The 115,343-nt window shown below is 36.1% G+C and carries 93 protein-coding genes and 1 riboswitch (2 of these 94 running past the window's edge); of the genes, 43 read left to right on the top strand and 50 right to left on the bottom strand.

Going from position 1 to position 115,343, the window contains the following annotated elements; translation table 11 throughout:
• The 5 genes from hisS to ndk all read right to left on the bottom strand — a co-directional run.
• A protein-coding gene (gene hisS, locus CUN60_RS05285) for a histidine--tRNA ligase (RefSeq protein ID WP_102951030.1) crosses the window boundary here: on the bottom strand, nucleotides 1-1,212 show its 5' portion. The gene continues 57 nt to the left of window position 1, outside the view; the window shows 1,212 of its 1,269 coding nt (coding positions 1-1,212); the start codon lies at nucleotides 1,210-1,212; its stop codon lies off the left edge, out of view.
• Nucleotides 1,213-1,234: 22 nt separating this feature from the next.
• Nucleotides 1,235-2,452 (bottom strand): flavodoxin-dependent (E)-4-hydroxy-3-methylbut-2-enyl-diphosphate synthase, encoded by a 1,218-nt coding sequence (ispG, locus tag CUN60_RS05280; RefSeq protein ID WP_102951029.1) that lies wholly within the window; start codon nucleotides 2,450-2,452, stop codon nucleotides 1,235-1,237.
• A gap of 19 nt (nucleotides 2,453-2,471) precedes the next feature.
• Entirely contained in the window at nucleotides 2,472-3,563 is a 1,092-nt protein-coding gene (gene pilW / locus CUN60_RS05275; protein WP_158649300.1) for a type IV pilus biogenesis/stability protein PilW, read from the bottom strand.
• Nucleotides 3,564-3,567: 4 nt separating this feature from the next.
• On the bottom strand, nucleotides 3,568-4,662 hold the full coding sequence (gene rlmN / locus CUN60_RS05270; protein WP_102951027.1) for a dual-specificity RNA methyltransferase RlmN: 1,095 nt from the start codon (nucleotides 4,660-4,662) through the stop codon (nucleotides 3,568-3,570).
• Between the two features lie 162 nt (nucleotides 4,663-4,824).
• A complete protein-coding gene (ndk, locus tag CUN60_RS05265) occupies nucleotides 4,825-5,256 on the bottom strand; it encodes a nucleoside-diphosphate kinase (protein ID WP_102951026.1) in 432 nt (143 codons plus the stop codon).
• A 200-nt stretch (nucleotides 5,257-5,456) separates the two neighbouring features.
• Here ndk and rfaE1 point away from each other — a divergent pair, with 200 nt between their 5' ends.
• Nucleotides 5,457-6,431, top strand: a complete 975-nt coding sequence (gene rfaE1, locus CUN60_RS05260; protein ID WP_245866372.1) for a D-glycero-beta-D-manno-heptose-7-phosphate kinase — start codon at nucleotides 5,457-5,459, stop codon at nucleotides 6,429-6,431.
• An 8-nt stretch (nucleotides 6,432-6,439) separates the two neighbouring features.
• Nucleotides 6,440-7,303 (top strand): class I SAM-dependent methyltransferase, encoded by an 864-nt coding sequence (locus tag CUN60_RS05255; protein WP_102951025.1) that lies wholly within the window; start codon nucleotides 6,440-6,442, stop codon nucleotides 7,301-7,303.
• Between the two features lie 129 nt (nucleotides 7,304-7,432).
• On the opposite strand, the gene CUN60_RS12900 is transcribed toward CUN60_RS05255, so the two are convergent.
• Complete coding sequence (locus tag CUN60_RS12900; protein WP_158649299.1) at nucleotides 7,433-7,609, bottom strand: hypothetical protein; 177 nt, start codon at nucleotides 7,607-7,609, stop codon at nucleotides 7,433-7,435.
• Nucleotides 7,610-7,628: 19 nt separating this feature from the next.
• Nucleotides 7,629-8,846, bottom strand: a complete 1,218-nt coding sequence (gene lysA / locus CUN60_RS05250) for a diaminopimelate decarboxylase (protein ID WP_102951024.1) — start codon at nucleotides 8,844-8,846, stop codon at nucleotides 7,629-7,631.
• 221 nt (nucleotides 8,847-9,067) lie between these two features.
• On the opposite strand from lysA, the gene CUN60_RS05245 reads away from it, so the two are divergent.
• From CUN60_RS05245 to CUN60_RS05235, 3 genes are all read left to right on the top strand, one after another.
• Nucleotides 9,068-10,330 (top strand): dicarboxylate/amino acid:cation symporter, encoded by a 1,263-nt coding sequence (locus CUN60_RS05245; RefSeq protein ID WP_102951023.1) that lies wholly within the window; start codon nucleotides 9,068-9,070, stop codon nucleotides 10,328-10,330.
• 119 nt (nucleotides 10,331-10,449) lie between these two features.
• Nucleotides 10,450-11,199, top strand: coding sequence for a helix-turn-helix transcriptional regulator (locus CUN60_RS05240; protein WP_102951022.1), 750 nt, complete (start codon nucleotides 10,450-10,452; stop codon nucleotides 11,197-11,199).
• A 41-nt stretch (nucleotides 11,200-11,240) separates the two neighbouring features.
• Entirely contained in the window at nucleotides 11,241-12,353 is a 1,113-nt protein-coding gene (locus tag CUN60_RS05235; RefSeq protein ID WP_102951021.1) for a mechanosensitive ion channel family protein, read from the top strand.
• Nucleotides 12,354-12,383: 30 nt separating this feature from the next.
• On the opposite strand, the gene hemG is transcribed toward CUN60_RS05235, so the two are convergent.
• The 6 genes from hemG to CUN60_RS05210 all read right to left on the bottom strand — a co-directional run bounded on the left by hemG (nucleotide 12,384) and on the right by CUN60_RS05210 (nucleotide 20,705).
• Nucleotides 12,384-13,790 (bottom strand): protoporphyrinogen oxidase, encoded by a 1,407-nt coding sequence (hemG, locus tag CUN60_RS05230; RefSeq protein ID WP_222593303.1) that lies wholly within the window; start codon nucleotides 13,788-13,790, stop codon nucleotides 12,384-12,386.
• Nucleotides 13,791-13,952: 162 nt separating this feature from the next.
• The gene (locus CUN60_RS05225) at nucleotides 13,953-15,494 is read right to left on the bottom strand and encodes a bifunctional metallophosphatase/5'-nucleotidase (protein ID WP_102951019.1); all 1,542 of its coding nucleotides are present in this window, start codon (nucleotides 15,492-15,494) and stop codon (nucleotides 13,953-13,955) included.
• A gap of 15 nt (nucleotides 15,495-15,509) precedes the next feature.
• Nucleotides 15,510-16,904 (bottom strand): MFS transporter, encoded by a 1,395-nt coding sequence (locus CUN60_RS05220; protein ID WP_102951018.1) that lies wholly within the window; start codon nucleotides 16,902-16,904, stop codon nucleotides 15,510-15,512.
• A 5-nt stretch (nucleotides 16,905-16,909) separates the two neighbouring features.
• Nucleotides 16,910-18,994: a family 20 glycosylhydrolase gene (locus CUN60_RS05215; protein WP_102951017.1), complete on the bottom strand. Its 2,085-nt coding sequence runs from the start codon at nucleotides 18,992-18,994 to the stop codon at nucleotides 16,910-16,912.
• Between the two features lie 23 nt (nucleotides 18,995-19,017).
• The gene (locus CUN60_RS12895) at nucleotides 19,018-19,185 is read right to left on the bottom strand and encodes a hypothetical protein (protein ID WP_158649298.1); all 168 of its coding nucleotides are present in this window, start codon (nucleotides 19,183-19,185) and stop codon (nucleotides 19,018-19,020) included.
• 143 nt (nucleotides 19,186-19,328) lie between these two features.
• Entirely contained in the window at nucleotides 19,329-20,705 is a 1,377-nt protein-coding gene (locus tag CUN60_RS05210; RefSeq protein ID WP_222593302.1) for an amino acid permease, read from the bottom strand.
• Between the two features lie 407 nt (nucleotides 20,706-21,112).
• Nucleotides 21,113-21,215, top strand: a riboswitch (TPP riboswitch).
• 50 nt (nucleotides 21,216-21,265) lie between these two features.
• Between CUN60_RS05210 and CUN60_RS05205 the strand changes: the two genes are divergently transcribed.
• Genes CUN60_RS05205 through CUN60_RS05195 form a run of 3 tightly spaced genes read left to right on the top strand, consistent with a single transcriptional unit; the run spans nucleotide 21,266 to nucleotide 23,854 of the window.
• Nucleotides 21,266-21,832 carry an ECF transporter S component gene (locus CUN60_RS05205; RefSeq protein WP_158649297.1) on the top strand — a complete coding sequence of 189 codons (567 nt, stop codon included), beginning with the start codon at nucleotides 21,266-21,268 and terminating at the stop codon, nucleotides 21,830-21,832.
• Nucleotides 21,819-23,180, top strand: a complete 1,362-nt coding sequence (locus CUN60_RS05200) for an ATP-binding cassette domain-containing protein (RefSeq protein WP_102951014.1) — start codon at nucleotides 21,819-21,821, stop codon at nucleotides 23,178-23,180. The genes CUN60_RS05205 and CUN60_RS05200 overlap by 14 nt, the downstream gene beginning before the upstream one ends.
• A complete protein-coding gene (locus CUN60_RS05195) occupies nucleotides 23,168-23,854 on the top strand; it encodes an energy-coupling factor transporter transmembrane component T (protein WP_102951013.1) in 687 nt (228 codons plus the stop codon). The genes CUN60_RS05200 and CUN60_RS05195 overlap by 13 nt, the downstream gene beginning before the upstream one ends.
• 70 nt (nucleotides 23,855-23,924) lie before the next feature.
• Here CUN60_RS05195 and CUN60_RS05190 read toward each other — a convergent pair whose 3' ends face one another.
• A complete protein-coding gene (locus CUN60_RS05190; RefSeq protein ID WP_102951012.1) occupies nucleotides 23,925-24,638 on the bottom strand; it encodes a replication initiation protein in 714 nt (237 codons plus the stop codon).
• A gap of 277 nt (nucleotides 24,639-24,915) precedes the next feature.
• Between CUN60_RS05190 and CUN60_RS05185 the strand changes: the two genes are divergently transcribed.
• Nucleotides 24,916-28,245: a beta-ketoacyl-ACP synthase 3 gene (locus tag CUN60_RS05185; protein WP_102951011.1), complete on the top strand. Its 3,330-nt coding sequence runs from the start codon at nucleotides 24,916-24,918 to the stop codon at nucleotides 28,243-28,245.
• Between the two features lie 59 nt (nucleotides 28,246-28,304).
• On the opposite strand, the gene CUN60_RS05180 is transcribed toward CUN60_RS05185, so the two are convergent.
• The 5 genes from CUN60_RS05180 to CUN60_RS05160 all read right to left on the bottom strand — a co-directional run bounded on the left by CUN60_RS05180 (nucleotide 28,305) and on the right by CUN60_RS05160 (nucleotide 35,001).
• The gene (locus CUN60_RS05180) at nucleotides 28,305-29,354 is read right to left on the bottom strand and encodes a phospholipase D-like domain-containing protein (protein WP_279639059.1); all 1,050 of its coding nucleotides are present in this window, start codon (nucleotides 29,352-29,354) and stop codon (nucleotides 28,305-28,307) included.
• 3 nt (nucleotides 29,355-29,357) lie between these two features.
• Nucleotides 29,358-29,546 carry a hypothetical protein gene (locus CUN60_RS05175; RefSeq protein ID WP_158649296.1) on the bottom strand — a complete coding sequence of 63 codons (189 nt, stop codon included), beginning with the start codon at nucleotides 29,544-29,546 and terminating at the stop codon, nucleotides 29,358-29,360.
• Between the two features lie 31 nt (nucleotides 29,547-29,577).
• The gene (locus CUN60_RS05170; RefSeq protein WP_102951008.1) at nucleotides 29,578-30,981 is read right to left on the bottom strand and encodes a Kelch repeat-containing protein; all 1,404 of its coding nucleotides are present in this window, start codon (nucleotides 30,979-30,981) and stop codon (nucleotides 29,578-29,580) included.
• A gap of 25 nt (nucleotides 30,982-31,006) precedes the next feature.
• Nucleotides 31,007-32,113, bottom strand: coding sequence for a hypothetical protein (locus CUN60_RS05165; RefSeq protein WP_102951007.1), 1,107 nt, complete (start codon nucleotides 32,111-32,113; stop codon nucleotides 31,007-31,009).
• Nucleotides 32,114-32,187: 74 nt separating this feature from the next.
• Nucleotides 32,188-35,001 carry a DUF3427 domain-containing protein gene (locus CUN60_RS05160; RefSeq protein WP_102951006.1) on the bottom strand — a complete coding sequence of 938 codons (2,814 nt, stop codon included), beginning with the start codon at nucleotides 34,999-35,001 and terminating at the stop codon, nucleotides 32,188-32,190.
• A gap of 283 nt (nucleotides 35,002-35,284) precedes the next feature.
• On the opposite strand from CUN60_RS05160, the gene CUN60_RS05155 reads away from it, so the two are divergent.
• From CUN60_RS05155 to CUN60_RS05120, 8 genes are all read left to right on the top strand, one after another.
• Complete coding sequence (locus tag CUN60_RS05155; protein WP_102951005.1) at nucleotides 35,285-36,589, top strand: MFS transporter; 1,305 nt, start codon at nucleotides 35,285-35,287, stop codon at nucleotides 36,587-36,589.
• On the top strand, nucleotides 36,576-37,904 hold the full coding sequence (locus CUN60_RS05150) for an MFS transporter (protein ID WP_102951004.1): 1,329 nt from the start codon (nucleotides 36,576-36,578) through the stop codon (nucleotides 37,902-37,904). Before CUN60_RS05155 ends, CUN60_RS05150 begins: the two co-directional genes overlap by 14 nt.
• 49 nt (nucleotides 37,905-37,953) lie before the next feature.
• Complete coding sequence (gene murB / locus CUN60_RS05145; protein WP_102951003.1) at nucleotides 37,954-38,961, top strand: UDP-N-acetylmuramate dehydrogenase; 1,008 nt, start codon at nucleotides 37,954-37,956, stop codon at nucleotides 38,959-38,961.
• Nucleotides 38,958-39,938, top strand: a complete 981-nt coding sequence (locus CUN60_RS05140; protein WP_102951002.1) for an FUSC family protein — start codon at nucleotides 38,958-38,960, stop codon at nucleotides 39,936-39,938. Before murB ends, CUN60_RS05140 begins: the two co-directional genes overlap by 4 nt.
• Before the next feature lie 42 nt (nucleotides 39,939-39,980).
• Entirely contained in the window at nucleotides 39,981-40,619 is a 639-nt protein-coding gene (locus CUN60_RS05135) for a hypothetical protein (protein WP_102951001.1), read from the top strand.
• A 119-nt stretch (nucleotides 40,620-40,738) separates the two neighbouring features.
• A complete protein-coding gene (locus CUN60_RS05130; RefSeq protein WP_102951000.1) occupies nucleotides 40,739-41,101 on the top strand; it encodes a type II toxin-antitoxin system RelE/ParE family toxin in 363 nt (120 codons plus the stop codon).
• The gene (locus CUN60_RS05125) at nucleotides 41,098-41,418 is read left to right on the top strand and encodes a helix-turn-helix domain-containing protein (RefSeq protein WP_102950999.1); all 321 of its coding nucleotides are present in this window, start codon (nucleotides 41,098-41,100) and stop codon (nucleotides 41,416-41,418) included. Before CUN60_RS05130 ends, CUN60_RS05125 begins: the two co-directional genes overlap by 4 nt.
• Before the next feature lie 66 nt (nucleotides 41,419-41,484).
• On the top strand, nucleotides 41,485-42,336 hold the full coding sequence (locus CUN60_RS05120; RefSeq protein WP_102950998.1) for a CPBP family intramembrane glutamic endopeptidase: 852 nt from the start codon (nucleotides 41,485-41,487) through the stop codon (nucleotides 42,334-42,336).
• Between the two features lie 228 nt (nucleotides 42,337-42,564).
• On the opposite strand, the gene CUN60_RS05115 is transcribed toward CUN60_RS05120, so the two are convergent.
• Complete coding sequence (locus CUN60_RS05115) at nucleotides 42,565-42,897, bottom strand: hypothetical protein (RefSeq protein ID WP_102950997.1); 333 nt, start codon at nucleotides 42,895-42,897, stop codon at nucleotides 42,565-42,567.
• Between the two features lie 132 nt (nucleotides 42,898-43,029).
• Between CUN60_RS05115 and CUN60_RS05110 the strand changes: the two genes are divergently transcribed.
• Entirely contained in the window at nucleotides 43,030-43,836 is an 807-nt protein-coding gene (locus tag CUN60_RS05110) for a helix-turn-helix transcriptional regulator (RefSeq protein WP_102950996.1), read from the top strand.
• A gap of 96 nt (nucleotides 43,837-43,932) precedes the next feature.
• On the opposite strand, the gene CUN60_RS05105 is transcribed toward CUN60_RS05110, so the two are convergent.
• A complete protein-coding gene (locus CUN60_RS05105) occupies nucleotides 43,933-45,063 on the bottom strand; it encodes a winged helix-turn-helix domain-containing protein (protein ID WP_102950995.1) in 1,131 nt (376 codons plus the stop codon).
• Between the two features lie 227 nt (nucleotides 45,064-45,290).
• On the opposite strand from CUN60_RS05105, the gene hisH reads away from it, so the two are divergent.
• Nucleotides 45,291-45,914, top strand: a complete 624-nt coding sequence (gene hisH / locus CUN60_RS05100) for an imidazole glycerol phosphate synthase subunit HisH (RefSeq protein WP_102950994.1) — start codon at nucleotides 45,291-45,293, stop codon at nucleotides 45,912-45,914.
• Nucleotides 45,892-46,620 (top strand): 1-(5-phosphoribosyl)-5-[(5-phosphoribosylamino)methylideneamino]imidazole-4-carboxamide isomerase, encoded by a 729-nt coding sequence (gene hisA, locus CUN60_RS05095; RefSeq protein ID WP_102950993.1) that lies wholly within the window; start codon nucleotides 45,892-45,894, stop codon nucleotides 46,618-46,620. The genes hisH and hisA overlap by 23 nt, the downstream gene beginning before the upstream one ends.
• Nucleotides 46,621-46,666: 46 nt before the next feature.
• Here the strand turns inward: hisA and CUN60_RS05090 are convergent, their stop codons facing one another.
• Both CUN60_RS05090 and CUN60_RS05085 read right to left on the bottom strand, forming a co-directional pair.
• Nucleotides 46,667-47,455 (bottom strand): TrmB family transcriptional regulator, encoded by a 789-nt coding sequence (locus CUN60_RS05090; RefSeq protein ID WP_102950992.1) that lies wholly within the window; start codon nucleotides 47,453-47,455, stop codon nucleotides 46,667-46,669.
• Nucleotides 47,456-48,178, bottom strand: coding sequence for an SDR family oxidoreductase (locus CUN60_RS05085; RefSeq protein WP_102950991.1), 723 nt, complete (start codon nucleotides 48,176-48,178; stop codon nucleotides 47,456-47,458). It lies immediately after the preceding gene.
• 166 nt (nucleotides 48,179-48,344) lie between these two features.
• Here CUN60_RS05085 and CUN60_RS05080 point away from each other — a divergent pair, with 166 nt between their 5' ends.
• Nucleotides 48,345-49,457 (top strand): SLC13 family permease, encoded by a 1,113-nt coding sequence (locus CUN60_RS05080; RefSeq protein WP_102950990.1) that lies wholly within the window; start codon nucleotides 48,345-48,347, stop codon nucleotides 49,455-49,457.
• Nucleotides 49,458-49,506: 49 nt separating this feature from the next.
• Here the strand turns inward: CUN60_RS05080 and CUN60_RS05075 are convergent, their stop codons facing one another.
• From CUN60_RS05075 to CUN60_RS05065, 3 genes are all read right to left on the bottom strand, one after another.
• The gene (locus tag CUN60_RS05075) at nucleotides 49,507-50,151 is read right to left on the bottom strand and encodes a transglycosylase SLT domain-containing protein (protein WP_102950989.1); all 645 of its coding nucleotides are present in this window, start codon (nucleotides 50,149-50,151) and stop codon (nucleotides 49,507-49,509) included.
• Nucleotides 50,138-51,856, bottom strand: a complete 1,719-nt coding sequence (locus tag CUN60_RS05070) for a proline--tRNA ligase (protein ID WP_102950988.1) — start codon at nucleotides 51,854-51,856, stop codon at nucleotides 50,138-50,140. Before CUN60_RS05070 ends, CUN60_RS05075 begins: the two co-directional genes overlap by 14 nt.
• A gap of 104 nt (nucleotides 51,857-51,960) precedes the next feature.
• Nucleotides 51,961-53,925, bottom strand: a complete 1,965-nt coding sequence (locus CUN60_RS05065) for an APC family permease (RefSeq protein ID WP_102950987.1) — start codon at nucleotides 53,923-53,925, stop codon at nucleotides 51,961-51,963.
• A 284-nt stretch (nucleotides 53,926-54,209) separates the two neighbouring features.
• Here CUN60_RS05065 and rpsU point away from each other — a divergent pair, with 284 nt between their 5' ends.
• From rpsU to CUN60_RS05025, 8 genes are all read left to right on the top strand, one after another.
• Nucleotides 54,210-54,422, top strand: coding sequence for a 30S ribosomal protein S21 (gene rpsU, locus CUN60_RS05060; protein ID WP_102950986.1), 213 nt, complete (start codon nucleotides 54,210-54,212; stop codon nucleotides 54,420-54,422).
• A 155-nt stretch (nucleotides 54,423-54,577) separates the two neighbouring features.
• Nucleotides 54,578-54,811, top strand: coding sequence for an accessory factor UbiK family protein (locus tag CUN60_RS05055; RefSeq protein WP_102950985.1), 234 nt, complete (start codon nucleotides 54,578-54,580; stop codon nucleotides 54,809-54,811).
• 3 nt (nucleotides 54,812-54,814) lie between these two features.
• Entirely contained in the window at nucleotides 54,815-56,326 is a 1,512-nt protein-coding gene (locus CUN60_RS05050) for a YifB family Mg chelatase-like AAA ATPase (RefSeq protein WP_102950984.1), read from the top strand.
• Complete coding sequence (locus CUN60_RS05045) at nucleotides 56,323-56,871, top strand: SPOR domain-containing protein (RefSeq protein ID WP_102950983.1); 549 nt, start codon at nucleotides 56,323-56,325, stop codon at nucleotides 56,869-56,871. Before CUN60_RS05050 ends, CUN60_RS05045 begins: the two co-directional genes overlap by 4 nt.
• 10 nt (nucleotides 56,872-56,881) lie before the next feature.
• Nucleotides 56,882-57,508, top strand: a complete 627-nt coding sequence (locus tag CUN60_RS05040; RefSeq protein WP_102950982.1) for a thiol:disulfide interchange protein DsbA/DsbL — start codon at nucleotides 56,882-56,884, stop codon at nucleotides 57,506-57,508.
• Between the two features lie 21 nt (nucleotides 57,509-57,529).
• Nucleotides 57,530-58,180, top strand: a complete 651-nt coding sequence (locus tag CUN60_RS05035; RefSeq protein WP_102950981.1) for a protein-L-isoaspartate O-methyltransferase family protein — start codon at nucleotides 57,530-57,532, stop codon at nucleotides 58,178-58,180.
• 34 nt (nucleotides 58,181-58,214) lie between these two features.
• Nucleotides 58,215-59,276, top strand: coding sequence for a recombinase RecA (gene recA, locus CUN60_RS05030; protein WP_102950980.1), 1,062 nt, complete (start codon nucleotides 58,215-58,217; stop codon nucleotides 59,274-59,276).
• A gap of 60 nt (nucleotides 59,277-59,336) precedes the next feature.
• Nucleotides 59,337-59,789 (top strand): regulatory protein RecX, encoded by a 453-nt coding sequence (locus tag CUN60_RS05025; protein ID WP_102950979.1) that lies wholly within the window; start codon nucleotides 59,337-59,339, stop codon nucleotides 59,787-59,789.
• A gap of 6 nt (nucleotides 59,790-59,795) precedes the next feature.
• On the opposite strand, the gene CUN60_RS05020 is transcribed toward CUN60_RS05025, so the two are convergent.
• Complete coding sequence (locus CUN60_RS05020; RefSeq protein WP_102950978.1) at nucleotides 59,796-60,110, bottom strand: hypothetical protein; 315 nt, start codon at nucleotides 60,108-60,110, stop codon at nucleotides 59,796-59,798.
• 385 nt (nucleotides 60,111-60,495) lie between these two features.
• Here CUN60_RS05020 and CUN60_RS05015 point away from each other — a divergent pair, with 385 nt between their 5' ends.
• The 3 genes from CUN60_RS05015 (at nucleotide 60,496) to hypF (ending at nucleotide 64,154) form a co-directional block, all read left to right on the top strand.
• Nucleotides 60,496-61,047 (top strand): disulfide bond formation protein B, encoded by a 552-nt coding sequence (locus tag CUN60_RS05015; RefSeq protein ID WP_102950977.1) that lies wholly within the window; start codon nucleotides 60,496-60,498, stop codon nucleotides 61,045-61,047.
• A gap of 83 nt (nucleotides 61,048-61,130) precedes the next feature.
• Nucleotides 61,131-61,880 carry a hydrogenase nickel incorporation protein HypB gene (gene hypB, locus CUN60_RS05010; protein WP_102950976.1) on the top strand — a complete coding sequence of 250 codons (750 nt, stop codon included), beginning with the start codon at nucleotides 61,131-61,133 and terminating at the stop codon, nucleotides 61,878-61,880.
• A gap of 6 nt (nucleotides 61,881-61,886) precedes the next feature.
• Entirely contained in the window at nucleotides 61,887-64,154 is a 2,268-nt protein-coding gene (hypF, locus tag CUN60_RS05005) for a carbamoyltransferase HypF (RefSeq protein WP_158649295.1), read from the top strand.
• 89 nt (nucleotides 64,155-64,243) lie between these two features.
• Here hypF and CUN60_RS05000 read toward each other — a convergent pair whose 3' ends face one another.
• The 4 genes from CUN60_RS05000 to CUN60_RS04985 form a co-directional block, all read right to left on the bottom strand.
• Entirely contained in the window at nucleotides 64,244-65,050 is an 807-nt protein-coding gene (locus CUN60_RS05000; RefSeq protein ID WP_102950974.1) for a DUF1338 domain-containing protein, read from the bottom strand.
• Nucleotides 65,051-65,211: 161 nt separating this feature from the next.
• Nucleotides 65,212-66,717: an L-piperidine-6-carboxylate dehydrogenase gene (gene amaB / locus CUN60_RS04995; protein ID WP_102950973.1), complete on the bottom strand. Its 1,506-nt coding sequence runs from the start codon at nucleotides 66,715-66,717 to the stop codon at nucleotides 65,212-65,214.
• Between the two features lie 2 nt (nucleotides 66,718-66,719).
• Nucleotides 66,720-67,817, bottom strand: coding sequence for a saccharopine dehydrogenase family protein (locus CUN60_RS04990; RefSeq protein WP_102950972.1), 1,098 nt, complete (start codon nucleotides 67,815-67,817; stop codon nucleotides 66,720-66,722).
• Between the two features lie 243 nt (nucleotides 67,818-68,060).
• Nucleotides 68,061-81,176: a non-ribosomal peptide synthetase gene (locus CUN60_RS04985; RefSeq protein WP_102950971.1), complete on the bottom strand. Its 13,116-nt coding sequence runs from the start codon at nucleotides 81,174-81,176 to the stop codon at nucleotides 68,061-68,063.
• 256 nt (nucleotides 81,177-81,432) lie between these two features.
• Here CUN60_RS04985 and CUN60_RS04980 point away from each other — a divergent pair, with 256 nt between their 5' ends.
• From CUN60_RS04980 to CUN60_RS04965, 4 genes are read left to right on the top strand one after another with little or no spacing between them, the layout of a single operon-like run.
• Nucleotides 81,433-82,425, top strand: a complete 993-nt coding sequence (locus CUN60_RS04980) for an ABC transporter substrate-binding protein (RefSeq protein ID WP_102950970.1) — start codon at nucleotides 81,433-81,435, stop codon at nucleotides 82,423-82,425.
• 27 nt (nucleotides 82,426-82,452) lie between these two features.
• Nucleotides 82,453-83,463 carry an iron ABC transporter permease gene (locus tag CUN60_RS04975; RefSeq protein WP_102950969.1) on the top strand — a complete coding sequence of 337 codons (1,011 nt, stop codon included), beginning with the start codon at nucleotides 82,453-82,455 and terminating at the stop codon, nucleotides 83,461-83,463.
• A complete protein-coding gene (locus CUN60_RS04970; RefSeq protein ID WP_102950968.1) occupies nucleotides 83,460-84,440 on the top strand; it encodes a FecCD family ABC transporter permease in 981 nt (326 codons plus the stop codon). Before CUN60_RS04975 ends, CUN60_RS04970 begins: the two co-directional genes overlap by 4 nt.
• Nucleotides 84,441-84,442: 2 nt before the next feature.
• On the top strand, nucleotides 84,443-85,237 hold the full coding sequence (locus tag CUN60_RS04965) for an ABC transporter ATP-binding protein (protein ID WP_102950967.1): 795 nt from the start codon (nucleotides 84,443-84,445) through the stop codon (nucleotides 85,235-85,237).
• Nucleotides 85,238-85,316: 79 nt separating this feature from the next.
• Here CUN60_RS04965 and CUN60_RS04960 read toward each other — a convergent pair whose 3' ends face one another.
• Together CUN60_RS04960 and CUN60_RS04955 are read right to left on the bottom strand one after the other, a co-directional pair.
• Complete coding sequence (locus CUN60_RS04960; protein WP_102950966.1) at nucleotides 85,317-86,480, bottom strand: hypothetical protein; 1,164 nt, start codon at nucleotides 86,478-86,480, stop codon at nucleotides 85,317-85,319.
• Between the two features lie 44 nt (nucleotides 86,481-86,524).
• Entirely contained in the window at nucleotides 86,525-87,919 is a 1,395-nt protein-coding gene (locus tag CUN60_RS04955) for an MFS transporter (RefSeq protein ID WP_102950965.1), read from the bottom strand.
• 144 nt (nucleotides 87,920-88,063) lie between these two features.
• Here CUN60_RS04955 and CUN60_RS04950 point away from each other — a divergent pair, with 144 nt between their 5' ends.
• Both CUN60_RS04950 and acs read left to right on the top strand, forming a co-directional pair.
• Nucleotides 88,064-89,116, top strand: a complete 1,053-nt coding sequence (locus CUN60_RS04950; protein ID WP_222593301.1) for an NAD/NADP-dependent octopine/nopaline dehydrogenase family protein — start codon at nucleotides 88,064-88,066, stop codon at nucleotides 89,114-89,116.
• 222 nt (nucleotides 89,117-89,338) lie between these two features.
• Nucleotides 89,339-91,297, top strand: a complete 1,959-nt coding sequence (acs, locus tag CUN60_RS04945; protein ID WP_102950964.1) for an acetate--CoA ligase — start codon at nucleotides 89,339-89,341, stop codon at nucleotides 91,295-91,297.
• A gap of 23 nt (nucleotides 91,298-91,320) precedes the next feature.
• Here the strand turns inward: acs and CUN60_RS04940 are convergent, their stop codons facing one another.
• The 8 genes from CUN60_RS04940 to metG all read right to left on the bottom strand — a co-directional run bounded on the left by CUN60_RS04940 (nucleotide 91,321) and on the right by metG (nucleotide 100,134).
• A complete protein-coding gene (locus CUN60_RS04940; RefSeq protein WP_102950963.1) occupies nucleotides 91,321-92,826 on the bottom strand; it encodes a Ppx/GppA phosphatase family protein in 1,506 nt (501 codons plus the stop codon).
• 25 nt (nucleotides 92,827-92,851) lie between these two features.
• Nucleotides 92,852-93,514, bottom strand: a complete 663-nt coding sequence (gene rpiA, locus CUN60_RS04935) for a ribose-5-phosphate isomerase RpiA (RefSeq protein WP_102950962.1) — start codon at nucleotides 93,512-93,514, stop codon at nucleotides 92,852-92,854.
• 76 nt (nucleotides 93,515-93,590) lie between these two features.
• On the bottom strand, nucleotides 93,591-94,064 hold the full coding sequence (gene ispF / locus CUN60_RS04930) for a 2-C-methyl-D-erythritol 2,4-cyclodiphosphate synthase (RefSeq protein ID WP_102950961.1): 474 nt from the start codon (nucleotides 94,062-94,064) through the stop codon (nucleotides 93,591-93,593).
• 13 nt (nucleotides 94,065-94,077) lie between these two features.
• Nucleotides 94,078-94,764 carry a 2-C-methyl-D-erythritol 4-phosphate cytidylyltransferase gene (ispD, locus tag CUN60_RS04925; RefSeq protein WP_102950960.1) on the bottom strand — a complete coding sequence of 229 codons (687 nt, stop codon included), beginning with the start codon at nucleotides 94,762-94,764 and terminating at the stop codon, nucleotides 94,078-94,080.
• Nucleotides 94,765-94,772: 8 nt separating this feature from the next.
• On the bottom strand, nucleotides 94,773-95,489 hold the full coding sequence (dnaQ, locus tag CUN60_RS04920) for a DNA polymerase III subunit epsilon (protein WP_102950959.1): 717 nt from the start codon (nucleotides 95,487-95,489) through the stop codon (nucleotides 94,773-94,775).
• 2 nt (nucleotides 95,490-95,491) lie between these two features.
• Nucleotides 95,492-95,899 carry a hypothetical protein gene (locus CUN60_RS04915; RefSeq protein WP_102950958.1) on the bottom strand — a complete coding sequence of 136 codons (408 nt, stop codon included), beginning with the start codon at nucleotides 95,897-95,899 and terminating at the stop codon, nucleotides 95,492-95,494.
• A 112-nt stretch (nucleotides 95,900-96,011) separates the two neighbouring features.
• Nucleotides 96,012-98,015, bottom strand: coding sequence for an alpha/beta fold hydrolase (locus CUN60_RS04910; protein WP_102950957.1), 2,004 nt, complete (start codon nucleotides 98,013-98,015; stop codon nucleotides 96,012-96,014).
• Between the two features lie 103 nt (nucleotides 98,016-98,118).
• Nucleotides 98,119-100,134, bottom strand: coding sequence for a methionine--tRNA ligase (gene metG / locus CUN60_RS04905; protein WP_102950956.1), 2,016 nt, complete (start codon nucleotides 100,132-100,134; stop codon nucleotides 98,119-98,121).
• A 109-nt stretch (nucleotides 100,135-100,243) separates the two neighbouring features.
• Here metG and CUN60_RS04900 point away from each other — a divergent pair, with 109 nt between their 5' ends.
• The 4 genes from CUN60_RS04900 (at nucleotide 100,244) to CUN60_RS04885 (ending at nucleotide 103,541) form a co-directional block, all read left to right on the top strand.
• On the top strand, nucleotides 100,244-101,101 hold the full coding sequence (locus CUN60_RS04900) for an Mrp/NBP35 family ATP-binding protein (RefSeq protein ID WP_158649294.1): 858 nt from the start codon (nucleotides 100,244-100,246) through the stop codon (nucleotides 101,099-101,101).
• A 70-nt stretch (nucleotides 101,102-101,171) separates the two neighbouring features.
• Nucleotides 101,172-101,648, top strand: coding sequence for a transcription elongation factor GreB (greB, locus tag CUN60_RS04895; protein ID WP_102950954.1), 477 nt, complete (start codon nucleotides 101,172-101,174; stop codon nucleotides 101,646-101,648).
• A complete protein-coding gene (gene tyrA / locus CUN60_RS04890) occupies nucleotides 101,641-102,492 on the top strand; it encodes a bifunctional chorismate mutase/prephenate dehydrogenase (RefSeq protein ID WP_102950953.1) in 852 nt (283 codons plus the stop codon). The genes greB and tyrA overlap by 8 nt, the downstream gene beginning before the upstream one ends.
• Before the next feature lie 47 nt (nucleotides 102,493-102,539).
• Nucleotides 102,540-103,541 (top strand): succinylglutamate desuccinylase/aspartoacylase family protein, encoded by a 1,002-nt coding sequence (locus tag CUN60_RS04885; protein ID WP_102950952.1) that lies wholly within the window; start codon nucleotides 102,540-102,542, stop codon nucleotides 103,539-103,541.
• 8 nt (nucleotides 103,542-103,549) lie between these two features.
• Here CUN60_RS04885 and CUN60_RS04880 read toward each other — a convergent pair whose 3' ends face one another.
• From CUN60_RS04880 to CUN60_RS04870, 3 genes are all read right to left on the bottom strand, one after another.
• Nucleotides 103,550-104,494 (bottom strand): hypothetical protein, encoded by a 945-nt coding sequence (locus CUN60_RS04880; RefSeq protein ID WP_102950951.1) that lies wholly within the window; start codon nucleotides 104,492-104,494, stop codon nucleotides 103,550-103,552.
• Between the two features lie 272 nt (nucleotides 104,495-104,766).
• Complete coding sequence (locus CUN60_RS04875; protein ID WP_102950950.1) at nucleotides 104,767-105,897, bottom strand: hypothetical protein; 1,131 nt, start codon at nucleotides 105,895-105,897, stop codon at nucleotides 104,767-104,769.
• Nucleotides 105,898-106,663: 766 nt separating this feature from the next.
• A complete protein-coding gene (locus CUN60_RS04870; RefSeq protein WP_102950949.1) occupies nucleotides 106,664-107,404 on the bottom strand; it encodes a helix-turn-helix domain-containing protein in 741 nt (246 codons plus the stop codon).
• A gap of 650 nt (nucleotides 107,405-108,054) precedes the next feature.
• On the opposite strand from CUN60_RS04870, the gene CUN60_RS04865 reads away from it, so the two are divergent.
• Nucleotides 108,055-108,810, top strand: coding sequence for a helix-turn-helix domain-containing protein (locus CUN60_RS04865; protein WP_102950948.1), 756 nt, complete (start codon nucleotides 108,055-108,057; stop codon nucleotides 108,808-108,810).
• Nucleotides 108,811-108,854: 44 nt separating this feature from the next.
• Here CUN60_RS04865 and CUN60_RS04860 read toward each other — a convergent pair whose 3' ends face one another.
• The 6 genes from CUN60_RS04860 to CUN60_RS04835 form a co-directional block, all read right to left on the bottom strand.
• The gene (locus CUN60_RS04860; RefSeq protein WP_102950947.1) at nucleotides 108,855-111,044 is read right to left on the bottom strand and encodes a heavy metal translocating P-type ATPase; all 2,190 of its coding nucleotides are present in this window, start codon (nucleotides 111,042-111,044) and stop codon (nucleotides 108,855-108,857) included.
• A 113-nt stretch (nucleotides 111,045-111,157) separates the two neighbouring features.
• Nucleotides 111,158-112,717 (bottom strand): asparagine synthase B, encoded by a 1,560-nt coding sequence (gene asnB / locus CUN60_RS04855; protein WP_102950946.1) that lies wholly within the window; start codon nucleotides 112,715-112,717, stop codon nucleotides 111,158-111,160.
• Nucleotides 112,718-112,969: 252 nt separating this feature from the next.
• On the bottom strand, nucleotides 112,970-113,509 hold the full coding sequence (locus CUN60_RS04850; protein ID WP_102950945.1) for a hypothetical protein: 540 nt from the start codon (nucleotides 113,507-113,509) through the stop codon (nucleotides 112,970-112,972).
• Between the two features lie 5 nt (nucleotides 113,510-113,514).
• Entirely contained in the window at nucleotides 113,515-114,183 is a 669-nt protein-coding gene (locus CUN60_RS04845; protein WP_102950944.1) for a nitroreductase, read from the bottom strand.
• A gap of 9 nt (nucleotides 114,184-114,192) precedes the next feature.
• Nucleotides 114,193-115,152, bottom strand: coding sequence for an RsmB/NOP family class I SAM-dependent RNA methyltransferase (locus CUN60_RS04840; RefSeq protein WP_102950943.1), 960 nt, complete (start codon nucleotides 115,150-115,152; stop codon nucleotides 114,193-114,195).
• 4 nt (nucleotides 115,153-115,156) lie between these two features.
• Nucleotides 115,157-115,343: the 3' end of a PilT/PilU family type 4a pilus ATPase gene (locus CUN60_RS04835; protein ID WP_279639057.1), read on the bottom strand. The gene runs 986 nt beyond the window's last position; the window shows 187 of its 1,173 coding nt (coding positions 987-1,173); its start codon lies beyond the right edge, outside the window — the gene reads right to left on this strand; its stop codon occupies nucleotides 115,157-115,159.

The following is a 115,343-nucleotide window of genomic DNA, read 5'->3' as shown; positions in this document are numbered from 1 at the left end:
TTGTTTTTGTGTAGCCATACATTTTAACACAACTTGTCGGCTTTTAACCTCGTTTTCACCTAGAACCAGTGTAACTCTTGCCTTACTGTTATCCGCCTTTTTAAATTGAGACTTAAAGCTGCCACCGCCAAAATTTTGAATGACCTTAAACCCAAGGCTTCTTAACTGATGGGCTATTTTAAAAGCTGCCACATCAGTTCCAGCTCCTTCATTTACGACATATATATCAGTTACATTTTCATCTGGCAGTTTATTATTTGCTTCAAGTACCATCAATAAACGCTCAATACCAATCGCAAATCCAATTGCATAGTTATCTTTACCACCAAGTTCAACAATTAAGGGATCATAACGTCCGCCACCACATATTGTTGACTGAGCCCCCAAATCACTACTTATCCATTCAAAAACTGAAAGATTATAGTAATCAAGACCTCTAACTAATCTTGGGTTTTCTACATATGAAATCTGCATATTATCAAGATAGTTTTTCCAGCCATTATAATGTGCTAGCGACTGATCACCTAAATAATCTATTAAGCGTGGTGCATTAGTAACTAAATCCTGCATATTTGGATTTTTGGTATCCAAAATACGTAATGGATTTGAATGAAGCCTACGTTTAGCTTCCTCATCAAGTAAACCTTGATTGTTTTCAAAGTAACCTATAAGTGCATTCCGATGATTTAGTCTTTCTTCTGCATTACCTAGGCAATTAATGTGTAATTCAACATTTTTCAACCCTAACCTGTGCCAAAGGTCATTCAGCATTACTATAATTTCGGCATCAATATCAGGTCCCTGAAAGCCCAAAGCCTCTACACCAAGCTGATGAAATTGGCGGTAACGACCTTTTTGTGGACGTTCATGACGAAACATTGGTCCAATGTACCATAGCTTTTGTGTAGCATTATATAAAAGGCTATGCTCCAAAACTGCCCTTAACGTACCTGCCGTACCCTCTGGTCTAAGAGTTAGCTTATCGCCATTAAGCGAGTCAGTAAAACTATACATTTCTTTTTCAACTATATCAGTTACTTCACCAATTGAGCGTACAAAAAGAGCTGTATCTTCTAGTATTGGAGTTCTTATGTTATTATAACCATATTTAATCAGCCAGTTTCTCAACTCTTCCTCAATCCACAACCAGTTTTTTGACTGCTCGGGAAGAATGTCATTCATTCCTTTTATACCAGTAATCTTTTGTCCCATTGCTTCACCAATAAATTATATTCTAAACAAGTTTACCATAGCGAGTTTTAACATAGTTCTCAACTAAAACCTGAAACTCTTCAGCAATCCGCTCACCTTTTAGGGTTACATCCTTCTGCCCATCAATATAAACTGGTGCTACAGGAGATTCATCTTTACCCGGCAAGCTAATACCTATATTAGCCAGCTTGGATTCTCCAGGTCCATTGACAACACAGCCCATAACTGCAACCTTCATAGTCTCAACACCCGGGTAGGTTTCGCGCCAAATAGGCATCTGTTCACGCAGATAATTTTGGATTTTATCAGCAAGCTTTTGGAAATAATCACTAGAAGTGCGCCCACAGCCCGGACATGAGGTTACAACCGGAACAAATGAGCGTAAGCCCATAGACTGGAGAATTTCTTGGGCAACAATAACCTCTTGAGTTCGACTTTCGCCTGGTTTTGGCGTCAGAGAAATCCTGATAGTATCACCAATCCCCTCTTGTAAAAGAATTGATAGGGCGGCCGTTGAAGCAACAATACCTTTAGTACCAATTCCAGCCTCAGTCAAACCAAGATGTAATGGGAACTTACACTTACTAGCTAATTGCCGATAAACACTTATTAAATCCTGAACCTGACTTACTTTACACGAAAGCAAAATTTTATTTTCAGGAAGCCCCAATTCAATTGCTTTTTCAGCACTCTGTAGGGCAGATTCAATCAGAGCATTTTGCATTACAACTTCTAGCGAGAGAGGACTTTGAAGCCGGGCATTATTATCAAGCATCTGCGCTAATAAATCTTGATCCAAAGACCCCCAATTTACACCAATTCTGACAGGTTTATCATATTCTCGGGCCATATTTATCATCGATGCAAACTGCTCATCCCGCTTGCTGCCCTTCCCTACATTACCGGGATTAATCCGATATTTATCGAGATATTTGGCACAATCAGGAACTTCAGCAAGGATTTTGTGACCATTAAAATGAAAATCACCAACTATTGGCACATTTATTCCCATGTCGCCCAATCGTTGTTTAATCTCTTTTATCTTGCGCCCAGCTTCAATAGTATTTACAGTTACCCTAACAACTTCAGAGCCTGCACGCGCCAGATCAGCAATCTGAATGGCTGTAGCAATTGCATCCTCAGTATCGGTATTTGTCATTGACTGAACAACTACAGGATAAGAACTTCCTACATTTATACTACCAACTTGTACATTATGGGTTTTATGTCTAATAACCATTATTAAATTCCTGCAACTATCAATTTAGATAAATTTTTGACCCAATTTCTACTTTATCACTACTCATACTATTAATTTTCTTGATTTCACTAATAGAAACTCCGCTTTTGCGGGAAATACTATATAAAGTGTCCCCTGCTTCTACAACAATATATTTTCGTCGTAAGGCTTCAGCAGATTTAGACTGTACCTGCACGGTGTCTTTAGCTACCGAAGTAGAACCTGAAGTTTTTGGCTCGATAATAATACTCTTCGAACTATTTGCAGGAGCAGGATCTTTAGACGCAATATCTTTAGAGGGTTGATTTGCTCCACCATATTTTAGAATATACTGTTGAGCTGCATTACTATCGCCATAATTAGTAACCAATAATTTACCTATTGTATCACGATAACTGGTGTACTCCTTACGCTCACGAGGATTATTTGTTGTATCCAATAGAGATTGCAGTATCTGAATGTGTAACCACATGATATCCGGAGTTTGTGAACCACTAAATTTATTTATATAATACTTCGCCAACGTGTAATTTTTTTTATCTAGCTGAAGCCTTGCTAATGCGACATAAGTGTTTTGTGGTGGATTACGGTAGGTTAATGCTCTTAAATAATCAGCATTTGCCGACTCAAGTTGATTGTTTTTATAATAACAGACACCTTTACTGTAATAAGCAACCTCAGGCGTAAAATATAAAGGATTTCCAAGTGCAGTATCGAAATTTTTTATCGCCTCATCAAATCTTTTCTGATCACATAAAAACACCGCATAATTTACATATGCTTCAGAATAGCCATTGTCTAATCTGATTGCTTTTTTAAAATCTTTTTCAGCATCCTTAATTTGATTCAAATTCTGATAAATCATAGCCCGTATCATATAAGCCTTGGGGCTATCCGGATTTGCCTGAATCGCAAGATTTATTCTATCCAATGCTACCTGTGGCGCACCACGCTGCTGATATTCAATTGCCAAATCAACATATGTCTCTGACAGCTTAACCTTATCCACAGTCTGCTTCTGCACTGTACCATCACTATTAATAGTACTAGTAACGCAGGCAGCAAGAAATAGCGCCATCGACAGCAAAAAAACTGGCAGCAACTGTTTCACTATGTTAAACCTCTTGTAATGGAATAAAATTCTTCCATTTTTCCTGACGTTTGGTTTTATCATTTACTTTACCAACTAGCTGCCCACAAGCTGCATCTATATCGTCACCACGAGTTTTTCTAACTGTTGTCACATAACCAGCATTCTGTAGTACTTTCTGAAAGCGAACTATTTGATTCATGCTTGAAGATTCAAACCCTGAATTAGGAAAAGGATTAAACGGAATTAAATTAAATTTACACTCAATACCTTTTACCAGTCGCGCCAACTCAATTGCATGTTCAAGACTATCATTAACATCTTTCAACATTACGTACTCAAAAGTTACATAGTCTTTGGGTGATTTATCAAGATAACGCTTACATGCCAAAAGCAGCTCATTAATCGGATACTTTTTATTCAAAGGAATAATCCTATCACGAACCTCATCATTTGAAGCGTGCAGGCTTATCGCAAGAGATACAGGACAGTCTTCCCCCAAACGATCAAGCCCGGGAATCATACCACTAGTGGAAAGAGTTAGCTTACGTTTTGACAGATTATAGGCATTATCATCAAGCATAATCTTCATGGCATCAATCACATTATCATAATTAGCCAATGGTTCGCCCATACCCATCATAACAACATTGGTAATTAGCTTTTCACCTTTTGGATTATGCCCTAATCTTTTATTTGCCCACCATAACTGTCCCGCAATTTCTCCAGCTGTCAAGTTACGATTAAATCCTTGCCTAGCAGTTGAACAAAACTGACACTCCAAAGCGCAGCCAACCTGCGAAGAAACACATAAAGTCCCGCGATCATCTTCTGGAATAAATACGGTTTCAATCTTATTCCCATTTCCAACTTCAAGCGCCCATTTTCGAGTACCATCGGAGGAAATACCCTCTGATACTAGCTTAGGCACTTCAATTACTGCAATCTCCTCAAGCTTTGCCCGCAAAGATTTCGCAATATCAGTCATTTCGGCAAAAGTTTCTGCACCATAAATATGTAGCCAGCGAAAAACTTGCCTAGCGCGGAATTTCTTCTCATCAATGCTGAGAAAATACTCTTCCAGTTTTGGTAAAGTAAAGTTTAATAAATTAGTCTTCATGATTATTATTCGTAAAGCTTAAGGGAATCATTAAATAAGGTAATATTATAGCTTATATAAGGAATTTATTCAAAAATCCAAGCAGAGGGGAAAATAAAACATAAAAATCGTGGCAAATATTGCCACGATTTTTAAACAATAACAGCAAATTCTATTAATTACTTATCTAGTACGTGGGCAAATCTCAGTTGCAGAGAAAAAATAGGCTATCTCAATCGCTGCATTCTCAACACTATCTGAACCATGCACAGCATTTTCATCAATAGATTGCGCAAAATCAGCACGGATAGTACCAGCTGCGGCTTCTTTAGGATTTGTTGCCCCCATAATCTCACGATTTTTAGCCACTGCGCTTTCACCTTCAAGTACTTGTATCATTACTGGACCTGAAGTCATAAATGAAACCAAATCTTTGAAAAATGGACGTTCTTTGTGAACGGCATAGAAACCTTCAGCTTCTTTTTGAGAAAGGTGTTTCATTTTTGCTGCAATTATCTTTAGTCCAGCATCTTCAAAACGGGAGTAGATTTTACCAATAACATTTTTACCAACCGCATCCGGCTTAACAATTGAAATAGTCCGTTCCATTGCCATTACATAATACCTTTGAATATTTAAAGCCCGAATTATAGCATAACTTGCCCTAAAATTTAGGATTTTAGCAAAGTCGGTCAAAGCCATCTATTGGAAACTTTAGTCACGATAAGGATATGCTCTTCAAAGCGGCAAAAGAAGATATAATTACTGCTGGTAGAAATAGAAATAGTTAACTTTTATAGTCATGGGGATTTAACGTGTTCACTGGTAATCATCTAAATTTATTACAATCTGATCTAGATCAGAAAAAAGTACTCGTAGTTGGAGATGTTATGCTAGATCGTTACTGGTTTGGTGATGTTAGTCGCATTTCACCCGAAGCGCCAGTTCCAATTGCTAAAATAAATAAGATCGAAGATCGACCAGGTGGTGCGGCCAATGTAGCGCGTAATATAGCGAGCCTCGGCGGGAATGTTACCCTTTTATCTGTCGTTGGTGTTGATGAGCCGTCTATTGCTCTAGAGAAATTACTGGCAAAAGAAAACGTCACCACGATTCTTAAACAAGATGCGTCAATTAATACCATCGTAAAACTAAGAGTTCTTGCAAGAAACCAGCAGTTAATCCGAATTGATTTTGAAGAAAAACCATCTCACGAAATCTTATCCGAAGTTCTTGATACTTATTCAGAAATTATCCAAAATTATGAGGTTATCATTTTATCCGACTATGGAAAAGGTGGACTAAGCCATACTTTAAAAATGATTGAAATCGCCAAACAGCAAAACAAACAGGTTTTAATAGACCCCAAAGGTAGTGATTATAAAAAATATGCTAATTCTACAATTTTAACCCCCAATAGAAGTGAATTAAAAGATGCAGTTGGCGATTGGCAGACTGAAGAAGAATTAATCCAAAAAGCAAATGCGCTTCGTAAGAATCTAAACTTAAAACACCTATTACTTACTCGCAGTGAGGAGGGGATGACTTTATTTACTGGCGATACTGCACATAACTATCCGACTTTTGCCAAAGAAGTATATGATGTATCTGGTGCTGGTGATACCGTAATTGCAACATTAGGACTTATGCTAGCTAATAATGTTGATATAACTGATGCAGTCAAGATAGCCAATTTTGCTGCTGGAATTGTGGTTGGTAAATTAGGTACGGCAACAGTCACCAAAAATGAAATAGTTCGTGAACTACAATTACATTTAAAAAATCAATAAACAAGATTATGCCAAAATTAAAAACTGACCATAAAAAACCAATTAGGGAACAAAAACATGAAATTCGCGAAGGACAGTCGCACGAACTATTGAAAGAATTACATATTCTTACTCGCGATGGTAAAATGAATCAGGATAGCCGACGTAAATTAAAGCAGGTTTACCACTTATTTCAGTTCATAGAAAAACTACTTAATGAACTAAAATCGCGCAAAAGCGCTATAACCCTTGTTGACCACGGCGCTGGAAAATCATATTTGGGCTTTATCCTATACGATTTATACTTTAAAAACCTTCAAGATAACTCACAGATTTTTGGAATTGAAACACGAGCTGAATTAGTTACAAAAACAGAAGAGCTGGCAACCAGATTAGGTTTCACAGGAATGAAATTTCTTAATCTGTCAGTTGCAGACTCAGCCAGTAGTAACCTCTTACCAGAAAAAATTGATATTGTAACCGCCCTTCATGCTTGCAATACCGCAACTGATGACGCGATTGATTTTGCACTAAAAAAACAGGCAGAATACATAGTGCTAGTCCCTTGCTGCCAAGCAGAAGTTGCAGTAGCTTTACGCAAAGCGAAAGCAGAGTCTCTTGGTAACCCTAAATTATATAATTTATGGGCACATCCAATACATACCCGTGAGTTTGGTAGCCACCTGACCAATGTATTACGCTGCCTGCAACTTGAAGCACATGGCTATAAAGTCACCGCCACTGAACTAATTGGCTGGGAACATTCGATGAAAAATGAATTAATCATTGCTGAATATAGAGGTAAGCCAAAACCAGAAGCTAAAGAGCAATTAAAGCAAATGATTACTGATTTTGGCTTAAACTCGCTATCAGATAGATTTCATTGCGAATAATTATAATTAATTATTCGCTACCTAATCTTCTAATTTTTTGTGACTTATGTTTTTTTGTTGACTGTTTCTTTTTAGACTTAGTTTTCTTGCTACTATGCTTATGTGATGATTTTTTAGTACTCTTCTTACTTACTTTGCTATGTTGAGGAGTTTTAGTTCCTGTTGTCTTTTGTGAAGAACCCGATGGTTTAACCATAATAACTTTGGGGTGCCCTCCATGCTATCAGTACCATTTGTTGGAGTCGGAGCTGCCAACGCCACACCCATACCCAAAAGTAAAATCATACACAGTCTTAATTTCATCATTTTCCTTTCCATTCGTTCATTAGTTAAATAAATTACAATCAATCTGCTTTATCAATAAATCTTCAAATTCATCTCGCTTTCTTATCTGATAGTATCTATCTTGATAAACCATTACCTCCGCTGGACGACAACGTGAGTTGAAGTTACTACTCATTTCAAAACCGTAAGCACCAGCATTATGAAAAATAAGATAATCACCTTCATGTACTTCAGTAATCTTACGATCCCAAGCAAACGTATCGGTTTCACACAAATTACCAACAACGGTATAAATCCGCTCTGCCCCATCTGGATTAGAGATATTGGTTATTTTGTGATAGGAGTCATAAAACATGGGGCGAATTAAGTGATTAAATCCACTATTTACACCAATAAAAGTAGTAGCAGTAGTTTGTTTGATAACATTTGCTTTTACTACAAAATACCCAGCTTCACTAACTAGAAATTTCCCAGGTTCAAACCAGATTTCAAAAGCTCGTTGCTCTTCTTTCTCAAACTGACAAAATGCCTCACCAATACGATTTGCCAGCACCTCAAGATCAGTGGTGTAATCACCATCCTGATAGGGAACCTTAAACCCACTCCCCAAATCAAGAAACTTTAATTCAGGAAACTCATGAGCTATATTAAGTAAAATTTCAAGACTACGGATAAATACATCAATATCTTTAATTTCACTACCAGTATGCATGTGTAAACCATGGACAGTAAGCCCGGTTGACTTAACTACGCGTTGGATATGTCGTAGTTGGTGAATACTTATTCCAAATTTGCTGTCAACATGACCTGTTGATATCTTAAAATTACCCCCAGCCATGATATGAGGATTAATCCTGATACATACCGGATAACTCCCACCAAATTTATTACCAAACTGCTCAAGAATTGAAATATTATCAATATTAATATTTACATTCAACTCCTTACATGCTTCAACCTCTGCAAAATCAATGCAATTTGGTGTAAAAATTATTTGCTCTGGACTAAAACCAGCAAGCAAACCAATTTTCACTTCATTGAGGCTAACACAATCTAGCCCTGCGCCCAGACTATGCATAAGTTTAAGGACGTTGATATTGGTTAATGCCTTACATGCATAAAAGAATCTGGTCTTTCGTTTAGCAAAAGCATTGGCTAGTTTATTATACTGCTCAATTATTTTCTCAGCATGATAAATATATAGTGGCGTCCCATAAGTCTCTGCAATTTCAATAATTTTGCCATACTCGAGAGGCATTTTATGATTCCTTTGCTTAAATTTACAGACACTATTTTAGCTAATTTTGGCTACGTCTGCTAATTAACTATTAGAAAATAACTATTTATTTGCCACCAAGAAATAGACCTAGGGTAATTTCAATTGTGCAGCGCATTAATTAAAACTGCTTACCAAGACTAAAAAACATTTAAAATAGATGGCTCAAATATAAAATAAAATACTTACAGGGGAAGCTTTTCATGGCAATTCAAACTAAAAAGAAATCCAATCTGGGACGTTACATTGTAATAGCCCTTATTGCCGGAATTGTAGTTGGACAACTAGTCCATATGGGAGTTGGAAATCCCGAAAGAATAAAGGAAATTGCTAGTAAACTTGATATTGTATCAAGCATGTTCTTACGTATGCTGAAGATGATCATTGCACCATTGGTATTTACTACCTTGGTTGCGGGAATTGCGAAAATGGGTGACAGTAAATCACTTGGTCGCTTATTTTTTAAATCAATGTTTATTTTTATCACTGGCGGATTTATTGCATTACTGCTAGGAATTGTTCTTATTGAAGTATTCAAACCAGGGGTTGCCTTACATGATGTTTTGGCTTCAGGTCTTGCAAATATTCATCAGGATCCAAACCTATGCACAAATTGCCAGATGGATCTGAAGAAATTTCTTGAAGGAATTATTCCTTCCTCAATGGTTCAGGGTTTTGTTGAAAACCATATTCTGCAAGTAGTAGTAGTTGCGATTTTCTTTGGGGTTGCTGGTGTAGCAATTGGTGAAGATGTTGCGCCAGTATTTGAATTTTTTGACATGGTAGCCAAAATAATATTTAAAATCACTGGCTATATTATGAATCTTGCACCATTTGCCGTGTTCAGTGCTGTAAGTAGCATGGTAATGAGTAGTGGTGTAAAAGTTATCAGTTCATATCTGATTTACCTACTTGAATTCTATCTTGGACTGGCAATACTTTGGGTGCTTATTATTGCCATTGGAACAATCATTGTTGGAAAACCATTATTTAGCTTACTGCGTAATCTTTCAAGTTTATTTGTTTTATCCTTTGCTTCATCTTCTTCTGAAGTTGCACTGCCTGGTGTATTAGTTGAGCTTGAAAAATTCGGAGTATCAAGAAAAATCAGTGGATTCGTTATTCCTATGGGATACTCATTCAACCTTCTTGCTTCGATGCTAAACTGCACTTTTGCCACCATGTTTATTATCCAACTTTACGGATATCATCCTACGCTACTACAAGAAGTAACAATGCTTTTGATGCTTATGCTAACCTCAAAAGGTATTGCTGGTGTTCCACGCGTTTCTCTGGTAATCGTCGCTGCAACTCTCGCTGCGTTTGGTTATCCCGAAGCTGGTGTTTTAATTCTATTTCCTGTTGATGGCTTCCTCGATATGGGACGCAGTGCTACCAATGTTTTTGCAAATGCTATGGCGGCAGTTTTTGTTGACCGTTGGGAAAAAGGTCATAATCACCAGTAAAGTCGCTACGAATTTTTTAAAGCAGGAAACACTCCTGCTTTTTTTATTATAATTCTCTTTTACTCATCCTGTGACTATGCTAAAATCTGATTGAGAAGTAGTTGCAATCAGAAAGCATTATGTACATCCTACAAGATTATCTTGAAAAACCCGAAGTCACGGAATCATTAGATGATGAAAAATTTCTTTATCGTTATTTATGGCTGATCCATCATTCTTTTATAGATGAAATGCTTTTACTAAAAAATAACAGATGTGAATTTATTGCCTTTACCCAGAAAATGGCGGAAGAATTTAATCTTAGCCCGGAAATACTAGGAAAAACCTTTAATTCGGCAGAAGATATTTCAAATCACATAAAAGAAGACATTTTTCAGCAGGAACAAACCTTATTAAAAACTCAAAAGCCACAAAATTCTTTTTATTTTTATCGTAAAGATGATCAGGTAAATAATTACTTTGTCAGAAAAAGACCTCTTATAAACCCATCCACTAAAAATTCCGTTGGAATAATGGTAGTAACAACCAAAATTAGACCAAATATGCAGCGGCAATTTATAATGAAAGAGTTTCTAGGCCTTTCACAACAGGTACTATCTTCAACTAAACCTAATCTAGGAGCCATTCAGCAGCAAATTCTATTTTGCCTGCTTTTGGGAATAAATAACCGCAAAGAAATTGCTCTAACTTTAAGCAGGATAACCGCTAAAGAGATATCAGAAAACCAGATAAAAAATGCACTACAATCGCTCTATAAAGAATTTGACTGTAGCTCCTATAGTCAACTGGTTTCACTTACATTAAATGGACAAATCCCCTTTAAAATCCCGGAAAATACTATTCCTCCGGGCAATTATTTAATTCCATAATATTAACAAGCAATATCAATAATTCTGAAAGCTGAAGTAAAATGACTGATTTAGTTAGCTATAGTCTGATTGGGTGGATTACCGATAGAAACTTAAAAATTATATTTGGTTCGCTGATAATTATAATATTAATCACAGCTGTTGCAATTGGGGTTGATTTCTTAATCCGTAAAACACTGCTAAGTTATGTTAACCATAGTTTAGCAAAATCACGCTATTTATTCCTGCGCCTATTTGTTGAGTATCATGTACTAAATTCAGCGGCACTCTTGATTTTTGGACTCGTTTTTGTTTTTGGTAGTTTTTTGCTGGTTGATAATAATAACCCACTTTCACTAAGTATAGCAACGGTCGTGCTAAAAAGTGCCAATCTTTTTAATCTTTATATACTTACACTATCTATTAATCGGATTATTTTTGCGCTTCATGACTACTACCAACAAGTTTCCAAGCGTGATGATAAATCCACTTGGCATAGCTATATTAAGATCTTTAGCTTCTTCACTTGGTTATTAGTTACAATTCTGGCAATCGCCTATATTTTTGGACAATCACCAACTACGATTTTAACTGGTCTTGGAGCTTTGTCGGCAATTGTTTTACTAATTTTTCGTGATACTTTTCTTGGGATTGTTGCCAGCATTCAGGCAAATGCAAGCTCAATGGTTCGGGTCGGTGATTGGATAACTATAGATAAACTTGATATTGATGGAGTAATTGAAGATATTTCAATCAATATCGTTAGAATTAGAAACTCTGACAATACAATCTCGACAACCCCAACCCATAACCTCACCTCATATACAGTAAAAAATTGGGAGTATATGTTTAATTCAGGTGGACGAAAATTTAAACAAATTATTTTTATTTCGACAGAAAGTATTAAATTTAATGAATCTACTACAGACACCAATCTGGGCAGCTATCGCAAGCATATTAATGAATACTTGAAAAACAATCAGGCGTTAAACCATGAATTCAAATATCAAATAATATTAAAAGGTGTAACATCCTTCGGAGTTGAACTAGAAATAAGTGCTTTTACAAAAGCCACATCAGGTATCAAACATGAAGAGGTAAAAGCACAAATTACAGCATATTCTTTAGCAAGTCTGGCTCAATTTCAACTAAAACCAGCCAAGGCAGAAAATTGATATTTCCACCTATTTTCTCACAAGCCTAGATTAATCCTGACCTACTAGGTAGTTAAGCACATTAGCACTAATAAGGTTGGCAGCATTAATGCAGTCATTAATCCCGACCCCATGAAAGGCATTTCCGGTAATAAATAATCCTAGATGAGAAGCTACACTACTTTCAATCTCATTAACCAAATCGCAATGCCCCACTCCATATTCAGGAATCGCCTGTTCATGACGATAAATTGTTTCAGTTTGTGGCGCAAATTTAATATCCAAAATTGTTTCATACGATTCTCTAACCACTAAGCTAATTTGCTCATCGGTATATTTTATCAAATTAGGATGTCTTGCACCACCAAGCATTGAGCGAAGCAAAATTGAATCGTCTGGTGCTCGATTCGGGAAAATCGACGAATCCCATAAAGTACCCAAAACCGGAATTGTTTCATCCCGAGCAAGTAGATAGCCAAAACCATCTAGATCATCTTTAACTCTAGTCTTTTCGTAAGAACTACAAACTACAATTAATGGTGCGTACTTTATTCGCGCTAGGCTATTAGCAAGATTACTATCTAGATCAGTAAAAACTTGGCTAGCACTATATGCTGGAAGTGCACTAATAACAATATCCGCAGAAATTTTATTATTCTCTTTATCAATAAGAGTATAACTACCATCTTGATTTTTAATAAGACTACAAATTTCGCCATTAAGAATATTCTCTTTACCTATATGACTCGCCAAACTATCAGTAAGAGTCTGTAAGCCATTTACAAATGAAGTAAGTTTACCGCCCGGACCCGTGGCTGAAGCGGGAGCACTTTCCTCATCCTCATTTTTACGTGCTTTCGCAATTTGGCGCATAGCTTTTATTAAACTACCATATTGCTGCTCCAGTTGATAAATACGAGGAAAGCATGCTTTTAGCGACATGGTTTCAGGATTACCCGCAAAAATCCCGCTTGCCATTGGTGCAATCAATTTATCTAATGCTTCCTGTCCTAACCTGCGCCTGGCAAATGCAGCCAAAGTTTCATCTTTCTTTTCGGCATATTTTTTGATAAATGGTTCTGCCAAAATTCTGAATCTGCCAGTTATACTTAATAAACCACTAAGGAAAAACTTCAACGGATTTTCTGCCAAGCGATAAAGTTTTCCATTTGAATAAATGAATCTTTTCCGAGCGCTATCATTACTTACCAAAAGCTTATCACTTATACCCAGCTCTTCACATAGCTCCAAGGTCAAAGGCTTATTATCGAGAAATCCATTTGGACCCCATTCGTGAAGAGCCCCTTTATTTAATATCGATTTAACTTTACCACCAGTAACAGCTTCTTTTTCAATTACCTTCACATCAGCATTAATCCCTGCTGCCGCGATTTTCTTCTGGACATAGTAAGCAGTTGTTAAACCGGATATTCCACCACCAATTATAACTATTTTCATAATTAACCTTATTTACGAATTATATTATTTATTAGACATCTTTCATAACCAATTATTTTGCTCTTAGACTAGGAATAAAGGCTTTGAGAAACGGAATGTACACGTAAGTACATGAGTATCGCAAAAGGCTTTATGACAACGAATAAGAGTTAAAGAAGCAGGTTAGGAAAGAGGTCTATTAATTTCAATATTTTGCCAGTCAATCGGAACACTTATACCATCTTTTTGCCATTTAGCCTTGATAATGTCACGAACGGGTAAATTGGTATTAGAAATATCCGTTGCCGAGCTAAAATTAAATCCATCACCGCCATTAAGTAAAAAATCAATAGTAGCAACACTATAAACCGCATCTTTATTTAATGGACTTCCATCAACAAACACTTGCGCTATTTTACCATTTTTAGCTAGAAGCACCCTAACTCCAGCAAAAACAGCTAATTGCGTCTGCCCCTGAGGTAAACTATGTTCAATCAGTTTTAATAACTCCTTCCCTGAGATATTAAGCGTAACCAGTGTATTATCAAAAGGTAGCGTTTCATAAAGCATACTATAATTTATAGCACCAGCGGGGAGGCTACGACGAACCCCGTAAGTATTTTGTATCCCAATCTGAGTTTTCGCATATTTGCGCATCTCATCAGCAATGGTATAGGTAAGGTTGATATTATAAAAGCCATTCGCTGGCTGGTTAGACAAATCAACTTTAGAAGTACTAATTAGCTGATTCAAAGTTGCCTCATTTTCTTTATAGTACTTAGCAATAATCTGATTCACAACCGGATCATCGGCAACATCTTTGGTCGCTGTTGAGAGATTGATTAATTCTGGGCTAACCTTACATTCAGAAGTAGTATGACAATCATAATGTAATACCCCAAGGTCAATCCCCTGACTAGCACCTTGTACTACTGCAACACCATTAAGGAATCCAGATACAGCCTGATGACTATGCCCAGATAAAATCGCACTGATACCTTTTACTTTTTTACTAACATAATCAATTTCACTCGTCCCAAGTTTCTGATTTTTGTTATAACTAATCTTTCCTCCTGATTCCATTTGGCTTGGAATATGGGTTAATAAAATTATTGTATCCGGTTTACCATAAGGATTTGCCTTTGAATTTAAAAAGTTTACCCATGGATTTGCTGCTAATGCAGGATTAGTAAATTCTAGTCCAGAAATATTTTTAGTTGCCGTAGTATCAGGTGTTTCCAAAGTTGCCAAACCAATAAAAGCAACCCTTCGTCCATTCTTTAAGGTTTTCTCAGCATATGGCGTAGTAGAAGCAAATATTGACCCTGTATTAGTTTCTATAATATTGCTAGCCAAATATTTAAAATTGATATTACTTTCCCAATATGTAAAGGCTGATTGTCCATAATCAAAATCATGATTACCAACCGCTGAATAGCTGACACCAATATGATTAAAAAATTCATTGGCTACAGCTCCGCGCGACAAGTTAGAAATAGCAGTCCCCTGATAATTATCACCACCAAGGACAATGATTGTATTTGGATGTGATTGCTGATAGTCCTTTAGAAAGGTGCTAATCTTAGCTGCGCCAGGCTTATTTTTTAATGGTTGCATCTGTCCATGAAAATCATTTAAAAGTAAAACTGTAATATCATCGTCTGCATAACTAAAATTGCTAACTAATATTACGCAGGCAATCCCAAATATTTTTTTAAATGACATTATTTCCCCCTTAATTTATTTTTTTGCAAGTAATGACTGACCATCAGTATAAGATAATTTATTAATTAGTAACTGGCTAAGGATATTAATTATTGCCAGTCCCCAAAAAGTAAAATGAAATGCTTCAATACTAAAAGCAGTATTCATTATCTGGTTAAATAGATGTAGCATACCCGCAGCAACAATTACGCCAAGTGAAGTCCCTAGTTGCTGCCAGGTCGCAGCAAGGCTTACCGCCGCACCATAATCAACACTCTCAACTTCAGTATAATAAAGTATATTTAAGCTCATAAACTGTGCAGAAGCAAATACACCATTTAAAAATAAAACTAGGTAAAGAAACCAGCCGATATGTCCAACTACGCCAAGCAAGGCAAGCGCTATCATACTACCCAGATTAGCATAAGTTAGTGTCCGGCGAAAGCCGTAAGCTTCAAGTGCTTTTCTAACAATATTTCGCGAAGCCAAGACCCCAAAAGACATAAAAATCAGAATAACTCCAGCATCAAGTGCATTCAAATGAAAAGTTAGTTCAAGGAAAATCGCCAAAATAAATGCCCGACCACCCAAAGCAGCACGAACGATAATTGTCGAAAAAAATGAGATATTAAATGTTCTTAGTCTAAATAAGCGATAGCGGATAACTGGATGGCGCGAGCTACGTTCAATCAAGAAATAGATGACACCAGAGAATAAAGCAATCGCTAAAAGTTTCCATTTAAAAGCACCAGCAACTTCTGGCATCAGAAATAGATCCAGCCAAAATGAACCACAGGCAATAAAAAGAGCAAGAAAAATGTAGGCATACAAATTAAATTTCTGCTGTTTTTCGCGATAATTATTGATATATTTAATGGTAGCATAAAAAGCCATTAGCCCAAGTGGAATATTTACCCAAAATATAAACCGCCAATTAAAATAGGTTACCAGATAACCACCAATTACTGGCGCCAATATTGGTCCCAAAACTACTGGCATTCCCATTATAGTGTAGGCTTTTACCATCTCTTCTTTACTAAAGATCTTTAGCATCAATAGTCTTGCTACAGGAACCATAAAAGCTCCAGCTATCCCCTGTAATAACCGGAAAACAATCAGCCACTTGAGTGAAGAGGTTAAGCCGCAAGCTATTGACATCAAGGTAAATAGACAATTAGAGAAAATCAAAATGTTTTTGGTTCCATAGCGATCTGAAATCCAACCACTAATAGGAATAAATACCGATAATCCGATAAGATAACTCGTAACCGCAAGCTTTAGCGCAAACACATTCGTATTAAATACCTGCACCATCTGGGGAATTGCGACATTCAAGATATGCGCATCTATATTCTCCATCAACAGTAATGATGCAACTACCACCAAGCCAATTACTTGAGTAGATGTATAGTCACGAAACTTTAACGCCATAAAAGTTATTTACCTTTTACACAAGCAGTTGCTGGTAATTCTAAAGCTATCCCGGAAGGATAACCGCGATAATTAACCTTTGCATTAGTTGCTATATAATTGAGAAATCCTTTATTTCCACAACCAAGTCGCTGACTAAATTCTTCCCAATTATCAGTTTGCGGATTTGACCATCCAGCTTCAGCAATTCCAGATAGTTTTGGCAATAACATATACCATAGGTGCTCTTGCCCCGGCACCAATTCAGTCCATAATGCTCCCTCAACACCAGTAAAAGTTTTGTACTCAGCTTTTAATGGTGCTACCTGCCGCCCCAACATAAATGTCTTCCAAGTATCAACGTATGGAGTCGACCAGTATAAACCAGGTTCCATAAATTTTTGACTATAGCGAATATCTAGATAGGCATAATCAGCAAAGTCAGCAACTACCGGATATTCTTGCTCAAGAAGCTGTTTTGCCATCTCCATCCCAGACACCCCATTCCTATTTTCAACAGGAATCCATGCCCAAATATGTCCGACATGATCAGGCTTAATAACATTTTCACCAATCGTACCATCATCATTCTGTACCATCTGTTGCCAGCCTGAAATCTTATAATCATCAAGATTTGCAGATAACTTCATAAAAAATTCCTGACTGACAGTAGCCACAGACGCAGACTCAGGATATGCACCCAGTGGAACTTCATCGCCAGAAAGACTTATCTCATGACTGATATTATTAGCAACAAACTGCCCACTAAACAAATTTGCGACATCAGTAGTAATACCATTAATGGTACTGGTAAAGGATTCATCTGCCCCATACTTATATACAGGTAGAACATTATCATTATATCCCCCGGTTAAATATGAAACTGGTTTTGAAAAATCATATAACTTGGGTAATGCTTTTTTAAGGCTTCTGGCATGACTTGGCATTTCAATTTCAGGAATGATTTTAACTCCTTGTAAATTAGCATAACTAATTAAATCAAGAATTGCCTGCGTAGTATAAATTCCCTGATACTGAGTTGCTGCATTTTCATATTGTAGTTTTTGCGTATTAGTAATATCAAAATTGCCATCAATAAGATTAGATGGTCCTATTTTGTAGCCTTGATATCTTATGCCAGATTGTCTGGTTAATTCTGGATATTTGCTTAATGCAATGCGCCATGCCTCATCATCAGCTAAATGCAAATGTAGCGTATTTAGTTTATGCATTGCCATAACATCAATTATCTGTTTTATCTGTGCAGTTGTAAAATAGTGTCTGGCAACATCAAGCATCAATCCGCGGTATTTATATTCTGGATAATCAATAATTTCTTGAAATGGCAAGCTTTTACCATAAAAATGAAATAACTGCAACAAACTTTGATAACCATAAAATAAACCAGGAGTATCAATCGCGTATAAATTAATACCTTGAGGTTTAATCTCCAAACGATATCCCTCAGGATTATCATTCAACTTCTCACACTCCACAGGATGCGCATTACAATTAAAGATATTTAGACTTGATTTTGCATTATCTGAATTGGCAATACCCTCACCATGCTCAAGAGAATTCTGTATCTGGCGCAATACATAATATGCACCCGCCGAATTACCAAAGCTATTACTAACTTTAATCTGTGACTCTAAATTTAGAAAGCCTTTACCATACATAACCTGTTGCGGTAATGGTACTAAAGGTGAGATAGGCGCAATATTCCCATGCCAGCGTTCTTTGATTATATTAGTTTCAACATTAACTACTGTAGATTCATTATAAAATCTAGTATCATATTCTTTTACCACTAAGGGTGTAACACGAGACTGCTCTAACAAGAAAAAACTCTGTGGCATCATCGAAATATTTTTGGGAATACTTTTTAACCCTTGAATACGAACCTGGTAATTATGACCTTTATTTAATTCAAACTTACTAGCAGGCTTCAAAATAGTAATATGCCCACTTGTAAAGTCTTGAGATTCAACCCCTTTAAGTGAATTCGGAACAGGATTACGATCCAACTGCAAATTGCCACACTGTAATGAGCTCACATCACAAATCTGCATTTGTATCTGATATCCTGGCTTGCTCAAAACCTGTAGCATAAAAAAGCCAAGCTTCCAGTCTGTTATATTTTTTGCTGCCTGTAAATCAAATTTGCTACTAAAGCTGTTACCGGACTCGGGGTAATTGCTACTTTAGTTATAGTTGCAGGGAAACTAATTGTTTCCGCATATACTCCTCCAGAGCAAAAAATTATAGCTCCACACAGTGTAAACACTCGGTACAAACGCATTTTTACTCTCCCTACAACTCACGTAACCAACAGACATCATTAACCATATTCTGATAATAAATAATGGCAAAGAAATTTCTTTGCCATTATTTTATCTTAAAGTCCTGCTAATGAATCATTTAATAATCCCTAGCTGTCAATTTCTATTCCTTTTTCGCAAATAATTTATGCCCAAAATATAATAAAAGAAAGAATAATAAAGACGCATAGGTCATAATAAAATCTAAAACTTTTGAGTTATCGGGCAAGGTCTGATACTGGGCAATTACCACATACGCAATCACAAGCATTGACACTACCTGAGCAAAGGGATAAAACTTAGCCTTAAATTTAAGAATCGATACCCCACCTAATGCAGGCAAATACTTCCTTCTGAACATATAATGGCTCAATGCGATACCAAACCAAGCAATAAACCCACAAAGAGAAGAAACTTGGACGATATAGTTAAAGAAAACCCCATTACCGACAAAAGAAGAAACAAATACTAATGCCCCAACTAAAGCCGTAGCAATAAGTGCTGGCATTGGTACGCCACGACTATTCACACTTTTAAACAAAGATGGTACTTCTCCACGCTGTCCCATATACCATAAAATCCGGCTAGCAGAATACATACTAGCATTCGCAGCTGAAACAATTGCTAATAAAATTACAAGATTCATGATATCTGCCGCCCCACTTCCTAGGAATTTACTAAAAATCAGGGTATATGGACTAGCTTTTAAACTACCACTGGTATCGGCAAGCATTGGATCATTATATGGCAATAACAGCGTTATCACGCCAATTGACAAGATATAGAATAAAGTTAACCGCCAAAACACCATCTTGATTGCTCGTGGTATAGCTCTTTCCGGCTCTTTGGTTTCACCTGACGCAACCCCAACCAATTCAGTTCCTTGAAAAGAAAACCCAGCAAATAGAAAGACTGAGACAAACCCAAGCCACCCCTTATGAAATGGGGCATCACCAACATGCCAATTATGAGTGCCGAGATTTGGTTGCTGAAAAACTGTCAAAAAGCCAAGTAAAATAAATACAATAATTACCGCAACTTTGATAAATGACAACCAATACTCTGTCTCACCATAAACCTTGACTGAGAATATATTAGCAAAAAATATCAAAAAGTATAGCCCGAATAGGAAAATATTTGGATTCATATGCGGAAACCAAAAACTGATCACCGTAGTTGCGGCTGAAATTTCTGCAGCAATGGTAATTGCCCAGTTAAACCAATAATTAACACTCATGGCAAAACCAAATGATGGGCTGACATAAGTAGCAGAATATTCACAAAAAGACCCTGAACTTGGCTTATAAGTACTCATTTCGCCAAGACTAGTCATAAGAAAATAAACAATAACAGATATCAGAGCATAAGCAAGTAATGCTCCACCAGGTCCGGCAGTGTTAATTGAATTACCACTTGTTAAAAAAATACCGGTACCAATTGATCCACCGATCGCAATCATATTAATATGGCGCGCTTCTAATCTTTTTTCTAAATGAGCCATGATAAAATTCCTGAATGAATAATAAATTACAATACAATTATTTGCATAAATACAACAATATTAAATATAAAAACAATTATCTGGAACAAAAAACCACGGAATCGTAGAAGTAAGAATTTAAAAATAGAGTAGTAGGACACGTATCAATCATAATAAAAACCCCTAGATAAACTCAAGTATTCCATACCTGAGAAAAAAACACTGCTTTTAAAGCCCCATAATTACGCGACAAAGTTAATTGCTGCATAGTAAATCCAAAATTAGAGATACGTCAATTGTAGCATATCTGTTTTTTTCGATAATTGTTTAAATGATATTTTTTCTTGTGCACCTGCTCACTAAATAAAAAACTTTGGCTCCCTCAGCAACTTTCCCGCCACTCACAGATATAAATCCATGTTAAAATATGCTTATCACCGGGGTGCTGGCATTAATAATGTTAGCTGAGAAATACCCTTTAAACCTGATCAGGTTAGTACCTGCGCAAGGGAGAGTGTTGCTTCAACCTAAAAATAGCACCTTTCCCTTATAAGATGTTTAACGCTTATAAGGACTTCATAATGTCAAATCGTCTCACTTTATCCGAAACTATTTTTATTTGTATTCTAGCAAGTAGCCTTGGGATTGCTTGGTGGGCTTACTCATTTGCCTACAATATCATCTCGCCAGTACTGAAACCACTAGGAATCAGCGGCTTACTGGAGGGGTTTTGGCATATGGGGGGAATCTTTTTTGGCTATATAATTCGTAAACCGGGAAGTGCGCTACTTGGCGAAACTATCGCCGCAACAGTAGAAGGATTAATTTCACAATGGGGTATTTCAGCTGTTATTTCGGGGGCTTGTCAAGGACTACCCGTAGAAATATTATTTCTTATTTGCCGCTATAAAGTATCCAGTAAATCGATTTGTGCTCTAGGTGGTGTAGTCTCTGCAATCGGTGGCTATCTAGTTACTTACTACTGGTTTGGCTATGGTGAACTAAGTTTAAAATATAATCTATTAAACCTAGGGTGTAATATTATTTCTGCGGCAATAATCGGTGGCTTACTATCAAGATATCTTGCCAATCAGCTAGCTAAAGCAGGAGTTCTTAATCAATATCGCATTAGCCATGACCAAGACTAACGTTTTCTATTTGAAAGATTTCTCGTTTCAATATCCATTTAGCAAACAGAAGATTGAAATAAATGGTGAGTTAGCGATCCATCATGGTGAATGCATTTTACTCAAAGGCGCGTCAGGAAGTGGAAAATCAACACTTCTAATGGCACTCAAAGGTCTGATCCCGCATTTGATTCATGGAAAAATCACTGGCGAGATCCTATTCCATAATAAAAGCATAAGGGCTATCTCAGCAGAAGAATCATTAAAAATTGGCTATCTCCAACAAAACCCGGATAGCCAGTTAATTTGCCATACAGTTTTTGATGAACTTGCCTTTGGGCTTGAAAATCTATCTACCCCACGCGAGAAAATAATTCAGCTAGTAACTGATATTAGCCAGAAATTTGCGGTTTCTCACTTACTAGAGAGAAGTGTTAAAAGCCTATCTGGTGGACAAAAACAGATCATTAATCTTTTAGCTATCCTACTTCTTGAACCAGAAGTATTACTCCTTGACGAGCCAACCGCATTTCTCGATCCAGATTCAGCTTATAAACTGGTTAATTTGATAAAAGAACATATAGCGGATAAAGTTGTAGTAATCATCGAACATAACTATCACTATTTTCAGCCCTTGGTAAACCGAGTAATCAACATCGATATAAATGGAAATATTCATGAAGAGAAATTGAATGATGAAGATTGGAATCAGAGTCTCCCTGTGATAAATCCACTGCCATTTAATCTAGAGCATAAAACATTATTAAAGATAGACAATCTTAATTTCAACTATGATAATTCTGAAATATTACTGGAAAAGATAAATCTGGATATTGGCAAGGGTGAAATTATCGGCATAATTGGTAAAAATGGTGCAGGTAAATCCACATTATTTAAGCTTATTTGTGGGATTATTCCTAGCAAAAATCAAATTATATATAATAGTCAGCCAGTTGGAAAAATCGCTAAAAAACAATTATGGAACGATATTAGCCTATTATGGCAAAATCCAGAATCACATTTTATCCATAATGCGGTTGAAATGGAGTTAAATGGAAATCTTGAACTAGCAACAGAGCTAGGTTTAGATAAGCACCTAAAAAATAATCCATTTTGCTTATCCGAAGGACAAAAGCGCAGACTTTCACTGGGTATTATATTAAATAAAAAGCCACAACTATTGTTACTTGATGAACCAACCTTCGGACAAGATCTGAAGAATAAGCAAATCCTTGGAAATATACTGGTGAAAATTGCAAACGAGGGAACTAGCTTATTAATTATTAGCCATGATCCAGATTTTCTAAGAAGTATCACTAAAAAAACATATCAGTTAGTTAATAAAAGCCTAGAGCCATGCATAATTTAAAATTTAATCAGCTAAATTACCTTATCATCCCCATTATATTGTTGCTTGCAACAGCACTTTATTCGACTTATCAGGAATATTTATTTTGCCTCTTAATCGCAGTGGGTAACTTACTATTATTAACTAGAGAAATTCACTGGAAAAAACTACTCCTATTTTGCTTATGTCTAAGCCCAGCGATCGGAGCAAGTTATCTAACTGGACATCTATTTACAGCTAACAATGATGCAGAAATAAGTCATATGAATGCGCTTAATCTGTGTATCCGACTTTTTACTATTACCATGATTTCCTTTGCATTTATGATCCACATGCCTAAAGAAAAAATCATGCTTGAATTAATGCAAAGAAAAATATTACCTGTAGCCATTGGCTTTGGCTTACTCTCTACCCTAAATGCATTTAGTCATTTTGCCGATGAGTTTAGACGCATTCAGATCGCATATCAAATGCGTTACCAACGAAGCTTCTATTCGCCAAAAATTATCCTCCCACTACTAGTGGCAAGTGCTCGCTACGCCCAAAATGTTAGTATTAGCATGTTTAATCGCGGATTAAATAAAAAGCGTACGTATAGTCATGAAACCAATAAATTCAAGTTCTTAGATTATCTCATTCTGGGATTAAATTTAATATTTTTAGTTGCATATAGATTTTTGATTTATTTAACATAGATCAGATCATTAGCCCTACTTACATTACTCGGGATGTTATTCCTTTCTGAAAAGCTATTGGCACGTATCCTCATCCATTGCTTCGTTTAAACACAAATTCAATATCAGTAACTTTACGATTTTCCTTATGCTCAATTAACTCAATAATCATGTCAGAGCGTAAATTTATCTCACTAATAGCGACATTAAGAACCTTCCGCTTAAAATTACTATATATTTGATAAGTCTTTGGTTCTATCCCCAGCATTTCCTTGATTTGTTCAAGGTTAAATCTAATTCCAGAGGTATTTTTATCAAGGCTGGTAAGGATAATGTCGTAAATTAATGTTGAATAACTAGAAGTAAAACTGGCTGAATATTTCCAACGTTCACCAATGTATTGTTGCTTAATGTAGAGGATAAATGGAATTAGCCGATAACTAAGTTCAATTGCAACTTGCCTAGTATTACGATTGTAGGTATAAGCAGAAATAAAAGTTGTGCTTTCAAGATTATCAATCTCACCATCTTTAGCCAATTGTTTGGTAGTTAGGGTACGATTACAAAAATCTTCAAGCAAATCAAGCAACTCATTATGAGAAACCCCAGGAATAAAGCGCTTCAAAATCCCGAGATTGCTATTTATCATCTTATTTTGTTGATTGATAAATAAATTATTATCATTCACTTTGACATGCTTCATGATGAATGCCATCAAAGTTATATGTGCTGGAGTGGGGAGATATTTATAACTAGAAACCGTAACACCATCGGGATGGGTTACTTCACGAATTGCGGCTAACATATTATTATCTTTTTGTCCAAATAAAAATACAAATTTAACTATTACTTACTGTATAATGTTGGTATCTGATACTTATCAGCTTCAGTTGGTATCCGTTAAGCGAATACCAAATAACTTAATCTATTTATGGTATTATATCACAAAAGCACGAAGCAGATATACTTAGCATAACGCACTGTTTTACATAGATACGAATAACCACAAAAAAATAAAGTATCACTTAGATAAACAATAGTATCCGTACTATTTCATTTTACATTTAGGAAGATTTTTTAAAATGCAGCAAGCAGATTTATTGTCCCTGTATTCATTCATGATCGCCTCGCGTGAATCAGATATTGTAGAAGCCGAACTAGTTAATAGTGGTGAAGCAAACTTTCTGGCATCAAGCAAAGGGCATGAAGGAAGCGTAATAATTGCCCCATTTTTACAAAAAAGTGACTGGCTTCATTGTCATTATCGCGATAAGGCATTAATGCTCGCACGTGGGATAAGCAATGAGATGTTCCTCTATAGCGCACTATGCAAGGCTGAATCGCATTCAGCAGGTCGCCAAATGGTTTCACACATGAGTGCGCCAGAATTAAATGTATTAAGTCTGGTTGGACCTGTTGGTAATAATGCTCTTCAAGCCACAGGTATTGCCTACGCAATAAAAGAGGAAAGTGATAATCCACTTATCTATTGTTCGGTAGGTGATGGAACCTCACAGCAAGGCGAAGTTCTTGAAGCAATAGCTGAAGCAAAACGTAGTAATCTTCCGGTATTATTTTTTATCCACAATAATAATCTAGCAATATCCACTAGAACTGAAGGGAAAACCTTTTTCTCACGCCCGGATGGTTTTGTAGATTCTTTTTATGATATTCCAATTACTTATATTAATGGTAGTAATGCCCTCGCAGAAGTAGCTAAGGCAGAAACAGTAATCAAAGAAATTAGGACAAACCGAACACCACAAATAATAGTATTTAATGTAGATAGACTGGATAACCACTCAAATGCTGATGATCAAAGATTATATCGCGATGATGCCGAGCTTGAATTAAGTCAGGATCAAGATCCACTAAATCTTGCACAAAAATATCTGCTAGAAAATGGATTTAGCATAGAAGAAATAGAAACTGCTAAAAAACAAGCCATCAAACAAGTTAGAGATTCAATTGATGTAGCACGCGCGGGCACAGACCCGGTTAGTGAATTTGGTGCCGAATTACCTTTAAATGAAGCAGTAAAAAACCCTCGCAATGAGTACCGTGGTGACTTCAATAGTGAAGAGCGCTTTACAATGCTTGAAGCAATGCGTCAGGTATTTAATGAACAACTAGCTAATGACCCGAATGTTTGCCTTCTAGGTGAAGACATTGAAGATGGCAAGGGTGATGTATTTGGTATTACCCGTGGACTTTCAACAAAATATCCGGGCAGAGTTATCAATTCAGCATTAAGTGAATCGACTATAGCTGGAATGGCGACTGGACTTGCCCTAGCTGGCAAAAAACCAGTAGCATTTATTCAATTTGCTGACTTCCTGCCAATTGCCTATAATCAAATCATGGCAGAAATGGCAACTATGTATTGGCGCACGAATGGTGGCTGGCAATGTCCAGTGATCGTATTTGCAGCCTGTGGTGCATATCGCCCTGGACTTGGACCGTTCCATTCACAAACCAATGAAGCAACTTTTGCCCATATTCCAGGTTTAGATGTTTATATGCCATCAAATGCTGCCGATGCAGCGGGTATGCTTAATGCGGCTTTTAAATCAGGACGCCCAAGCCTCTTTTTATATCCTAAAAAACTACTAAATAATGGTAGTAATGAAGATACGACCTCAAAAGATGTCGCTAAACAACTGGTAACTATCAGTAAGGCGCGGATAGTTAAAACTGGTAAAGACCTGACCCTAGTTGGCTGGGGCAATACCGTATCACTATGTTTACAAGTTGCCGAAGCTCTTGAACAAGTTGGGAGCGAAGTTGAAGTAATTGATTTACGGACAATTAAACCATACGATAAGCAAACACTTCTAATGTCAGCTGAAAAAACAGGTAAGTTAATCGTTAGCCATGAAGACAATCTTACTTGTGGTGTTGGTGGTGATATATTGGCAACTATTGCTGAATATGCCAAAAAGCCAGTTAAATTACGCCGTGTAACCCGTGGGGACACCTACGTACCATGTAATTTTCCTAATCAGTTAGATGTGTTACCATCTTTTGAGAAAATTCTTACTGCTTCAGCCGAACTCCTTGATCTAAATCTGGAATGGCAAAGCGAAGAAAGTGAAGATAAATCATTACTAACAGTAGAAGTTATTGGCACTAGCCCATCGGATGAGAGCGTACAGATCAATGAAATTCATGTAAAAATTGGTGACGAAGTTAATTCTGGAGATGTACTAGTAGATGTTGAAGCTAGTAAGTCAGCAGGAGAAATCCTTGCTCCATGTAAAGGGATTGTCGAAGAAATTTGCGTTGAAGTCGGTGAAAAAGCCATGGTTGGTGGAGCGTTACTAAAACTACGCATCAATGAAAATCTAGTAAAAGCAACCAATAAGCCGAAAAAGCCAATTTTAAGCCGGAAAATTGGAGAATCAGCCGCTTCAGACACTCAGTATGTAGCTCGCTCAAAAACTACAATTGTAGGCATGACTAAACCTTATTTCAAAACTGGCTCAAGAGTAGTTACTAATGAGGAACTTTTGCCAAATTTCCCTGAATTTACTAATGATGATCTGATTCAGCGGACAGGGATTCACCAGCGCTGCTGGTTTGCTGAAGGTGAAACAGCCGTAGGGCTCGCTACGGATGCAGCCTGTGAAGCTTTAGAAGCCAATAAACTAGGCTTGCATAATATTGATCTAATTATCTGCGCAACGTGTAGCCCAGAACAATTGCAATCACCATCAGTATCTTGTCTGGTACTTAATGAATTAAATAAAATCTACGGTGAGCAAAACATACCTGCGTACGATATAAATGCGGCATGTAGTGGCTACATCTATGCTCTACAACTAGCACAAGATTTCTTACGTACACGCCCACAATCGCGAGTATTACTAATAACGGCAGAAGCATTATCGCAACGAATCAAGCCAGATGATTTTGAAACAGCATTTTTATTTGCAGATGCTGCAACAGCTACAATTATTTGTGGTGAAGATAATTTGGATGAATGCATGGCAGAATTAAACCAGATCTATATTGGCTCGGATGCAGAAGACGGTAGTATTCTAAATATCCCAACAGATACATCTGCGGGGATAACTATGCAAGGTAAAAAACTCTTTAGTGTCGCGGTTAAAACTATGTCAATGGCAATCCATAAATGTTGTCAGCTGGCAAATCGCGATGTTGGTTCAATCAATCTAGTCGTGCCACATCAGGCAAATCAGCGAATCTTAAGTGCTGTTGAAAGTCGGCTGAAACTGCCACACGGCATCATGTTTAGTAATATTGCTAATTATGGGAATACTTCTTCGTGCACGATTCCGATTGCGTTAAGTGAGGCTCTGGCTGAAAACAAACACCAAAAACAAATTGCACTATGTGCATTTGGTGCTGGTTTTACTGCTGGCGCTGCCCTACTCACCCAAAGGGCATAAATAAAAAAGCTGCATAAATTGCAGTTTTTTTATTAAGTTCATTAAGAGATAAAGTTAAATTAATTCCCGGGGCACCAAGGCTGTACCGGTGTAACTACACTACTAAAAAACTGTGTCATATATGAGCTATTCCAGATTTTCAGGAAAATATTATCAATATCCAATGCAAACTCTGGATTATTAGTTACAAAAATCGAGTAGTCACGAGTATTATTAAAATAACTTTGGGCAAGATTTCCAGTTCCAATCCAAACATTTTTACCATCTACAACCATAAATTTGGCGTGATCAACTGCTGAATATGGAACGCACACACCACCAATAGTTTGAGGAAACGTTGAATAGCGAATGGTAACATTTGGAATTTTCATCATTGTTAAGAGAAATTGATTATCATAATTCATCATCTGCCCCTCTTGAAATTCCCAATTGGACATCATCATATTAACCTGAACCCCACGTCTAGCAGCCTTTATCAAGGCATCCTGAAGAAGCAACCAATATCCCGGTGGATTCCCGTAAGGATTATAATTTTGAATCACCATCGCTTGGATATCCACATAATTTACCGCATTATTAATCAGGTTAATGATATTATCAATTTCTGATGGTACACCACTATAATTTGGCGAGGTTGCAACAAATAAATTACCATTTGGCATTGCCGGAACCGCGGTAGCTGGGTCATAATTGGCGCCATTATTAAAATCGGTATTAAATACCATTGCTAATTGACTTGCCAGTATTTTATTGCTAGTTATCCCACCTAATTCATGGTTAAGCTCAAAGGCAATCCAGTCAAAATTTTGACTACCAATAAAAAAGCTCTGATTATCGACTAAAACCATTTTGGCATGGACAATACCGCCACCATTATAATTATCAAAGAAGTTATTAAATACAATCCGCACATTTGGTGAACTCTCAAGGATATTTAAGCCATTAGCCAGAGATGAAGCAGCCATACTAGACTCAACTACGATTCGGATTGGGATACCTTGATTTGCCTTATTAAGCAGATTTTGCATGATATCTTGCTCAAAAGGTGTTCCCGCGAGATTATTGAAATAATACGCTTCGACATCAATACTTTTAGTTGCTGAATTAATAAGTTACCCAATTGCTACAGCTGGATTTGTCGCCTCAGGACTTAGCTGAATATTAGTCATCTCTGGAACGGTCTCTACAATTGCTACCGATTTACTAGTAGCGGCTGACGAACTACTGCTACTACCTGAGCTACAGGCATATAATCCAAACAAAGATAAAAGTAAAATAGAAGCAATTCGTTTAATTGTCATGACAAATACCTTTTGTAAAATTTGACCAAAATCAATTAATTGGAAGAGTAAATTTCCATAAATCATTCAGATAACCATTGGCACTTTCTGCATTACCCTTCCCGCCAAAAATCCATAGATTACCGTTTGCATCAACCCAGCCAACCGAATCCATTCGCGCTCCGGGATAATTTGTGGCACCTGACATACCTAAAGAACCATATGTAGAATAAGCATTACTTTCATTACTTCCGCTTAGCCATGTCCATTGATTATTACTCGGGTTATATGACCATAAATCATTTAGTAAACCTTTATCATTCGAGCTATAACCATCGGCAGCAAACATTAACAATTTACTACTATTAGCTGCCCAAGCAATTGGAACACGGTGCTCACGAGCGCCGGGAATCGTATTTGGCGTTGAAATACCAAGCATTCCATATGTTCCATAGCTATTCGCCATATTATTGCCACTCATCCATGTCCAGCGATTAGTTAGCGGTTCATACTTCCATAAATCATTTAGTAGACCTCTGGTACCAATACCATCAAAGCCAGACCCACCAAATAACCACATAGTACCATTACTTTCATACCAGCTAATCGCATCAATTCTCGAGCCTGGCTGACTATTTGTACTGCTAATCCCTTGAATATTATAGATCCCGGGGTTATTTAGTGTACTTTCACCACTCATCCATGTCCATTGGTTAGTATTAATGTCATATTTCCACAAATCATTAAAATCATTAAGTGTAGTTAAATCATTTGAACCACCAAATAACCACAGATTATCAGTATTATCAGCCCACCCGATAGGTCCAAGCCTAGCAGCAGGAGAATTGAGTGAACTACTAACCCCTTGTATTCCGTAAATACCAGTTTCGCCGGGCTCTTTACTACCATTTACCCATGTCCATAATTTGGTTGAAGGATTAAACTTCCATAGATCATTAAGTGCACCCGGAATACCTGCTTCGCCATTACCAAAACCACCAAATAGCCAGAAATTACCTTGTGAATCACGCCAACTAACCGCGCCCAATCTTGCCCCGGGAATATTAGTAGATGCTGCAACACCTTGAACCCCATAAACACCATAGGCATTGGTTTGATTTGAGCCACCCTGCCACGTCCAAGTTTTATTATTAGGATTATACTCCCAAAGATCATTTAAATTTCCGCTATTACCACTAGCTGCATAGCCTGAACCACCAAATAGCCAAAAATTTCCGTCATTGTCAACCCAGCTAACTGCAATATAACGAGCACCGGGAAGATTACTACTTGCTGAAATCCCCAAAGAACCATAAGTACCATATGAGTTTACCTGATTGCTACCACCAACCCAGCTCCATCCCGAAGATGTGCTGGTTGAGCTGCTACTCCCAGATCCACAAGCAATTAACAAGATACTTGTATTTAATAATAAAAATAGCGTTTTTAATTTCATTATAATCCCCTATAGCATCAGATGATTAATAGTTAATAGTTGCAACATATCCATAATCCACGACTGGATCGCCAGCCTGATAAAGTCCAAGGATATAATTCTCATAAACTGTATTGGCAGAAGTCCACGACGAACCCGGAAAGTAATTATAACCAACCCAAGTAGGAGTAGCAAAGCTACCATCAGAATTACGCTTTATATTTGCAAATGCCGGGCTAGTTTTTTGTCCTAAGTATTCCCAATCGGCAGCAAGATTATATCCACCACTACCATCTCCAGTTATACCTTCAAAATGTGTTCCGACCTGATTTGCTGGCAGATTATTGTAATTTAGAGTAGTAAAATTACTTACCTTATGACTTATCGAATCCCAATCGGTAATAAAACCAATATTGGTACCACCTGCTGTGGCATCACTATAGCCACCAGCAATGGTATAACTAGTGCCACCGTTATACCAAATACCATAGGCAGTCATTGTGCCAGTATCTCCGGGAGTTGGCTCCAAAGTATAATAGGTATCGGTATTAATATCATAGATAAAAGCTTTTCCTTTTTCTTTTGTGGTATTATAGTTCCCAACAACAATACCACCCATGGTACTATGTCCTAGGGTATTAATAATAGATTCTGAGGTAAGACTTGCAGGAAAAAGCGTTTTATAGCCATCAATAGTAGAACCATCAGCAGCTCCGATATAGAGTAAACCTTGCTGGGCTATTGGTCCACTTTCTAATGTAGTATAGCTACCAACTACAACAACCTGACCATATCCATTATTATCAGGTCCGTAGAGGGAAGTACTAGTAACTGTACGTCCCGGAGCTGAAGGAAAATTAAATTCGCTACAATTACCACCACCCAGTACCGAGCCTTTATATAAAAAGGCATGGCTACTTCCATATTGGACATATACGCCAGTAACATAGACTAATGATTCCTGTCCATAAACCTGCCTTACTCCTGAGACGCCAGGAAATGAAACGTTCACTGTATTTGGGCAATAAAAATGATTATAACTAACTCCTGCTGAAGAGCTAGAACTATTACTACCACCACTACCACATCCCGTGATAATTAAGCTTGCAAGTAAAGCTATTAGTCCACTTCTTAGAAGATTTCTACTTTTCATAATGAATAATTTCCATAAAAATAGATTTGATTAACCAAGGTATCTTAGCATAACTATTTGGCAATTAGAATATCCTAATTGGTAAAATAATCAAAATAAGTATCTGAAAGCGCTGTCATTAATCGAAGGGTAAATTTCATAACATTCTTACCTTCTTTTATTTCTTCAGAAAAATTATGGATATCCGCATTGCCAAGATAATAATAGTCACTACCTTCATTGTCGCTTTTTTTCAAAAAAATCATTATTGAAAGATTATTTTGCTGATAATTTATAATCCGCTCTACCTCTGTAGAAATAATTTTCCCATAGGGGCGCGAATACCAGATTAGATCGTGATTATTCAAAAAAACATTATCGTACTTAGCATTCATCCGATTCGGAGAAAGCTTATTATAGGTAATAAAAATCGGCACACAGCCAGCAATGATCCGATAGCCATAGATTGAAGTTTCCATTGACAAGCTTACATTTAAAAGCCGTACCAACTCTTTACGCGAATATTTGCGATAAAGGATAAAATCATTATTTTTCTCTAGTTCCTTATAACCAGTGAAATATGATAAGCCTAGTACTAAAGTTTGCAGCACTATTGACTTGAAGGCTAAATCCTGAAGACTCTCTACAAAATCATTACTCAACTTCAAAGAATCACCGGAATCAATCAAACTTAGTTTATATTTTTTTTGTAGTGCTGCACTAGTCTCAAGCGTTAGTATCTTACGAATTGCTGCGCGTTTTTCTTCACTATATAAAACGCCATATTTTTGAATTAGATTCTGATAAATTATATTCTCATCCGTATTTGCATTAACAAGCTGAAATAGCACGTATAGCTCATCTGGACGCGCAGCAAAGAGTAATTCTTGCGTAATATAATCAAGATAGTAAAGCTGATTCACCGTAAATACTTCTGAAATACCATCATGATACTTTAATAATTCGTAGTAGTTATTGAATAAAACTCTACTTGACTTACCTTGGTAGCGAAAAATAATTTTGGGATCAATCGAGTTATATGTCCTAAAATCAATTAATTCTGGTATCCGGTTTAGTTTTCTCTTTAATTCAAGATACTTTTTGCTGATAAACTTACGATTAATCTGGATATTATTGATTGAAGCATAGATCTGATCTCTGGCAACTTTATCAAAAGATACTGTTGCATTTAGCGGGATCATCGTGTTTGCTTCACTGATAAACGAACGTAACTCTTCCCGATCATATGAGTTATTCCCAGATAAGGCAACGGGAATCAAAAAACTCCCAGTATAATTACCAATAAAATCGATAATAACACAATAGTCTTTATCTTGATTTTTGCGTAATCCACGACCTATTTGCTGGGTAAAAACAATTGCCGACTGAGTTGGGCGCAATAAGACAATCTGATTTACGCTTGGTACATCAACCCCTTCATTGAAAACATCAACAGTAAAAATATAATCAAGATATTCTTGCTTTATACCATCCTGATTGGTATAGCCATTTTCAAGAAGCCTGATTGCACGTTCACGAAAACTATCACTATCACTACCGCTAATGCTAACAGTTTTATAGCCACGAAGGTTAAATAACCGAGAAAGCTCATCGGCTTCAGTAACTCGTGAAGTAAAGACTAGCCCACGTACCTTATCACGCCCACCATGACCATATTTATCAAGCTGGTTGATAATATGCGATACCCGATTATTGTAATCAATCCGGTTAAAATCGCTATAATCCTCAAGATAATTACTATCAATCATTAGTTCAGATATTCCAAAATAATGAAAAGGACAAACCAGCTGCTCTTCTAGTGCCTCATTAAGCCTTATTTCATAAGCAATATTATGCTCAAATAACCGATAAATATCAAAATCATCATTCCGTTCTGGAGTAGCTGTCATACCAAGAAGAAAGGCTGGGGTAAAATAATCAAGAATCTTTTGATAACCAAGAGCTCCTGCTCGGTGAACTTCATCAATTATGATGTAATCAAAATGATTTCTATTAAATTTTAGTAGATATTCTTCTTTTTGCAGAGTCTGCATTGAAGCAAAAATAAAATCTGGATAAAACTCTTTGCTGTCACCAGTCAATTTACCGTAATCTAACCCGGGAAAGATAGTTAGATATGCTTTTATTGCTAGATTAAGGATACTCTCACGATGGACGATAAATAAAAGACGTTTTGCTCCAGATGCTTTTACATCAAAAGCACTAAGATATGTTTTGCCACTACCTGTTGCAGAAATGATCAATGCTTTGCTTATTCCTTTTAGTCGAAACTCAGTAAGAACATTAAGAGCACGCTTCTGCATCGTATTAGGCAATGGAGTTTTTTCGAAAGAAACTCCGGCTGTAGCCTCACTAGATTCTAATTTTTTATATACTTGACGATAATTATCAAGGATTTCAGTAGCCAAAAGCTGTGATTCACCATAAGCCTGCTGGTAAAGAGCCATAATTTGTGATGTAACTAGACTATCCCCTACGTATTCGGCGTAAAGATTTGCTTCAAGATTTGACCGCAATGCACTATTAGTAAGATTTGAGCTACCAATAATACATCTATAATCCCCATTATTACTTTTTACTAGATAAAGCTTGGGATGATAACCCTTAATATTGGCTACCCTTAATTCAATACCAGCAAATCTTGATAAAAATTCAAAAACTCTTGGATTGTTAAAATTATTCATAAACCCGCTAATAATAACTATTCGTATTTTTTTATCGAGTAATTCTTGTAGCTGATGCAATATAAGATATAACCCATCCATAGTAATAAAAGCAACCATGATTACCACTTCTGCAACATCATTACTTTTTAGTAAATTACTTAGCTTGGAAAATACATATTTCTTTTGCGCTGGTTGATTGATTAAAATTTCCTGCTGATTCATAGATACTTAAAAAAATTGATTTAATTTAGTTATTATAACTGATGTTACCTAGGTTTAACCATTTAGGATAAGTGCAGATAATTTATTCTGGTTGTAGAATTGCAACGACTAATGAAGTAGATTATTCCATCAAGAATAATGAAGTAATCATTTTTAGCAAAATCTGCTTTTTTACGACAGATTTTTAAAAAAACAGAGCTACTTTTACAACTTATGAAAGTTAAGCCAAACTCATGACTCATAACCTAGTAAAATTAAGGGGAAAATTATTTTTTGTATTAATATGGTCAAACATAATTTAATTTACAGATACTTTGCCAAAATTAAAGAACGCCGCAGACAGTTTGCTTTAATTCAAATGTTTGGTGGAATACTGGAATACTACGACCTATTCTCGCTTGGTTTCTTATTTTTGTATTTGCTGCAAGTATATAGTGGACATAAACTTCTAGTACATGGGTTAGCCATGATAACCCTGACTAGCTATCTATTTCGTCCAACGGGCTATAAATTGTGTATATGGCTAACACATCATTTCACACGCAAACAGATTGTACATATTAACTCTATTTCAATGATTGTATCATTGAGTTCAATAGCATTAATCGATATTGATGAAGATCATATTTATATTACCCTAATGCTAATCTTACTCACGCGAGTTATTCACGGTATTGCATTTGGAATGAAAACTCAAGCCAACCTAGCCTACATAAGATATAAATATCCAAATAAAAAACATTTTGCAATAATGAATGTAATCCTTGGCGGACAATTTGGGTTAAGCGCAGCAATAATTATGAATAAATTGATTATTAATCATTTTTCAATTGAGCAAATGACTTGGGCTTGGCGAATTCCATTTTTGGCAAGTGGAATTGTTAGCATTATTCTATACTATTTCCGACTAGTCTTATACACACCAAATTCAGAAATCAAGGATAGACTAACTTACTTACCAATCAATACAATTGCAATGCAAAATAAAGCAAAAATCATTCCGGCTCTTTTAATTGCCAGTGCAAGAGGCACAATAACCTTCACCATTTTTCTAGTTTTTCCGGGCACATTATATTGGAGGCTTGGCTGGAGTAGTAGCCAGATTGCAAACATAATGTTGATCCCAACGATTATAAATACTGTAATTACTTGGCAACTTAAATATAGCCGCATAAAGCAACAGTTAAGACCCGGCTATTTAATTAGTGGGTTGATCTGCCTCTTTCCATTAAGTCAATATCTAAAATATGCAATGAGTATCAATAATACTACCCTGATAATAGTTTCAATTTCGATCATTGCTGTAATTAATGGATTTCTTTTTATAGCTATCCCAAGATTTCTTGAACAATTATTCCCAGAAAAGACCAAACTTGAATCAATGGTATTTATCCATAATTACGAATATTTTGGCTTTAATCTTTTGCGTGGCTCATTTCTACTTCTTGCAGCAACAGTCTTTAACCTACCACTAAGCTTGCCAGTTTATCTGGATCTATTGATTTATTCAATGTGGGCATTTCTATTTATGGCAATAGTTGCAATATATTCACTGCAAAAACGGACTCTTGGTCATGCAGCAGATTAAAAAAATGCCGCAAATAACCCGCAAAAAATGGGTTCGTAGGCTAAAACATAAAAAAAGATTTCCGATTTTCCTTCAATTTTTTAGTAGTGTTGTTGAATATTACGATTTTTTTAGTTTTTCGTTTATTTTTTTCTACTTACTTGGAATGCTTAGCCATCAAACCATGGAACTTTACGGCATAGCACTTATTTCCTTGGTTACTTTTCTTTTTCGCCCAGTTGGTTATCGGGTACAAATCTGGCTAACCCAACGTTACTCAAGAAAAGCAATAATAATTCTCAATGGTAGCATGATGACTATTTCGATAATGATACCAGGATTGATAACTACCCTTGACAATTCACCATGGCTTATCTGTGGCATAATTTTTTTTAGTCGAGTCATAAATGGAATAAGCTTTGGGATAAAGCTCCAATCAAATGTCACTTATATCAAATACTCATTTCCAAAACGCCTCCGTTATACGATTGCTACTTCAACACTTGGTGCACAGTTTGGTTTAAGCTTATCAGTATTTATCAATCACTCTTTAACTCAGTACCTATCATTTCAGGAGCTTCAGTGGGGCTGGCGGATACCATTTTTCTTTGGTGCATTATTAAGCCTGATACTTTTTGCAACAAGGCTTCTAACTTACTCGCGCCTTAATGGTTTAACTGATTTAACAATGAAAACACCACTAGACAAATTTGCCTTCAAAGCAGGCAAAAAACTCTGGCTGGGTCTAATAATTGTCAGTGCAAAAGCCTGTATAACTTACACAATTTTCATTAGTATTCCTTTTCTTATTGGCAGTAACCTAGGATTAAATATGAATCAGGTAACTCAGATAATGTTTGTAACTACTTCCTTGAGCACGCTAACATCCTGGGTATTTAAATATAGCAAAAGGCCACCGAAATTATCAAGTATAAATGGCGCACTTATCCTAAGTCTTATACTCGTGACAGTTCTTGGCTATGCAATAATAAATAAATTACAACTACTATCATTTTCCTCTATCTATCTACTAGGGATATTAAATGGTTATCTATTTGTAGTTATTCCCGGTTTAATAGAATGTACATTACCTGAAGAAGTAAAATTTGAATCAATGTTATTTATTAGTAATTATGAGTACTTTCATTTTAACGTAATCCGTCGCGTTGCTCTATTTATAACGCTCTTAGTGATGGGAAGCAGTCTCACAAAATATCATATTACAATCGTGCTTGTCATTTCAATCTGGTGTGCAATTATCCCTGGCATTATTGCACTAAGCTATATTTACTATAAGAATAGACAAAAAATTCGCCATTTAAGTAGCTACAATTAACGTAAAATATTGCTGTACACAAAACACAAAGATTAAGGAATAATAAGCCATGTCAGGACTACAAACAGACATTACTCTAGATAAATTTAATACTCTACGCCTAAAATCGATAGCCAAAGCCTATATAAAATTAGAAACACTCACAGAGCTAAATGAAATCGCTGAATTATCTAAACAATACCCGAAATTTTTTATCCTTGGTGGTGGTAGTAATCTGATTTTGCCCGAATACTATGAAGGATTAGTAGTTCATAATCACCTCAAGGGTATAACTATTGACTCGGTTGACTCCGAATTCAAAACCATAACTGCGATGGCAGGAGAAAACTGGGATGAATTTGTGGCATTTTGTTGTGAAAATGAGGCGCATGGATTAGAAAATCTAAGCCTGATCCCTGGTACAGTAGGAGCATCACCGATTCAAAATATTGGTGCCTATGGTGTGGAAGTAAAAGACTTCATTAGCCATGTTAGTGTATTTGATCTTACTAGCAAATCAATCAAGCAACTAGATAATGCTAGCTGTAAATTTAGTTATCGCAATAGCTATCTAAAAAATAATCCGCAATATATAGTTATCAGCGTGACCTTTAAGCTACCAAGAAAGATAAAACTAAATATAAGCTATGGCGATATAGCTACACAAATGGCTACCATTGAAAGCCCTACGCCACTTGACCTTAGAAACTGCATCATCAAAACCAGACAGTCAAAATTACCCAACCCAGCAGAAATCGGAAATGTTGGGAGCTTTTTCCATAATCCGATTATAACTACTAATGATGCAGAAAATTTACGCCAGAAATATCCTGACTTACCAGTATATGACTTGGAAGATAAGGGATATAAAAAAATCTCAGCTGGCTGGCTGATTGATAAACTGGGATTAAAAGGATACCGTAGCGAAAATGTCGGAGTTTATCCGAAGCAAGCGCTGGTACTGGTAAATTATGAGCCTGCAAGTAAATCAGATATTTTAGCTCTAGCAGAAATGATAAAAGAAAAAGTTGCTAATAACTATGGCGTAAGGCTAAATATAGAGCCAATAATATTATGATAAACCTAGATAAAAAAAAGCTGATCCGCGCTACACGACTAATAATCGCCCTATCTACTGGCTCTATAGCCAGTTATCTATTACAGATCCCGATGTCCGGCTGGGTGATGATAACTGCCTGTGTGGTTCTTTTTGATCAAGATACAGTTGGTGGAACTATCAATCGCAGCAAGCTAAGATTTATGGCAACTTTTTATGGTGCAATGATTAGCCTTGGCTGTATTTTCTTTTTCCCACATAATTTAGTCCTGATCTGGCTCGCAATTGGTCTTACAACTTTTATCTGTGCCTATATTTATATGAGTACACCCAAAAGCTATATTGGTCTCTTGGGTAGTATGACTCTTGTGATTATTTTAATTGGAAGTCACGGACCTAATTTGCATACGGCAATCTATAGAACGATGGATATCGGAATTGGAGTTTTATTTGCCCTACTTTCGATGCTTTTATTTTTCCCAGAATACGCACTTGAACGTGCAAATACACTTACATTGAAATCACTGGGTGAGATTAATAAGCTAATGAAGACCATTAAAGATGAACATGATCTCGAAAAAATACGCCAGCATACCCAAACAGTTGAAATGACATTATTACAAGATATAACGAATTTTAATAAAACCATTGATGACGCTAAACATGAATTAAAAGCCCGTAAGCACCCAGAATTAATCGAGAAATATAGCCAAAGCCTATTACAAATTCGCCGTCTATATCGCCTTCTGATGTTTATCTTTTACTATGAAATTGATCAATCACATATGGATAATCAGAAGCTACATCTAATTATCGCTCAAATATCAACAGTTATTGATACGTTTTATGTGCCAAAAAATGAGTCAGCACAGATAGATTTAGTACAGTATGAAAAACTTGAACAGCTGATTATCGAGACTAAGGAAGAAACGCTAAAAAAAGCCTTACTACATTTTGTGGTTGAACTGAAAAAACTGAACTTGTTAATGATTAAATAAGCCTGTATTTTTTGTGACTAATTATAAATAGGTAAGAACTATATGTTAAATTTTACTTTTTATTCAAGTGCAAATGCGATGATAATAGAATATAATAGTTGTATTATTTTAGCATTATGCACATTGTTATTGATATCTTTTATTATTTTAGGAAGTTATTTTTACTTTAAAAAGTATCAAGTGTGGCTACTAAGTTTAGGGATTATGCTGAGTCTTTGGTCTATTGCTGGGCTTGGTTTATATTTGATTGAACCCGGTAACTTTCTATCTGACTGGATAAGTTCTGCAGCTGCAATTGGAACTATTGGCGCTGTAATTACATCACTGTATCTTGCCAATAGAAGATTTGGTAAAGATAAAGTCTTTATATTTAACCTTTCAAATTATCAATTTCAAGAAAATAAAAGCTGTGCACGAGATACAGTGTGTACAGGCAAAAAGTATTTTTTTGAAGGCAATCTGAACATAGAAAATACAACTGATATTGTAGTAAATATAGAGAATATATCCCTCAATGGTAATCCTAATGACAAACAAAACGGTACAAAAATTGAAGCATATGAGAAAAAAGAACAGCCACTATTCATTGAGACTGATCAATCTGAATTCGAATGTTTGATAGTTAAAACATCAATAGGAAGTTATAAAGTCTATGAAAATAGTGCCAAACTTATAAAATGAGTAAATTAGATTAGTTCTTAGTTAACACAATATAAACAAGAAATTACACATAATATATCTCCCCTATTGCACTTAGTGCAACTTAAATGATAAAATATAGCACTTAGTGAAAGATTTTCATGCTTAAAGTCTATAAAAATAATGGATTTGCCAAATGGCAAAGAAGGCATAAACTCCTAGATAAAGACCTATTAATCGCAGTAGAAGAAATGGAAAAAGGATTAATTGATGCTAACTTGGGTGGATCTTTATTTAAAAAAAGAATCGCAAAAAAAGGAATGGGAAAAAGTGGTGCTTATCGAACCATTGTGGCAATGAAAAAAGAATGCGGCTGGTTTTTCATCTTTGGTTTTGATAAAAATGAAACAGATAATATTGATAAATCAGAATTAACCGCACTTAAAAACTATGTAGATGATTATTTATTTCCAAATCTTGCTAAATTATTAATAAATAAAGAGCTTATTGAGGTGTCATTATGAGTCGGATATTAAAAGAAATTCATGATTCGGTTAGCCGAGGTTACGAAGCTGGTATTATTGATCTAAGTACCATGCAAAAGTTTGATAAATTGTGTATGATAGATACCCACCCGATGAAACCGGAGGAAATTGTACATATTCGTAAGGATATTGCAAAAGTAACGCAACCAGAATTTGCTAAATTACTTAGTGTTAGTCTTTCTACTGTTACTAAATGGGAAACAGGGAATAAAAAACCGTCTGGTCTAGCGCTTAAAATTTTAGGGCTGATCAAGCGTAAAGGTATTGATTTTTATCTAGAAACATTTGCCATCTAAGTATCTTACGCTTGATAGTGACTAAACCAAAAGCTAGTTATTATGATTTTATAGAATAAAACGCACATGCTAAATTACTTACCATTTATCCTCCTACTCCTGACAATTCTATCGCTATGGCTACCGACAAAATCTAGTGTACAGCCATGGAAACCGCTATTTCTTATCACCATAATTAGTGGAATTTATACTGGCGCAGCTAACATCATAGCTGTCACAAGCATAGTCATCTTATATGGTTTAATTAATATTTATGGCAAAGTTTCACCACGACTTAAACCGTTATTCTGGCTATTAGTCTTTGCCCTTGCCTTTACCCTTGAGCTACATCTTATCCCCGGCTTTCATAATTTACTGATCCTAGATAAAGTAAAAATCACAGCCGATGCTATGCCATATACACTCTATCTTAATTTTGATAAAACCATTGCTGGCTTACTAATTATTGGGCTCACCTTACAACGGGTTAAGTCTCTAGCAAATTTCAAACTTATGCTAAAGCACGTATTTGTAAGGCTTCCGTTAGTATTATTGATAATCTTAATCCTTTCGTATGCATTTGGTTACGTCAGGTTTGAACCAAAATTAGCGCCTCAGCTATGGCTATGGATGATTAGTAATCTATTCTTCACCTGTATTGCCGAAGAAGGTTTATTCCGAGGCTTTTTTCAGGAGTATTTAAGCTCGTTCAAGTATAAATATGCCGAATATGTTGCTATCGTGATTCCTGCGCTATTTTTTGGTGCGATTCACTTCCCGGGTGGGATAAAATATGTAATCCTCGCAACTGTAGCAGGCTCATTATATGGCTGGATATATAAAGTTACCCGCCGCATTGAAGCTAGTATGCTTGCCCATTTTATGCTTAATCTTACCCATATTTTATTCTTCACTTATCCGGCACTAATGCAACATTAATAACTACGCAAGTGGATTAAAAAACTGAATTTATTGAAGATAAAATCGATATAAGAAATTTACTAAAATACAAGAGATCTTAGCCCTATATACTCAATCAGATTGAAGATTCATGGTAGGCCGCGAGCGACGCAGCCTACAAGTAGTAGGTAAGAAGCGAAGCAACAACCCAGGAACTTCAAACAGTTTGAGTATATTCTAGTAAAATTTATTTACACATTTAGTCTGTCACGTTTCTGAAGTACAATTTTCGAGCTTATTATTTTTATAAACGCACTCTTCATTTAAACCTTTATCAGCAGTAAAATCAACTCTCTCAATTAAAGCCACATCTGGTGCAGGGTGCATAAGCCGATTTGAATTAAATCCCCGGACAGCCCAAGGATCACCACTTTGCACCTGTTTTGAATAGTGCACAGTCACGTTCTTACATAGCATGCTGATTTGATTTGGATTCGCTATATTAATAGTAGCTTTACCACAGATAATTTCATTATTATCTTGTGCAAACACAAATGAGTGTAATATTAATAAAAACGAACCTATCAACAACTTTTTCATTTAATTTCTCCAACAATTTAATTTACAGGATGAATTATCGCTAATATAAGAAAAAATTTAAACCAGCATTTTTGGCTGGATATTTTCATGTTGATTGATGATATAATTAGAAATATTTTTTAAGAGATATTAATGTTAGATACTAAAGCTAAAGAAACATTTATAAATAATGTTGTAATCCCTAGTATTACTGGCTTATTGACAGCACCAATAGATATAACCCTGTATGATACTAATGGGAAAGTAATTACTGCATCTGATTTAGCAGTACATAATCTTGGACTATCAAAAAAAGAAGAGATTTTAGGCTTATCCTATAAAGATGCGGATTCAAAGCTAATAAAATCCCTTTGTAGCACAATAGAAGAAGACTTAGATGACCTGTTACGCATGGCACAGAAAATACATAAACTACAACAGATATCTATTACAAAGAAAATTGCTTTAAGTTATGTGGATATTATTCCTTATAACAACTCATTTGAAGCTATGCTAATAAATAATCTCCCCATTTGTGCGCCAAATGGAGAAGTTGTTGCACTTCAGGCAACAGCCACAAAATATAAGCTTTTTGGTATATACGACTATCTCAAGCAGATGTACAATTCAATTGAAAAAACTTATGAATACAAAATTACTAAAGGATCCCAGTTACCAATAAAACTTTCAAAACGTGAACATGAAATCTTATTTATATTAATGGCTGGCATTAGCCAATATGAAGCGGCTCAATTTCTAAATATTACCCGTGGGACAGTTTCAAAGCTCCTTACGGATAAACTATGCCCTAAATTTGGAGTTCATGGCTCCAACACAAAATTACTTGTTGAAAAGGCAAAAAAACTACAACTGGATAAATTTATGCCAGCAAGTTTTTTTAGACCAAAAGTAATTATTATGGATACTTCCATTATTGAAGAATATTTTAATGAATTATAAATAAAATTTCTACCAACAAGAGGCTGGTAGGTTTTTTGTAATCTAATACAGATAAAGGGTTTCGGCATGCAAATACCTTTAAAATTATATAACTGACTATATTTTGTCAAGAAATTGGCATTTATTGAAATTAGCAAACTCTTGTAATTCAATATTTAATAGCGGTAAAATCTCTTCTCGATCAAGTTTATTGTCTTCCCAATGAAGGCTGATTATTTCAAGGCGCTGACTAGCTCGATGGGCTTTGCAATCAATTCTACCAACAAAATCATTGCCGTATAGAATCGGTAAACAAAAATAGCCAAAAACACGTTTAGGTGCTGTGACATAACATTCAATTCGGTAATCAAATTTAAATAGCGAACTTAATCGATCGCGGTGAATCAATACATTGTCAAATGGTGAGAGTATTTTTAATACTTTTTCATTTGTTGGTATTTGTTCAAGTAATTGACGATCAACATAAATAAGCGGGGCATCTTGACTGTTGATAGCTCTAATAATTCCCATTTGAATATTTTCGTCAAGAATTTCAAGCATTACTTTCTGAAGAAGTTTATCTGTTTTTAGATGTAGTAGCTGCTTTAAAGTAAATGCGCCATGTGCCCTACGTGTAGTTTCAAATAAATAGGATGCGTATTCTCTAATTGTCGGCGGACGAAGATCAATATTGCTAGGCAAACAACGTTCAGTAAGATCATAGACTTTCTCCATACCATTACGAGTACAGATCATGAGGTCTCCCTGCATGAAAAGTTTATCAAGAGCACGTCTAGTTGGTCCTGATCCCCACCAGCTACTTGGCGTTGTTCTTTTATTCTCAAAATCACGAGCTACCAAAGGACCTTCTATTCGCACTCGTACAAGTATCTCATTCATTAGGTGTTTATCAACATTTTTGTAATACCTGTTTTCATCGTTATGAATTGAATTCATACGTGGTAATGCATAACGATAATCTCGCATAGGTAAATATGACGCAGCATGATACCAGTATTCGAAAATATCTTGATTATGAATTAACTGATTGAGGTATGTTTGATCATATTTTGGAACTCGACTCCACAAGACATGATGATGCGCTCGTTCAACTACCGATAACGTGTCAATTTGGACATAACCAAGATGTTCAATGGCATTACGAGTTCCAGATAGTCCTGTACCAAATTTTGCTTGAGGTGTTAGGCCTTGTTGAAATAAAGCCAATTGCCTTAATTGTTGTGTCATCTATTGCTTAATTTCTAATATATATGGTACTGTTTGCTTCATATGAATTATTTTCAACATAGTATTACTAAGTATTAATTATAGAGTATCTATTTACCCCTCTGGAGAATATGGTGATCTGGTAGTAAATCTTCTTTATACCATCTAGTTTTCACTAAAATTGAAATAAGCGGATAGTGTATAATATGGGCTTACTTTTCATAAAATCATTAGGGTTATAACCATCCATGAATACACCAAAGCTAGCAATAATCACCAGTGGCGGTGCCAATTTTTATTCGATAGAAGTTGCACTAAAAAGATTAGGCGTAAGCTATCAGCTAACTACCGATAAAGAAGTTGTCAATAATGCTGACGGAGTGATTTTCCCAGGCGTAGGTTCAGCTGGGTTTGCGATGAAACAGCTACAGCAACATGATCTGATTGATACGATACGCAATTATAAAAAGCCACTACTCGGCATCTGCCTTGGCATGCAGTTATTATATGAATATTCTAATGAAGATGGAGTTGATTGTTTAGGGATTATGCCTGGTAAGGTTGAGCGCTTTGATGATAGCCCACAGCTTGTAGTGCCGCAGATGGGCTGGAATAATATTGACAAAAAGACTGAATCTCCCCTACTTAATGATTTCGATATGAAAAAAGATGTATATTTTGTGCATAGCTATTATGCTCCAGTTAATTCAGTAACCGTAGCTAGCTGTAATTATGGAGTTGATTTTACTGCAATTAGCCATTACAAAAATTTTTATGGCATGCAGTTTCACCCAGAAAAATCTGGCGTAGCAGGTGCACAATTAATTAAAAACTTTATTGAGGTAGTAAATGGTAATTTATCCGGCAATTGACTTACGCGATGGTAAATGTGTGCGATTATATAAGGGCGATTTTGCAACCACCAAGGTATACAACGATAACCCGCTTGCGATGCTAGAAGAATTTGCTAGTGCTGGTAGTGAATGGGTTCATATGGTTGATTTGGATGGAGCCAAAGCTGGTCAATTCATGCAACTAGACCTAATTCGTGAGCTAGTATCCAAAACTTCGCTAAAAATAGAAGTTGGTGGCGGAATCCGTGATACTTCAGATATTGAAAAATTATTTTCAGCCGGTGTTAGCCGTGCTGTAGTTGGTAGTGTGTGTGTTACTAAACCAGAACTAGTTAATCAATGGATAAATGATTATGGTGCAGATAGGATAGTCCTAGCTCTAGATTGCGCTCTTGATACAAACGGTATCCCAAAAGTACGCACTCATGGCTGGCAACAGGAAAGCCATTTCAGTGTCTATGATATTCTAGACAATTATCCTAGTGCAAAATATGTCTTATGTACCGATGTCGGCGTAGATGGAACTTTAGCCGGACCTAGCATTGCTCTTTATCGTCAAATCCAGAATCATTATCCAGAGCTATCGCTAATTGCATCTGGTGGAGTTGGCAAACTTGCTGATATTACTGATTTGAGGCAACTAGATGTTCACGGAGTTGTAGTTGGTAAGGCATTATATGAAAATCAATTTACGCTCACCGAAGCTTTAGCGGCTGCTAAGTAAATGCTAAAAACGACTTAGAACTAAGTCGTTTTTTTATTACTATAGCTTAAATTACATAGCCACTTGGATGAATATCTTTTTCTGCCAAAGTTTCCAGCCGGCACGGATAAGTAAAGCCGGGGTTTTGTTGATAGAGTTTAAGCCAATAAATTGCATTGTGGATATTTTCAGCAATCAAGCCAACTTGAAACATATTCCGGGTATAAATCGCTAAGTAATCCTGATTAGAAGCCCCCTCTGCCATCAAACACTCCTGATAATCTGCTACCATTAGTAAGCGAAAGTTATCACTTGTGAGCTTATCATCATGAAAATTCTCACTCAAAAATGAGTAATCATACTTAGCACCAAAAGAATAATTTATAATCCGCACCCCCCGACTAGAAGCCTTTTCCAGCTCGGTTCTAAACAGATTTAAATCAAGATTTCCATGTAAGTATAACTCTTTTTGGCTATTATTGATCATTGCTAACAATTGCGTACTAAAATTAGTATAACCTTGAACATGGATAAATTCATCATAACTCTGACGATGATTAAGATTTTTTATCTCTTGTAAGGTGTTGTCAATACTCGCATTATAATCTTTCCGCAGCTGCTCAAGTGCAACTACTGGATCTTGGGCAATATATTGTTTAGATTTACCCGGGATAAGATTAATAATCCCCTTTTGGTAAAGCTTATCCAAAGCCAGATACACTGAAGGCTTAGGAATGTTAATCCGGCTCGTAATCTGTGAACCATTACTAACCGGATTCTGGAGAATATCAATATAAACCAGTGCCTCACTTTTGGCTAAGCCAAGTTTTTCAAGACTAGCTAGGAGAGCTTGCACTTATGCATCCTGCCTAGTATCAGCAATCACAATTTCACGGATGCAAACATTTTGCGGCTGACTATATGCATATTCAATCGCGCGAGCAATATCATCCGGGTTAAGCCCTTGTTTGATGGTACTAGCTTTCCAATTTTTATAATTATCAACAATTGTACTATCCGTTGTATGTGAAAGAAGCTCAGTCTCAACTACACCCGGTGCAATAACCGTCATTCTTACATTATGTCCAGCTACTTCACCACGGATATTTTCAGTAAGGGCATGAACGGCAAATTTACTCGCACAGTAAGCAGCATGATCCGGGAAGGTTTTTCTACCTGCGATTGAAGATAGATTAATGATTGTCCCTTCATTCCTAGCAATCATCTTACCAAGAACTGTTTTAACACCATTCAAAACACCCATTACGTTTATGTTTAGCATTTGCTGCCATTCTGTACTATCTTGGGTGGCAATATTGCCAAGTAGCATAACACCAGCATTATTAATTAGTAAATCTGCTGGACCATAAATTTTCTCAGCTTCATCAACTGCTGCTTGAAACGAATTTAAATCTGTTACATCAACCTTACGACATAGCATGTTAGGTAAATTTAAGGCTTCAAGATTCTCAATTCTTCTAGCCAAAAGTAATAGTGGATGCCCAGCCTCTGACATGCGAATTGCGGTAGCTTTACCAATTCCTGAACTAGCACCAGTAATAACAACTAATTTTTTCATTCTTTTTCCTTGCATAAATTATAGTAGTATATTTTGTACTACCATTATTATAATATAGATTTTATATACTAGTCAAATTTTATAAAAACTATCTGACTAAAGCTGTATAATAATCTTCAAACTTAACACTTAATCCACAAATGAAGCATATTTTTGAAATACAAAAATGGAATATATCTGGAAAATCACCAAAAACAATCTACTAACCAGCATATTACTAATTGCTGCGCTGATATCCTCGTTCTGGGGCTTACCTAAAGCTGATTATATAAACTGGCAGGTTATTGCCCTACTATTTAATCTGATGATAGTTGTTGCAGTTTTTCAGCGCTATAAATTACTTGACTTAATTGCCGTAAAAATCCTAAATCTTGCGAGTAATGAAAAGAATCTCACCAGAATAATGCTACTTCTATCAGCTATCAGTGCCATGTTTATTACCAATGATGTTGCTCTGATAACATTTGTACCTATAACACTATTAATCAGTCTAAAAATAAATATAAACACCATCCGAATAATCGTCCTACAAACCATAGCAGCTAATCTGGGTAGTAGCTTTACACCGCTTGGTAACCCGCAAAATCTATTCCTCTATGCCTATTATCACTACTCGTGGTGGACATTTCTTGGGCAAATGATGATTCTTCAGCTTCTGGCTACAACTCTTTTGTGGTGGCTTACTCGGCAGATTGAAATTACACCATTTAAACTAGACTTAGAAAATCCACGGCTAAAACGACCATTAATTGTTATTCTCTTCATTTTTATGTTTGTAGCAATTTTATTAAGTGTTGGACGAGTTTTTGATTACCGAAATATTACTCTACTTATAATTGCAATATCACTCATTACTGTTCCTAAAATTATCAGAGAAGTTGATTATTCTTTATTAATTACTTTTATTCTATTTTTTATTGTAATTGGTAATATCTCACATATCCCGGAGGTCGTGGAATATCTGCAATTATTCTTGAAAGGATCGATGATGACATTCTGGACTGCAACTATTTTAAGCCAGTTTATTAGCAATGTCCCTACTGCGATTATGCTGTCACCATTTACCAGCGCAAAAATGGCATTAATTTGGGGAGTTAATATTGGTGGGATGGGCACGATGATAGCATCAATGGCTAGCCTGATTAGTTACCGGATATATTTGCGTAATTTCCCGCTTTATTCCGGCAACTATATTCAAACCTATATTAAATATAATCTAGCTGGCTTAGCAATTTTCTTACCAATTAGCAGTTTATTGCTATTGCTATTTGGTCAATAAAATAATTAGAGCCAACTTACTGTGTTATTTAAGCTATTTGAGACTAGAGTTAGTTGTAACTAATATATTTGACTTCGCCACTTTTACTAAGAGTCATGACGGCAGCAGGTTGCCAGTATTTTTGATAGGCAGAAAAAACAAGGTTTGGATAAGTTGCTTGCCCACGGCTTCCATTATAGCGCCCAAGAGCATAATAAACATCCCCATGCTCAAGCTGCATATAATGCCGTAAAATCGTACAACCAAAGCGAATATTCGTCTGCACCTGCAATAAATCTTGCCCACTAGCACCAATTTGTCGCACCCAAAAAGGCATGACCTGCATTATTCCCATTGCTCCAGCACTAGATATTGCATATTTGTTAAAGCGGCTTTCAACGGTAATAACACTTAATACTAGCTGCGGGTCAAGCCCTGCCCTAACAGATTCGTACTGAATGATGGTTAATAAGCGATTACGCATAAAATCATCCGGAACCCATTTTTTTAGCCGATTTGACATATCACTTAGCCATGCATCAGCCTGTTCTTGGCTTGGAAAAATCAGTCGTGGCTGAATTGGATTAATTATTGACGAATGCAGACTGGCCTGAACATCAGCCGAAAGCTTCTCTTCCTGCTGATTTCCCGCATAAACATTTTGATAAAAAAAGGCGCCTGAAATAAGCGCCATGACTAGTTTAGCTACGTTCATTCTCAATTTGTCTTACAAGATTTTGAACAATCATATCTAGTTCCACCAATTCGGTTTCTCTAGTTTTACGATTATATAATTCAACTTTACCTTCGAGAAGAGTTTTCTCACCAACAACTACCCGGTATGGAATGCCAAGTAATTCACTATCAGCAAGTAAAAATCCGATTCGCTCGTTACGATCATCGAGGATAACGTCGATTCCCGCTGCCTTAAATTTATCATAAAGCCGATCAGCTTCTAGGCGTACCACTTCACTTTTGTTGTAATTTGCCGGAGTGATAATCAATTCAAATGGAGCCATATTTAATGGGAAAACAATTCCACTCTCATCATTATTCTGTTCAATTGATGCACCAAGAATACGGGTAACTCCGATACCATAGCAGCCCATCTCCATTAACTGAGATTTACCATTTTGATCTAGATAAGTCACATTCATTGCTTCTGAATATTTGGTACGCAACTGAAAAACATGACCAACTTCAATACCGCGACATAACTTGATCTTACCTTTACCATCCGGAGTAGGATCACCTTCACGTACATTTCGGATATCAGCAATCAGAGGTTCTTTACAATCAACTCCGAAATTAACGCCAGTTAGGTGATAGCCATCTTCATTCGCACCACACACAAAATCAGCTAATAAGCCAACTTCACGATCTGCAATTACTACGCCATCAAAACCAACTGGTCCAATAAATCCTGGCTGACAATTAAAGGCTTCTTTGATCATTTCCTGACTTGCAAATTCAAGTGGCTCTTTTAACTGCTTTAATTTACCAGCTTTAATTTCATTAAGCGTATCATCACCACGAATCAATAATAATACCGGCTTATTATCTACCCCAAGAAATACTAACGATTTAACTGAAGTAGCCAGATCAACTCCAAGCATCTCGGTGACTTCTTCACAAGTTTTCTGGGTTGGAGTTGCGACTTTCAGCATTGAAGCTTTGCTTTGTGGACGCTCACTACGACTAGGCAAGCTCTCAGCAAGTTCAAGATTAGCCGCGTAATCACACTCATCACTATAAACAACAATATCTTCGCCACTATCAGCAAGTACCTGAAACTCATGTGAACCCGTTCCACCAATTGATCCAGTATCTGCAGCAACGGGTCTAAATTTAAGTCCAAGACGATTAAAAACATTGCAATAAGCTTGGTACATTTGATTATAATGAACTACTAACGAGTCATAGTCAGCATGAAAAGAATAAGCATCTTTCATGACAAATTCTCGCGCACGCATTACACCAAAGCGCGGACGCACTTCGTCTCTGAATTTAGTTTGAATCTGATAAACGCTTAAAGGTAACTGTTTATAACTTTTAACATCTTTACGTATAGTATCAGTTACAACCTCTTCATGAGTAGGCCCAAGGCAGAAATCGCGCTCATGACGATCTTTCATGCGTAGAAGCTCTTTACCATAAAACTCCCAGCGTCCTGATTCTTGCCAAATTTCTGCTGGCTGTACTGCAGGCATCAGCATTTCCATTGAACCAATTGCATTCATCTCTTCACGAACAACACGTTCAATCTTACGAACTATTTTTAAGCCCATCGGTAGCCAAGTATAGATCCCACTCGATAATCTCTTTATCAAACCAGCCCGTAACATTAATTTATGACTGATTAACTCTGCTTCACTTGGAGCTTCTTTTGCTGTAACAATATAATACTTTGATGCACGCATCTTCACTTATTCCTTAATTATCAAAATCATCAAGATTCAAGGCGTATATTATAGCCGATTCATTGAGAAGATAACTTTAATCTATCTAATAGTATTTTAGGTATCTAAATTTTCATTGGCAAAATAACCATCTGCATACCGCGCAAATGTAGCTGTCGCTGTAACAAGTTAATAGTATTATTATGTAATATCCTAGTCCACCAGCTCTCATCGACAAATACTAATTTACCACCAAAGAATACGCAATCAGGGTAATCAATCTGAATCTGTTCAGATAAGCTGATTAATTCATCTAGCCCATTGACACCATAACTAAAATACCCAGCTGAAGGCAGATCATGCATGGTACAAAAATAACGGTAACCATCAATAATCCGGTTCAAATTCTGACGATACTTTTTCTTAAAAATCTCTTCATTGGCAAATGATTCAGAATCAATTTCACCAGATGTGATAAAAACAAAATTTTTGAAGACTCCAGGGAATATTCTTTGTACCCAGAGTAAAGTATGTAAACCAGCTCCATAGTGTTTGGTTACAAAAAATACTGCGGTTTTCTGCTGATGATCCTCAACAGATAATAATTTGGCATTATCTAAATCAGTATATTTAAAGTGTGAGGCAAATAGATGATCTGCATCTTTAAGTTTTGCTCCAACTTTACGATAATGATCGCGGACAAAAAAACAAATTCCAATAGTAAACGCAGTAATCACTACAGTTAACCAACCACCTTCAGTAAATTTTTCAACTGTAGTTACAACCAAAATAGATGCACAAACAACGAATCCGATAACAGCAACTATAAATTTACGTAACCAAATTGGTTTTTCACGACGACTTTTTATCCAGTAAACGCATAATCCTAGTAGAGAAAGCGAAAATGTTAAAAATACGTTAATACTGTATAGAACAACTAGGGTAGAGACTCGACCACGAGCCCAAAGGAGAATTATTATCGCAGCAATACCAGAAATTAACACCCCATTTTGCGTAACTAAACGTCCAGAAAGCTCACGAAACTGCCGAGGTAGCCATTTGTCAACCGCCATATTAGCCATAACTGCTGGGCAACCAAGAAAGCCAGTATTAGCACCAACAAATAATAAAGCTGCCTCAAAAAACAGGATTACAGGTAACCAGTGATGATTAAAGCCTACTTCGGCAAGAATTTTATCAAATACTACCGCATTAAGCGTTTGCCCATATACCGGCTCAGCATGCCATAGCAAGTATAATACGATAATCCCACCAGCGGTGAAGGAAAGTGATACTGCCATATAAAGCATGGTAAATTTACCAGTTCGAACGCGTGGTTCTGCTAAGATATTAACGTTATTTGAAACAGCTTCTAGCCCAGTATAAGTACCACCACCCAGTGAGTATGCACGAAGAAAAATAGCTATGGCAGCAAAAGTACCTATGGAAGCTGACATTTTACTTGCTTCATGACTTGCATTAGGTAATATCTCACCAAGGCTATTAGCATGAAAAAGAATACCTACAAGAATAATCACCACATGTGTAATAAGGAAGCCCAAAAATAATGGAATTAAAACCCGGATTGACTCTTTCATTCCGCGTAGGTTTAGTACCATTAACATTACGATTATCGCAATCTCAACTTCAATCTTATATTCAAGCCACCAAGTAGGAAGCAAACTAAATACAGCATCAACACCACTAGCTACGGATACCGCAATTGTCAAAATATAGTCAATTATCAAGGCACAACCAGATACTACCCCAGCTTTTGGCCCCAAAAGATGTGTAGCAACTTTATAACCACCTCCACCAGAAGGAAAGAGTTCAATGACCTGATTATAGGCAAAAGAAATTAAAAAAACCGTAAAAGCTGTAGCAAAAGCGAGAAAAATTGCAATATCGGTATGAGTCCCCAATGCCAAATAAGCTTCTTCTGGACCATATGCAGAAGAAGATAACCCATCAGCTCCAAGACCAATCCAAGCAATGACAGCAATTAAAGCAATATGATCTTTAACCTTAGGGTTTAAAGCATCCAATGGCTTACCAATAATCAAAGATTTTAACCACCTCAACCAGCGCATAAATAATTCCTTAACAAACCGAGATTTCTTAATTTTGTACACTATTATACTATACATACCACCTTTGCTAGCCTATTCAAACATTCATTTGAATTTTAAGCTTGACAAGATGATGAAAGTATAATATAATCGCGACTCAAAATCAATTATCAAACACCGGAGGGGGTGATTTTATTTCCAATGGTCAGAAAATAAAATCTGACAAATAAAACCAGATTAAATTTTACAAAAAACAAAAAACATTATTAAGTATAATTATAAAAACATAAATTTAAGGAATAAAAATGCCTGAAGTTAAAGTCCGTGATACAGAAAATTTTGAAGTAGCATTACGTCGTTTTAAAAAATCAGTAGAAAAAGCTGGTACCCTAACCGAATTACGCTCTCGTGAATGTTATGAAAAACCGACTACAGAACGCAAAAGAAAAATGGCTGCTGCTGTAAAACGTCATTATAAGAAAATTAGATCACAAATGTTACCAAGACGTGGTCGCTAAAAAATTAAAGCTGCATAAAAATGCAGCTTTTTTTATTTACATCATTTATAAATACCGATTAAACGCATAGCAAAATTGTTCAAATACCTCAGACATGGTAAAATCCAGTGTATTAAGCATAATATTTATCTAACCAATTCTATAAATGTAAAAATATGTTAAAAGAACAAATTTTGGAAAAAATCACCAAACAGATTTCAGAGACAATAAAAGCTAGTCCATTCCATGATCTGGAAAGCAACCTGAAAGCCATATTACAAGCCAGCTTTGAAAAGCTTGATTTGGTAAGTAGAGAGGAGTTTGATATCCAACAAAAAGTTTTATTACAAACACGAATGAAGCTGGATGAGTTGGAGCAGGCAATTAAAACTCTTGAATTGAATAAATAGTTAATGTCTATTGCTAAGCTATATTCCCGAGCATTGACAGGAATGTCTGCACCACAAGTAACGGTAGAAGTGCACGTAGCGAGTGGCTTACCAAGCTTCTCAATTGTTGGACTTGCAGATACTGAGGTACGTGAAAGCCGCGACCGTGTTCGCTCGGCAATTCAAAATTCTGGATTTGATTTCCCAGCACGAAGGATTACTGTTAATTTAGCACCAGCAGACTTGCCAAAAGACTCTGGTCGTTATGATTTACCAATTGCACTTGGCATCATGATTGCCAGTGGACTCATCAAACCAAAGTCTGAATTAAACCAGTATGAATTTGCCGGAGAACTTGCCCTTGATGGCGGTCTAAGACACGTAAATGGGGCGTTAGCCATAGCTTTTGGTATTGGCAATGATGCCAGACAGTTTATTTTACCAAAATCAAGCGCAGAAGAAGCATCTCTTGCCGAAACAACTCCCTGTTTTGGAGCAGAGTCACTCCTCGAAGTATGCAACTTCCTCGAAAATAAGATAGTTATTGAAAAGGCTACAGCAGATTTTAATAGCAATGATCTGAATTTAGCTTTTCTAGCAGATTTTTCTGAAGTTAAAGGACAAGTCGCCACAAAAAAAGCATTAGAAATAGCTGCTGCTGGCAGGCACTCATTGCTGATGATAGGTAATCCCGGTTGTGGTAAATCAATGCTGGCAAGCCGGATTACTTCAATCCTACCCAAACTGGAGCATAAAGAAGCTATTGCCAGCGCATCACTACTTTCTTTGAGTAATGGAAAATTTGACCCAAAAAACTGGCGGCAGGTACCATTTCGTCAGCCACACCATTCTTCATCTGCTACTGCGATAGTTGGTGGCGGAACAATTCCTAAGCCTGGAGAGATAAGTCTTGCCCATGGTGGGATATTATTTTTAGATGAACTACCAGAATTTGATCGCACAGTGCTTGAAGTATTACGGGAACCGTTAGAAACCAAAAAAATTAATATTGCACGAGCTAGGCATAAGGTAGAATATCTAGCTGATTTTCAATTAATTGCGGCAATGAACCCCTGCCCTTGTGGCAATAACGGACATCCACAAAAAAGCTGCCAATGCTCAATTGAACAGATAAACCGTTATAAATCAAAAATTTCAGCACCACTTTTGGATAGAATTGATCTAGTAGTGGAGGTACCATTAGTTACAGTTCATGAATTGCAAAATTTACCAGATGGTGAGAAATCGAGTGAGATAGCACAACGGGTAATAACAGCAAGGAATGCCCAACATAAGCGACAAAATAAATTAAATTATGAATTAAGTAATACAGAAGTTGAAAACTACTGTTTAATGGATCAGAAAACCAAAAATTTAGTTCAACAAATTATAGAAAAAAATGGGATGTCTGCACGAAGTTACTATAGAATGTTAAAAGTAGCACGGACGATTGCAGATCTTGACGAACAAGAAAATATAAACGTAAGCCATATTGCTCAGGCAAGTCAGTATAAACGGAGTATTCAAGCAAAATGAGATTTATCATTGGATTATTATTAGGCATAGCCATCGCAGGTGGAGTTGCATATTATCTGAATAAAGCCCCAAATCCTTTTGTCGATAAGGGAATTATCGGAAATAACAATAGCCAATCAAATAGTTCAGCACCATTAATGCTTGCTCCGGGAACAAAAATGCAGGCAGCCAATATTCAGACGCAGCCTATAGCCAACCAGCAAAATGAAAAACAGGAAGCATCTGCACCCAATTATGACTTTTACGATGTCTTGCAAGGTAAGAAAGATATCAATCCAAAGCCTGAGGCTTCAGCTGCCACAGCCAAACCACAAGGATATATTATTCAAGTAGGCGCATTTAGTGAACCAGATTTGGCAAATAATTTGAAAGCAAAAATGGCTTTACTTGGCTATAGTGTAAAAATTCGTCAGCGGCAGGAAAATGGAAAAACCATAAATAAAGTAATTATGGGACCATTTGAAAGTGAAGCACAAGCAGAAGAAATTCTAGACCAGCTAAAACAGCAGGAAATTGATGGTACAATAATTAACTTGAGTCAGTAAGGAGAATCACATGAAAAATTTATTAATCGCCCTAATTGGATTTGTAACCTTTGCTAATGCAGATATTGCAATAAAAGAAGGGACGGATTATACCGTCATAACCCCACCAGCAAAATCAGTTCCAACAAAACCAGGTAAAGTAAATGTAACCGAGTATTTTTCATACGCGTGTATTCACTGTTCAATCCTTGAACCAAGTCTTGATCAATGGCTTACAACAGCAAAAAACGTTGATTTTAATCGGGTACAAGTAGTGTGGGAAAATAACTTTCGAGGTTATGCCAAGCTATGTGCTACAGCACAAAGCATGAATCTTGGAACAAATTTTAGCCAAAAAGTATTTGACGCGGTAATGAACCAACACCAAAATTTGGAAGACCCGAAGCAATTACAAGCCTTCTTAAATGCAAATAAAAAAATTGTTGATCCGAGTAAATTTATGGCAACTTATAACTCATTTGCAATAAGCACCAAACCCCAAGAATATGCCCAATACACGCAAGCTTATAATATTACTGGTACACCAACTTTTGTTGTTGCCAATAAATATATGACCAAGCCAGCGCAACCGGCACAATTGATTCAGGTAATTCAGGCTTTGGTTGATAAAGCTAAAAAAGAACAAAAAATCAAATAATTACCACTCAAGGAGTACCAAATGAATTTTGAACAAGCCAGATTTAATATGGTTGAGCAACAAATTAGACCATGGAATGTATTTGATGAAAATGTAATGAGTATGCTAGCTGAAGTAAAACGCGAGGAGTTTGTAAGCCCCGAATATAAGGCTATAGCATTTTCTGATGTTGAAATTCCCCTACCAGGTGGACAAAAAATGCTGTTCCCGCGAGTAGAAGCAAGACTATTGCAAGAGTTAAATCTTAGTAAAAAGGATAAAGTCCTAGAAATAGGGACTGGAAGTGGTTATGTAACTGCTATTTTAGCTAAGCTCGCTGATTTTGTGTATAGCATTGATATAAATGCTGTAAACAAGGAGTTTGCGATAAGTAATCTTACTCGGGCAGGAATCAAAAATGTTAGTGTAATTGAAGGTGATGGCTTAAATGGTTTAGCTACCAAAGCTCCTTTTGACAAAATTCTAATTGGTGGCGCACTACCTGCTATTCCCCAAACCTTGAAACAACAGTTGCGAGTAGGTGGACATTTAATCGCTATTAATGGGATTAAGCCAGCAATGCATGCGGTACATATCACCAAGGTAGCAGAAAATGAATTTATTGAAAAACAGATTTTTGAAACAGTTGTTGATGAATTAACTGGTGCATACCAAAGTCAATTCAGATTTTAATATATATAATTAATCAAGCTTTATAGGAAAAATTATGGCTGATAACGACAAAGCAAAAGCACTACAGGTAGCATTAGCCCAAATTGAGAAACAATTTGGTAAAGGTTCTATCATGCGCATGGACGACAAACAGGTAGAAAAAGATCTTCAAGTTGTTTCCACAGGGTCTCTTGGACTTGATTTAGCACTAGGTGTAGGTGGATTACCGCGTGGACGCATTGTTGAGATTTTCGGACCGGAGTCATCAGGTAAAACAACTTTATGTCTTTCAGTCGTTGCCCAAATGCAAAAAATTGGTGGAACTTGTGCTTATATTGATGCAGAAAATGCACTTGATCCAGTATATGCACGCAAGCTTGGGGTTAAGGTAGATGAATTATTAATTTCACAGCCAGATACTGGTGAGCAGGCACTAGAGATTGCTGACATGCTAGTTAGAAGCGGCGGAATTGATGTAATCGTGGTTGACTCGGTAGCTGCACTAACACCTAAGGCTGAATTGGAAGGCGAAATGGGTGATAGCCACATGGGCTTACAGGCAAGACTGATGTCACAAGCATTACGCAAACTTACAGCTAATATCAAACGGACTAATACGCTGGTGATTTTTATTAATCAGATCAGGATGAAAATTGGAGTTATGTTTGGTTCGCCTGAGACCACAACTGGTGGAAATGCGTTAAAATTTTATGCTTCAATTCGTCTTGATATTCGCCGGGTAGGTAGCATCAAAAAAGGCGAAGATATCCTTGGTAATGAAACCAGGGTTAAGGTAGTTAAAAATAAAGTTGCGCCACCATTCAAGCAAGCTGATTTTGAAATTCTATACGGTGAGGGTATTTCAAGACTTGGTGAAGTAATCGACCTCGGTGTTTCCAATAACCTTGTGGAAAAATCAGGTGCATGGTATAGCTATAATGGGCAAAAAATTGGTCAGGGTAAAGAAAATGTACGCGAGTTTCTGAGAGAAAATCCAGCTATAGCGGATGAAGTAGAGGCAAAAGTACGTTCTCTTTCCGGACTTGCTGTGGGTGATGTACCACATGCAGAGCGAGAAATTGATGCCAGTACCGATGCTGAAGGTATGGATGAGTAATTCACAAATGGCGTAACAAATGTTACGCCATTATAATTATTTGCTCCACTAACAAATACTATGCATAAAAAACCAGAATTAAACCTTCGTGCCAAAGCGCTTGATTTCCTTTCTAGGCGTGATTATTCATACCTGGAATTATTTAATAAATTAAGTAACTATACTGATGATGAAATAGCTATTCGTAGCGTTCTTGATGAAATGGTAAGTAAAAATTTTTTAAATGAAGAACGATATATAGAAGCCTTCATAAATAGTAAAAGCCGGAAATTTGGTAGCAAAAAAATTAGATATTTATTAGGTAGTAAAGTTAGCAATTCAGATTTAATTGATGACATATATAATAAAGCTGAAATTAACGAACTTCAAATTGCCTGCCAACAACTCATCAAGAAGTACCCTTCCCCACCACAGGATAGCAAGGAGCGAGCCAAATACTTACGTTTTCTTCTTAATCGTGGTTTTAGCTACGAAATTATAAATCAGGCACTTTCACAAGCATATGAGGCATAAGTACAATTATTTATTTTGAATTTCGTTTGATTCATGTTTTAATTCACTTTCCTTAGTTTTAGATGCAGACTCAAGAAGCTGATTTTTTAGATACACAGCCCCTTTTATCTCTGGGCAAACAACCCTACCAACCGTAACACATGCTGCAGTTTTTGCTGCTGCTTTGGTTTCAGAAGAAACTCGTTCTTGATGTACTCTACGTTGTAAGATACCATTACCTGACTCACTATCTGAGCTAAATAAGTTATTTAATAATGCCCAACTGTAAAATGGAATTATCAAGCCCAAAATAAGCACAAAATATTTTTTCAATTTAATCATAATTTTATTTATATTACAATATAATACCGCTACCAGTTAAGCTAATTAATATTAACACATCCACTCCAAGCTTTCCACAAGCAGAATGATTTAGAAAAGGAGATTCTATCATATAGTAAGAAGATTTTTAGCAAGCAATAGTGATTTCTTCTATTTCAAAATTTATCCTAACGGCGTTAAAATAACTCTTATTACAATAATTCGTTAGGAATTTATCATGCCACTATTACTATTTATTTTATTAAACATAATATTTTTTACTCTATATAATAGAACAAAATACCTTTCTTATACTCTTTTTGGAATATTCCTAATCTTGTGGCTAGCAATTTTCATACCGCATACAATCCATCATGTTGCCAATGTAAATTTTTAGGAATAGACCATGAACTATAATAAATTACTGAATTTTTTTGATATGCTAATCATTGTAGCCCTTTGTACTACACTTCTAATTGCATTTTCTTACCAATTTACGGTAAATGATCTGCCATGTGCAATGTGCGTCATGTCTCGAATGGGAGTGTATGCAATGAGCTTTGGCTTATTGGCTAATCTCCTTTTATCACGTAATACGAAAAATTATTTTCTAGTAATAATTGCAGGATTAATCCAAATGGCAATAAGTCTGGAATTTATTGTCCGCCATATTGTTCCCGGTAGTGGTTCTTATGGTAGTCCAGTATTTGGTTTACATATGTATAGCTGGAATTTTATCTTTACGGTACTAATTATTATTTATTGCTGTATTGCTGGATTAATTAGTAACAATATAAGCAACAATCAAAATAAGCCAACACTAATATTAAAATTAATCATAGCATTACTTTTCTTAACTTTATTTGCAAATACCATTAGTACTTTCGTTGAATGTGGAATATACTCATGCCCAAGTGATCCGCATAGCTACTGGCTACTTGATTTATTACATCGTTAACGAACTTAATTACGCGCATAACCTTGTTATTTATAATGCTTATATGATACAATTTAATTATAATAAACTAACAAGGAAAAATCATGTGTGTAACCTGTGGCTGTGGTGATGATACTAATACTCATCACCACCATCATAATCATGATCATACGCACCATCACGAACCGCATCAGCACAAAGATGTAATAAATCTTGAAGCAGAAATTCTTGCAGAAAATAAGCAATTTGCAAACCAGAATCGTCTATTCTTCAAATCAAAAAACGCATTGGCACTAAATCTAGTTTCAAGTCCAGGCTCAGGTAAAACTACCTTGCTTGAAGAAACAATTAAGCAACTAAGCAAAAAACATAAAATCAATGTAATCGAGGGCGATCAACACACTGAGCTTGATGCTGACCGAATCCGTAAGGCTGGTGCAAATGCCTATCAGATAAATACTGGCAAAGCCTGCCATCTTGATGGTCATATGGTCGGACATGCTTTAGAACATCTAGATATTGAGAATAATAGCTATGTATTTATTGAAAATGTGGGCAATCTGATTTGTCCGGCGCTATTTGATCTTGGTGAACATGCCAAAGTTGTACTTATTTCGGTAACTGAAGGCGAAGATAAACCACTAAAATACCCAGATATGTTTCTTGGTGCGGAATTAGTCATTATTACCAAGACAGATTTATTACCATATCTGAAATTTGATCTAGAGCAATGTATTACAAACATTCAAAAAATTAACTCAAAAGCAAAAATAATTCCGCTATCGGTCAATGATCCAAATAGCCTTACTAACTGGTTTAACTGGTTGGCAACAGCACAGCAATTTTATGCCTGAATAATTGTGAATCAGAATTTGGCAACCCGGCTCATTATCAATGGATTGGTGCAGGGAGTCGGTTTTCGCCCTAGCGTTTATCGTCTAGCAAATAGATTGGGGCTAAAAGGTTGGATAAAAAATACTGGAAATGGTGTTGAAATCGTTATTTCGTCACTAGATGCAAGTAGCTTTATTCGCGAATTAAGTAATTCCCTACCGCCATTAGCTATAATTGATTCAATTAGCTGTGAAGAATACCATCTATCAACTGCAATTACCGACTTCCACATCCTAGATAGTATCGCAGGCAATATTAGCCAGACAAGGATTGCTCCAGACTGTAAAATCTGTAGCGACTGTTTGATTGAATTATTTAATCCAGAGAGTCGCTATTATCTCTACCCTTTTATTAGCTGTACTAATTGCGGCCCACGCTATACGATAATCAAAAATCTACCCTATGATAGAATCAATACTAGCTACAAAGATTTTGAACTTTGCAGAAACTGTAATGATGATTATAATAATCCGGCAAATCGGCGTTATCATGCTGAAACCAGCTGTTGTAAAGTCTGTGGCCCCAGCTATAATATGGAGCTGGAGAAAGTAGCAAACTATATCCAAGATGGAAAAATAATTGCACTAAAAGGAACTGGAGGTTACGTCCTTATCGCGGACGCAAAAAATAGCGAAGTAATTTCAAGACTAAGAACGGCAAAAAAGCGCGCTAAGAAGCCGCTCGCTGTCATGGCATTAAATACAATCTCTATTCGCTATAACTATGCAGAAGTAAATGCACAAGAAGCAGCATTACTTGAAACTAATCCTAATCCAATCGTCATTTTAAAACAAAAGAAACATTCTCCACTTCCGGCAAATATTGCTCCAGAACTAGATACACTCGGTATCATGCTTGCCCATAGTCCGGCTTACTATTTGCTATTTTATTATCTTCTTGGAAAACCTAGTGGCTATGAATGGCTAGAAAAACCAAATGATAAATTATTAATTGTAACTAGTGCCAATCTATCTGGTGAAGCGATTATTACTGATGATATGTTGGCACAAGAAGCATTGTCTGACATTGCTGATTATATAATTAGCCATAATCGCGAAATAACCGTTCCCGTTGATGATAGTGTGATGAGGATGGCAGGTAAACATAAAATAATGCTTCGGCATGCCCGAGGACTTACCCCACTAAATTATAGCTTCAATTATGAACTACCTCAGGTTTTAGGCGTTGGTGCTAGCTTAAAAGCAACATTAAGCTTCAGTAAAAATAACAAAATTCATATTTCGCAATATATTGGTGATCTAAAACAGCTTCCGGTAATTGACTATTACCAGAAAATTTATCAGTATTATTGCCAGCTTTACACCGTTAAGCCAGAATTAATCGTTTGCGATCTACATCCTGATTTTTATACCAGTCAATTTGCTACTGAATCTGGGCTACCAGTATTGAAGCTTCAACATCATAATGCACATTTTGCTGCCGTTCTTGGCGAATTTGAAAGCTATGGTTACCTTCTTGAACAGCGAATCCTTGGCTGTATTCTTGATGGCTATGGCTATGGTAATAATGGTGAAGCGTTAGGTGGCGAATTAATCGAGTTTGATTTTAAAACTCTACAGTTTAAAACTATCTCCCAATTACCTGAATTAATGTCGATAGGTGGAGATCTGGCGGAGAAAGAACCGTGGCGCTTGGCGCTTGCGATGTGTATTCAGTATGATTTGCCTATACCAGAGTATCTTTTAAAGCAACCTAATGCTAACATAATTCTGGAAATTCTAAAAGATGGCAATACGCCCAAAACTACAGCTATGGGACGTATTTTTTCTGGAGTTGCCGCCCTACTGGGAGTTATGGCTATTAATGATTATGAAGCAAATGCCGCAATGCTCCTTGAAAGCATGGTAAGCATGCCCGAAACAGATTTTGACATAGTCAGATTAACCGCAGATGGGAAACCGGATGTAGCCACTTTGATAAGAAGAGTTTATACTATTGGAGTAACTGAAAACAATCGCCAAAAAGCGATAAATTTATTTTATGGTAGTCTAACTACACTTCTTGATAAATGGATCGTATATCACGCATCATTGCATCGGATTAATCAGATTGCATTATCCGGTGGCTGCTGGCAAAGCCCTTATTTATTAAGCATGATTAGTGATAAATTTCAGCATTCGACACTGGAATTATTAATCCCGAAAGATTTGCCATTAAATGACGAATGTATTAGTTTTGGTCAGGCATGGTATGGAATAAAAAAGTTAACCTAAAATAGTACGAGCAGTTACTAATTATCTTCAATTAAAAGAAGCCATGACTCATGGCTTCTTTTAGACATTTAAAAATATTAATTTTACAATCACTTAACATTAGTACTTTCAAAGATCTTATCAGCTGATGCTGCAATAAAGCCAGTATATAATTTACCGCTTGCATCTGGGTATCTGCGCGCAAACTCATAATAACTATTTAACACTTCAAATGTTCCTTGACGAAATTTTACTGGTACTTTATTCGCCATAGTACTTGATTGCTCAAGTAACTCTGCCGGAGTGCCCTTGATCTCACCACCAGAACTATTTAAGGTTAAACCTTTGGCTTTAAGAAACTGATTAATCTCTTCAACACTCTTCAGTGTTTTCAGATGATTAACAAAAACCGTAAAGTGATTAGCCCTGAAGCCAAATACGTACATCCATGCAGCATATTCAGACTCAGCTAGTAGCTTCTGATACACATCATAATCAAGATCCCAATGTACTCCTGAAGATAATAGCTCAATGCTATTTAATTCACTGGTAGCAATTTGATCAACGCATAATTTAGCTTGTTCCTGGACAAGTGCACTAAACTCTTTTGTCAGTAAATGACTAATAAAGACCTTTGGCATAGTAGCATCTGATTTATGCTCATAGTGCTTAGCATAAAGTTTTTTCACCGGAAAGTGATAATCGCCTTTCTCTTCATAACCAAGTTCAATAAAAAATTTACCAAGCGTATCTACATCTACTCGTGGATCATCAAAAGTTCTAAATGCCACATGATCATTAACTATATTATCTTCACCATTTTCTTTAAAAAGATTATAAATCTTTAAAGCTTCCGGACTTTCTTCCGTGTATTGCTGCCAAAGTTTATCAAAAACCAGTTCAATTTTATTCATCATATATCTCCATCACTTTATTTAATCTTTAAACCCAACTATCCAACATTAATAACTGATAACTCAAATCAGATTCAATTTCTCAAGTAGGCACAAACGACGACGTCTACAAATTAGTAGGCAAGGAGTGCCGTAACACCCCTTGAGAATTGAATATATTTGAGTTAAATGTTGAATTGGATACCTTGAGCCAATGTCAACGCCGTCCCATAATTAATCGTGGTTGTTTGTCTCCGCATATATGCCTTCCACGAATCAGAACCAGCTTCACGACCACCACCAGTAGCTTTTTCACCACCGAAAGCGCCACCAATCTCAGCACCTGAAGTACCGATATTCACATTGGCAATACCACAATCACTACCACGAGTAGATAGAAACTCTTCAGCGACCCGTAGATTAGTCGTAAATATAGCCGAAGATAAACCATAGATAACCTGATTATTAATTGCAATCGCCTCATCCAAAGTCTTATATGGCATAACATACAAAATCGGAGCAAAAGTTTCGTGATTAACAATATCCCAATCTGGATTTGCTTCAACAATTGTCGGCTCTACATAATTACCTTTGATTACATTGCCACCATATGCGATTTTGCCATTCTTAGCTTTAACCGCAGCAATTGCTTTTTCGTAGTTAGCTACGGCATCACGGTCAATTAATGGCCCCATATGATTCGATGGATCAGTTGGATCACCAATTTTTAACTGTTTATAAGCAGCAACTAGGCTATCCACCACAGTTTTATATAAGCTCTCATGGACAATCAAACGACGCAAGGTTGTACAACGTTGTCCGGCAGTACCAATCGCAGCAAATGCCAATGGCGGAATTGCAGTTTTCAAATCAGCAGATTCATCAATAATAACCGCATTATTACCACCAAGCTCTAGGATAGAACGAGCAAACCGCTGTGCCAAACGAGCACCAACTTCACGCCCAACCGGAGTAGAGCCAGTAAATGACACAAGTGGAATCCGGCTATCATCGATAAATTTACGTGACAATTCAATATCAGTTGTGTTGATTAATGAAAAAACCGCGCCATAGCCATGCTCTTTGAAGACATCCACACAGATTTTATGGACAGCAACTGAACAGAGTGGCGTTTTTGGTGATGGTTTCCAGATTACAGTATTACCACAAATCGCAGCTAAGAAAGCATTCCATGCCCATACCGCAACCGGAAAATTAAATGCCGATAAGACTCCAACGACGCCTAATGGCTGCCACTGTTCATACATCCGGTGTAATGGACGCTCAGAATGCATGCTAAGACCATAGAGCATACGAGCCTGACCAACCGCAAAGTCAGCCATATCGATCATTTCCTGAACCTCGCCATCACCTTCTTGCTTTGATTTACCCATTTCAAGTGAAACCAAGGTTCCAAGTGCATCTTTATGCTCACGTAGTTTATCACCGATCAAACGGATCAACTCACCACGCTTGGGAGCTGGAACGCTACGCCATTTTAAAAATTCAGCATGAGTTGCTGCGATAACTTTTTCTAATTGTTCTGGGGTAGTCTGTTCTACTTTACCTAATAAACTGTCATCATTTGGACAAAAAGATTCAAGCAAATTGCTACTACTTAACCACTCTGTACCAATTGCAGTTCCAGGATGGCTATTACCATTTATTCCTAATTTCTGTAGTAAATTCATTATTATTTTTCTCCACTTTTATAATATGAACCAAAGCGGTTAGCTAAAAATTCTTTTAGTGAAACCTGCTCTTGCTTAACTAGACCAGATAATTTCTTCTCATGGACTACTAGATCGACAATCGTACAAATACCCGCAGCGGTAGTCATCTGAATCGCAGTAAATAAAGTATTATCAACCTGTAATGGGTAGCAAGTATTAGTATAAGTTACTTCGCTTAATACACCATTCTTTTTACCAAATACCGATACATATACAACCACTTTATCCTGATCGGTATGCGGGATAACTTTAGTTAAAATTTGCTTGGCAAGTTCTGGATCTTCACGTAAATTCATATCCTGAAGGATAAATTTCATTTTTTCGCAGTGCCCGACATAGCGCATGGTTTTATAATCCATATTTTTAGCACGCCCAGAGTAGCTTTCAACTAAGGAACCAACACCACCAGAAGTGAAGAATGCCTCATAATGCTCATTATCGACAACAAGATGCTCATATCCATCTAAAGCAGGTACAAGTTTACGTTCACCATCTTGCATTACCACACATGGATGAATGTATTCATTAACTACGCCATCAATAGACCAAGTAAATGCATAATGAAAATTATTATTCACATTTGGAGTCAATGCACCAACCCGCATTTTGATATGATCGATCTCTTCAAAACCATCTGTCAATGAGTTAGCTGCAATACTAATGAATCCCGGAGCTAATCCACACTGTGGTGCAAAAGAACCTTTACTGGTTTTTGCAAGATCATATACTTTATTAGTAGTTGCTACATCTTCGGTAGGGTCAAAATAATGAATGCCTGTCTCAGCAGCTATTTTAGCCACTTCAATAGTCAAATGGAAAGGCAAACAAGAAATTACCCCTTCAATTTGATTATCAAGAATAAATTTTTTGATTTCGTCAGTTTTACGAATATCTGATGGAATAAACTTAATTGGATTGCCAGCAATCTCTGGTAGCTTATGTGGTGCTTTAATGTCGCTTAAATACGACTCATAATCATTTGTACGAGCCAATAAACTCGCAACTGTTACCCCAATTTTCCCCGCCCCCATTACTAAAATCTTGTGCTTATTAGCCATAGCAGATTCCCATTAAAATTAGAAATTAAATTTATGTCAAATTGACCCCAATTTAGCCCAAAATTTTACTATACATACTAGATCAATTTGTTAAATAATACAATATAAAGCAGTATTTTCGTAGCTGCAGTGCAATATAAAAGTGCCTCAATGAATAATCCCATTGCAAGTAGTTGGGGTATCAAAATAGTTTTAATTAACAATTGTCATACAACTACTCATAATCTGCCACACTAAAAACTTTCACAAACCTAACTCCCCAAGTTGAATAGCCCGAATAACTTCAGGCTGTATCAGTATATTCCAGTGGTGTGCTTGGTCAAGTTTTATAATTTGTAGCTGCCGACTATCAGTTATAACTTTATCAACATTATTTGTATCTAGACTTAGAATATAGTCTATCATGGAATCATTAATTTCACCGTCAAACTGATTGCCCTGCTGCATCGCTTTAAATAAAGTAATCCGCGCATGCACCAACTTGCGGCTTATCTGGCTTTCGGCTAATTTTATTTCGCTATCATAATTAGCAATAATTTTCGTGACATATTCAGCATCATAGGATTGTGAGTGTAAAAACCTCTCAAGATTAGTCTTTTGAGTTACTGATTGTTTCTGATAGAAACAAAGTTTAGCATCAAAGATTACTGTATCAAGTAGGAAGATATTAATATTTTGATAACCACGTTCTTCAAGAATAGTAGCAATCTCAAGCGCAATCAATCCACCTAATGACCAGCCCAATAATGTAACCAGAGTATCCCTATCAATTATATACCCTTCATTAGTAATAAATTCTAGGTACATTGCAGCTAGTTGTTTAAAATCGGTAACTTTCTCTGGATGATGAAGATTATAATTATCAACCCCATAGCAGAAATAATGATTTTCAAGCTCTTTTGCTAACTTGGCATAGACTTCACATCCTGCTTGCCCTGGATGTATCATAAACATCGTTGGCTTATCAATTGCTGAATTAAGTCTAGTCAATGGTTGATAAGCTACTTCAGTAGTATTAATAATCCTGGCTAACTTACCAAGACGTGAATTAGTAAGAATATCTGCTAGTTTTAAATTAACCTTTAACTCTTTATTAAGTCTAGCAAGCAAGCGAATAGCAAGAATCGAGTTACCGCCAAGACGGAAGAAATCATCGTTAACCCCAACGTTCTCTTTATCAAGCTTCAATATTTCAGCAAAAATGACACTTAGCTGTTTTTCAATTTCCGAAGAAGGTGCAATATAATCATCTATAGCACCAAATAATTCAGGTTCAGGTAATAATTTATAGTCAATCTTACCATTAATACTTAAAGGAAACTCATCAAGCTGAATCAAAAATCTTGGCAGCATATAATCTGGTAGATTCTTAGCTAAAATAGAGCTCAACTCATCAGTTTCAAGGGTAATCTCGGCGACAAAATAAACTATTATTTGCGGCATTTGCCTATTATCATTTTTAATAATTGCAACTGCTTGCCTGATATTATTACAAACACGAATGACTGTATTCTCAATTTCGGATAATTCGATGCGATGACCATTTATCTTAATCTGACTATCATTACGTCCGATAAAAATCAGCCTGCCATCCGGCAAATATTTTGCCATGTCTCCAGTTTTATAAAGCCTAGCATTTTTACCTTGCTTTTTATCATCATCTGTCTGATACGGATTTAGAATAAATTTTTCATTAGTTAATTCTGGTTGATTTAGATAACCTCGTGCTAGCCCTTCCCCGCTGATATAAATCTCACCCACCGCTCCACGCGGTAATAATTGCAGCTCAGCATCAAGGATATAGATACCAGTATTCATTAAAGGCTTACCGATATTGGTGATTATATCTTCTGGTGAAATATAGTTTAGTGTTGAACAAACGGTTGCTTCAGTTGGACCATACTCATTTATGATAATCAAATCTTGAGAGATTAGCTCAAAATCAATATTGGCTAATCTATCACCACCAGCAAAAATCATTTTTAGCTTACTTGCCTTATCTTGGATAATATTTAGAAAATCACCAACTAACACACTTGGAATAAATGCCAGATTTACATCATGTTTAAGAATAGCTTCAAGCAGTTGATCAAGTGACAAACGCTCTTCATCAGATAGTAAGATAAGCTGATTACCATTTATCAATGGGGGGAATAGCTCACAAATAAAAGCATCAAAAACATAATTGGAATAGACAGTCACTACTTTGTTTTCGGATAATTTATGTAAATTCACCATGTTTTTTAGTAAGTTAAATACGCTCTTATGTTCGACCATTACACCTTTTGGCTGTCCGGTAGTGCCGCTAGTGTATATTACATAGGCAAGATTATCTTTAGTAGTATCTGTTTGTGGTAAAGTAACCGGATAGGAAATAAATTCAACCTCTTCATGATTGATAATCAACATTGCTATTTTTTGCCCATTATTTTCACTGGCGGATTGGTTTAATATCTCAGTTAGTTGTTGGCTATTTTCTTTAATGGTCAGAAGGACTTTTGGATTACTATCATTAAGAATAAAATTTATCCGCGCTTCTGGATAATTAGGATCAATCGGCACAAAAGCAGCACCAGCTTTCATTATGGCAAGAAGTGCAATAACGATAAACTCACTTCGCTCCATACAAATAGCAACTAGATCATCTGCTTTAAGAGCGTATTTCTCAAGCAAATAATATGCCAACTGGTTAGTTTTTTGCTCAAGCTCCTTATACGTAAATTGATGATTATTATAAATTAAGGCTATGTCATTTGGTGTTTTTGCTGCCTGCTGACTAAATAATTCAGGTATGGTATGGATTAAGCCAAAATCATAATGATTATTCGTTACTGCTGCAATTTGCATTGAATAATCTTTAGCTAAAATGGCTGGATTTTTGCCAAATTCAATTACATTTATAAGTGTCGCTTCAATATTTTTCGCCAAATAATCAAGATATTCTTTAGAACAAAAATTGTCATGGGCAATCAGATCAATAATAAAATAGTCACCCTGTGCGACATTTAAGACAAATGGAATATTTGAACGCTGATAATCATTGTTTTCGCGCTTAGTCTGCCCTTCCCGATTTATTTGAAAATGTGTATAATTAAACGCAAATTGATACAAATCATGAGTAAATAGTTCCTTAATTTTGGCATAAGGAAAACCCTTATATTCATAAAGTCTTATTTTCTCATTGTATATATCTTTTATTGCTTCATCAATACTGTTTCCTTCAAGTTTATAACGATATGGAATGGTATTTAAAAATAAACCAAATAAATCATCACCTCCAGCAACTTCCAGTCGATTATTAATAACGAGACCAAGAGTAAGATCTTTCTGATTTAGGAAACGTGAAAGAACCGATAGATAAATGAATAGAAAAACGCAATCACTAGTAACATTTAGTTTATGCGCATAAGCCTGAATCTTCTGACTGATGGTTTCATCTAGAGTAAAGCGACTTTGATTTAAACCGGCCGTTGATTCTGACTTATCACCACTCCAATTGATTGTTGGCACAATAATTTTGTCCAGATACTCTTGCCAGAATCTAATCATTTTATCGTTGTTAATATTTCTCTGTTCCTGCCGGATAAATGCACCATATGAAAGCTGCGACTTCCCTAATTCAATTGGTTTTCTTCGTAAATATGCGGCTGAAAACTCATTAAGTAAGCGAGAAATGCTCCAGCCATCAGTAATTGCGTGATGAAAGGATAAAACCATATCAAATTCTTCTTTATCCGCATACTGATTGACTAATACTCGAAATAGACCCGCCTTTGAATGATCAAAATTTAATAAACTCTCATTCTTTACCAACTCCTTCAATGAGTAGTCATCATATTTTGAAAAAGAAAAAGGTATATCCTTATAAATCAGACAATCATATGAGTTTTTAGATAGGATGAACCGCGCACGTAATAAAGTATGTTTACGAATTAGCGATTCCCAAATTAGCTGAAATTGAGTAGAATCAAACGCTGCTTTATATTTCTCTGAAATTACGACATGATAGGTACTATACTGGCTATTCATACTTTCAAAAAGCATTCCCAACTGCAAATAACTGGCTGGAAAAGCATCCTCCAACCGCTCAAACTCACTAAAATCGGCATAATCAGCACCATTTATCAAACTAAATGGAATATAGTTGTCTTGAGTTTCTTTTTGCAGATTATTCGCCAAGATATAAGCTGCTAGTTCAGAAATATTTCGGTAAGTAAAAATATCCTTTACCGTAATATTTAAACCAAGCTTTTTATTCAGCCGACTCACTAGACGGATAGCAATAATACTATCGCCACCTAATTTAAAGAAACTATCATTGGTACTAATTTCCTCCTTGTCTTTTTTTAATACTTCACTATAAACATCTAGGATATTTATTTCAAGCTCATTTACAGGTTTCTGGTAATCATTTCTTTCAGCATTCATTTCGGGGATTGGTAGCTGACGAATATCTACCTTACCATTGACTGTCAATGGTAATTGTTCTAGCGTTATATATGAGTGAGGTAGCATATATTCTGGTAGTACATTCTGAAGACTTAGATTAAGCTTTTGGGCTAAATCGTGCAGACCTAAAGAGGCAGAGTTTTTATCTACTACCAGATAAGCAATTAGGTAATTTTTACCATCAATTTTAGTTAGTTGTACTAGCGCATCTTCGATTCTATCTAATTGTAAAAGTTTAGCTGATATCTCGCTTAATTCTACCCGATAGCCATTAAGTTTTACCTGATTATCCAGTCGTCCCATGAATTCAATATAACCATCAGAATATAGCCTACCAGAATCCCCTGTCTTATATAATCGCCCAAGCTCAGGATGATTAATAAATGCAGCAGCGGTTTTTTCATCATCATGATAATAATTTAGGGCTACCCCAGCACCACCAATATAAATTTCACCGATTACGCCATCAGGACAATGGTGCTGATTATGATTTAAAACATAAATCTGCTGATTTGGCATCGCAACGCCATAGGGAATACTCGTCCAATTGGAATTAAGCTGATCTATTTGATACCAGATGGACCAGATACTTCCTTCCGTAGCTCCACCTAGGCTAACTATAGTACTTAATGGACAAGCTTCACGCAACCGCTTTGGTAGTGTTAAAGGAATCCAGTCACCACTTAATAAAAATAAACGAAGCGTAGAATCGTGTAATATTTCCCAATCCTCAAGCAATAATTCAGCTAATTGCGGCACGCTATTCCAAATGGTAATTTTATGCTTGGCAATTAATTGCTGCCAGTGGATGGGTTCTTTAACCCTATCCTGATTAGGAAAAACAATTGTCCCACCAGCGCAAAGCATGCCAAAAATATCATATACCGATAAATCAAAGCTTAAATCAGATAACGCAAGAACCTTATCATCTTGGTTTATCTGATATTTTGCATTAACCGCATGGATAGTATTTAACGCGCCTCGGTGGGATATTGTTACACCCTTTGGTTTACCTGTCGAGCCAGAAGTAAAGATCACATAGGCAATATCATCTGGTTTAATTTTTGGTAAAGAAATTTTATTGAGCCTTACTAGTATTTCAGGATTTGTTTCTGATAGTATATCTTCAATAATTATCAACTGGTACTTTTGTGATAATAAGGTCTGATTAAACCTAGCAGCCATCTTACGGGAAATTAATAATAAACTAACCTTGCCGCCTGTTAATACTTCATCAATCCGCTCTACTGGCCAATCGACATTTAATGGTAAATAAGCATAACCAGCAAACATGATGCCAAGACTAGAAGTTACCTGATTAGCACCTTTTTCAGCCAATATACCGATTAATCTGTCGGCTTGATTAACTCCTAATAATTGAAGAATCTGGCGAGCAAGTAATTGGCTCTTCATTAACAATTCTTGATAGCTATAGACACAAACACTCTTACCGCTATTATCAATAAGCGCAGGATGTTCTGCCAACTGATAGGTATCTATTATAGACAGGATGCTATCACAAAGGGTTTTCTCTGAAACTGGCTGCATTGCAGAGTTAATTTGCCGGATTAATGCTAAATTTGCAGAACTAGGTTCAGAAAAAACATCTTTATCCCAATCTGCATTAGCCAAGAACTCAATTAGCCGACAATAATCCTGATGCATCGAAGTAATAGTTACTTGATTAAATAATTGTTCAACATAGTTCCACTCAGCAATAAAATCATCACCCGAAGTATAGGCATGATTAACTAGCCATACCTGTGAAGTTTGGTTACTTGAATATTCCTTACCAAGATATGATTCATCAAGAAACTGCTCCTTATCCTTGCTATCGCCAAGTACACTAGTAAGAACTACAGGTGCAATAATCTGATTTGTAGCTAATTGCTTCTCCTCACGAATCAAGCGCTGAAAATCGATTCCATCAAAAAGATTATGTTCAATATCCTGCCATAATTGCTCATGATTAATTCGGATTTCATCAATAATACTTTTTTGCCCGAAGCCCGGGTTCTTATAATCAAACAACTCAAGAACTGTAAAATCACCAAGAATTTCATTTATTTGGGGATGTAATGGTATCCGGTTAAATAAAGTAAGATTGATACATAAACTAGTCTGATTGCTCCAGTAACTTAAAACTTTGCCATAAATAACCATTATGATACTGGTTAATCCTACATCATATTTTAGGGCTTTAGCCTTAATTTTATTCCAAACTTCGCCAGCTATAATTTTGGTCAATTTATTAAAGCGTGGATTAGCTATATCTGTTGCCCGGCAACTTAGCGGCAATTGCAAATCAAAATTATAATCAGGAAGTTTATTTAGCCAATATTCCCGATCTTTGATAAATAAATCACTAGCACGGATTTTCTCTACCTGAATCATATAATCACGGTAACTAACGTTCAGCACCGGTAATTGCAAATCTGGATTATGATAAAGACGTGTTAATTCATCATATAATAATCTGGTGCTATTACCATCAATTAGAAGAATATCAAAACTAATATGTAATATATAGTAAGGCTCTTCATCATTAAATAAACACCGACTAACGATAAAATCAAATAACGGATATTCATCAGTTGGATAAACCTTATGCGAAAGGCTTTCTCGCAGCCGATAAAAATCTTCGTAATTAGTAAATTCAAAATAGTTAACTCTATATTCAGGGACATCGGAAAGATACTGCTGTTGTCCATCCTTAAAAATGGCTCTTAAGCCCGGGTGACGTTTGATTACATTATTAAGCGCAGCTGTAAATCGTTTAAGATCTAGTTTAGAAAATTTATGTTCGCTATACGAATGAGTTGATATATTCCCTAGTTCAAAAGAAGCATAACGCCCGAGATAATACGCTTGCTGAACATTATTCAGGTTAAATGGTAAATAAAGGCTATTCGCTTTACTTTCTTTTATCTGGTAATCTTTAAAGATAAAGTCACCTCGCGTCGTACGAATCAAATTAGCCAAATGCCTAATCGTCTTTAAAGCAAAAATATCAGAAACTTTAATATTAGAATCAAACGAATTATTAAGATGACTAGTTAGGCGGATGGCTAATATACTATTGCCACCAATCCTAAAGAAATCATCTTCAACTCCGATAGTCTCAGCTTCTATACCTAGCTCTTTAGCAAAAATCTCATAGACTTCTTTTTCAAGCGGAGTTTCTGGTGCAATATACCGCCTATTTTGAGTGGAGAACTGTGGAACTGGTAATTCTTTCAGATCTACTTTGCCATTGGCTGTCAGCGGCAGTTTGTTGACAATTAAATACTCATACGGTAGCATATATTCAGGTAATTCGTGAACAAGACTTTCTTCGATATATTTACTAATTGACTTATCTTCTACCATACTTTCAGATTTATGTTTTTCACCCTCATCAATTAGCCCAAGTACCATTGAATATAATACACTCTCATAAATATCATAGCCAAGCATACAGCTACCAATATTATGTTGATAAAGTAGCTCACTTACAAGCTGAAAATACATTCCAGCATAAAGCAAATTTTCAGGTGATCTATCGCCATCAAAAGATAATAGCATACCACCAGTTTCCAATAATCTGCCACTATACCAATTAGCTCGGGTAAATATATCTTGCTGATTTATATCAACCTGATGTTTATCATTTATATAAATTCCGCTACTTGTTTTAACTAGTTTATTTAATTCAACTAGAGGTTTAATCTTGATAGACTCTTCTTGCCCAAATTTAAGGCGGATAAGCTGTGTATTATCACTATCAATAACTTCATCTAAAATTTCAACTGTAACTGGGATGCTATACTTAGATACCACTTCTAAAATCAGAGCTAACATATGCCCTGCTTCAAGGTAAGCAAACCTAAACGACTCTTCTTGATATAGTGGAGTAATCGCGGGATAATGAACAATCAGATCTATTGCTGGTAGCTCAGATAAATTTTCTGTTAATTGAGGAGTTTCAAGATTAGTCAGAGTCTTAGCTAATGGATTATAATAATAGTAGCCAGATTGATAATCATCAAGCGCAACGGGTAAATTTAGATAACCCCTCACCGAATAACTGCTTCCGGCTGAAGGATAGCGGTATTTGGGTAAAACCCGTTCTTCAAGATTAATCGCAGAAATTGTGGCAAATATCTCATCTAAAAATCTGGCGCTAACTGTTCCTTGAAAATCTTCTTGCTTATCCGAGTTAATCCATTGATTGATAGTATCTGCACTATGCTGGAGAATGTCATCAATAGCTACATCATCATTGATACTAATAGGTAAGTAGCGCCGATAACTTTTTCGGAGGATAAATTTATTCTCTGGTAATTCTAAGTTTAGCTTATATGTAGCTAAAGGTAAATCATTTCTAATCCCAGCTAATTTTAATTTAAATCCCTGTAATTCACTACTATCAGATGCAAGATAGCTATATCTGGATACTAGGTAAGCAATAATATAATCGCGCCCAGCATTGGAATAAACACGAGCAATTGAACTCTCAATTCCACTTATTTTATTCAGTTTTGCGGTAATTTCCTCTAGTTCTATCCGATAACCATTGATTTTGACTTGAAAATCCTTGCGCCCATGAAATTCAATATACCCTGCCTTATTCCAGCAGCCAAGATCGCCAGTTTTATAAAGCCGCCCAAGCACTTCATGCTGAATAAAACTTGCTTTGGTTTTTTCATCATCATTCCAATAAGCAATTGCTACGCCAATACCGCCGATATATATTTCACCAATCACATTAGCCGGACAATGCCTACCTTGTGTATCTAAAATATACATTTTCTGATTTGGCATCGCTACACCATATGGGATTGATTTCCAGCTTTCATCAACTTTCTTTATCTCATACCAACATGACCAGATCGAACCTTCAGTTGCTCCCCCAAGACTCATCACCGTGATATTTGGGTTTAATGATTTAATCTGCGTGGGTAAACTTAATGGAATCCAATCACCACTTAGCAAAACCACTCGTAGTGAGCTGAGTTGTTTTTTCTGGCTAATAATGTAGTCAATCAAAAGCTGCATAATTTGTGGCACAGTATTCCAGATAGTTATCTGATGTTTTTCAATCAACTCATACCAATGAGATGGCTCTTTAACCTTATCCGGATCAGGAAAAATTACTTTTCCACCAGCGCCAAGCATTCCAAACATATCATAAACCGATAAATCAAAGCTTAACTCGGATAATGCCAAAATAGTATCATCTTGGTTGATATTGAAACGCTCATTAACCGCTTTTATGGTGTTTATCACGCCAAGATAAGAAATAACAACGCCCTTGGGTTTTCCGGTACTTCCTGAAGTAAATAAAACATATGCAGCTTCATCAAGTTCTGCCATCGGAATCGCAGCAATCTCAGCTTGCTGATCATTAGCTTCATCAATCACTAAAATTTGATATGCGGATTTAATTGTATCAACTGAAATTTTAGTAAGTTGAAGTTTAGATACTAAGATATAACGAACCATTCCTTCTTGAAGTACTTCTTCAATCCGTCCGATCGGCCAATCTATATTTAAGGGTAAATAAGCCGCCCCGGTTTTCATGATCCCCCAGGCTGCGGCTATTTGCTGATAGCCTTTTTCACTAAAGATTGCAACCAATTCACGTTTTTGGACTCCAACTTTTTTTAGTAAACTTGCAATTGAGTAGCTTTTATCCATTAACTGGTCATAAGTATAACTGCCATTAACATCAATAACTGCGATTGAATGTGGTTTAGCTAATGCTTGATCTTTAGGAGTTACTATTTTTTCCATGCTTTGATGAGATGAGTTTGCAGTAGCAATTATTGCTAAATCACTAGAATCAATAAGATCAGGAATCTCATTGTCCCAAGCATAATGTGCAAAATGTTCAATCAAATTTATATATTGCTTATGTAAGCGCTCAATCTGTTCTATAGCAAAAAGCTGCGACACATAATCCCAGCCAGAAAGGAGGTTACCATTATTTTCAATGGCATTATTATCTAGCCAGACTTGTGCTGTTTGTGATAGATAAAATTCCTCATGGGCATTATTTTCAAGAAAGATATTTGTTTTGGAATCTTCGAGTAAACTAGTAAATACCAGTGGTGCAATGATGACATCAGAATCAAGATTAAATTTCTGACGAATAATTGAAAATACTTCAATCCCATCTATTACTCGATGTTCAAGATCTTTCCATAATAAAGAATGGTTATGCCGAACCTGATTAATAAATTGCTTCTCATAACCAGCATATGGCAAAAATGCCAGAATATCAGTAAAATCACCAATAATATTATCTGCAACTAAACTATTACTTTTATCAAAAAGTGATATATTGATCAAAAAATTAGGATTTGTTGAATATCTGGCTAATACATGATAGTAAATAGTTAATAAGGCTGAAGTTGGTGAAAGATTATTCTGATAGGCTTTATTCTTGAATTCCTGCCAAATATTTGCTGAAACTACCCGGCTATCTCGAGCAAAAATAGGATTAGTTACCGATTCAGGCAATTCCAGCGTTCTAAGGGGAGCAAAATTAGGAATATCTTTAAAGCGCTGAAACCAATAAAATTTACTAAGATAAGCTAAGTTATTATCTGACTCAGACTTTGATTCAATATAATCGCGAAAAGTAAATTCAATCATATCAAGCTTATTGCCTTGATAAAGAAGGGTTAACTCTTCTCTAAAGATATTTAAGCTATGTGCATCCATTATCAGGATATCAGAAAGAAAATGCAATCTGTCGCCATTTGCCCCACGGGAGATTTTTATTGCAAATAATGGTAACTTAGTTAGATCAAGTTTTTCACTCCGCATCTGATTACGAATTTCCAATATTTGCTGCTGAAAATCGCTCTTGGAATAAGTTGAATAATCATTAACAGATAATTTGTAATTATATTCAGAATGGGTTATTTGTACCATTCTATCAACAGAGAAAGTAGTTCTAAGCATAGCGTGGCGTTTAATCAACTGATTAATCGCAGCCTCTAAACGTGCATAATCCAGATGCTCGCTATAGCTATATTCAACATAACGCTGAGTTGCAATCCCACCCAGTTTATAATTACCAAAACGCCCTAGAAGATAGGCTTGCTGAATGTGTGTCAGCGGGAAATAATCATTGCTATACTCTTTATGAATTAAAGCTGATTTTATTGTCTGACTTTGATTATCCTGATTGACATGAAGGTACTGTGCTAGTTCGGCAATCGTTCGTTTTTCATAGAATATATTCAATGTTGGCGTATGATTGAATACTTCTTTAATTTTACTGGCAATCGCCATAATTAAAAGCGAGCTACCACCCAAAGCAAAAAAATCGTCATGAATAGAAAATGGTTGTGGGAAATATTCCTGCCAAATCGCAATTAATTTTTCTGTTATCGCATCATTAGTAGCTTCATTTTTATTAGCCGTCAATGGAGCTAGAGAGTTTTCTTCCTGAATAATCTGACTTAATGCTAATCGGTCAATTTTATTATTCCGGTTTTTGGGTAAATTATCCAGATAGACAAATCTGGCTGGCAGCATATAATCGGGTAAGCAAGAAGAAAGGTATTCTAAGACTTCACTTTTAGTCGTATTTCCAACTAATACTGCGACTAGCTGACCTTCCTGACTATTATCTTGTAGCACATATAAAACAGCTACTTCTCGTACACCATCAACATTTAGGATATTTGCTTCAATTTCACTAAGTTCAACTCGCATACCACGAATCTTGATCTGCGAATCCGCTCGCCCCAAAACATGCAATAAACCAAGTTGATCTTTATAGCCAAGGTCACCAGAACAAAACGCCTTTTTGCCGTTAATTTCAATAAAAGGAGCATTTTGGCTAATATTACAATAGCCGTATGAAATATCATCCGTAGCAATTATAACTTCACCAACAACATCTGGTTCATCAACCAAAACTCCAGAAGCATCACGAATATACGCCCTAGTAACATCATTAATTGGTAACCCAACTGGCATCATTTCAGCAAACTGATAGTTATTAACATCAATCTCATAATAAAATTTAGCTTGGGTTGTCTCGGTTGGTCCATAAAGATTAACCAGTCGGCAATGACTATTAAATGCCTGAAGATGTTTGTTAACTAGGGATTTATATAAAATCTCACCGGCAATAAAAATAAGCCTTAATTTAGGCTGTCTTTGCTTGGGTAAATAATCTACCAAATAATTATAATAACTAGGAACAGTATTAAATAGGGTTATATTATTAGCCGATATAAATTTGGCGATACTATCAAATGAAGATTTATCTGCTTCAGTCGGAATAACAAGGGTTGCTCCCGAGATTAAGGTTGCAAGAACCTCACGCTTAAATAGCGAGAAGCCTTCGCCAGCAATTTGTAGCACTCGATCATGATTACCAATCTCAAACTTATTTATCATCCATAACATAAAAGACAATAACGAACCATTTCTACCCTTGATTCCTTTCGGCTCCCCAGTTGAACCTGATGTAAAGTAGATATGTGATAAATCATCAATTTCACCATTTTTAGGGGTATAATCAGCTAGCTTAAAATCACAAATAAGCTTTAAGGAATTAAACTCATCTATTCCTGTATCAAGAATCGACTCCCGATCACTCAAGATTAGCCGCGTATTACTTATTTGAAGAATCTGTTTAATTCGGGTAAGTGGAGTTTTTGGCGGAATTGGGACAAAAGTATTGCGGGAGAGTATAACCCCAAGGAGCGCAATAATCAGTTGCAATTTATTTTCATAGATTAAAGCAACGCTCGCTTGCTCCAATTCTTTTTCAGACAAAAATTTGGCGACTTTTAGTGCCGAAGCATAGAGCTCTTGATAACTAAGAGAAATTCCATCATGAATTATTGCTATATTTTCAGAGTGTTGGGCGAAAGATTTTAATAAATATTGCTGTATCGTCATTTTACATTCAATCACATTTAATCAGTTAAAATAGAATAGTCATACCATAACATAGCCACATAATACCATAGATAAAATCCATATATATTATAACAACTAATCAAGTGACTCACAACCAACCAATTTGGTGGGTTGATTTTTTCACAAATTAGCGATATACTCCATTATAATTAACCACTTAGTCTATATTCAATGCTATTATACAAATTAACAGCCTATAATCCATATAAACCGATAAAGCGCATAAGGAATTTTAATGTTTAGCTTTCAGTCACTAATTCATCAAAAATTTAAAAAATTAAAAAATAGGTTTAACATAACTTTTATCATTGCCTTTATTGCATCTAGTCCCATATTAGCCGCCGCTGCTACCAATTATCCATTAAAAATCACGACTCCTAATGGTACAACGCTAATAAAAAGTAAACCACAACGAATCGTTGTCCTCGAATTTGGCTTGATGGACGAGCTTGATTTGCTTGGGATAAAACCAGTTGGCTATGGACAAAACTACCCAGGCGAAGGTGATATTCCTGATTATCTAAAGCCAATGGCAAAAAATGCAGTTGGCGTTGGCGCTCGTGATATTCCAAATCTAGAGGCTATTGCCAAATTAAAGCCAGACCTCATTCTTGGTGAAGCTGCCTATATTTCTAATTTAAGTCCACAATTAAATAAAATCGCTCCAACAGTACTATTAAATGGGATTTATGGCAATTCTGACGAACAAATAAAAAACCTAAAGATCCTAGCACAAATAACCGATACCGAAAGTAAAGTTCCAGCGATTCTTAGTACTTATCAAGGAATAAAAAGCAAAGCCGAAACAATCGCTAAAAAAGGTGGTAAAAAAACTGTATTGATCGGTTATGTAACTCCGAGTGGTATTTTCAAGGCACTAACTGCCAATGCGCTAGCGACATCTATCCTAAGTGAATTAAACCGGGAAAATGTGATTAAGAAAACCGAACGGACTCAAGTTATGGATTTATCAACCGAAGCAATCCTTGAATATAATCCAGATCAAATTATCGTACTTCTTACCGAAGGATCAATGGCACCGTATAAAAAACTCTCAACTGATCCGCTATGGGCGGATGTTCGGGCAAATAAAGAGCATCAGGTGTATTTTATGGATCGAGATATTTGGGCGCGTAGTCATGGGATTGAAACACTGGAAATCATGTATAATAAAGCAATTTCAACTGGTTTTTTAACCGCCAAACCAGTAGCAAATACAAACAAATAAACCTGAACTAGTAAAGAATTTTATTTAATGACAATTCAACAAACTAGCAGGTTTAAAAGATATATTCTTCCGTATATACTCCTGCTAACTATTTTGTTTTGCCTATTTTTTTATTCATTAACTTTAGGTGCGGTTAAATCATCTTTTAGTCAGATTACTAGTTGTTTTAGTCAAGAACAATCAGCAACTATTTGTCACATTATTGCAGTTACTCGCTTACCAAGAACCATTACCGCAGTTATGGCAGGAAGTAGCTTTGCCCTTGCTGGTGCGATTTTATATTATATCACCCGAAATCAACTTGCCTGCCCAAGCCTACTGGGTATTAATCAAGGCGCTATTCTTGGTATTCTACTTTGTCTAATTATCATGCCATTTATTTCTCTTCCCGGAATCATAGCGGCGGCAATAATCGGTGGGATAATCAGTGGGATTATTGTTTATTCTATAGTATCGCTTATTGGTGTCTCTAATCTGAAATTGGTTCTGGTTGGACAGGCAATAAATATTTTTCTTTACGCGCTAGGACAAGTTCTAATTGTCCTTTTCCCGGATAAAACTGGAGGTATGCTAGTCACATTAAATGGATCACTTGCGGGTACTAGTTGGCAAAAGATTGAAATTATTGCACCATTTATAACTATAATAATCCTGATAAGTATATTACTTGCAAAGAAAATATATTTATTGAGCCTTGGCAAAGAAATTGCCCTATCTATCGGAATTAATGCCAATCAGTTATTAATTATCATTTTTTTCCTGATTGTCGGACTATGTTCACTAGCCGTAACAATGGTTGGGCAGCTACTATTTTTCCCATTAATTGCGGTTCACTTGAGTAAGCCATTATTAAGAGGGCGAAATCCTTATCATTTTTGCATAATTACTTGCCTTGTTGGAGCAATTCTAATGTTAGCTTCGGATTGTCTGATGCGCTATATATATACCATGCAGGAGATTCCCCTTGGTATCTTCATGGCAATAATCGGTGCTCCTATTTTGATTCTTTCATCAAGACTTAAACGAGCACAGCCATGAAAATAAGCCCTTGGACTAAATTAACTACTTTATCTGCTCTTTTATTAATTATTGCTGTAGCATCATTAATGATAGGTTATACCTTTTATTCGCTTCCGATCGTAATTAATTGCCTACTGCAAAAAACACATGAGTTTGCTATCAATGATGTCCGCTTACCTAGATTAATTATGGCGATCCTTTGCGGTACTATGTTTGCCTTCTCCGGGAGTTTATTACAAGGTATTTTTCGTAATCGGCTGGCATCTTCCGAGACTTTGGGAATTAATGCTGCAAGTATTCTTTTTGTCTTACTTGGTATCACTTTGTGGGGTGGTGGAGGAAATTTCTCTATCCTGATATATTCAGTAATTGGTGCTCTTTGCGGATTTTCAATAACCCTAGTCTCTTCAATATCAAGACGAAATATTTCCCATTTAAGATTAATTATTGTTGGCGTAGCAATCAGTGCTTTTTTCCGTGCCGCAAGCCAATTTATGTTGATTGCAGAAGATCAAAAGCTTGCCGCTTATCTAGCTTTTGTAAATGGAACGCTTTATACTACAACCTGGCATAGTATTCAAATTATTTTCTACCCGGCAGTATTCCTGATTGGATTATCTTTTTGTCTTACAAGACAACTCGATATACTACTATTATCTGAAGATATTGCGAGTAATATCGGTTTTAAGGTTATTAAATGGAAATTAATTATAATAATATTAGCATTACTTCTTACCGCCGTAGCAGTTGCTGGGGTTGGTAGTCTTGGGTTTATTGGACTAATCTCACCAAATATATCACGCCTAATCTTTGGTTACTCGCATAAGTATAACCTACTGGGAAGTGCATTAATCGGCTCAATCCTAACTATACTTTCCGATACCATTGGGCGAATTATATTAGTACCATTTGAGATTCCCACCGGGTTAATTGGCATCATAATTGGAGTACCTTATTTTCTTTATATCATGCGTGGCATGAAACAGGAAGCATAAAAATGACCCAATCCTCAACACAAAGTATATTTAAAGCTAATCAAATATCCGTAAAGTATCAGCGACAGGATATTTTAGATAAACTAAATATAAATCTTATTGATGGCAAAATCACGGCTATTCTTGGACCAAATGGCTCAGGGAAATCAACTCTTTTAAAAGCTCTATCCGGGCTAATCCCATGTCATTCTGGCAATGTTATGATAAATGACAAAAATCTTAATCATATCAATCGGACTGATCTTGCTAAACTATTATCAATCTTACCACAGTCACCAGAAGCGCCAACAGATATAACCGTTAGTCAACTCGTTAGCTATGGTCGCTATGCGTATTCTTCATGGTTTAATAAAAATAAAAAAGAAGATAATAAGCAAGTAAAATGGGCATTGGCGGTAACTAACCTTACTGAATTAGCGGAAAGCTTTATGCATGAACTATCAGGAGGTGAACGACAACGTGTGTGGATTGCTATGTCTCTAGCCCAAAATAGCGATTATCTTTTTCTTGATGAACCAACCACCTATCTAGATATCCGTTTCCAATTTGAAATTATGCAATTAATAAAGAACCTGAATCAGCAGCAAGGTAAAACAATTGTCATGGTTTTACATGAAATTCAGCATGCCTTAAATTATGCAGATTATATATTACTGCTTAACCAAGGAAAGGTTCACTCCTATGCACCAGTGGAAGAAATTATTCACTCTGGTGCGATTGAAGAAGTATTTAAAATCAGAATTAAACAGTTTACAGAAAATGGTGAGAATCACTTTACCATCTGTAATAGTGGATAACCTTATAAACACATATTTAAGAGCCTTTTTGCTAAGCTCCAACGAGCTACGAAATCTAACTACTAAATAGGTTTAAGTACTAAGCTCCATCTGAAGTGCGCTTAAAATTAAATACCCCAATACACATTGGACTAATAATACTATTTGTTACAACATCACACTTACTCATATCCATACTGCACTTTAATATATCAGGTTTGATGTTCGCTGGTTTTGCATTGGATATAAACATCTTATCCTGATTTATGCTTAAACTTAGCGGATAAACTAAATGCTCATTTGGCATACTAATGCACCTTGTGGCATCTATCGATGCACATTTATCTATATATGAATTTGTCGTGCCCGAATGAGTCCGATAATAACTACCATTATAGTATTTTGAATAATAAAATGCACTAAGAGTTTGGTAATCAGGATTACAATTAATAAAATCTCCTTTAGCATCTAAAGTACACTGGATTGCCTGTAATGGTATTGCTCTCCCACTGCCAGAATATTCAAACCCACTGATATTAATGTTTGGAGGATTATAGTAGAAAAAGACAGGATTTATAATATTAACCCTCTCCTGTCCGCAACTATCAATATATCCCTGATTAGTAATTTTACACCTTGTAATATCGCCACTTTCACCTTCTTCATGCGAATTAACTATATAAATGTAATTGTTGACAACCAATATATCTTGAGGTTCATTCAAATTACTCACTGCTGTATGACATTTATAGATACCCTTATTTTCACGACAACTAATTAACTGATTCATAACATTATCAGTAACAAAAATAGTTTCAACATTCTCACTAATAGATTCAGTAGCTGCAAGGTTATTTCTTAAATAAAACCCATCATTAATTATCAAAGAACTTCCATAACCACTTTCATTGGTAGTATGGCTTTCTATGTATACGCTAACCACGGATTCATCAAAGTTAATATTTGCTTTACTCAATTCCAGATTATATCTATTATGAGATGAGTTGGGAACTGCGGATTCTGATACTCGCCGTAAATAACTGATTCCATTTTCCAGCGACTTATCCTTGCTTATCTTGGGGTCAATAAAATTAACAGCAAAAATCGAACGCTCTGTGGTCATTTCCTGATCTTTATTTACTTGAGTATTATTAGCATTATTTGTATAGCTATTAGTCAAATCCCCTTGCGATACTAGGCTATAACCAACACATACTACGACAATGCAGATGATAAATATTTTAATTTTTTTAACTAATGACACATTGTATCCTAGAAAATAGCGTCTTAAAGTTGTTTGAATATGTACTACTTATTTGTTTGATTAGCAAGCTTTTCACCCGAGTCTGGATTTAATTTATTAAAACAAAACTGCCCCATAAGACCAATCAAAGCAATAACGACAAAGGCTGTCATAAATGTCTGATTGCCATAACTAAAAGCATAGATCTTATTACAAATAAAAATACAAGCAGCGGCTAGAGTTACTCCAGCGGCAAAGAATAGCTGCTGAGTAGTACTCATCAATCCAGTTGCCGAAGCATAATCTTCACTAGGTACGTCAGCATAGCATAGTACATAGATTAATAAAGGAATCACTGCACTAAAAAAACCATTCGCTACAATTATTATAACCGCAAAAATATCTGGTTTATCAATCAGGCAAAACATCAGCATACTAATAAATGTCCCAATATTACAGATAGTAAGCATTTTTTTAAAACCAAGATATTTTAGAAGTTTACTAACTGCTATCCGGCTAAATAAATAACCAAGTGCCATCCACGAAGTAATAAACCCGCTTTCAAGAGGCGTAATTTTTAATGCCATCTGTAGATATAGAATTAGAACAAAGCCCTTTGCACCAAAGGTAATCCGACTAATTGCACTACTCCAAAAACAAAGATTATAACTTTTTATTTTAAAGAGCTTATAGTTTACTATTCTATTACTTGAATTTAATTCAATTTTCAGATAAATAATAAGTGCAATTAGGATTAATACAACATAGATCAGATGTACATAAGCATTTTTTATATCAAGCGCGGTATCAAGCCAAAAAGCAAGAATTGCCAGAAAAACCCCTAAGGCGATAAAAGATTTCCAGTTAAATTTCTTTACTTCTTGTCTATAATTATCAACAAATCTGAAGGTTGCAAGCAAAGCTAGTAGAGAAAAAGGAATATTGACATAAAAAATATAATGCCAGCTATAATAACTCACTAATAAGCCACCAAGATATGGTGCCAGTAATGGTCCTAATAGCAAAGGCATTGAAATTAGCATAAATACTTTTACTAGCTCTTGCTTACTAAATACCTTTAGCATTAATAAACGACCAACAGGTACAGTTAGCGCGCCAAATATTCCTTGCACAAAACGAAATATCACTAATTTAATAAGTGAAGAAGAAAGCCCACATAAAAGAGAACTAAAACCAAAGCCAGCAATTGAAATAAGTAGAATATTTTTTGAACCAAACTTATCGGATAAATAGCCACTAATTGGGATAAATATTGATAAACTAACCAGATAGCTAACAATGGCTAGCTTAACATTTAATGGCGTCGTGCCTAGATTAGCGGCTATTGAGGGTATTGCAACGGTGAGAATATTGGTATCAATACTTTCCATCATCATCATGCTACCGATTATGGCTATACACATGAATTGTTTTAAGGTATAATTAGGAAGTTTAAACATAAGTTAGTCGATCAAAGTAAATATTAATATAGCCTAGTTTTTTTAATTGCATTTTTCATGCATAATTTATGCAAAATGCAATTGTATCATATCTCTTCTGGCTATGTTACAATCACCCCCGGAGATTCTAAAGAGAACATGGTAGTGAAAAAAATCGCAATTTTAGGTTGTGGCAATGGTGGTCAGGCACTTGCTGGCTATTTAAGCCTTCTTGGACATCAAGTAAATTTATATGCTCACCCCAATCATCTGGGCGGGATAAAGACTATCCAGCAACATCAAGGAATCGAACTTGGTGGAATAGTAAATGGTTTTGGCAAAATAAATCTTGCTTCCACAGACCTTCAGGAATGTGTAGCAGATGCTGAAGTTATTTTAATGACACTACCTGCCCTAGCCTGTGAAGAGATTTTCACGAAGATGTTACCGTATCTAAAAAATGGACAAATCATCGTAAATATGGCAGGATACTTCTCTTCGATAATTGAAGATCAGATTCGTATAAAAAATCGCCCAGAACTAGATATTACAATCACTGAATTAACAACTTTTCCTTATGCTTGCCGTGCCGAAGGTAATAATAAGGTAAATATTGTAGCAAATAAGAAATTTGTCGGAATCTCCGCAACCACTCCATCCCAGACCGATAACGTAATCCGTGAACTTGCTAATATAATTCCCTGCCCACTAGTAGCTAAATCAAGTGCACTAGAAGTAAGCTTATATAATGCCAGCGGTATTTATCATTCTGTCACCGTGATTTTTAATGCGGCACGAATTGGCAATAAAGATGAGTTTTATTTCTATAAAGAAGGAATCTCGGAAGAAACGGCAAATGCTATGATCAGACTAGATCAGGAACGGCGAAATATTGGGCAAAAACTGGGCTATAACTTGCCAGAAAACTATCAGCAACTCAATGCCTATTATGGTTATAATTATAGTTCAATCTATGACTATTATAAAAACTCACAAGCGCATAATACAATAAAATTTATGCCACCATCAACTAGAACCAGATACATTCTTGAAGACATCCAATATCTTCTGGTGCCTTGGCAAAGTATTGGGCAGAGTATCGGCATAGAAACAAAAGGAATAAAAGCAATGATTGATATTGCCTCATTCTTACACGATACAGACTATATGGCAAGCGGTCGTAAGCTTGATTTGGAAAGCATTCAAAACTATAGTTAGAACATTTTAACTACTACTTCTAGCTACGTTACATTCTAATACCCTTACCACCATAAAATTAAATAAAAGTTAACTAGGCCTTCCTTTTGCAGCGCAAAAAATAATCGGTTTTATTTCTGTTATACTCTAGCACATACTAAACGCATATGCACATGACGGGGAAGAATTGTGCTGTGTTATTATAAACAGTTTAAATCAATTATTAAACTTTATGGAGGCTTTATGTCAAATATTCAGTCAGTACTTTCTGAAAATCGGGTATTCCCTGTCAACCCTGAATTCACCAAGCAGGCAAACATTAAAAGTGAACAAGAATATCAGCAAATGGTTGCTGATGCCAGTAATAATTATTCTGGCTATTGGGCAAATCTTGCTCGCCAGTACATAGACTGGAAAGCTCCATTTAGCAAATCACTGAATGACAGTAACCCTCCATTTTATACTTGGTTTGAAGATGGCAAACTAAACGTATCTTATAATTGTCTTGATCGCCATGTAGCAAATAATCCACATAAAACAGCAATTATTTTTGAATCTGATGCCGGACATATAGAGACGGTTACCTATAAAGAACTTCTGACAAAGGTTTCACGCTTTGCCAATGGCTTAAAATCACTGGGAATAGTAAAAGGTGATCGAGTTATTATCTATATGCCAAATAGTATTGAGGCGATTGTAGCAATGCAAGCGTGTGCCAGAATCGGAGCAATTCACTCAGTTGTATTTGGAGGCTTTTCAGCCAAAGCAATTCATGAACGAATCCATGATGCGCAAGCAAAGCTAGTTATTACTTCCGACGCACAGAAAAGAGGCGGCAAGATTTTCCCATTAAATCAGGATGTAAAAGAAGCACTATCACTACCCGGTTGCGAATCTGTCGAAAAAGTTGTAATCCATCGCAGAACTGGAGAAAAAGTTGAGTGGGATAATAAACGTGATATCTGGTGGCATGATGTAATTAAAAACCAATCAGACGAATGTGAACCAGAATGGGTTGAAGCAGAACATCCATTATTTATCCTCTATACATCAGGATCAACTGGTACTCCAAAAGGAGTTCAGCATGCTAGTGGTGGATATCTCCTTGGAGCAATCACTACCATGAAATGGGTTTTTGACATTAAGGATGATGATATTTACTGGTCTACCGCAGATGTAGGCTGGATTACCGGGCATACCTACTTATGTTATGGACCTCTAGCCGTGGGAGCAACTCAGATTGTCTTTGAAGGTATTCCAACATTTCCAGCTGCAGATCGTTTCTGGCGTATGATTGAAACGCATAAAGTTACCATATTTTATACTGCACCAACTGCAATTCGGGCACTTATCAAGCTCGGAGGAGATTTGCCAAATAACTTTGACTTAAGCTCATTACGATTGCTTGGTTCAGTAGGAGAGCCCATTAACCCTGAAGCATGGATGTGGTATTATGAAACAATCGGTAAAAGCAAATGCCCTATTGTTGATACTTGGTGGCAAACTGAAACTGGCAGTCATATCCTAGCACCTATCCCAGGGATAACAGCCCTAACACCTGGTTCATGTACTCGATCAATTCCAGGAATTTTTGTTGATATTGTTGATGAAGCTGGAAATCTAGTTACTGATAATAATGGCGGTTATCTGGTTATTAAAAAACCATTCCCATCACAAATCCGTACCATTTGGAATAATCCAGAACGCTTTATAAAAGCTTATTACCCTGAAGATATTGCAAATGGAAAATATTATGTTGCTGGTGATTCAGCTTCGCGTGATACGATGGGTTATTATCATATTCTAGGACGAATTGATGACGTATTAAATGTTTCCGGTCATCGGCTAGGAACCATGGAAATTGAGTCAGCATTAGTTGCCCATCCAGGAGTTGCTGAAGCTGCAGTGGTTGGTCGCCCGCATGATATTAAAGGTGAGTCAATTGTTGCCTTTGTAGTATGTAAAGGACAATTACCTACGGGTAGTGAAAAAGACTTCCTAATTAACGAGTTACGAGAGTGGGTTGCCAAAGAAATTGGTGCACTGGCTAAACCAGATGAGATCCGCTTTGGTGAAAATCTACCAAAAACCAGATCGGGTAAGATAATGAGAAGACTATTGCGTAGCCTTGCCAAAGGTGAAGCAATTACTCAGGATATTTCAACTCTTGAAAACCCGCATATTCTCGATCAATTAAAATAAAAAAGACGCGTAACGCGTCTTTTTTATTTATTTACCAGCTTAATACTATAGCCAAACTGATTCCAACCTGCCAATTCTTCATTTAATGAAAATAATGTCAGAGGATTATTGGCAATCCAGTTATTATCAATACACAGATCAAAACCGTTTTTAGCAACATTCTCAACTCGAATTAACTGCCCGAAATCAAGATTTTTTCGACTACGATTGAAAATCACAGACAGTCTGAATGCAATTAATGCCCAAACAATCCTAACTTTTGGCTTATTTTGGTACATTTTGCATAATTTATCATATACTTTCGGCACACTTCCACGATGTGCTCTTACTAGTTCAGCAATCATAGTTTGCTCAGGCTTTGAAAAGCCAGCAAGATCTGAATTCTGCAAAATATATGCACCATGCTTATGATAGTCATTATGTGAAATGCTTAATCCTATTTCATATAATTCACACCCCCAGACAAGCAGCTTCAAGCGTTCTTTTTTGGTTTTTTCAGCAGGTACTAACTGGCGTTGGAGATAAATTGCCAGAGCAGATACTCGATCCCCCTGCGCCTTATCTAGCTTATAACGCTTCTTTAATTCAGAAACTGTTACCTCGCGCAAATCAGCGTTACTTTTACGTCCCATTAGATCATACATCACACCTTCACGGAGTGAGCCATCGGCAATAGTCATCGTTTGAATACCAAGCTCTTCAAATATTGCGAGCATTATTGATAATCCACCAGCGATTACAGCCTTACGATCTTCCTTAATTCCTGAAACACTTATATTCTTGATGCTTTTATTGCGAATCAGCATTTTTTTAAGCTGTAGCATACCCTCATAAGTAATCTCAGTAGCCAAACCATTTTCCAAACACATATCATAAAGTGTCCTAGCAGTTCCAGAGGTTCCAATTGCGAGCTGCCAGTCATGCTTGGCAAATAAATGTTCCATTGCCTGAATCTTACTCCTGGCGGCCAAAATTGCATTATTAAAATTAACCTCGTTTAGCTGCCCATCAGAAAAATACCGCACTGAATAGGAAACGCAGCCCATCGTGACACTTTCCATAATTTGCGGTTCATAACCAGTGCCGATGATAAATTCTGTTGATCCACCACCAATATCAATAACCAGTCTTTTTTCTTCAGTATAAGAAAGCGAATGCATTGCACCAATATAAATTAGGCGCGCTTCCTCTTTTCCCGAAATAACCTCAATTGGAAACCCTAAAGCTTTATTGGCAATTACGATAAACTGTGCCGAATTATTTGCTACTCTGAGTGTACTGGTACCTACTACTCTGACCTGTGATTTACGAAAATTACTCAATCGTTCATGAAATCTGGATAATACTTCCAATGCCAGCATCTGTGAATCTTTGGTAAGATTATTATTCGCATCAAGCCCGCTTGCTAAACGCACTGTTTCTTTTATCTGATCAATCGGAACAATTGTTCCATCCTCATTAATTTTACCAATTAGTAAACGAAAACTATTTGACCCCAAATCAACAGTTGCAAGAAAATTCTCAGTCATGCAATTTTACCCTAAAAGATTAGAATTATTTAATTACGTCAATATTTCCAGAAGATCTGGCAAGAACGAGCTCATTCGCACCGCGCATTGCAAATAGGCCATTGGTAACTACACCAACAATATTATTTATTTTCTGTTCCAATTCAACCGGATTTAAAATCTTCAAATTATGAACATCGATAATCCAGTTACCATTATCTGTTACAACATTTTCACGCCAAACCGGATTACCTCCAAGCTTCACTAGCTCACGGGCAACATAGCTTCGTGCCATTGGAATAACCTCAACTGGTAAAGGAAATTCACCCAATAAATCAACATATTTTGACTCATCAGCAATACAAACAAATTTAGCTGAAGCAGCAGCAATAATTTTTTCACGAGTAAGCGCTGCACCACCACCTTTAATCATTTTTAATTGATGATTGATCTCATCTGCTCCATCCACATAGATATCCAAAGTTCCAACACTATTAAGCTCATACACTGGAATACCAAATTCTTTAAGTAATTTGGTAGATTGCTCAGAACTTGAAACACAGCCCTGGATTCTACTTTTGATAGTTGCAAGCCCTTCAATAAAGTACCTTACAGTAGAGCCAGTTCCAACACCAACAATCATATCATCCTGATCAATATATTTGAGTGCATAATTACCAGCGAGTTTTTTTAATTCATCTTGTGTCATATTAGTTCTCTTAAAATATAATTCTCATACTATGTAAGCTCAATAACTGCGGAAATAGTACAACGCTACTTAAAATTTACTTAATTAATAGTACTACTGCCTCAGCAATAGCCGCCTCTCCACGCCCAACAATACCCACTTTTTCACTAGTTTTAGCTTTAATACTTACCTGTTCTTCACGCAAATCAAGTATTGAAGAAATAGTAACTCTCATTCGATCAATATGATCTCTTAATTTAGGTGCTTCAATTATAACTGTTGAGTCAATATTGTTAATCTTATAACCAGCATCAGTAATTTTTTCATAAACTTGTTTTAATAAAATTTTACTGTCAATCCCTTTGAACTTTTCATCGTCATCAGGGAATAATTTACCAATATCGCCCAATGCAGCAGCACCAATTAGTGCATCAATTATCGCATGCAGTAACACATCAGCATCAGAATGACCAGCAAGCCCGAGATGATAAGGGATTTCGATCCCACCAATTATTAATGGGCGCCCACCCTCAAAAGTATGTAAATCAAATCCTTGTCCAATTCTAAACATCTTGATAGTTTCCTCATAAACGGCTAGCAAGAATGCTTGCAGCAAATAATAAATCATCTGGATAAGTAATTTTCGGATTACTATAGAGTGATTCTACTACACTAACCTTGCTACCCAAGGCTTCAACAGCACTAGCTTCGTCAGTAATAGTTATATTTTTCTCCCGACAATAATCTAATCCAGACATAAGGATATGGCTTCGAAACATCTGGGGTGTCTGAGCCTGATAAATAACAGTACGATCAATTGTTTTAACAATATTACCATCTGCATCAACTTGCTTTAAGGTATCCGTAGCCTTACTTGCCAATATCCCACCAATTTCATGATTCTTTAGCTGAATAAGTAGCTGTTCAACATCGCGATGATCAATACAGCAACGCGCGGCATCATGAACTAAGACCCAATCATTATCCTCTAATTCAATATGCTCAAGTGCATTTCTAACAGTTTCAGTCCTAGTTATACCACCCAATCGAAGAAAATTAACATTCGGATAACGGGAAATATAATCATCAATATAGCTATCATCCCGTTGACAGATAACGTATATTTCATTAATCATTTTTAGATTAATAAACGTCTGTAATGTCCAGTCAAGAACAGTCTTATCAAGTAATGGTAAATATTGTTTTGCAATTGGAGCATTAAATCGGCTACCTGTCCCAGCACATGGAATAATAACAATATGCTTCATCATCCAACCTTCTAAGATTCAATAAAATCTTTTGTCTGATTGAACCAAAAACAATTACCGTTACTGGCTTTATCTAAAACTTTAAGATATTCTAGATGCGCATCAAGTTCGGTTGCCGACACCTTGACAACAATGTCATTTGGAATATTAATTTGTTTATAGGTTTTTTTGTTTTTTTGCTGCTTTACTTCTTCATCCGCAAGTAAACTGATTTGCTCTTTAGTCAATTCGAGAAACACAAAGCCAAGTAACTCGCAATCTATTAAGGCACCATGATAAGTACGATTACTACGATCAATCCTAAAACGGTCACATAATGCATCAAGGCTATTTTTAGCACCCGGAAATTTTTTACGCGCCATCATCAGTGTATCAATGGCATTTACAGCATATTCAAGAGTATTTTTCTTGCCAAGCTCAAGAAAATGATGATCAAGGAATTTTAAGTCAAATTTAGCATTATGTATTATTAACTCAGCACCCTCAATATAATGTAGAATTTCATCAACACGTTCACGAAATGGTGCTTCATTTGCAACTTGTTCCATAGTTATGCCATGAACATTAGTTGCTTCTTGGGGAATATCACGTTCAGGATTGAAATATAAATGCAGGGAGTTTCCAGTAAGCTTACGATCAATCATCTCTAAAGCGGCAAACTCAATAATCCGGTGTCCTTCACTTGGCTCAAAGCCAGTTGTTTCAGTATCTAGGAGTAATTGTCTCATTTTTATAGCACCTTAAATCTATACAAATGCTTGCGACAGCTCATACAAATATAATAACGTAGTTTACTTCTTAAACCAAATAAACCAACGTGCATTAATTGATTTGAACCACAATTACAACAATGTACCTGACCATCATTATAAATGTTAAGGTTTTCTGTCAAATATCTATCATAATCCGGCAACTGCGAATAGCGAATGACCCGAATAACGGCAACAACAGCATAACATGCTATTACAAAAACTATAAACCAACCAATACTAGCACTAAATGCTACCATTAATGCAATAAAAACTATTAAAAACAAGATAAAGCCAAAGCAACCTAAAAGGCTTGGCAAGATGATAAAACTCATTAAACTCAAAAAGGCAAACAGGATTAATCCACCGATAACCTCAAAAACAATCATTTTCTCTTCCGCATACTAAATTTGATAACCCCACTATTTTAGCACTTCTCATCAGCTTAACAAACATTAAAAAACCACGAGAAAAATCTCGTGGTATAACAGTAAGATTAATTTAGAAGGTAGGACACATACCTGAGTTTGTACCACTTTGCAATGAATTCTCAAAAGTGCAAAGAGCAATAATGTTGCCAAGTACGAGCATGTTTGGATGATCAAAAGGCGTACCCAAAGTAGAAATAAGGCTATTAGGTGTCCAAAATTTTGAATTAGCCAAAGGGTTAGGCTCATCAGGATTACTAACTCCATTTATTCCCATTGGAGATAGCTGAGTATAGTTATTTGTCATTTGGAAATTAGGAATAACTGTTGACTCAATCAAGCTGCCACTTGCAGCCACGGAGCATGGCGCCGCAGAAGGAACCAAACCATTACCACCAGCAAAACTTACGCCATACTTCATACATGAATACGCTTCATGGGTATTTAACACAGTCACAGCCGAATCAAAAACCATATGAATGAAGTTAATTGGCGAATTACTCGTCCAATTATAGGTTGAGCCATTAGTCAAGATTAACTGGAATTGGTCATTTGCAGATACCGCTGGATTAATAAATGCGGTCCCAGAATTATTAGTTCCATAATGATTAGCTGTTGCTGACACTGGATACGTTGAACCATCTGGCAAAAAGAATGTCAGATTAAGTGGGGTTTTAGGGTCATAGTTATTGATATTAAAGGTATTATTCACTATCGCCCCAGAAATCTGTCCTCCAGTATAAGTTGTACCCAAAATGCCTGAGTATAGCTCATATAATGTTGCTATTTCAGTCGGTGACATTGGAATGTCAGACCAGAACTGAGGATTCATCGCAAAATTATAGGCATTAGTTAAGTTATGAAAACTATAATACATTGCTGCTGTCAACACATAGCTAGTTAATGCAGGCTTGTAAGTAGCGGCGGAAACTGCGGTTACTATGTTCCAGCTATTCATTTGGGTAACAGACTCAGTTCTTAATGGACTATTAGCCGAACGCATAACATCTACGTTCCCACAATTATATGCAGAGTTGCTTGAACAATTAAAAACCCCATCATTATTGTCATTAAAAGCAAAATTCATCTGGTCAGCAAGAGAATATGCACCTTCTTGAGGGGAAGTAATTTTTAACTGTAATCCATTCTTGCTCAAAACACCACTTTGACTACCCTGAGCCATTTGTGAGGCTTTTAGTGCATAACCACCACCCTCTGAATAACCAGTAATAAATAATGGAAGCTCCTGATTGATACTAATTCCATAATCACTAGCAAGAATTTGTCTTAATGCAGGGAACATGTTAAATGCTGAGTAAACGTTATTATCTGGATAAGCAACATACGGATGAACATTATTATAATCAATTCCCTGACCAACATAATCTGGTGCAACGACTGCAAAACCACGCGCAGCATAAATCGCAGATAATGAAGCATAAAACGCATCACCTGTATTATCCAGTGCTGTCACATTACAATAGTCAGGAATATTTAAAGAGACATTACCTGCCCCAGTAAAGAAAGGACCAAGACATGAAGGAACCTGATTTTTACCAAAAGTAGTTGGGTGGAAGTAAACAACAACTCCACGAATTGGCGCACCATTTTTCATATTCGGTACAATTATCAACCCTGAAGCCGTTCGAACAATCTGTGCTGGATCGGTCTGATAATTTTGTCCTTGAGTTTGATATTCGATGGCGTAAGCTGAAACGGACTCTATCATGCTGGCACCAGCAATATTCTTCTCAATAAAGTTTGAGGCTACATCATAGTTATATAGAGTTTTAGTATTTGCCTGATTGGCAGCTTCGTAATCCAATACAGACAAATCACTTTCAAAGTAATAACCTAATTGCGGCTGCGTAGTAGCATAACCAACAGCCAGTGGACTTGCATACGAGATAGTTCCAAGCCCAGCTACAGGCATGCCACCTAATTGCTGTTTAGAAATTGACACCACCTCACCATAGTTAGTGGTATTATTTGGACCAGCATAGCCTCCGCCATTACAGGCAGTTAAAGAACCGAGTATAAGCAAAGGCAATACTGATGACTTTTTGTTCATTTTCATAAAACTACCCAAAAAAATTTGCTGGCAAGCAGAACTAAAATAAGTTATATTATAAACTCAAGTAGTTATTTAGGGTAAATTTTAATAGAAAATTTTGTACTTCCTAGCGAACCCTCATTCCCGGTTTTGCCCCATCATGTGGCTCCAATATGTATAGACCACCATTTTTATCTTCAAAACTAGCCGCTAAAACCATACCTTCGCTCATCCCAAATTTCATCTTGCGTGGAGCTAAATTTGCAACCATAACAGTATGTTTACCAACTAAATCAGCAGGGTTGTAGGCTGATTTTATACCGGCAAATACATTTCTAGTTTCATTACCTATATCAAGTGTCAACTGAACTAATTTGTCAGCGCCTTCAACGTGACTTGCTGCAACAATTTTGGCAATGCGTAAGTCAATTTTTGAAAAATCATCAATTGTTATTGTTTCTGCCACTGGTTCATAATTTATATTATCAGCCTTAGCTACTGGGCTAGATTCGTTTACGGTTACAAGTTTTTCTATCATGGTTGGCTCTACCCTATTAATTAAATGATTATATGTATTTATATCAACTCCAAGAATGTATTCTTCAAGGCTAGCCCAGATTAATGGAGAAATATTCAGGAATTTCTCTACATTCCCTATAAGTTCAGGCAATATGGGTTTAAGATACACTGATATAATCCTAAATGCATTAATCAAAAGCGTACATATCTGCTGTAACTCTTGATCTTTCCCAGCTTCTTTAGCTAAAATCCAAGGTTTAGCCTGATCAACATACTGGTTTACATCATCAACTATTTTCATGATCAGGCGTACTGCTTTGGCAAACTCACGCGCCTGAAATAACTCTGCCACTTCATTTCTTATTGATAACACATGAATTAACAGTGACTCATCATCAATTTTATCCGCAAGCTTGTTGGCAAAACGTTTGGCTATAAAACCAGCAGAACGGGCAGCGATATTAATATACTTTCCAACTAATTCCGAATTTATCTTAGCAACAAAATCATCTAGCGATAAATCAAAATCTTCGATTCGATTATTTAATTTGCTAGCAATGTAGTAGCGGAAAAATTCTGGATTGAGCCCACTCTCAAGATAAGTTTTGGCAGTAATAAATGTCCCGCGTGATTTAGACATCTTTTCACCATTTACCGTCAGAAAGCCATGAACAAAAAGCCCACTTGGAGTGCGATAACCAGCATCATGAAGAACAGCAGGCCAGAATAATGCGTGGAAGTAAAGAATGTCTTTACCAATAAAATGATATATTTCAGTATCTGGACTATTCCATAATTGATTAAAATCAAGCCCTTGTTGCTCGCAAAAATGCATAAAGCTACTTAAATAACCAACTGGTGCATCAAGCCAGACATAGAAGTATTTTCCGGGAGCATCAGGGATCTCAAAACCAAAATAAGGTTTATCGCGGGATATATCCCAATCCTGCAAGCCACCCTCAAGCCATTCCTGCATTTTATTTTTAGCTTCTACCTGCAAGCGTCCATCGGCATTTAGCCAAGTCGCCAAAAACTCTCCAGCTTCGCTCAGGCGGTAAAAATAATGCTCTGATTCACGTAAAACAGGCTTTGACCCAGAGATGGCTGAATATGGATCAATTAATTCGGTTGGTGAATAAGTAGCACCACATTTTTCACAGCTATCACCATATTGATCAACTGCCTTACATTTTGGACAGGTTCCCTTAACAAAACGATCCGGTAAAAACATCTCTTTTTCTTCATCAAAAAGCTGGCTAATAGTTCGAACCGCAATTTTATTATTCGCTTTTAGCTTATTGTAAACATCATAAGCACACTGTTTATTTTCTATTGAGTTGGTCGTATAAAAATGGTCATGACCTATCCCAAATGCGGTAAGATCTGCAGTATGCTCTTTATGAAAACGCGCAATTAATTCTTCGGGAGTAATTCCCTGTTCCTCTGCTTTTAACATAATTGGCGTGCCATGTGTGTCTGTTGCACAAATAAAGTAGCATTTTTCACCTTTCATTTTCTGAAAACGAACCCAAATATCAGCCTGAATATGTTCAAGGACATGCCCAAGATGCAAACTTGCATTGGCATACGGTAAAGCACAGGTTACAATAGTATTTTTAGTCAAAGCACACCTCAGTATAATTTATAATTGTCTTAGTAAAACAGTAAACTTTTTATGTTAAAATAATGCTTCCAAAAATACTTGATTTAAATCTTAAATAGCAATGGAAACAATGACTAACAAACCTGATATTATAGCACACCGCATTAAAACCGGACTAAGTCGCATTAAGAACATAAAAAACATCATAGCCGTAACCTCTGGTAAGGGCGGGGTTGGTAAATCCACCACCGCAGTCAATCTGGCAATCAGCCTTGCCAAACTTGGCGCATCAACAGGGCTTCTGGATGGTGACATTTACGGACCATCACAACCTATCCTCGTTGGTGCAACTGATTTTAAACCTGAGGTTAGCAACAATAATTTTGTGCCACTTGATAAATTTGGCATTAAAATAATGTCATTTGGATTTTTAATTGACCCGACACAAGCAGCAATTTGGAGGGGAGCAATTGTCAATAAGGCAATCGACCAAATGCTAAATGATAGTGAATGGGGTGAGCTTGATTTTCTGATAGTTGATATGCCACCCGGAACTGGGGATATTCACCTAACTATGGCACAAAAAATGCCTATCACAGCAACAATAGTAGTTACAACTCCACAAGATATAGCACTACTTGACGTTGGCAAAAGTATCGCCATGTTTAACAAATTAGGTCTTCCATGTCTGGGAGTAGTTGAGAACATGAGTACACATGTCTGCGAAAACTGTGGGCATCAAAGTGATATTTTTGGCACTGAAGGAAATCAAAAATTAAAAGAAACTTATAATCTTGAGCTATTGGCAAAATTACCATTAAATATTGCTATTCGAGAAGAAAGTGATAAAGGATGCCCAATAGCAACGGCTAATAATTCAATTGCAGATATTTATCTTGACCTAGCACAAAAAACAATAGAAGAAATTAGCCAGTTACCCAAAGACTTTTCAAATAAACTGGGTACAATTTCAGTAGTACAAAAATAAATCAGATAAAAAAATAACCATTATTTAGTTAAAATAGTGGTTTAAATTTATAAATTAACCACCTCCAACGATGAATGACAAAAACTACATTACCACAACTGGCTATGCAGTGCTCAGAGAAGAGCTACATAACTTAGTTACTAAAGAACGTCCACACTATGTAAAATTGGTGAACTGGGCGGCTAGTAATGGCGATCGATCAGAAAATGCAGATTACCAATATGGCAAAAAACGCCTACGCGAAATTGATAAAAGAATTCATCAATTAACTAAGAAAATTGAACATGCCGAAGTAGTTGACCCACTTTCACATAGAGGAAATGAAACCATTTATTTTGGTGCAACTGTTATTATCCTTAGGAATGAAAAAACTGAACAGACTGTAAAAATTGTTGGTCAAGATGAGATAAATACTGAACTTAATCATATCAGCTGGACTTCGCCACTAGCCAGAAATCTATTAAGGAAAAAATTAGGTGATGATTTTGCCTTTATGTCCCCACAAGGGCTTGAAAACATAGAAATACTAGATGTAATTTATGAATAAAAAAAATATAGTAATCATTGGTGGTAATGGGCTTATGGGAAAGCTCTTTAGTAGATTATTTAGTCAGGAAAATCATACTATAAATACAATAGGTAAAGATGACTGGCAAAATGCCAGCACAATCCTAGCAAAAGCTGACTGGGTAATTATTAGCGTTCCTATCCATATAACCAGTGAGATTATTGTTAAAGTTGCCAAACAAATCAACCAAAATTGTGTACTATCAGACTTCACCAGCATAAAATCATCCCCGTTATTAGTAATGCTGCGTGAGCATATTGGTCCGGTTATTGGACTTCATCCGATGTTTGGACCCACAATTAATAGCACACACAATCAGGTAATCATAGCTTGCGATGGTCGTTATCCTGAAAAGACAGCTTGGGTCACAGATTTATTACTGAAGTTGGGCTTCACTGTCAAACATCTCGATGCTACAAAGCACGATCAGGCGATGAGCTTCATTCAGGGGATCGAGCACTTCTTAACATTCAGTCTTGGTACATTTTTACACCACAAAAATCAGCACCCCGAATCCTTGATGGAACTAGCAAGCCCAATCTATATGGCAAAGCTATTACTCATGGGAAGAATTTTTGATCAGGATGCTGCTTTATATGCCGATATAATTATGGCAGACAATTCTAGAATCGAGTTAATCAGAGAGTTTAGCCAATGGCTTAATCATTGGATAGATCAGCTCGAACAACATAACAAAGAGAACTTTATCAAGGAATTTAAGGAGGCTAGTAAATGGATGGACAAATTTACCAGCTATTCTCAAGAAGTTAGTGATGGTTTCTTGGATATTCAATTAATAGAATCGATTAGTATAAAAGATTAGCTTCATTTAATAAATAGTTATTTCAGAATGATTTCATAAGGAATGATATGCTCTATAATCAGGATATTATTGATGGCTTGCCAGTTATTACCAAATTAGATGTTAACCTGCTTGAAAGAGGAAGAATTTATCGTTTTATGTTCAAAGGTGCAGATATGAATATAGGACAGAGCTGGTATGTTCCGATAATGGTTGCCGTAGGTAAACACCCTGGGAAAAAACTGTTACTTAACACAGGAATCCATGGTGATGAATTAAATGGAATAAAAGTAATCCAAGAGACTTTTGCAACGCTAGATATAGAGAATATGGCAGGAATAGTAATTGGAGTTTTGCAGGCTTCACCTAACTCATTAATGCACATTAACCGTAACTGGTATCTGTCAACTGATGGTGGCGATTATGCAAATATGAATCGGCTTTTTCCCGGCAAAATAGATGGGAATACAGCCGAAGTTCATGCCTATAAACTATGGAATAATCTGTGGCATGGCAATGTTGATATGGCAATAGACCTACACGCCCAATCTACGGATACCATTTATCCATTTTTTATGTATGCTGATCTTAGTATTCCAGAAGTCCGCGATCTGGCATTAAAATTTCCAGCCGATCAAATTTATGATGACAAAGATAGCTTAGGTACCGTGGAAGGAACTTTCGATAGTTATGGCATTCCAGCTATTACCCTTGAACTAGGCTCACCACGAATCTTTGAACCAGAATATATTCAGCGTGCAATCGAAGGAATATACAATGTCATGTTGGCTAATCAGATGATAAAAGAGCATCATGGGCGAACAGCAGAAACTTTTGGAACCATAATTGGCAATAAGCTTACATCTGTAAAAGCAGAAGTTGGTGGTTATGCAGAAATATTTGTGAGATTAGGGGTTAAAGTAAAAAACGGTGAGAAAATAGCAATTCAGAGAAACCCCTTTGGAGATATAATCAAATCCTATGAAGCTCCACACGATGGAATAGTTGCATCTATTGGTACTGGTGCAACCCGGGAAGCTGGTAGCTTATTAGTTCGGATTCTTAGCTAAACCGCGGGTTAACGGCTAATAATCATCTGGTAAACACTACTTGTTGTCATGCTATTACATGCTGTATCAAGTGTTTTATAGTAACTATCTTGGGCTGGATTGTTTATTTGCCGAAACATGTAGCAATACTTGATGCCATAGTTGCATTCTTTCGTCAAATAAAACCCTTTATTTACAGTGTCCAAGCAGTGTTCATTTTTGGCAAGATGAACGATCTGTTTGGCTGTATAGGTAGAGAATTTTTGCTGATAGTAGTCTTCAGATTTAACTTCAAGAATTTTAAAGACACTATTGCCACCACAATATTGATAGACTTGGAAATCACCCTCTTCAGTATATTTTCTGGCATCCTGAAATTTGAGGAAGATACAGTTTCCATTCGGGCTAAGAGTTGCATCTATCATGCTTTCCGAGTTACCAAGCTCGTGTAACAAACGGCGAGTTGAATTACTAATTTCAAGCATAGAATAGACATGGCTACCATCGACTACTTCTGCATCAAATATTAAAATTACATTATTGTTATTAAATTTGAAGGCATAAATTACATTTGGATTTGCAATTTGGCTAATAGGAACCTGATTGAAAAATAATGTGTATAGCCCATTTGCATTATTGTACACTGCGTGTAATTCACCTTGTTCAGTGTATAGAACGACATCTTCAAGATTAATAAACTGGCGTGTATTGGTGTTGGTTAAAGTAACCAGCTGCCTATCCCCAAGCGATCCACTATTAAGCTGGCGCATTATCTGATAGGAAGCTCCAGCCGTAATACTATCTATAGTTGCAGATTCTGCAGCATGATAGTCATTATAAAGATATTCCTGGAGGGTTTTATCAATATTAAAATATCTATAGGCAAGAATACCCAATACTACTAACCAAAAAGAAATTAATAGCACTAATATCCACGGAACCCGTTTGATAATTTTTATTATAATATCGATCATTATTAAATGTATGAGATAAAAAGGTTAACCCTTAATTTTACCCTACATAACTGCAAATAGTAACCAAAACACCTAAAATAAATATATTATAGCTCTGCTAACACTGTAAACATTGATAATTTTATAGTTGGAATATCCAACACTTCAATTAATAAGATTCTCAGAAGTCTCTACATGAAGTTACCAGCGCTCTTCAATTTATATTGTGCTTATCTTATTTCCACTTAACAAAAAACTAAATGGTGGGGAACTCCCACCATTTAATCAAATAATTAGTAACTACAAGTTGCTGTATTATAATAATAAATAATACCTGCAAAATTATCCGCAATTTGTGGGTCGGTTGCGGGAGCTAATGGAGGATTAAGCTCGGTATAAAAGCCGTTAAATACTGTTGTATGCTGGAAGTTGTATAGCCCAGCCTGCATTTCTTCCGGTCCATTCATCTGTAAAAACTGCTGGAAGCTTGAAGAATCAACAACAGCTACATTATACGGATAATTTGGATTAGTCAACTGCATGCTTACACCCTGCATGCTTTCGGCTTGTTGCCAGGTATTCGGTAAAATTACAGCAATATGTCCTGCACCACTAGAATTATAAAAATTAGCTACAACACCGCAGCCAGCATTAGCTAATGCTTGTGCAACTGCCGGTGCCGAAGAATAATTCCCAGCAAAAGAGGAAGATTCAACATTAGTCCAATTATTAGCACCACTTGCCAACCCCTGAGAATTTGCATCAGCAAGACCACACCAGTCATAGCCCAAATCACCTCGTGGCTGCAATGGAGGAATATCCTGATTAAATACACTACTAACCGCCCATTCAGCAAAAGCACTGCAATGAGACACCCATGGTGAAAAGCTCTTGGTATTATTATCGACATAATATGTGCAAGTACTTACACTTTCTTGCGAAGCCGCATATTGCTGGATTGCCTGATCCTGAACTGGGTATCCGATTGAATTAGCCGGAGCACTCGGATCAGGATTATAGGTTATAGTATAAGCTGCAAATAAAGTTTGGTTAGCACTTTCGCTAGTTTGCCAACCGGGAGTTATTCCGGTAGCGCTAAAGTTCTGTGAAAATCCAGCGGCATAGCTATTTCTACTATCATTAAGTGTCATGCCATTTTGATTTAATCCTTGCAAATTATTACAATTAGCCAGTGCCACAGATGAAACACAACTTAAATAATCTGGACTTGGTGTCTGACAGACCGGTAAGGCATTACAGCTATAACTATCACTGGAGAGATACTGTGTAGCAAGAGGAATCGACTCATCATAACCGGGAGTTCCCGGGTCAGTATTATTTTGGCTCGCAGCACTGCCGCTTTGGCAAGCTGCCAACATTCCTGCTGAATAAATAATAATTGGTAAAAATTTTCTAAGATGCATTTTACTATCCATAATGGTTACATAATTAAACTTAATTATATCGCGAAAAAACACCAGCAATAAACTGCAAATTTTGCAGTGTAAAAGTTACACTTGGCATCTTATTCAAGAAGGAATATAATAACTTTTTATTATATGATCTATCGGTACTCCATAAGGGAGTTATCTGCCATCCCTTATTTATTCTGATAATGCCATACTGTTGTATGGCATTTTTTCTGACAACTACAAATTATAATACTATATCTGATAGGCTAAAAAACATGAGGGTTTTCCTCAGGTTCAGTTTTAATTATTCATTTGGCACAAATACTCCCCATGGGTAAAGAGTAGTAAAAGTATTTATCAGACTTACCAATACCAACACTTTTAATAAAAGCAGCAATAACATCATTAAATAGTTGCTGCTGAATTTGATACCAATTTGTAATCACTTGTTTGAATTTCAGTATTTCTAGCTTGCAAAAAGCACATAGCGCACAGTAAATATGATTCCGTATTGCATGACTTTTGCGAACTTGAAACTTTTCAATATTACAAACCTGTTTTAATGCTCTATGATACCATTCAATTTGCCAGTAACTATCGAGAAGGAGCTTTTAAAACCAAAGAACAGGCTCAGCTTGGGATATTTAATTATATTGAGGTATGGTACAATAAATATAAATAAGTTAAACTACTTAATTTTAAAGAACCAAAACCCATCACTATCAAATGTTTTACTCTACTTTAACTTATATCTAAAAGAATGCATATATCATAAAAATTAGAAATAATCTACTTCAAAAATCCCCTCAGGAAATTTAAGTAAACTTGGTGGAATTTCTTGAATAACCGAATTACTTGCTGCTATCTGTATGAGGCTACTAACAGAGGAAGTATTAAATTTATTGAATAAGTTCACCCGGATAATTGAATTAATAGCAGAGATAGAAATGGATTTGTCATAAATTTTATTAATAATATAAGTTATTTCTTTATATGAGCGACCGATCATCAACAAAAACAATATCTCTTGCTCCCTATCGCTTAACTGATAAGTTACTTTATCAGTTGGGCTTTGTTGGCTAGTCTCATCTTCTGAAGGAATAACAAGTTGATTGGCAATATTTAATACATTACCAATATACTTGCAGTTAAAAGGCTCAATTTCTGTCATAATACCCACCTTAGAACCAGTCTCTGGGTTTATAAGTAGGCTACAATGATTAATATAACAACGTTTAACTTTTGTGTTAGGTAATTGATAAATGATAAAGTAAGACGACTTTTTTCCTGTCTGAATAACATTTGAAGCAATTTGCCTTAGTTGATCTGCATATTTAGCCCCAGGATGATTTGAGTCCTTCATTCGTTTACCAATTATTTGTGGATTTCCCATCAAATCTTGATATAATTTTGTAGTATATACAAACTCCAGATCTAAGTTACCCAAAAGAATTGCCCGATTTTGTCCGGTAATTTCAAGCCCTTTTGCCACCAGTTCCAGAATTTCAATATCAGTCATAAAGCACCCTTCAAATCAAAATACTTAACACTCAAATAAGAAACCCATTGATTCATTTACTAGCTAAACCAGACTAAGTTTTAGCTTAGATTTACTATAAATCGTAGGTTTAATTAAGCAGCATGTAGATTATTGTTTATTAAACTATAACCCCATCAACTACCTTGCTTTCATAAATTCTACAATACAAAAAAAGCTGTAAATACATTCCCCTGCAAAAAATGCAGTTTATTTATTTTTTAAATAACTTTATAATACCTTTTTGAATTTTGGATTTCCTTTTAACTCTCAATAAAGCTTAAAAATAAGAGTTTAATCCAGATAGCAGAACCCTCCTTATCTGAAAGAAAAGATCATTTTGTTATCTTTTCTATTTCAGATAGTGCCATATTTTAAACGTATGGCACTTTTTTTTAGATAGAATAAAAAGTAAATTTGATGTAGCTCAATTTTATGATATTTAATATTAATAGCTCAAGATTCCAATATGGATTTAGTTTAAACACAAATTATCCTTTCAAACAATATAAAATCATTTCAGTATAATAATAACAGCAAGCATAATAAATAATAACTGTAAGTGTAGCGTATATGCGACTTTGCAATAAATCTAATGTCAAAAAATAGCATTTTAAGGTTAGAAAAGTAAATTGATAAAGATAAATAAACAACTAAAACAAGCAATGAACAAATATTTTCCGGCATTCAATGGGCAAAATGTATTCTTACAAGTAATGGATTGTGAAAATAGATTTGTATTCTTAAATGATTACTTTGACAAACAAAATACCCTCATGAATGATTCAAACATTCATGGTCTAACCTATGAAATGTTCGCAGATAAAAATGAGCTTTTTTCCAAAAAATATTACAAACAAATTGAAACCTTAAATCAGCAGGTTCGTGATAATGGACAAATAAAAAATTTTTTTGCTAGTACACAGCATCTAAATGGAGAAGAATTTGCAAGACAGGCAACTATTTTCCCAATTTTTAACTCAGATGGATCTGTTATTGGTACATATATGTTATCTTGGTATGCGAATCCTTTTAATTGTCTGAATCACTCCCAGCAAACTTCAATAGAAAATTATCAACTTGGACTTGCCAATGTAAATAAGTTAGGATTCACTAAACAAGAACATGAAGTACTATTTCTACTACTATATAAATTTTCCCAATATGAGATTGCTGAATATTTGAATGTATCAAGAGGAAGAGTTCAAAGAATCATAACCGAAGGGCTATACCGCAAATTTGGAGATAACTGTAACGATAGCAATACTTTATTTAATATAGCAAAGAGACTAAGTTTGCATAATTATTTTCCACCAGCATTAATTAGCCCCGATTTAACCATACTAAATAATGTTAATTTGGGTACTCACCAACTAACTACTAGCTAGAATTAAAATAATTAGCTTAAATGTTCTCACCAATGACTAGAGGATTAATTACTAAGGTTAATTGTGCGTAACCGTAGCGCATTCACAATTACTGTAACCGAAGATAAACTCATTGCAATACTAGCTACCATTGGATTTAATAAATAGTGTCCAAATGGATAAAAAACACCCATTGCAATTAAAATTGCCAAACTATTATAAACAAATGAACCAAAGAGATTCTGACGCATATTCTGATTAATTGCTTTTGCAATCTTTAATGCCGCTGAAATCCCAGATAATGAACTACCAGTTAGACAAATTGCTGAACTACTAGCAGCAATATCAGTTCCACCAGCAACAGCGATACCTAAGTCTGCCTGCATTAGACTTGGTGCATCATTGATACCATCACCAACAAAGAGAATTTTCTTGCCCTCTTGCTGCGCTGCCTTGATAAAGGCAAGTTTATCTTGTGGCAAACAATTAGCAACTACTTTGCTAATTCCAGCTTCTTTAGCTATTGCGTGGGCATTATTTTGATTATCTCCAGTCAGTAAAATAATCTCATTCACCTGCTTAGATAATGCAGCAATTGCCTCTTTGGCATCTGGCTTTAATTCGTCACTGACATCAACTCGTGCAATAATACCATCATTATTTGCCAGATAAATATTGGTATGGCGATTTTGTGCTACCAGATCACCGTTAATTTTAGTTACATGCTGACCGATAAATTCCAATGATCCAGCAAAATACTCTATACCATTAATTACTCCACTTATACCTTTACCAGAAATAGTTTTATACTCTGCCAAATTAAGATCACTATCAAGACTTATTTCAGTACGATAATTTAGAATCGCATGAGCTAACGGATGGCCAGAATTTGCCTCAAGTGCTTTCAAAATTTGTAGAGAATAAATAGCATCTACATCAGAACTGCAAATATAATTCACAACCGAAGGCTTACCAACGGTAAGAGTACCAGTTTTATCTAAAATGATAGTATCGATTTTGTCGGCATTACCAAGAGCTGAAGGATCACGAATTATAATTCCAGATTTTGCTGCCCTACCAACACCAACCGTTAGTGAAACAGGGATTGCCAAACCAACAGAACACGGACAAGCAATAATTAGCACCGTCATAAAAACTGTTAGTGCATGGTAGAAGTTATTCTCAGGTGCAACAATATACCAAACTAAACCACTAAATAAAGCTAATAGCATCACAGTAGGAACAAAGACTCTGGCGATTCTATCCGCAAGCCTTGCTAATGGTGGCTTTGACATCTGTGCTGATTTAACCATCGCAATAATATCACCAAGTAAAGTTTTCCCGCCCACCTGTGATACCGAAAACTCAAAAGCCCCACTAGTATTGATTGTCCCTCCAAATACCTTATCACCTACTTTTTTATGAATAGGTAAAGGTTCACCAGTTAGCATTGCTTCTTCAAGATAACCATCGCCAGATATAATCTCACCATCAGCAGGTAATTTCATGCCTGGTTTAATCCTAATTATATAGCCTGTGCGCAAAAGATTACTGGCAATTTCCTTTTCTTCACCATCAGTTACCATGATAGTAGTAGCAGGAATAAGCGCACTTAATCCTTTTATCGCACCCATTGCTGCATTTTTAGCTTTCTCTTCAAGAAGGCTACCTAAATTTACTAAGCCAATAATTACCAGAGCAGATTCAAAATAGACATGGTTTGAAAGTAAAAAATTTCCATTATGGCTGGAGATAACAATAAACAAAGAATAGAGCCATGCAGAAAAGACACCGATAACAATCAGACTATACATGTTTGGACTAAGGTTACGGATAGCCAAAATACCACTTTTGATTTGAGTTTTACAACAAAATATAACTACCAGGAGTGTAATTAAAGCAGAGAAGAGTCCAGTCAGAAACCCTTTGCTATCAGTATAATTAGGCATCGTCTCATGGAGCATTTCGCTAATCATCAGCACCGCACCCAATATTAATGGAATGGCTATATTAAAGATTCGCGAGAAAGTTGATTCTGATTTTGGCGTAATTTCAATAGGAAAGCCAAGCTTATCTAGGGCTTCACGGATGGAATCTTCCTGCTTATTATTAGCATATTCAATCATAACAGTTTTATCGAGTAGATTCACCTGTGCAGAGGATACACCAGATAGCTCTTTAAGCCGGCTCTCAATTTTACCAACACAGCCAGCACACTTGACATTACTGATATTATACGTTACGCTAGTTGACATTTTGATAATCCCCAATATACCTATATGGGGTATATTATAGCAGATTAGGAGTAGAAAACCAATCTTTTTAACAATAAAAAACCGGGGTTTTAAATCCCGGTTTTTTAGCAAAATTATTCGCCGCTCGCACCATAATTCGGCAAATGACGAGCACTTGGATCATCAAGATCACAATTTGGCCATTCACGATTTGGTAACCAGTAACCACAAATCACATGGTCATGGTTCGGGAACATTTCATTGAACATTTCACGATACATCAAACCTTCTTTAGTTAAAGGACGATTATCTGTATATTTGGCAGATTTTTCAGCAAACTCGGCATCGGTATAACGCTCTTCTGCCATTTCTATCAGACAGTCAACTAAACCATGTCCAACCGCATCAGAAAAGGCAGCCTTATCACGGAATAAAATCTCAGCTGGCAAATAGTCAGAACCATCAAATGCTTTACGTAGCAGATATTTACCCATATTGTAAGTATTTAATTTAAGTTCTGGTTCAATTTCCATAACATAGGTCACAAACTGTTTATCTGAGAATGGAACCCTTGCTTCAAGACTATTTGCAGCAATACAACGATCAGCACGTAATACATCATACATGTATAATTCTTTGATCCGCTTTTGCGACTCTTTCTGGAAATCTATCGCAGTTGGCGCATAATCAGTATATTTATAGCCAAATAATTCATCACTAACTTCACCACTAAGTACCACACGAATATCAGTATTCTCACGAATATATTTACAGAGTAAGAACATTGGTGTACTAGCGCGAATTGTCGTTACGTCCCAAGTTTCAGTATGCCAAATGATAGTTTTAAGAATATCTTTAATATCTTGATAAGTAAAGATTACTTCATGGTGATCTGTTCCAAGGTAATCCGCAACTTGTTTAGCGTATTTAAGATCAATTGGATTCACTTCAAGACCGATTGCAAATGTGGTAATTGGTTTTACTGTATGGCGTTGAGCAATGGCACATACCAAGCTTGAATCAAGTCCACCACTTAATAAATAACCAATTGGCACATCAGCATCCAAACGTTTAACTACACTTGCAGTTAGAATGTTACGAATATTGGTTAAGATTTTGTCCATATCGTACTGCTTACCACCTGGTAAGCGATATAATTCGCAAAATGGCTTAATATCTTCGCCATTATAATAATGTCCAGGTGGAAATGGATTTACTTTGTCACAAAACTTAATAAGATCCTTCATTTCAGAAGCAAAGGCGATTTGCCCTTCTTTGGTATAACCATAGAATAATGGACGAATCCCCATTGGATCACGTGCGGCAATTACCCGTTTATGACGTTTATCATAAGCGACAAAAGCAAATTCACCATCAAGTACATTACATGCTTCAACTAGACGATGATTTTCCAATACCGGAATAATTACCTCACAGTCTGAATGTGAAATATACGGATAATCAGTATAAACTTGCTTTAATTGCTTATAATTAAATATTTCACCATTACACATCAATACCCAGCGATTATCTTCAAATGGCTGATCTCCGGCATGAGAAGTATCTACAATTGCCAAGCGATGAAAAATAAAAGTATAATCTTCAACTTCCTTAACCTTAGTAATATCCGGTCCACGATAGCTTATCAAGCTGTCAGAACCATATTTTTTGGGTCTAACACTAATTCCACACATACTATAATCCTTTAGCCAATCTATACTCAAATCAACGCGAGCGACGCAGCCTACAAGTAGTAGGTAAGAGCGAAGCAACACCCTAGGAGCTTTAATCTGCTTGAGTATATAATTTATAAAATTTTTGATAACCTATGATTATAACATAGCTTACTTTTTATGAATTCAAGATTAGTAATAATTTAATGATCAGGCTTAATCCCCGAAATTTATGGCAGGTATTTTTGTTAAATATGAAATACGAAGATAGGATCAATCATCATTCCAATCGTAGTCATTATCGTTTTGGTCTTTAGCATAAGTAAATACCTTATTAACAAAGTAGGTTGAAGCGCGTTCATCAATCATATGAACATCAAGATTTCCATTACAAAATTCCTGATAAGTATATTCTTCAAAACATTTTGAGCGGCTATTTACTGTCATTACAAAGGTATTATTGCTAGTATTCATTTTAATTGTTGCAATACAGCCATTGCCAACTGTGTAAGCATAAGTATTTGACTGTCCTTTCACTTGGTTAAATGGCAAATATTTATTAATTGGACAAAATAAACCAGTATTACTAAAAAGAATACTAAGTCCCATATTTTGCCCAACCTGAATTAGCTTGATAAACGTAACATCCTTTTTATGGGCATACCAGCCACTTTTAAAAACTGGCTTTGTTGCTGATATCGTGCCAGAGGAATTATTTGAAGTTAATTGTGGATTAGTCGTGTATGGAGTATTTATATCCGCATAACTCAATGATAGGCTAGAAAAAATTATAACAGCCAAAAGCTTTTTCATAAAATTCAACTATAAAATTTTGTAAATACGTCGAGATCTTCTCTAACCGTCCGGTAGCTATTTATCGGAGCATCTTTATCCTCATAACCTAGTGCCATACCACAAAGAAGGATTGAATCTTCAGGATAACCAAGAAATTCTTTCACCAAATGTGGATATTCTGCCAATGCCGCCTGTGCACAAGTAGCTAAGCCCAATTCAGTTGCCATTAACATAACTGACTGCAAGAACATACCACAATCCATAAACGAACCTTTTTCTACCAGCTTATTGGTAAAAAAATACATTGCAACTGGCGCTCCAAATGCAGAATAATTTAATGCCCATTGTTCAAGTCGGCGCTCTTTATTCTCGCGGGTTATACCTAAGGTCTGAAACATCTGCATCCCGCAAGCTAGTCTTCTTCGTTGAAATTCTGCTGGCATTTTTAATGGATAATAATTATAATCAAGTACCTTTGGTTCACCATTTTTAAATGCCGACACTAAAATATCATCAAGTTTGGCTTTACTCGTACCTGAAACTACAGCAACTTGCCAAGGCTGGGTATTGGTACCCGAAGGAGCTTGCCTAGCATAAGTTAGAATATTCTTAATATCTGCTTCAGAAACTGGTTTATCTAAAAAAGCTCGAACTGATTTACGATTAATTAATGCCTCTGCTACTGTTGTCATATTAAATCCTTATCTTATTAATTTTCTTATTTTTGCAATATAAAATGCTTCATAACACTGATTTGGTATAATTCTTCTGGTTTTAGTTATCGTCTCATGATAACTCACATTATTGTAGATAGTTAATCCGGGTAAATAATTCTCAATTGGTAAATCCAAATCAACTATCTCCAACTGATCATTATATTCATTAAGAAGATGATTCACAACTTCCTCATTCTCTTCGACCATCCACGAACAGGTGGAATAAATCATTGTACCGCCCGGCTTCAAGCTTTCAAAAGCAGATAAAATCAACTGCTTTTGTTTACGGCTACATTCTTTGACTTTCTTCATATTCCAGTGGCTATAGCTATCTTCATCACGTAAGTCAATTTGTGCCATTGAAGAACAAGGAGCATCAAGAAGAACTTTATCAAACCACTCTTTACAAAGCTTACCGACAACGCGACCATCTTTCTGGTAACATTTACAAATAGTTACGCCAAGATTTTTAAGATTAGCTATCGTCCGAAAATAACGATCTTTTACTGGTTCAACTGCCGAAATACGCCCATTATTCTGCATCATGGCGGCAATAAAACTAGTTTTACCACCTGGAGCAGCTGCCAAATCAAGTACAAACTCATCTGGTTTTGCATCAAGTAATAAAGCAGTTAACTGTGATGATAAATTCTGAATATAGACTAAACCGTCTCTAGCAAAACTACTTCTTGATAATAAAGACTTATCTTTAAGAGTATATGAAACATCTGACCAATTGATAGGGCTAACTTCAATACCATTTGAGTTTAATTCAGCCAGTACATCAGCTATCGAAGCTTTTAGAGTATTTACTCGAAAAGCACTTAGTTTATCATTATAAAATGAGTCAATAACACCTTGGCTAGCTTCAGTACTTAATGAATATGCATCACAGATGGCAGTTATCGCACATTTAACTGCTTCTTCACTTACTACTTTTACCATAAAATCAAAGAATCTTCAAATTCATAGTTTCGTTCATTGTACTATCCGCCGCCCCATCTTTCTTCGCTCTAACACTCTCAAGGCGAATTCGCATCTTAACATCATTTAGGCTATCGGCATTTTTGAGGGACTCCTCATAACTAATTTGCTCTGCTTCATAAAGATCAAATAATGCCTGATCAAAAGTTTGC

The organism is Aquella oligotrophica (assembly GCF_002892535.1).
GTDB lineage: Bacteria > Pseudomonadota > Gammaproteobacteria > Burkholderiales > UBA11063 > Aquella > Aquella oligotrophica.
Note: the sequence above shows the minus strand (reverse complement) of the source record. Positions and strands in the feature narration are given on the sequence as shown.

Excerpts from the sequence above, each read along its gene's own strand:
- ispG (WP_102951029.1), bottom strand. The coding sequence starts at position 2,452 with ATGGTTATTAGACATAAAACCCATAATGTACAAGTTGGTAGTATAAAT.
- rlmN (WP_102951027.1), bottom strand. The coding sequence starts at position 4,662 with ATGAAGACTAATTTATTAAACTTTACTTTACCAAAACTGGAAGAGTAT.
- ndk (WP_102951026.1), bottom strand. The coding sequence starts at position 5,256 with ATGGCAATGGAACGGACTATTTCAATTGTTAAGCCGGATGCGGTTGGT.
- CUN60_RS05255 (WP_102951025.1), top strand. The coding sequence starts at position 6,440 with ATGCCAAAATTAAAAACTGACCATAAAAAACCAATTAGGGAACAAAAA.
- CUN60_RS12900 (WP_158649299.1), bottom strand. The coding sequence starts at position 7,609 with ATGATGAAATTAAGACTGTGTATGATTTTACTTTTGGGTATGGGTGTG.
- lysA (WP_102951024.1), bottom strand. The coding sequence starts at position 8,846 with ATGCCTCTCGAGTATGGCAAAATTATTGAAATTGCAGAGACTTATGGG.
- CUN60_RS05245 (WP_102951023.1), top strand. The coding sequence starts at position 9,068 with ATGGCAATTCAAACTAAAAAGAAATCCAATCTGGGACGTTACATTGTA.
- CUN60_RS05240 (WP_102951022.1), top strand. The coding sequence starts at position 10,450 with ATGTACATCCTACAAGATTATCTTGAAAAACCCGAAGTCACGGAATCA.
- CUN60_RS05235 (WP_102951021.1), top strand. The coding sequence starts at position 11,241 with ATGACTGATTTAGTTAGCTATAGTCTGATTGGGTGGATTACCGATAGA.
- hemG (WP_222593303.1), bottom strand. The coding sequence starts at position 13,790 with ATGAAAATAGTTATAATTGGTGGTGGAATATCCGGTTTAACAACTGCT.
- CUN60_RS05225 (WP_102951019.1), bottom strand. The coding sequence starts at position 15,494 with ATGTCATTTAAAAAAATATTTGGGATTGCCTGCGTAATATTAGTTAGC.
- CUN60_RS05220 (WP_102951018.1), bottom strand. The coding sequence starts at position 16,904 with ATGGCGTTAAAGTTTCGTGACTATACATCTACTCAAGTAATTGGCTTG.
- CUN60_RS05215 (WP_102951017.1), bottom strand. The coding sequence starts at position 18,994 with ATGCTACAGGTTTTGAGCAAGCCAGGATATCAGATACAAATGCAGATT.
- CUN60_RS12895 (WP_158649298.1), bottom strand. The coding sequence starts at position 19,185 with ATGCGTTTGTACCGAGTGTTTACACTGTGTGGAGCTATAATTTTTTGC.
- CUN60_RS05210 (WP_222593302.1), bottom strand. The coding sequence starts at position 20,705 with ATGGCTCATTTAGAAAAAAGATTAGAAGCGCGCCATATTAATATGATT.
- CUN60_RS05205 (WP_158649297.1), top strand. The coding sequence starts at position 21,266 with ATGTCAAATCGTCTCACTTTATCCGAAACTATTTTTATTTGTATTCTA.
- CUN60_RS05200 (WP_102951014.1), top strand. The coding sequence starts at position 21,819 with ATGACCAAGACTAACGTTTTCTATTTGAAAGATTTCTCGTTTCAATAT.
- CUN60_RS05195 (WP_102951013.1), top strand. The coding sequence starts at position 23,168 with ATGCATAATTTAAAATTTAATCAGCTAAATTACCTTATCATCCCCATT.
- CUN60_RS05190 (WP_102951012.1), bottom strand. The coding sequence starts at position 24,638 with ATGTTAGCCGCAATTCGTGAAGTAACCCATCCCGATGGTGTTACGGTT.
- CUN60_RS05185 (WP_102951011.1), top strand. The coding sequence starts at position 24,916 with ATGCAGCAAGCAGATTTATTGTCCCTGTATTCATTCATGATCGCCTCG.
- CUN60_RS05175 (WP_158649296.1), bottom strand. The coding sequence starts at position 29,546 with ATGACAATTAAACGAATTGCTTCTATTTTACTTTTATCTTTGTTTGGA.
- CUN60_RS05170 (WP_102951008.1), bottom strand. The coding sequence starts at position 30,981 with ATGAAATTAAAAACGCTATTTTTATTATTAAATACAAGTATCTTGTTA.
- CUN60_RS05165 (WP_102951007.1), bottom strand. The coding sequence starts at position 32,113 with ATGAAAAGTAGAAATCTTCTAAGAAGTGGACTAATAGCTTTACTTGCA.
- CUN60_RS05160 (WP_102951006.1), bottom strand. The coding sequence starts at position 35,001 with ATGAATCAGCAGGAAATTTTAATCAATCAACCAGCGCAAAAGAAATAT.
- CUN60_RS05155 (WP_102951005.1), top strand. The coding sequence starts at position 35,285 with ATGGTCAAACATAATTTAATTTACAGATACTTTGCCAAAATTAAAGAA.
- CUN60_RS05150 (WP_102951004.1), top strand. The coding sequence starts at position 36,576 with ATGCAGCAGATTAAAAAAATGCCGCAAATAACCCGCAAAAAATGGGTT.
- murB (WP_102951003.1), top strand. The coding sequence starts at position 37,954 with ATGTCAGGACTACAAACAGACATTACTCTAGATAAATTTAATACTCTA.
- CUN60_RS05140 (WP_102951002.1), top strand. The coding sequence starts at position 38,958 with ATGATAAACCTAGATAAAAAAAAGCTGATCCGCGCTACACGACTAATA.
- CUN60_RS05135 (WP_102951001.1), top strand. The coding sequence starts at position 39,981 with ATGTTAAATTTTACTTTTTATTCAAGTGCAAATGCGATGATAATAGAA.
- CUN60_RS05130 (WP_102951000.1), top strand. The coding sequence starts at position 40,739 with ATGCTTAAAGTCTATAAAAATAATGGATTTGCCAAATGGCAAAGAAGG.
- CUN60_RS05125 (WP_102950999.1), top strand. The coding sequence starts at position 41,098 with ATGAGTCGGATATTAAAAGAAATTCATGATTCGGTTAGCCGAGGTTAC.
- CUN60_RS05120 (WP_102950998.1), top strand. The coding sequence starts at position 41,485 with ATGCTAAATTACTTACCATTTATCCTCCTACTCCTGACAATTCTATCG.
- CUN60_RS05115 (WP_102950997.1), bottom strand. The coding sequence starts at position 42,897 with ATGAAAAAGTTGTTGATAGGTTCGTTTTTATTAATATTACACTCATTT.
- CUN60_RS05110 (WP_102950996.1), top strand. The coding sequence starts at position 43,030 with ATGTTAGATACTAAAGCTAAAGAAACATTTATAAATAATGTTGTAATC.
- CUN60_RS05105 (WP_102950995.1), bottom strand. The coding sequence starts at position 45,063 with ATGACACAACAATTAAGGCAATTGGCTTTATTTCAACAAGGCCTAACA.
- hisH (WP_102950994.1), top strand. The coding sequence starts at position 45,291 with ATGAATACACCAAAGCTAGCAATAATCACCAGTGGCGGTGCCAATTTT.
- hisA (WP_102950993.1), top strand. The coding sequence starts at position 45,892 with ATGGTAATTTATCCGGCAATTGACTTACGCGATGGTAAATGTGTGCGA.
- CUN60_RS05085 (WP_102950991.1), bottom strand. The coding sequence starts at position 48,178 with ATGAAAAAATTAGTTGTTATTACTGGTGCTAGTTCAGGAATTGGTAAA.
- CUN60_RS05080 (WP_102950990.1), top strand. The coding sequence starts at position 48,345 with ATGGAATATATCTGGAAAATCACCAAAAACAATCTACTAACCAGCATA.
- CUN60_RS05075 (WP_102950989.1), bottom strand. The coding sequence starts at position 50,151 with ATGAACGTAGCTAAACTAGTCATGGCGCTTATTTCAGGCGCCTTTTTT.
- CUN60_RS05070 (WP_102950988.1), bottom strand. The coding sequence starts at position 51,856 with ATGCGTGCATCAAAGTATTATATTGTTACAGCAAAAGAAGCTCCAAGT.
- CUN60_RS05065 (WP_102950987.1), bottom strand. The coding sequence starts at position 53,925 with ATGCGCTGGTTGAGGTGGTTAAAATCTTTGATTATTGGTAAGCCATTG.
- rpsU (WP_102950986.1), top strand. The coding sequence starts at position 54,210 with ATGCCTGAAGTTAAAGTCCGTGATACAGAAAATTTTGAAGTAGCATTA.
- CUN60_RS05055 (WP_102950985.1), top strand. The coding sequence starts at position 54,578 with ATGTTAAAAGAACAAATTTTGGAAAAAATCACCAAACAGATTTCAGAG.
- CUN60_RS05050 (WP_102950984.1), top strand. The coding sequence starts at position 54,815 with ATGTCTATTGCTAAGCTATATTCCCGAGCATTGACAGGAATGTCTGCA.
- CUN60_RS05045 (WP_102950983.1), top strand. The coding sequence starts at position 56,323 with ATGAGATTTATCATTGGATTATTATTAGGCATAGCCATCGCAGGTGGA.
- CUN60_RS05040 (WP_102950982.1), top strand. The coding sequence starts at position 56,882 with ATGAAAAATTTATTAATCGCCCTAATTGGATTTGTAACCTTTGCTAAT.
- CUN60_RS05035 (WP_102950981.1), top strand. The coding sequence starts at position 57,530 with ATGAATTTTGAACAAGCCAGATTTAATATGGTTGAGCAACAAATTAGA.
- recA (WP_102950980.1), top strand. The coding sequence starts at position 58,215 with ATGGCTGATAACGACAAAGCAAAAGCACTACAGGTAGCATTAGCCCAA.
- CUN60_RS05025 (WP_102950979.1), top strand. The coding sequence starts at position 59,337 with ATGCATAAAAAACCAGAATTAAACCTTCGTGCCAAAGCGCTTGATTTC.
- CUN60_RS05020 (WP_102950978.1), bottom strand. The coding sequence starts at position 60,110 with ATGATTAAATTGAAAAAATATTTTGTGCTTATTTTGGGCTTGATAATT.
- CUN60_RS05015 (WP_102950977.1), top strand. The coding sequence starts at position 60,496 with ATGAACTATAATAAATTACTGAATTTTTTTGATATGCTAATCATTGTA.
- hypB (WP_102950976.1), top strand. The coding sequence starts at position 61,131 with ATGTGTGTAACCTGTGGCTGTGGTGATGATACTAATACTCATCACCAC.
- CUN60_RS05000 (WP_102950974.1), bottom strand. The coding sequence starts at position 65,050 with ATGATGAATAAAATTGAACTGGTTTTTGATAAACTTTGGCAGCAATAC.
- amaB (WP_102950973.1), bottom strand. The coding sequence starts at position 66,717 with ATGAATTTACTACAGAAATTAGGAATAAATGGTAATAGCCATCCTGGA.
- CUN60_RS04990 (WP_102950972.1), bottom strand. The coding sequence starts at position 67,817 with ATGGCTAATAAGCACAAGATTTTAGTAATGGGGGCGGGGAAAATTGGG.
- CUN60_RS04985 (WP_102950971.1), bottom strand. The coding sequence starts at position 81,176 with ATGACGATACAGCAATATTTATTAAAATCTTTCGCCCAACACTCTGAA.
- CUN60_RS04980 (WP_102950970.1), top strand. The coding sequence starts at position 81,433 with ATGTTTAGCTTTCAGTCACTAATTCATCAAAAATTTAAAAAATTAAAA.
- CUN60_RS04975 (WP_102950969.1), top strand. The coding sequence starts at position 82,453 with ATGACAATTCAACAAACTAGCAGGTTTAAAAGATATATTCTTCCGTAT.
- CUN60_RS04970 (WP_102950968.1), top strand. The coding sequence starts at position 83,460 with ATGAAAATAAGCCCTTGGACTAAATTAACTACTTTATCTGCTCTTTTA.
- CUN60_RS04965 (WP_102950967.1), top strand. The coding sequence starts at position 84,443 with ATGACCCAATCCTCAACACAAAGTATATTTAAAGCTAATCAAATATCC.
- CUN60_RS04955 (WP_102950965.1), bottom strand. The coding sequence starts at position 87,919 with ATGTTTAAACTTCCTAATTATACCTTAAAACAATTCATGTGTATAGCC.
- acs (WP_102950964.1), top strand. The coding sequence starts at position 89,339 with ATGTCAAATATTCAGTCAGTACTTTCTGAAAATCGGGTATTCCCTGTC.
- CUN60_RS04940 (WP_102950963.1), bottom strand. The coding sequence starts at position 92,826 with ATGACTGAGAATTTTCTTGCAACTGTTGATTTGGGGTCAAATAGTTTT.
- rpiA (WP_102950962.1), bottom strand. The coding sequence starts at position 93,514 with ATGACACAAGATGAATTAAAAAAACTCGCTGGTAATTATGCACTCAAA.
- ispF (WP_102950961.1), bottom strand. The coding sequence starts at position 94,064 with ATGTTTAGAATTGGACAAGGATTTGATTTACATACTTTTGAGGGTGGG.
- ispD (WP_102950960.1), bottom strand. The coding sequence starts at position 94,764 with ATGATGAAGCATATTGTTATTATTCCATGTGCTGGGACAGGTAGCCGA.
- dnaQ (WP_102950959.1), bottom strand. The coding sequence starts at position 95,489 with ATGAGACAATTACTCCTAGATACTGAAACAACTGGCTTTGAGCCAAGT.
- CUN60_RS04915 (WP_102950958.1), bottom strand. The coding sequence starts at position 95,899 with ATGATTGTTTTTGAGGTTATCGGTGGATTAATCCTGTTTGCCTTTTTG.
- CUN60_RS04910 (WP_102950957.1), bottom strand. The coding sequence starts at position 98,015 with ATGAAAATGAACAAAAAGTCATCAGTATTGCCTTTGCTTATACTCGGT.
- CUN60_RS04900 (WP_158649294.1), top strand. The coding sequence starts at position 100,244 with ATGACTAACAAACCTGATATTATAGCACACCGCATTAAAACCGGACTA.
- greB (WP_102950954.1), top strand. The coding sequence starts at position 101,172 with ATGAATGACAAAAACTACATTACCACAACTGGCTATGCAGTGCTCAGA.
- tyrA (WP_102950953.1), top strand. The coding sequence starts at position 101,641 with ATGAATAAAAAAAATATAGTAATCATTGGTGGTAATGGGCTTATGGGA.
- CUN60_RS04885 (WP_102950952.1), top strand. The coding sequence starts at position 102,540 with ATGCTCTATAATCAGGATATTATTGATGGCTTGCCAGTTATTACCAAA.
- CUN60_RS04880 (WP_102950951.1), bottom strand. The coding sequence starts at position 104,494 with ATGATCGATATTATAATAAAAATTATCAAACGGGTTCCGTGGATATTA.
- CUN60_RS04875 (WP_102950950.1), bottom strand. The coding sequence starts at position 105,897 with ATGCATCTTAGAAAATTTTTACCAATTATTATTTATTCAGCAGGAATG.
- CUN60_RS04870 (WP_102950949.1), bottom strand. The coding sequence starts at position 107,404 with ATGACTGATATTGAAATTCTGGAACTGGTGGCAAAAGGGCTTGAAATT.
- CUN60_RS04860 (WP_102950947.1), bottom strand. The coding sequence starts at position 111,044 with ATGTCAACTAGCGTAACGTATAATATCAGTAATGTCAAGTGTGCTGGC.
- asnB (WP_102950946.1), bottom strand. The coding sequence starts at position 112,717 with ATGTGTGGAATTAGTGTTAGACCCAAAAAATATGGTTCTGACAGCTTG.
- CUN60_RS04850 (WP_102950945.1), bottom strand. The coding sequence starts at position 113,509 with ATGAAAAAGCTTTTGGCTGTTATAATTTTTTCTAGCCTATCATTGAGT.
- CUN60_RS04845 (WP_102950944.1), bottom strand. The coding sequence starts at position 114,183 with ATGACAACAGTAGCAGAGGCATTAATTAATCGTAAATCAGTTCGAGCT.
- CUN60_RS04840 (WP_102950943.1), bottom strand. The coding sequence starts at position 115,152 with ATGGTAAAAGTAGTAAGTGAAGAAGCAGTTAAATGTGCGATAACTGCC.